Annotated in this window: 67 protein-coding genes and 1 pseudogene; 62 read left to right on the top strand and 6 right to left on the bottom strand. The window is 49.3% G+C overall.

Annotation, left to right across the window (positions count from 1 at the left end; translation table 11 throughout):
* Positions 1-64: 64 nt before the first annotated feature.
* Genes FZ041_RS06875 through FZ041_RS06865 form a run of 3 tightly spaced genes read right to left on the bottom strand, consistent with a single transcriptional unit; the run spans position 65 to position 3,598 of the window.
* Positions 65-1,825: an NADH-dependent [FeFe] hydrogenase, group A6 gene (locus FZ041_RS06875; RefSeq protein WP_149189043.1), complete on the bottom strand. Its 1,761-nt coding sequence runs from the start codon at positions 1,823-1,825 to the stop codon at positions 65-67.
* Positions 1,825-3,075, bottom strand: a complete 1,251-nt coding sequence (locus tag FZ041_RS06870; protein WP_149189038.1) for a complex I 51 kDa subunit family protein — start codon at positions 3,073-3,075, stop codon at positions 1,825-1,827. The genes FZ041_RS06875 and FZ041_RS06870 overlap by 1 nt, the downstream gene beginning before the upstream one ends.
* 16 nt (positions 3,076-3,091) lie before the next feature.
* Entirely contained in the window at positions 3,092-3,598 is a 507-nt protein-coding gene (locus tag FZ041_RS06865) for an NADH-quinone oxidoreductase subunit NuoE family protein (protein ID WP_149189037.1), read from the bottom strand.
* Positions 3,599-3,837: 239 nt separating this feature from the next.
* Here FZ041_RS06865 and FZ041_RS06860 point away from each other — a divergent pair, with 239 nt between their 5' ends.
* The 4 genes from FZ041_RS06860 to FZ041_RS06845 all read left to right on the top strand — a co-directional run bounded on the left by FZ041_RS06860 (position 3,838) and on the right by FZ041_RS06845 (position 7,975).
* Positions 3,838-4,077, top strand: coding sequence for a hypothetical protein (locus FZ041_RS06860; protein ID WP_033171335.1), 240 nt, complete (start codon positions 3,838-3,840; stop codon positions 4,075-4,077).
* A gap of 140 nt (positions 4,078-4,217) precedes the next feature.
* Positions 4,218-5,153 (top strand): metallophosphoesterase, encoded by a 936-nt coding sequence (locus tag FZ041_RS06855; protein WP_149189036.1) that lies wholly within the window; start codon positions 4,218-4,220, stop codon positions 5,151-5,153.
* A 523-nt stretch (positions 5,154-5,676) separates the two neighbouring features.
* Positions 5,677-7,131 (top strand): O-linked N-acetylglucosamine transferase, SPINDLY family protein, encoded by a 1,455-nt coding sequence (locus FZ041_RS06850; RefSeq protein WP_149189035.1) that lies wholly within the window; start codon positions 5,677-5,679, stop codon positions 7,129-7,131.
* Complete coding sequence (locus tag FZ041_RS06845; RefSeq protein WP_149189034.1) at positions 7,121-7,975, top strand: class I SAM-dependent methyltransferase; 855 nt, start codon at positions 7,121-7,123, stop codon at positions 7,973-7,975. Before FZ041_RS06850 ends, FZ041_RS06845 begins: the two co-directional genes overlap by 11 nt.
* On the opposite strand, the gene FZ041_RS06840 is transcribed toward FZ041_RS06845, so the two are convergent.
* A complete protein-coding gene (locus tag FZ041_RS06840; protein ID WP_149189033.1) occupies positions 7,919-8,710 on the bottom strand; it encodes a sulfite exporter TauE/SafE family protein in 792 nt (263 codons plus the stop codon). The genes FZ041_RS06845 and FZ041_RS06840 overlap by 57 nt on opposite strands.
* A 180-nt stretch (positions 8,711-8,890) precedes the next feature.
* Between FZ041_RS06840 and uxaC the strand changes: the two genes are divergently transcribed.
* The 51 genes and pseudogenes from uxaC to FZ041_RS06585 all read left to right on the top strand — a co-directional run bounded on the left by uxaC (position 8,891) and on the right by FZ041_RS06585 (position 83,325).
* A complete protein-coding gene (gene uxaC, locus FZ041_RS06835; RefSeq protein ID WP_149189032.1) occupies positions 8,891-10,297 on the top strand; it encodes a glucuronate isomerase in 1,407 nt (468 codons plus the stop codon).
* Between the two features lie 60 nt (positions 10,298-10,357).
* Positions 10,358-10,816, top strand: coding sequence for a type III secretion system chaperone family protein (locus FZ041_RS06830; RefSeq protein WP_149189031.1), 459 nt, complete (start codon positions 10,358-10,360; stop codon positions 10,814-10,816).
* Between the two features lie 196 nt (positions 10,817-11,012).
* Positions 11,013-12,794 (top strand): flagellinolysin, encoded by a 1,782-nt coding sequence (locus FZ041_RS06825; protein ID WP_149189030.1) that lies wholly within the window; start codon positions 11,013-11,015, stop codon positions 12,792-12,794.
* A 41-nt stretch (positions 12,795-12,835) separates the two neighbouring features.
* Positions 12,836-14,416: a flagellin family protein gene (locus tag FZ041_RS06820; protein ID WP_369407316.1), complete on the top strand. Its 1,581-nt coding sequence runs from the start codon at positions 12,836-12,838 to the stop codon at positions 14,414-14,416.
* Between the two features lie 281 nt (positions 14,417-14,697).
* Positions 14,698-16,026, top strand: coding sequence for a flagellin N-terminal helical domain-containing protein (locus FZ041_RS06815; protein WP_149189029.1), 1,329 nt, complete (start codon positions 14,698-14,700; stop codon positions 16,024-16,026).
* Positions 16,027-16,162: 136 nt separating this feature from the next.
* On the top strand, positions 16,163-24,802 hold the full coding sequence (locus FZ041_RS06810; RefSeq protein WP_149189028.1) for a YDG domain-containing protein: 8,640 nt from the start codon (positions 16,163-16,165) through the stop codon (positions 24,800-24,802).
* Positions 24,803-24,822: 20 nt separating this feature from the next.
* Positions 24,823-26,508: a ShlB/FhaC/HecB family hemolysin secretion/activation protein gene (locus FZ041_RS06805; RefSeq protein WP_255449282.1), complete on the top strand. Its 1,686-nt coding sequence runs from the start codon at positions 24,823-24,825 to the stop codon at positions 26,506-26,508.
* 107 nt (positions 26,509-26,615) lie between these two features.
* Positions 26,616-27,029 (top strand): flagellar protein, encoded by a 414-nt coding sequence (locus FZ041_RS06800; protein WP_149189027.1) that lies wholly within the window; start codon positions 26,616-26,618, stop codon positions 27,027-27,029.
* A gap of 183 nt (positions 27,030-27,212) precedes the next feature.
* Complete coding sequence (gene flgM, locus FZ041_RS06795; protein WP_149189026.1) at positions 27,213-27,491, top strand: flagellar biosynthesis anti-sigma factor FlgM; 279 nt, start codon at positions 27,213-27,215, stop codon at positions 27,489-27,491.
* A gap of 33 nt (positions 27,492-27,524) precedes the next feature.
* The gene (locus FZ041_RS06790; RefSeq protein ID WP_075442289.1) at positions 27,525-28,010 is read left to right on the top strand and encodes a flagellar protein FlgN; all 486 of its coding nucleotides are present in this window, start codon (positions 27,525-27,527) and stop codon (positions 28,008-28,010) included.
* Positions 28,011-28,062: 52 nt separating this feature from the next.
* The gene (gene flgN, locus FZ041_RS06785) at positions 28,063-28,533 is read left to right on the top strand and encodes a flagellar export chaperone FlgN (RefSeq protein WP_149189025.1); all 471 of its coding nucleotides are present in this window, start codon (positions 28,063-28,065) and stop codon (positions 28,531-28,533) included.
* A 50-nt stretch (positions 28,534-28,583) separates the two neighbouring features.
* Complete coding sequence (flgK, locus tag FZ041_RS06780) at positions 28,584-30,371, top strand: flagellar hook-associated protein FlgK (protein ID WP_149189024.1); 1,788 nt, start codon at positions 28,584-28,586, stop codon at positions 30,369-30,371.
* Positions 30,372-30,397: 26 nt separating this feature from the next.
* A complete protein-coding gene (gene flgL, locus FZ041_RS06775; RefSeq protein ID WP_149189023.1) occupies positions 30,398-31,762 on the top strand; it encodes a flagellar hook-associated protein FlgL in 1,365 nt (454 codons plus the stop codon).
* An 83-nt stretch (positions 31,763-31,845) separates the two neighbouring features.
* A complete protein-coding gene (locus FZ041_RS06770) occupies positions 31,846-32,424 on the top strand; it encodes a DUF6470 family protein (RefSeq protein ID WP_255449281.1) in 579 nt (192 codons plus the stop codon).
* Between the two features lie 36 nt (positions 32,425-32,460).
* Positions 32,461-32,910, top strand: coding sequence for a flagellar assembly protein FliW (fliW, locus tag FZ041_RS06765; RefSeq protein WP_075428941.1), 450 nt, complete (start codon positions 32,461-32,463; stop codon positions 32,908-32,910).
* Positions 32,910-33,146, top strand: a complete 237-nt coding sequence (csrA, locus tag FZ041_RS06760; RefSeq protein WP_075442299.1) for a carbon storage regulator CsrA — start codon at positions 32,910-32,912, stop codon at positions 33,144-33,146. The genes fliW and csrA overlap by 1 nt, the downstream gene beginning before the upstream one ends.
* A 39-nt stretch (positions 33,147-33,185) precedes the next feature.
* Positions 33,186-33,632: a flagellar protein FlaG gene (locus FZ041_RS06755; protein ID WP_075442301.1), complete on the top strand. Its 447-nt coding sequence runs from the start codon at positions 33,186-33,188 to the stop codon at positions 33,630-33,632.
* Between the two features lie 16 nt (positions 33,633-33,648).
* On the top strand, positions 33,649-35,772 hold the full coding sequence (gene fliD / locus FZ041_RS06750; protein ID WP_149189022.1) for a flagellar filament capping protein FliD: 2,124 nt from the start codon (positions 33,649-33,651) through the stop codon (positions 35,770-35,772).
* A gap of 18 nt (positions 35,773-35,790) precedes the next feature.
* Complete coding sequence (gene fliS / locus FZ041_RS06745) at positions 35,791-36,204, top strand: flagellar export chaperone FliS (RefSeq protein WP_033171354.1); 414 nt, start codon at positions 35,791-35,793, stop codon at positions 36,202-36,204.
* On the top strand, positions 36,194-36,544 hold the full coding sequence (locus FZ041_RS06740) for a hypothetical protein (protein ID WP_051635371.1): 351 nt from the start codon (positions 36,194-36,196) through the stop codon (positions 36,542-36,544). The genes fliS and FZ041_RS06740 overlap by 11 nt, the downstream gene beginning before the upstream one ends.
* A gap of 215 nt (positions 36,545-36,759) precedes the next feature.
* Positions 36,760-38,067: a flagellin N-terminal helical domain-containing protein gene (locus FZ041_RS06735; protein WP_149189021.1), complete on the top strand. Its 1,308-nt coding sequence runs from the start codon at positions 36,760-36,762 to the stop codon at positions 38,065-38,067.
* A 353-nt stretch (positions 38,068-38,420) separates the two neighbouring features.
* A complete protein-coding gene (locus FZ041_RS06730) occupies positions 38,421-39,728 on the top strand; it encodes a flagellin N-terminal helical domain-containing protein (protein WP_149189020.1) in 1,308 nt (435 codons plus the stop codon).
* Between the two features lie 135 nt (positions 39,729-39,863).
* A complete protein-coding gene (locus tag FZ041_RS06725) occupies positions 39,864-42,704 on the top strand; it encodes a glycosyltransferase family 2 protein (RefSeq protein ID WP_187626336.1) in 2,841 nt (946 codons plus the stop codon).
* Positions 42,701-44,170 (top strand): tetratricopeptide repeat-containing glycosyltransferase family 2 protein, encoded by a 1,470-nt coding sequence (locus FZ041_RS06720; protein WP_187626335.1) that lies wholly within the window; start codon positions 42,701-42,703, stop codon positions 44,168-44,170. Before FZ041_RS06725 ends, FZ041_RS06720 begins: the two co-directional genes overlap by 4 nt.
* Positions 44,167-47,544 carry an O-linked N-acetylglucosamine transferase, SPINDLY family protein gene (locus tag FZ041_RS06715; RefSeq protein ID WP_149189017.1) on the top strand — a complete coding sequence of 1,126 codons (3,378 nt, stop codon included), beginning with the start codon at positions 44,167-44,169 and terminating at the stop codon, positions 47,542-47,544. Before FZ041_RS06720 ends, FZ041_RS06715 begins: the two co-directional genes overlap by 4 nt.
* Positions 47,535-49,040, top strand: a complete 1,506-nt coding sequence (locus FZ041_RS06710) for an O-linked N-acetylglucosamine transferase, SPINDLY family protein (protein WP_149189016.1) — start codon at positions 47,535-47,537, stop codon at positions 49,038-49,040. Before FZ041_RS06715 ends, FZ041_RS06710 begins: the two co-directional genes overlap by 10 nt.
* A 53-nt stretch (positions 49,041-49,093) precedes the next feature.
* Positions 49,094-50,008: a tetratricopeptide repeat protein gene (locus FZ041_RS06705; RefSeq protein WP_149189015.1), complete on the top strand. Its 915-nt coding sequence runs from the start codon at positions 49,094-49,096 to the stop codon at positions 50,006-50,008.
* Between the two features lie 22 nt (positions 50,009-50,030).
* The gene (locus tag FZ041_RS06700; protein WP_187626334.1) at positions 50,031-52,082 is read left to right on the top strand and encodes a glycosyltransferase; all 2,052 of its coding nucleotides are present in this window, start codon (positions 50,031-50,033) and stop codon (positions 52,080-52,082) included.
* 30 nt (positions 52,083-52,112) lie between these two features.
* The gene (locus tag FZ041_RS06695) at positions 52,113-53,114 is read left to right on the top strand and encodes a glycosyltransferase (protein ID WP_149189013.1); all 1,002 of its coding nucleotides are present in this window, start codon (positions 52,113-52,115) and stop codon (positions 53,112-53,114) included.
* Positions 53,115-53,194: 80 nt separating this feature from the next.
* Complete coding sequence (locus FZ041_RS06690; RefSeq protein ID WP_187626332.1) at positions 53,195-56,113, top strand: DUF5672 family protein; 2,919 nt, start codon at positions 53,195-53,197, stop codon at positions 56,111-56,113.
* Positions 56,114-56,128: 15 nt separating this feature from the next.
* Positions 56,129-57,052 (top strand): glycosyltransferase family 2 protein, encoded by a 924-nt coding sequence (locus FZ041_RS06685; protein WP_149189011.1) that lies wholly within the window; start codon positions 56,129-56,131, stop codon positions 57,050-57,052.
* The gene (locus tag FZ041_RS06680) at positions 57,052-58,299 is read left to right on the top strand and encodes an autotransporter strand-loop-strand O-heptosyltransferase (protein ID WP_149189010.1); all 1,248 of its coding nucleotides are present in this window, start codon (positions 57,052-57,054) and stop codon (positions 58,297-58,299) included. Before FZ041_RS06685 ends, FZ041_RS06680 begins: the two co-directional genes overlap by 1 nt.
* The gene (locus FZ041_RS06675) at positions 58,296-59,576 is read left to right on the top strand and encodes a glycosyltransferase family 9 protein (RefSeq protein WP_149189009.1); all 1,281 of its coding nucleotides are present in this window, start codon (positions 58,296-58,298) and stop codon (positions 59,574-59,576) included. The genes FZ041_RS06680 and FZ041_RS06675 overlap by 4 nt, the downstream gene beginning before the upstream one ends.
* Positions 59,577-59,585: 9 nt before the next feature.
* The gene (locus FZ041_RS06670) at positions 59,586-60,575 is read left to right on the top strand and encodes a glycosyltransferase family 2 protein (RefSeq protein ID WP_051635378.1); all 990 of its coding nucleotides are present in this window, start codon (positions 59,586-59,588) and stop codon (positions 60,573-60,575) included.
* Positions 60,572-61,771 (top strand): autotransporter strand-loop-strand O-heptosyltransferase, encoded by a 1,200-nt coding sequence (locus tag FZ041_RS06665; RefSeq protein WP_149189008.1) that lies wholly within the window; start codon positions 60,572-60,574, stop codon positions 61,769-61,771. Before FZ041_RS06670 ends, FZ041_RS06665 begins: the two co-directional genes overlap by 4 nt.
* A 4-nt stretch (positions 61,772-61,775) precedes the next feature.
* Complete coding sequence (locus FZ041_RS06660) at positions 61,776-62,924, top strand: glycosyltransferase family 2 protein (protein WP_149189007.1); 1,149 nt, start codon at positions 61,776-61,778, stop codon at positions 62,922-62,924.
* Between the two features lie 20 nt (positions 62,925-62,944).
* Positions 62,945-64,279 carry a glycosyltransferase family 9 protein gene (locus tag FZ041_RS06655; protein WP_187626331.1) on the top strand — a complete coding sequence of 445 codons (1,335 nt, stop codon included), beginning with the start codon at positions 62,945-62,947 and terminating at the stop codon, positions 64,277-64,279.
* Positions 64,276-65,445, top strand: a complete 1,170-nt coding sequence (locus tag FZ041_RS06650) for a DUF5672 family protein (protein WP_149189005.1) — start codon at positions 64,276-64,278, stop codon at positions 65,443-65,445. Before FZ041_RS06655 ends, FZ041_RS06650 begins: the two co-directional genes overlap by 4 nt.
* 17 nt (positions 65,446-65,462) lie before the next feature.
* Entirely contained in the window at positions 65,463-66,602 is a 1,140-nt protein-coding gene (locus FZ041_RS06645; RefSeq protein WP_187626330.1) for an FkbM family methyltransferase, read from the top strand.
* A 14-nt stretch (positions 66,603-66,616) separates the two neighbouring features.
* A complete protein-coding gene (locus FZ041_RS06640) occupies positions 66,617-67,843 on the top strand; it encodes a glycosyltransferase family 8 protein (protein ID WP_149189003.1) in 1,227 nt (408 codons plus the stop codon).
* Positions 67,844-67,871: 28 nt separating this feature from the next.
* On the top strand, positions 67,872-69,455 hold the full coding sequence (locus tag FZ041_RS06635) for a glycosyltransferase family 2 protein (RefSeq protein ID WP_149189002.1): 1,584 nt from the start codon (positions 67,872-67,874) through the stop codon (positions 69,453-69,455).
* A gap of 15 nt (positions 69,456-69,470) precedes the next feature.
* Complete coding sequence (locus tag FZ041_RS06630) at positions 69,471-70,688, top strand: autotransporter strand-loop-strand O-heptosyltransferase (protein WP_149189001.1); 1,218 nt, start codon at positions 69,471-69,473, stop codon at positions 70,686-70,688.
* A gap of 3 nt (positions 70,689-70,691) precedes the next feature.
* Entirely contained in the window at positions 70,692-71,810 is a 1,119-nt protein-coding gene (locus FZ041_RS06625; protein WP_149189000.1) for a glycosyltransferase family 4 protein, read from the top strand.
* Positions 71,810-72,784 (top strand): hypothetical protein, encoded by a 975-nt coding sequence (locus FZ041_RS06620; RefSeq protein ID WP_149188999.1) that lies wholly within the window; start codon positions 71,810-71,812, stop codon positions 72,782-72,784. The genes FZ041_RS06625 and FZ041_RS06620 overlap by 1 nt, the downstream gene beginning before the upstream one ends.
* 28 nt (positions 72,785-72,812) lie before the next feature.
* Entirely contained in the window at positions 72,813-73,949 is a 1,137-nt protein-coding gene (locus FZ041_RS06615) for an FkbM family methyltransferase (protein WP_149188998.1), read from the top strand.
* 105 nt (positions 73,950-74,054) lie between these two features.
* The gene (locus FZ041_RS06610; RefSeq protein WP_149188997.1) at positions 74,055-76,583 is read left to right on the top strand and encodes an NHL repeat-containing protein; all 2,529 of its coding nucleotides are present in this window, start codon (positions 74,055-74,057) and stop codon (positions 76,581-76,583) included.
* A gap of 26 nt (positions 76,584-76,609) precedes the next feature.
* Complete coding sequence (locus tag FZ041_RS06605) at positions 76,610-77,980, top strand: Gfo/Idh/MocA family oxidoreductase (RefSeq protein ID WP_149188996.1); 1,371 nt, start codon at positions 76,610-76,612, stop codon at positions 77,978-77,980.
* A complete protein-coding gene (locus tag FZ041_RS06600) occupies positions 77,977-78,723 on the top strand; it encodes a glycerophosphodiester phosphodiesterase family protein (RefSeq protein WP_149188995.1) in 747 nt (248 codons plus the stop codon). Before FZ041_RS06605 ends, FZ041_RS06600 begins: the two co-directional genes overlap by 4 nt.
* Before the next feature lie 1,032 nt (positions 78,724-79,755).
* Positions 79,756-80,472 carry a hypothetical protein gene (locus FZ041_RS06595; RefSeq protein WP_149188994.1) on the top strand — a complete coding sequence of 239 codons (717 nt, stop codon included), beginning with the start codon at positions 79,756-79,758 and terminating at the stop codon, positions 80,470-80,472.
* The gene (locus tag FZ041_RS06590) at positions 80,472-82,070 is read left to right on the top strand and encodes an ORC-CDC6 family AAA ATPase (protein ID WP_149188993.1); all 1,599 of its coding nucleotides are present in this window, start codon (positions 80,472-80,474) and stop codon (positions 82,068-82,070) included. Before FZ041_RS06595 ends, FZ041_RS06590 begins: the two co-directional genes overlap by 1 nt.
* 310 nt (positions 82,071-82,380) lie before the next feature.
* A pseudogene (locus FZ041_RS06585) lies at positions 82,381-83,325 on the top strand (IS30 family transposase).
* Positions 83,326-83,340: 15 nt separating this feature from the next.
* Here FZ041_RS06585 and FZ041_RS06580 read toward each other — a convergent pair.
* Positions 83,341-84,186 (bottom strand): Rpn family recombination-promoting nuclease/putative transposase, encoded by an 846-nt coding sequence (locus FZ041_RS06580; RefSeq protein ID WP_255449277.1) that lies wholly within the window; start codon positions 84,184-84,186, stop codon positions 83,341-83,343.
* Positions 84,187-84,419: 233 nt separating this feature from the next.
* Between FZ041_RS06580 and FZ041_RS06575 the strand changes: the two genes are divergently transcribed.
* Genes FZ041_RS06575 through FZ041_RS06555 form a run of 5 tightly spaced genes read left to right on the top strand, consistent with a single transcriptional unit; the run spans position 84,420 to position 89,945 of the window.
* Entirely contained in the window at positions 84,420-85,634 is a 1,215-nt protein-coding gene (locus FZ041_RS06575; RefSeq protein WP_187626329.1) for a CDP-glycerol glycerophosphotransferase family protein, read from the top strand.
* The gene (locus tag FZ041_RS06570) at positions 85,631-87,166 is read left to right on the top strand and encodes an FGGY-family carbohydrate kinase (protein WP_149188991.1); all 1,536 of its coding nucleotides are present in this window, start codon (positions 85,631-85,633) and stop codon (positions 87,164-87,166) included. The genes FZ041_RS06575 and FZ041_RS06570 overlap by 4 nt, the downstream gene beginning before the upstream one ends.
* Before the next feature lie 22 nt (positions 87,167-87,188).
* Positions 87,189-87,935, top strand: coding sequence for a phosphocholine cytidylyltransferase family protein (locus FZ041_RS06565; RefSeq protein WP_149188990.1), 747 nt, complete (start codon positions 87,189-87,191; stop codon positions 87,933-87,935).
* Positions 87,928-88,764: a class II fructose-bisphosphate aldolase gene (locus FZ041_RS06560; RefSeq protein WP_149188989.1), complete on the top strand. Its 837-nt coding sequence runs from the start codon at positions 87,928-87,930 to the stop codon at positions 88,762-88,764. The genes FZ041_RS06565 and FZ041_RS06560 overlap by 8 nt, the downstream gene beginning before the upstream one ends.
* A gap of 2 nt (positions 88,765-88,766) precedes the next feature.
* Positions 88,767-89,945 (top strand): iron-containing alcohol dehydrogenase, encoded by a 1,179-nt coding sequence (locus FZ041_RS06555; protein WP_149188988.1) that lies wholly within the window; start codon positions 88,767-88,769, stop codon positions 89,943-89,945.
* Positions 89,946-89,996: 51 nt separating this feature from the next.
* On the opposite strand, the gene FZ041_RS06550 is transcribed toward FZ041_RS06555, so the two are convergent.
* Positions 89,997-91,031, bottom strand: a complete 1,035-nt coding sequence (locus tag FZ041_RS06550; RefSeq protein ID WP_149188987.1) for a ParA family protein — start codon at positions 91,029-91,031, stop codon at positions 89,997-89,999.
* Between the two features lie 522 nt (positions 91,032-91,553).
* Between FZ041_RS06550 and FZ041_RS06545 the strand changes: the two genes are divergently transcribed.
* Together FZ041_RS06545 and FZ041_RS06540 are read left to right on the top strand one after the other, a co-directional pair.
* Complete coding sequence (locus FZ041_RS06545) at positions 91,554-92,981, top strand: hypothetical protein (protein ID WP_149188986.1); 1,428 nt, start codon at positions 91,554-91,556, stop codon at positions 92,979-92,981.
* 52 nt (positions 92,982-93,033) lie between these two features.
* A complete protein-coding gene (locus FZ041_RS06540) occupies positions 93,034-94,170 on the top strand; it encodes a radical SAM protein (protein WP_149188985.1) in 1,137 nt (378 codons plus the stop codon).
* Positions 94,171-94,177: the final 7 nt, after the last annotated feature.

The raw sequence follows: 94,177 nt of genomic DNA, 5'->3' as shown, positions 1-94,177 counted from the left end.
TTGTACCGAGTTTGTTTTAACCACGTACGGACAGATAAACTGCAATTTGTTATGTTATTTTGTGTCAGAATTCGTATGGCTTACTGACCTTGTGATAGGTGGTATGCAGGAGTTCGTGGGCTTTTTCGCCTAGTGGCTCGCCGAGGAATTCTTTGTAAAGGGTCTGGATTTCGGGGTTGTCGTGCGATTTGCGCAGCGGCAGGCTGCGGTCGATCTCGTAGAGGGCGGCCATGCGCTTTTTGCGGATGGCGTTGGTCGTACCGATGGGCTGGCCGCCGCCACCGATGCAGCCGCCTGGGCAGGCCATGATTTCGATGAAGTCATAGGGGCTGGTGCCCTGCTGGACTTGTTCCATGATGCGGCGGGCATTGCGCAGCGTATGGGCGACGCAGATGCGGATGGTGCGACCATTGATGTCGATGGCGCATTCCTTGATGCCCTCGAAGCCACGGACTTCGGTGAATTCGAGCTTTTCGAGCGTCTGGCCCGTGAGTTTTTCGTAGACCGTGCGCAGAGCTGCTTCCATGACGCCACCGGTAGCACCGAAGATGGCACCGGCGCCAGTCGCGAGCCCGAGCGGGCTGTCAAAGCCGCTTTCGGGCAGCTGGCGCAGCCGCAGGCCGACGTATTTGATGAGTTTGATGAGCTCGCGGGTTGTCAGCACGATGTCGACATCCTGCTGCCCGTTGCGGCCCATTTCGGGGCGGGCAGCTTCGAATTTCTTGGCCGTGCAGGGCATGACCGATACCGTGACGATGTCTTTGACATCGATGTCGGCTTTTTCAGCATAGTAGGTCTTGGCAATGGCACCGAACATGCTCATTGGCGATTTTGCCGAGGAAAGGTGACCGATGCAGTCGGGGAAATGCTTTTCCATATAGTTGACCCAGCCAGGGCTGCAGGAGGTCATCATCGGCAGGAGGCCGCCATTTTGCAGACGGTCAAGGAATTCGGCGCCCTCTTCCATGATGGTAAGGTCGGCACCGAAATTCGTATCGAATACGCGGTCAAAGCCGAGCAGCTTGAGTGCCGTGACCATCTGGCCGGTGACGATGGCACCAGGCTCGAGGCCAAAGGCATCGCCGAGAGCGACGCGTACCGAGGGGGCAACCTGCACGATGACGTGTTTCTGTGGGTCCTGCAGGGCGTCAAGTACCTTTGTGGTATCGTCTTTTTCGACGATAGCACCGGTTGGGCAGACGAGGCTGCATTGGCCGCAGAGGATGCAGTCGGTGGCTTCCATCGGCTTGTTGAAAGCCGTCGTGACGACGATGTCGCTGGAGCGGCCGGCATAGGTCAGCGCCGCAATGCCCTGTACGTCCTTGCAGGCGCGGATGCAGCGGCCGCAGCGGATGCATTTTGCTGGATCGCGTACGATGGAAGGATTTGTTTCGATGCGCGGCTCCTCCTTGACGACGCTGGGCAGCGGGGATTCAAGGATGTTGAAGCGGCTGCAGAGGCGCTGGAGGTCGCAGTTCTGGTTGCGCGGGCAGCTCAGGCAGTCTCTATGATGGTTGGCGAGCATAAGCTGCAGGATCGATACCTGGGTATCGCGGACAATCTGTGTGTCGGTATGGACTTCCATGCCTTCCCAGACCTCCGTCGAGCAGGCAGCGAGCAGACGCCGCTTGCCGACGACTTCGACCGAGCAGAGACGGCAGTGAGCCTTGATGCGCTGGTCTTCGTGGTAGCAGAGATGCGGGATGTCGATGCCGAGCTTTGCCGCAGCCTGCATGATTTTCGTGCCCTGCGGCACTTCGATGGGGATATTGTTGATGGTCAGATGCACCATCGGGATTTCTTTGCTTTCGTTTTCAGCCGTCATCATGCGTTACCTCCGACGTCAAATACTTCTGGGAAAGTCAGCATGGCTGACTGCAGGGTGTTCTGCGCGGTTTCGCCAAGGCCGCAGAGTGAGGACATGCTCATGACGCGGGCAATCGTGGCCATGATACGGATGTCTTCAGCGGTAGCCGTGTGATTGGCAATCTTGTCGAGGATGATCTTGATGTGCAGATTGCCTTCACGGCAGGGCGTGCACTGACCGCAGCTCTCCTCGGAGAAGAATTCCTGGTTCATGCGCAAAAAATCGATGACGCTTGTGCGTTTGTCGATGACCAGCAGGCCGCCAGAGCCGACCATGACGCCAGCGGCACGCAGGTCGTCGTAGGTATAGGGCGTATCGAGAATGGAGGCGTCGGCAATCTTGCCCGAGGCCCCACCGAATTGGATCAGCTGGATCTCGCGGTCGTGCTGTATGCCGCCAGCAAGATTGTAGATGATTTCGCGGATGGTCGTGCCGAAGGGAATCTCGAAGACCCCGGGATTGTTGACATTGCCGGCAACCGAAATCATCTTGGTGCCAATCGATTCGCCCGAGCCACAGGAGGCATAGACGCCGTCCTTGTCCATCAAGAGATGCGGGACAATCGAGAGGCTTTCGACGTTATTGAGGCAGGTCGGGCGAGCGAAAAGGCCGCTGACCTTGATGAATGGCGGTTTCATGCGCGGGCGGCCAGCCTTGCCCTCGATGGAGCGGATCAGCGCCGTGCCTTCGCCGCAGACATAGGCACCACCGCCAGAGTAGAGGTGCAGGTTGAAATTGAAGTCCTTGCCGAGAATATTATCGCCGAGAAAACCGTAGTTCTTGGCCTGACGGATGGCGTTCAAGAGCAGCGGGCGCAGGCAGGCGTACTCTGCGCGCATATAGATATAGCCATCGGTCGCGCCGCAGACGAAGCCTGCGATAATCAGCGCTTCGATGAGGTTAAACGGGTCGTTCTGGATTAGGGCGCGGTCCTTGAAGGTCGTTGTCTCGCCTTCGTCAGCATTGCAGACGACGACTTTGTTCTCGCCGCGTACCGCACGGGCCTGATGCCATTTGCGGCCGAGCGGGTACTCGGCACCGCCACGGCCGCGTATCTTGGCGTCCGAAAGCATCTCACAGATTTCCTCAGGGTCCATATTCACGGCCTGGCGCAGGGCCTCAAAGCCGCCAATCTTCATATAAGAGCCAATGGATGAGGTATCGTACTGGCCAAAGTTCCTGGTCAGGAACCGGATTGTCTTGCTCATATCATTTTCCTCCAGCTTAGGTAAGCGAACGCAGCAGGGCCTCGATCTTTTCCTGCGAGTCGAGATGGTCATAAATCTGGCCGTTGATGCGTACGGATGGCGCGCGGTCGCAGGCGCCATAGCAGGTCGTTGTCTCGAGCGTGAAGCGTCCATCGTAGGTTGTCTCGCCAATCTTGATGTCGAGCAGGCGCTCAAGCGTCTCTAAAAGCCGTTTGGTGTCGATGACGTTGACACGGCAGGCCGGCGAACTGCAGACCTGGATTGGGTATTTGGCACGCGGCTTGGAGGAAAGCTCGCTGTAGAAGTTCAAGCAGTCAAATACATTCGTGACAGGCAGGCCGAGCCGGTCTGCCAGATAGTAGGCGGTGGGCTCGGGGACGTAATGGCGTTCGTTGAGCTCCTGCACTTCAAGCAGGATGCCGACAATCTGGGTAGGGTCGTTGTCATGTGACTCGAGTACCAGATCGATCTTGGCCTGCAGCTCGGCAGAGAGTGGATACTCTTGACTTTGTGCGGTCAGCATAGATAAACCTCCTAAAAAAATACTATACATGTAACAGTTATATTATATAATAAAAGCGAATAGAATCACAGTGCTTAGGGAAAAAACACTGCGCAGGACGGTTTCGAGCCGCATATAGTAGGCGAAAATCGGTTTTCCCCAAGATGTGGTATACAACTTTACATTTGTGTGTTATAATATAGGTGCCATTAGGGGAGCATGTAAATAGACTTCATACCAAAACTATGGGGGGATTATTTATGGCTATCAAGAACATTGAAATGGACCGTCGTGACAGCGCGAGTTATCGCAAAATCTTGAAACGAGGAGGTTTCCTTTCTGCAAGTTACTTGTCTGTCAATGGCTTTGACGTCAACCGGCTGCGCAAACTGGCGCTGGCAGGAGAACTTGACGCAGTACGCTGTGCTATTGGCAATTCAATCCGCTGGTATTACCGGGAACGGCAGGCGGAGAATGCGCACCTACGTGGCTTGGCATAATTTTATGTCGTGATTATATTGTAATGTTTTGTTGATGGTTATGGAATCGGCCTTGCCGGTTCTATTTTTTTCTGCTTGTTTACAGGGGAATCGCGCATAATCGTAGTATATATAATAGTAGCAGAAAAAGGGGATAAGTTATGATAAAGATGTTTTGGGTCGTGTTCATCGGTGCGCTGGTGCTGGTATTGCTCGTGATACCGGGGGCCATCATCTGGCGGCGGGCGATGAAAATTCCGCTGGATACCGACCGGCGCCGTTTCCTCAAAAAAGCGGCGGCTTATCCGGTAGGGCTCGTGGCGGCAGGCACGTATGGCAGCCAGTATGAGCGATGCCATACGGTGGACAACCGCTATACGATAAAGGCGGAAGCTGGCGGCTTTCCTGCCGGATTTCGCCTGGCGCAAATCAGTGATGTGCATCTGGGGCGATTCTTCGATAATGAAGATTTGCGGCAGCTGCTTGCGCGCATCGCGGCTGATGGCCCTGACATGCTGGTGATAACGGGGGATCTCTTTGACGATGAGAGGCTGAATCCTGGTGCGGCTAGGGTGCTGGAGGATTTTGTGGATGCGTTTCCCGATGGCATCTGGTTTTGCCTGGGCAATCACGAACATTTCCGTGGCGTGGAGAAAATCCAGGCGGATTTGGCGAAGACGCGTGTCCATGCGCTCTACAACAAGGCGGTCAAGGTGCCGGGGCGTGATTTCTGGCTGGCAGGTGTGGACTATCCCATGCTGCGTGAGGAGAAGAAATTCCAGCAGCTCAAGGCAAAGTTTACGGAAAATGCGCTGGCGGATATCCCGGCAGAGGAGCGGCCGCGCACTATCCTGCTTGCGCATCATCCCGAGTTCATCGATGATGCGGCTGCAGCTGGTGTGCTGCTGACGCTCACAGGACATACGCATGGCTGTCAGTTCGGTGTGCTGGGACTGCCGCTTTTCCCAGTATTCAAGTACAATCGCGGGCTGGTGAAGAAAGGGACGAGCTACGGGTACGTGCATAGCGGCAACGGCAGCTGGTTCCCCTGCCGCATAGGCTGCCCACCAGAAATCGCATATTTTACAATACAATAAAATAAATTGCAGTTTGTCGGTGAGTGCGTGCTTAAAATAAACTTGGAAGAGCTCAGCTTGGGCGGGGGCGGGTGCACTTTTTCTCTGCTCCCGCTAAATGACCCGCGCGGATGCTTTCGTACGTATCTAGCAACATGTGCCGGGCAGGCCGGCGGCACGCCAATACATCGTGTCGTTCTAGATAGCATTTATTGCGGGCCATCCCTCACGGCGTTCGGGCAGTCGCTTCCGCTACGAAGAAAGTGTACCCGCCCCCGCCCTCTGCTAGGTTTGGATAAATTTGCTCTGTTTCGGCTATAGGTTACGAATTACATCGATGTGCTTGTAACGGGAGCGACGGTTCGTACAAACTTGCGGAAACAGAAAAAGCACTACCCCGTGAACCCCGCGCTTCGTAGTATCGGGATTCCATACGGACGCATACACCTCATCCGAGCGCTTCGCGCCCACCTTCCCCTCGGTAAGGGGAAGGCTGGAACTAACCCGTCAAACTGCAATTTTACTCTTTGAAAGGTGAACTTATATGATGGATTTTTGGATGACGCGGCTGGAGGAGATCCAGCAGATGTTGGCGCGGGGGCGGACGAGTCAGGCGCGGCAGGCACTGGATTCCTTGCGGGAGGAGGGGCTGGTGCCGGAGGATGAGATGTGGCGCGTCCATGAGCTCTATGGTGCGGTGTTCCATGACCTGGCGGATGCTGAGGGAGCGGCGGCGGCTTATAACAATGCTGCGCAGGCCGATAAGTACCTGCGCAGCCAGCGCGAGCATTTCTCGAATTATCTGTTTGCCCTGCACTATCTGCCGGGAATCCCTGCCGATGACTTGTTTGCCCAGCATCAGGTCTATCAAGGGCTGTATCGCGATACGGAGCTTTTGCCGCCGCGGGAGAATATGGATCATGCGCGGCTGCGCATTGGTTTCCTGGCGCCGGATTTCCGGGATTCCTCGTCGGCCAGGTTCTACGAATGCCTGCTGACGGGACTGGATGCGCGCTGCTTTGCGGTCTACGCCTATGCTTTGCAGGACAGTGAGGATGACTTTACGCGCCGTTTGCAGGCGACGGGGCTCACCTATCGCTGCTTGGCGGGACAGAGCTTGCGCCAGCAGGCTGAGATGATCCGCTGGGATGAGATTGATGTGCTCATAGATCTGGGCGGACACTCGGCAGGGGGCATGGGGCTTATGATCTTGGCCCAGCGCCCCGCGCCTTGGCAGCTTTGCGGCATTGGCTGGTTCGATACCACGGGGCTGCCAGCCGTCGATGCGTTCCTTACCGATGGCGAGATGGATCCTGCTGGTACGGAGTATCGCTTCACCGAGCAGCTCTTGCGGCTGCCGAGCGGCTTCTGCTTCACGCCTTCGCCTGCCATGCAGGGCATCCGGCGCGCACCGCGGCAGCGGGCGGGGATTGTCTTTGGCTGCTATCAGAATTTCATGAAGATCAATCGCTCGGTCATGGATGCCTGGCGCCATATCCTGGAGAATCTTCCCGATAGCCGTCTGGTCGTGCAGGACACGACGCGGCTGCTGGAGCGGCGGGCTGTGCTGGAAAGGCGGCTGGAGAACGCCGATCTGCCGATGGAGCGCGTCGAGGTGCGCATCGGCAGCGACCGTTATCTTGAGGATTACCAGCAAGTCGACATCATGCTCGATACGTTCCCGTACCCGGGCGGAGCGGCGACGGCGACGGCGCTCTATATGGGTGTGCCGGTCATCGCCCTGCGCGGCGACCATCATAGTGCGCGCCTCAGTGCCAGTATTCTGGCTGCCGCTGGCCATGCGGAGTGGATAGCGGCAGATGCGGATGAGTATATCAAGCTGGCCCTGCAGCTGGCAGTCGACCGTGCGGGCTTGGAGCGCCAGCAGCTATGCCTGCGGAGCGAGCTGGAGCAGTCGCCGCTGCTGGCTTCCCAGACGTACTGTGCTGCCTTTGCCGAGGCAATCTTGAGCGGAGGAGGAAGATTCCTTGAAACATGATATTACCGATTTCCTGGTCGGCAGCCCGGAGCACTGCCGCTGGCTGGTCATCGAAAGCTTGGAGCATCTGGGGAGGCTGCGGGAGCTTTATCCGCAGGCGTCCCTCACGGTAGTCACGCGTCATGAGGAAGCGGCAGAGCTGCCTGCACTGGCGGGACTGGGCATCGACTGGCACATCCTTGACTATCGCCAGCAGCGGCTGCCCTTTGCCGAGGAGAGCTTTGACTTTGTCCTGGCCGAGCCGGTGCTTACCGAGGCTTGGGAGCTCTACGATACCTTGATGGACATCAGCCGCAAGCTCACCGATGTCGGCACGCTCTATACGGCTTATCTGAATATCCGCTATCAGGGAGTGCTGGCACAGCTGCGCCAGGGGCTGTTCCCGGTGCGCGACAAGCATCTCTATGCCAAGACGGAGATTGTCCGCATCCTTGACGATGCTGTGTTCAAGGAAATCAACTTCCTGCCCGGCATGCAGGATGATGACCTGGCGGCAGGCGAGGCTTGGGCGGCGCAGGGCTTTGAGGATTTCAGCCATGACCTCAGCACGGGCAAGTGGCTGGTGGAGGCATGCCGCAGCACCGCCAGTGTCGCCAATCTCAAGGGGCTTTATGAAAGGGGGACGCGCAAGGAGCTTGCGCGTCTGCTGCATCGCATCGAGTATGGCGTCGATACGCAAAAAAACCTCGCGGAGCTAAAGAAGCTCTGCGAGGTGCAGATGATATTTCCGGAATACCTCGAGGACTTCGTGCACGAGGCATGTGCACATCCTGCGCGGGTGCTGGCCTTAGTGGGTACTGCCCAGGAGGATCAAGCGGATACCGAGGGCGAACATCGCCAGTGACAGCAGTCCAAGGATTACCTTGGACTTTGTTTTTTGTGAGATCTTCGCACCGATCTGTGCGCCGATGGCGGCACCCGTGGCGATGCAGATGGCTGGCAGCCAGATGATGTGGTCGAGCAGGAAATGCGAGACGACACCGAAGGCCGAAGAGCAGGCCAGCACGAAATGCGAGGTGGCTGTTGCCACATGCACGGGAAAGCCCAGCAGATAGATCATCAGTGGTACGTGGATGACGCCGCCGCCGATGCCAAAGATGCTGGAGATGAAGCCGACGCCGAAGCTGGAGACTACGCCAATCCACTGGCTGAACTGGAAGCCTTCCGGGATCTCGTGGATGTCAGCGGGCGGCTTATGGGTCGTGTTCCAGAACATGATGCAGGCCATGCAGAGCATGAACAGGCCGTAGTAGAGGTCGAGCTGCGGGGCGCTGAAAGAATTGACGATATACGAGCCCATAAAGGCACCGGGCAGTGTCGCCGCCGCAAAGGGGACCGCCGCCCGGAAGAAGACGCGTTTCTGCCGGATATAAGCCAGCGTGCCCGAGACGGCGTTGGCAAGTACGACGAAGAGCGAGGTGCCCGTGATCTGGGCCGCCGTATGGAAGTACGGATAGATGCCGCCGTCGGACATGAAGAAGATGAAGACCGGTACGCAGATAAGGCCGCCGCCGATGCCGACGAGCGTGCCGAAGATGCCGACGAACAGGCCGAGCAGTAAGAATAAGATGATAGCCATAGAATAATCCTTTCGTGAATATTTTCTCAAGCTCATTATAGCACAGCTTATGGCGGCGCAGGGAAGAAAAATAGTTCACATCTGTCTGAAAAGTCTCGACAATTGCGACGAATCATGGTAAAATGAATACGGAATAATAGTCATAGTTTTCAGTTATTTTACCAACAGAGGAGGATCGAAATGAAAAAGTTTATGGACAAAGATTTCCTGCTACAGACCGAAACAGCCAGCCGGCTCTATCATGAGCATGCGGAGAACCAGCCCATCATCGACTATCGCTGCCGCCTGAGCGCTGCCGATATCGCAAGCGACAGCAGCTACCGCAATATCACGCGCCTGCTGCTCGGCAATGCCGATGCTACCTGGCGTCTGCTGCGTGCGGCTGGAGTCGAGGAAAGATACATCACTGGCGATGCCAGCGACTATGAGAAGTTCCAGAAATTTGCCGAGACGATGCCCAAGGCTATCGGCAATCCGATCTTCCTGCGCTCGCAGCTGGAGCTCAAGCGGTTCTTTGACTGCGATACATTGCTGAACGGCGATACGGCGGCTGAGATCTGGACGCTTTGCAACGAGAAGCTGCAGCAGCCGGAGTACACGATCCGCGGCCTGCTGCGCAAGGCTGACGTCGAAAGCATCGATACGATTGTCGATCCGGCGGATGACCTCAAATGGTTCCGCAAGATGTTGGAGGATGATAGCTGCAAGACTTTGGTGCATCCGATCTTCTGCCCGGACAAGGTGCTGGACATCGAGTCCCCTGAGTGGGAAAACTATATGAAATATGAGCTTGGCGCTGCGGCCGATATCGATATCGTCACGATGCAGGACATCCGCGATGCCCTGCATAAACAGATGGATCATTTCGAGTCGCTGGGCTGCCGGACGGCCGACCATACGCTGGATGTGATGGATTTCTGCATCGCTGAGGAGTTTGAGCTCGACGATATTGTGGGCCGTACCATCAATGGCAAGGGCAAACGGCAGACGAAGACGGTCCGCGCCCAGTTCCAGACGGCCATCATGGTATTCCTTGCGACGGAGTATGCGCGCCGTGGCTGGGTCATGCAGCTGGAGTATGCCGTGCTGCGTGACAACAACAGCCGGTTGCTGGCTGAAGCTGGCCCGGGCAGGGGCGGCGACTGCCTGACGGATGGCTGCTGCGGGGCCAAGCTCGCGCAGTTCTTGAACGCACTCGACAAGGATGGGCTGCTGCCCAAGACCATCGTGAGCTCGCGCAATCCAGCCGATGGGGCGATGATAGCCTCGGTCATCGGCGCGTTCCAGGGGAGCGAGGCCGCTGGCAAGCTCCAGCTCGGTGCATCGTGGAACTTCCAGGGCGATAAGAATGGCATCAAGGCGCAGCTGGCACACATGGCCAATCAGTCATTGCTCGGCTGTGCGGTCAACATGGCCAGCAATGCCCGCAGTGTGCTGTCATGCGCGCGCCATGAATATTACCGCCGTATCCTTTGCAATTTTATCGGCCGTCTCGTCGAAAATGGCGAGTATCCGGATGACGCGGCATTGCTTGGGCAGCTGGTCGAAGACATCTGCTACGGCAATGCGAAAAAATATTTTGGCTGATTGCGCGGAGGGCTATGCTATAATAGGAGAAGATAATGCACAGAAACGAGGGACAAGCAAATGCCAAAGAAAAACAGCAAAGGCGTCGAGAGCAATGAGAAGGCCTTGAAGTTCCAGGAATTCCTGATTGAAAACAACATCGATGTATTCAGCACCGAGTCGGTCGAAGACGACTACTCCACCGTCATCTTCCGCTCGCGCATCGAGGCCAAGGGACAGATCCTGCCGATGGCCATCCTGATCGACACGAGCATCTTCACGGTCATCCGCACCCAGATCATCACGGGCATCACGGAGGATAAGCGCAGCGAGCTCAAGAGCTACCTCAATGAGCTCAACACGCAGTATAAGATCTTCAAATACTACCTGCGCGAGGACGGCACGGTCTATCTCGACATCTGCCTGCCCTTTGTCGATGAGACCTTCGACAGCAAGATGATCCAGCTCATGCTAAGCGTGCTTGTCCAGCACCTTGAGGCTGTCTACGAAGACATCATGGCGCATATCTGGCACAAGTAAAAGCAGCTGCATATATAGCCTTCCCTTTTGGGGAAGGCTTTTTGTTAGCATTTTTTCGTGAATGCGCTTAAGTTTTTATCGCTTTTATTCGATTATATATACGTATAGAAAAAGACCCATTAAAACGGAAATGCAAGGATGGCAGAGGGTAATCGGCAGGGTACTCTCGTTGATGTAGTTACATGGAGGAATAATCATGGGAATGGTAATCAAGAACAACATGGCGGCGCAGAATACGCTGGGCACGCTGAATAAGAACAGCATGGCATTGTCCAAGAGCCTGCAGAAGGTGTCTTCGGGTATGAGAATCAACGGCGCGGCAGATGATGCGTCAGGCTATGCGATTTCGGAGCGCATGCGCGTGCAGGTGCGCGGTCTCAATCAGGACATCGATAATACGCAGAGTGCTATCAGCATGATGAAAACCGCGGAAGGTGCGATTTCCTCGACGGTCGATATCTTAAAGACCATGAAGGAAAAGGCCATCAACGCAGCCAATGACACGAATACCGATGCGGACCGCGCAATCATTCAGAAAGAACTGAATCAGGCTATCGATCAGGTGGATGATAATGCCAGCGTCACCTTCAACAACAAGATTCTTTTTGATGGCTCAGCTGACGCCGGTACCACCGCCGAACAGCGCATCATCAAGGCGTTGAACAGCGAGTGGCTCGATAGTGCGCTCTCAATGGCGAAAGAGGCCTACGGCCTGTCGTTCCAGGAGGATGAGACGAGCGTTAGGGAGATGACCGTCAAATTTGAAAGGGGCAGCTCTGGTGGCTCTGGTGGTACGACTACGCTGGCCTATGTTACTTCATATTTTGGCAGTGATGGTAAGACGAATAAATTGGAACTTACCATCAATATGGATGTCTATGATGCCTTGGCCGAACATGATGTAAACGGCAAGGCTGGTTCGTATCCCTATCTTGACCGCACGATTGCCCATGAGATGACGCATGCAGTGATGTCGGCGAATATTACGGGCTTTAACAATTTGCCGAAGTATATTAAAGAAGGTGCGGCGGACTATATCCATGGTATTGATGACCAAGGGGATAGAAAAAACGTGTTGTTGGCACTTACGCCGGACACGGTTAATTCGCAATTTGCCAATGGCGATGGCGTCGTTCCTTACGCTATGGGCTATGCGCTTTTCCACTACCTCAATGCCAAGAGCGGCCATGATGGTCATATGATGACGCGGTTTATGAATGTGCTAGACGAAAAAGGCGGTAGTGCACTTGATGAAGCCGTAGCGGCGGCCTCGAAGGGCGGCTTTTCCTCGGCAGCGGCGGCAATCGCTGGCTTCAAGCAGGACTTGACCGACTATACAGCAGCTGGTCATACGACCAAGGAGTTCCTCAAGGAATACTGCGATATTGATTTCGATAATAATTTTGATACGGGCTCAGCATTGGGATCGAAAGCCTGGATGGGTGAGAGTGCCAATGCCGAGCAGGTGGTTATCGAAGGTAAATCGCCGAATTTCTGGTACTATCCGGGCAGCGATACCTCGGTAATCCAAGGACTTACGGTGAAATGGCCAAACTACACACGTCCCGATGGCGGTTTCCGCTTCCAGGTCGGTACGAAGGCCAACCAAAATATCCAGGCGCAATTCTCTGATATCCATGCGACGGCGCTGGGCCTTCGCAGTGATGATGGCAAGAACCTCAGTGTTGAGACGCGCGCCGAGGCCAAGCGGACGATGACGGTTCTTGACCGCGCGTTAGAGAAGGCCCTCGATCAGCAGACGACGATTGGCGCTTTGCAGAGCCGTATGGAATATACGGCCAGTAACCTCACGACGGCCAGCGAGAACGTACAGGCTAGCGAGTCGACGATTCGCGATGCCAATATGGCAAGGGAAATGACCGATTATACGAAGAATAATGTGTTGATGCAGGCAGCCCAGTCGATGCTGGCGCAGGCTAATCAGAGCAGCAGCGCTGTTTTGAGTTTATTGCAATGATGCAATAGCGGGTGGTTACCGAAGGAAGAAGGGATTTTCCAATGGCGATGACAATCCGGAACAACAGAGGAGCAATGAAGGCCTTAGGCCAGCTCAAAAAAAACGATAGTGCCTTAGGTAAGCAATTGCAGAAGGTTTCTACAGGGATGAAAACCAATAACGCTGGTGACGATGCCTCCGGGTATTCGATTTCCGAGCGAATGCGTGCCAAGATCCGGGCGCTCAGCCAGTGTAATGACAATGCCAGCAAGGGCAAGAATATGCTGGATTTGGCGTCGGCTACGGTCGATAAACAGGTAGAATTGATGCGCACGCTGTTTACCATAACGATGAAAGCTTCCGATGACACCTATACCGATAGCGACCGGGCAATCCTGCAAAAGGAAGCTTCTCAGACCATGGATCAGATTGAGCTGTTGGCGCAGGATACGACCTATAATGGCATCCAGCTGCTCAATCAACGTACGACAACGATTCGTATGGAAGATGGGCTGGTATTTGAGCCGACCAGCGGGTATGTGAAAAATCCGGATGGATTCGTTGCGCTTAGCCAGATTCCTTCTAGTGGTGCTGATTACAGTGTTCCCAAGGAATCAAACGGCTCGAATGATATAGTTATTGACTTTGATAGCATTTTTAACAATGCATCGTTGAATATTCCAGCAGATCTGCATGGTAAGGGATTTTCTTTGCAATGCCAGGCTTGCAGCCAGTTCGTGACGTTTTATTTCGATGCGAATTCCTACTCGTCAACGCGTTTTGGCCCTGAGGTTAGTGACTCAAGCAGCCGGCAGCCGATTTGCTATAAAATCGGTGTGGCTGGGGTTCAAACCGCTAAGGACTTAGAGGCGGCCGTGTTTAATGCGGTCTATGATACGACTGGCGTGGGCACTGGGCGCCTGCCCAGCAATTCCGATGTCAGCACCCAGATTGCGCTTATTCACTCGGTGCAGTTTAAATATGATGCATCGGCTGGGCAGTTGCACTTGTATAAACAGAGCAGTGGTTTGACCTTGAAAAACGGTCTGATGGGCGATTTTATTCCGGGGAAAATTCCCGTTCCCTATAACGACCCGAAACAGTATCTGCATATTCAGAGTTGGGACCGTGGCAGTCAGAATACGATGATTGAATTGCCGAATACGACGCTGTCGATGATTTTCCCTGATGCGAAAGAGCATTGGAATATCCAGCCGGAATTGAAGGATTATCCGAAAGAATGGCCGGCGGGCTATGAAAATCTCACGATAGCCGAGAAACAGCGCAAATGGCTCGAAGATACCTGGCAGTATCCAGCCGATATCGTAACGATGGATTTGAATAACTGCGTGACAACGCGTGAGCGGGCGAATAAATTCCTCGAACACGTCAACCAGGGAATCAAATATCTGCTCGCTGCCAATACGACCCTTGGTGCACAGTCGGCGCGCATGGAATTCATGTCAGCCAATCTTACCACGGCGACGGAACAGACGCAGGCCAGTGAATCGACAATCCGCGATGCCAATATGGCCAAGGAGATGACCGAATATACCAAGTCCAATGTCTTGATGCAGGCAGCGCAGTCGATGCTTGCCCAGGCTAATCAGAGCGGCAGTAACGTATTGAGTCTGCTACAATAAATCTACAGCCTTCCCCGCTGGGGAAGGTGCCCCGCTAGGGGCGGATGAGGTTATTACCCCCATCCGGGCGTTTTACGCTCACCTTTTCCAGCAGGGGAGGTTTTTGCTTGACAGGTTGACAGTTGGGGCGAAAAAGATTAAATTTAAAATAAGGCAGAAAATCGCTTAAGAAAAACGTTTTTTTCTACGATACATGAAATAGCAAGAGATTGATATCCATGTCGGGGATGATATGGATGTCTTTGTAGTGATAGATAGCGGAAACAAGGAGGTTGGCCATTATGGCTATGGTAGTAAAGAACAATATGCCAGCGAAGAACACGCTGAATCAGCTGGATAAGAATGATAAAGCGCTGGCAAAGAGTCTCAAGAAGGTTGCCTCAGGGATGAGGATCAACGGTGCTGCCGATGATGCTTCGGGCTTTGCCATTTCGGAAAAGATGCGCGTGCAGATCAATGGTCTCGAGCAGGACGTCGACAATGCCCAGACTGGCAACAGCATGCTTAAAGTCGCTGAGGGCGGCCTGCAGAGCACGGTGGACATCTTGAATACACTCAAGGAAAAAGTTATCAATGCGGCCAACGATACGAATACGGATGCTGACCGCGCGGTTATCCAAAAAGAACTCGATCAAGCCATCGACCAGCTCGACGAAAATGCCAATGTTTCCTATAACGGCAAGGTAATGCTCGATGGGTCTCATAATAATGAAGTGTTGGAGCCGGGAACGAGAACGGTTTTGTCGAATGAGAGTTTGTCTGCAGATGCTACGGAAAATACAAAATTGCTAGACCTTAAGGATAGTACCGGTCGCAATCTTGGTATTCGTGGAGATAGTAAAATCGAGTTCTCCTATGTTTATAAGGGAAAAACTTATGTTACGACGTTGGACCCTGTAAATAATACTAAGCTTGGCAAAATGTTTGGTTTAAGTAAGGATGCAGAAGGGAAAAAACCGGATTCAAACATTTTGGCAATGACGTTATCCGATATAGTTGGGCAAGACCGGATGGGAGAGGACGTAACGACTGTCCATGGAAATACAGCGCTTTTGTTTACAGCGGGAGCTGCAGGTATCGAGAGTCAGATTTCGGGACTTACGATTAATGTTATTAATCATGACGGCACGCTGAATAAAACAGCCAATGCTGTACTCAATGACTTTACAGAAGCGATTCGTGCCGAAGATCCATCGCCGGATAATGCGCTGGTATTCCAGATCGGTACGAAGTCCAATCAGACGGTCAAGATTGGATTCTCCGATATGCGGGCTACGGCTTTGGGACTCAGAGCGGTCGATGGTTCTACGCTCAATATCGGCACGCAGAAGAATGCCAATGCGGCTATCAGCGTACTGGATTTGGCCATGCAGAAGGCGCTGAATCAGCAGACGACGGTGGGCTCGATGCAGAGCCGGTTGGAGTATACGGTTTCCAACCTTACAACAGCGAGTGAGAATACGCAGAGCTCAGAGTCGGTAATCCGCGATGCCAATATGGCCAAGGAAATGACGGAGTATACCAAGAATAACGTAATCACGCAGGCTGCCCAGTCGATGCTGGCGCAGGCTAATCAGAATAGCAGCCAGGTATTGAGTTTGCTTCAGTAAGAGATGGTAGATGAAAACTCCCTTCAGGTTGAAGGGAGTTTTCGTTTCATAATTGTAGTTTCGGGTAAGATAGCGTAAAATAGTAGTAGCTATGTGATGTAAGGAAAGATGATTCCGAGGGAATGGAGTGTCTGAGATGGGGCAGAAGAAACGAACGGAACAACTCGTACTTAATATAGGAATTGCGCTTACTGCCGGTATGTTTAGCATCGTACCGGTAGCTTATGGTGCACCAGTCAGCGATGGGGTAAAAACGGCTGGTGTTGCGATTGATCAGGTAGCAGCTGCTACAGCTGGTGCTGTCGATACAAATATCACCAGTACGGCGCCAAATAATGTCATCGGTTGGCATGATTTCTCGGTAGCCAAGGGCGAAAGGGTCAATTTTAACGATGATCATAACTATCTAAATATCGTTTCGGGCCAGAATACCTCTCAGATTGATGGTGCCATCAATTCGCAGGGCGGCAATATCTATCTGGTCAATCCCAATGGTGTTATCATTGGTAAGGGTGCCAGCATCAATGTGGGTACGGCTGGTTCGTTTAATGTTTCCACACGCTATCTCGATTCTGCTACGGCGAAGGAAAGTGTAGCCGCGGGCAAGGCGATTTCTACAGTTATCCAGGATGCTTCGTCGACGGTAGCTTCGGACATTGTCAATATGGGCTCGATTGCGGCCAAATCGGTCGTATTGGAGGGCAACAATATCCGTTTTATGGATTCGGGGGCAACGGATAATAAAGTCAATGTCACAAATGATGATATCTCATTTAAATCCAGTGCTACCGGCTATGTTCATATTGGTAATTCTACGGGAACTGGTGTAAGCGGCTATAAGGTAAATGGTACCAATAATGACAGCTTAACGCCTGAACAAAAAAAGAACACGTACTATCAGTTGATTGATTCCATGTCAGGAATCACCAATGCTGGCGGCAATTATATGCTGTCGAAGGATATAACATCTGCTAGTGGCTATTCCGGTACTTTTACCGGAAAATTTGATGGTATGGGCTTTACTATCAATGGATTTACAGCAAACAATGGTGGTGGGTTATTCCAGGCAACCCAGGGAGCTTTGATTGAGAATCTTGGTGTTACGAATATTAACATTTCTGATCCCCAAGATAATGGTGCTGGTGGAATTATTGGAACAGCCAGTTCGGGAACGGTTCTTCGCAATGTATATAGTACTGGACTTATACAGAATGGCTCTACTGTTGGTGGTTTAGTTGGTAATGCCAACGGTGTTACGATTGATCATTCGTATAGTTCGGTTACCATAACGAGTGGTGAAGGCGCTGGGATAATTGGTTACGTGGCTTCAGGTACCAATAAAATTTCCAATAGTTATTTTAATGGCAGTGCGGCATATGGCTTTATTGGCGATAGTGCAACGTACTCCAATAGCAATAAATTATCGGCAGAAGTAACCAACAGCTATGCTATTTCTCAAAGTGGTCCTTATTTTCAGCCTAAAACAGGTCTTACAATTGTGAACTCCCTGGTAAAGGATACGAGTCATAATAAACTGCAGAAATATACAACGGCTGGAGCAACTTCGACAGAGGAAACATATAGCGATTCCATTATGAATCGTCAAAAATATTACAGCGATTTGGGCTGGGATATCAGCAATACTGGCGGTGTGAAGGTCGATGGCAATGGCGCGGTAACCCATCCAACTTGGCGTATTTATGAGGGGCAGGCAGCCCCCATCCTTACCTCGATGACCAAGGGAATCAAGACGGTTTCGTATAACTATGGCTATTTCAAGGCCGATGGTTCGCTCGATACGAAGGCCTCCGTCCGCAATGCAGTATCGGGGCAGTCTGGCATTGGCTCGAACGGTAGGGCTGATATGCCAGCCTACAATGAGACAAGCCAGCCGACGGGGCTTGTCTATAATGGTGAGACACTGAAAATCGTCGACAAAAATAATAATGCTTTGACGGCAACGACCGCGAATGATGCCTCGGTATTTATCAAGACAGAAGGAAAATCGACGGTTGCTGCCAGCGATATCAAGTATAACACCTCAGGTCAAAAAAATTCGACTTATGAGGCTATTTCGAGTACGCAGGGTACGCAAAATACGCTGGCTATGGTTTGGTCCAACCAACAGGGCTATGACCTCGTAGGTGGCAATGTCAGCATTGCTCCGCGCACGATCAAGGCCATCACGGATTATAGTAGTACGCCAATCACGAAGCAATATGATGGGAAAGCCGATGCCAGCGAGGCATTCAAAAATCTATTCAGTGGCAACAGCACGACGACGACAGGTATTCTTGCCGTGGATAAAGATGCGGTTACCGTAGCGTTTTCTGGTTCTGCTTCCTTTGTTGATAGCAATGGCAATGCCGATGCTTCGGTTGGCAAGGGCAAAGATATCAAGTTCGGTTCGAATAGCTCTATCGGCTTGGCGTTCGCGGACAATTCGGCTGGTAATGCAGCAAAGAATAACTACATCCTCAATACAGCGGGAATGAATTTTAACAGTGGTATGGTACTTACAGGGGTAGGTACCATCACCCAGAGGGATTTGGTTATTGGCTTTAACAGCAGCTTTTACTCGGGTGGCACTGCAATCAATAGGGATTATGATGGTACTACTACGGCTGCGGCAGCCACGGATAATACCTTTACGCTTACGGGAATCGTTACTCCGGAAGGTTCAAACAAAAAGGATAAGGTCAGTGTCGATATCTCTTCGGCGACGGCGAATTATATCGATGGCACGGGAACGGCAACGAAAAAAGCTGGTGCCCATGCGGTACGCTATAGCGGGTTAAAGCTTACGGACGATGATGCGAAAAATTACCGTTTGGTCGATGCCAATGGCGATGTGCTCTACAGTGAGGCCTATAATGGCGTCGGCGCTGATGTCAACAAAGAGACTGGCGGTTATCTGGATGGCGCGGGAACCATTGCCAAGAAGAATATATCGCTGGGTGGTTTTTCGGTTAATGGCGCAGGCCAGGGCGCAGAGAAAACGTATGATAATACGGAGTACTATGATGGTGCGCTGGGACAGAAGGTCTATTCTGATGAAGTGGTCCATAATGCGGACAAAACGGTATGGGATGATTTGACCTTCACCGTAACGAATGATACCAATGGTCATTCGGGCTATTTCACCGAGCAGGAAGGCAGCACTACGCATGTCACCGATGCAGACACCGGTTATGGCGTAGGCTATCATGTCACCATTGGCGGCAGTGATGCCGATAATTATACGATTAACGGTGCGGCTATTACGAATGGTTCGACAGCGGAGGTAACTGGTTCCGGCGGTACCATCAAGAAGCGTGTGATTACGCTGGCGCTGGGCAATACGACATCCGATATCGATAAGACCTATGATGGGGATAAGCTGGTCAAGGTAACCCATAACAACCAGCTGACGAGTGATATCGCTCTGTCGGATGGGCTGGTTAAGTATGCCGATGGCAGCAATCAGCTTATCGCTACCGATGGAACGAAGCTTTCGATAAAAGGCGAATATGATTCGGAAAATGTTGCCAAGTCGAATACCTATGGCATTGGTGCTGACCAAGGCATCAAGTATACCGTAAGTGTAGTAGATGGCACGATTTCGGGCAAAGCCTCGAACTATGTGTTTAAGACGCAGGGGGGCGAGGCCACGCAGACCATTACGGGAGCAACGGGCGCCATCAATCCGGTTCATATCAAGAACATCCAGTTTAATAATGTCTCGAAGACGTATGATGGCTCGGAGATGGTAAAGGGCGAACAGACGTCGGATGTTATTTCGGTAACGGGGATTACCGACGGCACGAAGTCGGTGCTGGTCGGTGATGAACAGCTGTCGTCTATCATCGATACGAACCGTATTATTGGTACCTATGGTTCGGGCAATACCGATGCAACTTTTGCGAAGAATGCCCATGTTCAGCGCGATAACCATAATGCGGTTATCGCCGGTACGGTAAAATATACGGGCAAAGATACGGCTGGTGCGGCGGCGAGCCTCAAAAACAGCATCATTTCGGATAACTATGCGCTTGATATCGACAGCGAGTATGGCAAAGGCACCATCAATCCGCTGACTATCAGCGACATGGATAAGTTGCAGCTGGCTCATGGCAATATCACTAAAGCCTATGACGGGAATGATTCGGTTGCCTATAAGGATGCGCAGGGAGTAAATCACACGGCCAATGAGTTTGTAAATACACTCTCTACGACGGTTGGCAATACGCAGCTTACTTTTGATTATACGGTCGGCGATGCTTATTATGCCGATGCGAATGTTGCCCGTGATGGCAGTGGCAATGCGATAAAGAAAGATGTAACGTATAAGCTCAAGGTTACGGAAAATGGCGACTATGCCATCGCAGCAGGACTCAAAGACAGTAATGGTTATGTCACCAAGGTGTTCCAGACAGCCAACAATGATGGCGGCATCATCACACCGCGCAAATTGAAGGCGCAGGCGGCTGCTAGTGGCTTTACCAAGACTTATGATGCGACCAATGTCGTTTATGATGGGACGACGCCGCTTTCGGGAAATGGCGTTGTCACTTTTGTTGGCTATGATAATGCGGCCGACGGTTTGCTTACCCAGGATCAAAGTGCCAATAATAGTTCGGCAGTCTATGATAATGTTGATGCTGGCAAGGGTAAGGCGATTAACTATACGGCCAAAATCGGCACGGGTAGTGATGCCATTGCCAATAACTACGATATTTACGTATCCAATGATAATACGAACTGGACAAAAGGCACTTCGTTTACGGCGAATAATGGTGTCATCAATAAGGCTGGCCTGCAGGTGACATTCGATGATGTCAACAAGAAATATGATGGCAATGCCTATCTTAAGGATACCTATAACAATGATGCCTCGCTGATATCGCCCAATTACCATGGTGGCATCAAGAGCCGGGGCGATAAAGCTGATGAGGTCTATGTGTCGTTTGCGTCACAGGATGATTCGGTATTTGACAGTGCAGATGTTGCCCGCGCGAATGGTCAGGTGACCTCGCAAAATGTTACGTATAAATTCACGCTGGAAGGTGCACAGGCAGGGAACTATTTCATTGCCGATGCCCATGGCAATGAAGTCACGACGAAAGAAGGAGAAAAAACGATCCTCAATGGTCGTGGTACGATTAGCCCCAAAAACCTTACCGATGCGGATGTTACGTTGAATTTTGATGCGGTCAATAAAGTGTACGATACTAATTCGAACATTTCGTACAATCATTCGGCCGCTGACTATGGCGATCAGGCAGGTTCACAGGATGCAGCAGACTATATCAACCAATTCATTATTGGTGGCGTCGTTCTGAAAAACGGGCAGACGGATACCAAGGGGGAGAATTACAGTGCTGCCGGTATCTATCTGAATTCGGCGGGAACAGAGACCAGCGGTGTTGATGCCAATAAGGCGAAATTTACGATTACGCTGACGGATAAGGCAGTTTCGAATTTTGATTTGAGTTCCGTTTCGTTCTATAATTCGACGGCTAAGACGCTGACGAAGACTACGGATGCGGGTACCGCTTCTATCACGCCGAAGAATGTCACGGTGTCGTTCCACGAACCTGAGGTTACGAAGGTGTATAACGGCAAGACGGATGTGGCTATTGGCACGAATATCCTTAATGTTTCGGGAATTATCAGTGGCGATAAAGCCGAGCTCGACCGTGATAACGTCAACGCGCGTTATGCGGATAAGAATGTCGCCTATGACAGTGCTGGAAAAGTAACATCCAAGGATGTTTATTACGATGCGGTGCTGAAGGGCGATAATGCTGCGAACTACAAACTGGTTTATGGTACGAAAGGGTCAACGCTGGTAAGTGGCAAACCGTCTCTTACGATTACAGGCAAAGGTACGATTACGCCCAAAGAGATTTCGGCTGACTTTAACTACGATGGCAATGTCGCTGCGGCTGCCTACAATACGAAGGCTGGCGATACGATTGCCAATAAGGCCTATGATGCCACAGATAAAGTAAATAATTTGGACAGCAAGATCATCAATGGTGTCAATGGCGAGGTTATCAAGCTAAAGGACAGCGATATTAAAGGTACCTATGGTAAATGGACTGCTGATGCAAGCGGTGCCGAGACGGGCATCGGTGCTGACGGCCAGACCGAAAAGGGCAGTTTTACGGCGAATGGCGATGTAAACTGGCTGGGTACGGGGAGTACCGAGGATGAAAAGACTGGCTACAAGGCGGTCAAGTACACAGGCCTCCAGCAGGCACTCGAAAATGCCACGGATGCGAATAACGCGTCGGGCTTCTCGGGTAAGAACTACACGATTGCCAATACGGTTTATTTCACCGAAGCAGCCAAGAAAGGCAAGATTCGCCAGCTGGCACTTACGGCTGATGATATCAAGACCAAATGGACGACGATTACCAAGGAATATGATGGAACCGATGTGGTTCAGAATGCCGAGAAACATCTCGGCCTCTATACCGATGTAACGGGTTCCAATATTAATATCAAATACAAGTTGCAGTACGCCGTCTACGATAAAGGACAGGTCAATGTAGTTTCGGGGCATGGGGTAACCTATACCCTTAACGATTTGGAGTCGCAGGAGTTCACGAACTTTAAGATGGATTCCGCGATGCTGACTTCGTTTAAGAATAAGACCTACACGACAACCGGCAGCATCACGCCGCGGGTACTTAAAATCAAGACGGATAATCTCAGTGGGTATACCAAGACCTATGATGGTGACACGACGGTCAAGGATGCCAATGGCAATATAATCAACAGCTTTGACTATACCTTTGAAGATGGTCATGGTATCTTGGATAAGGATAACACGGTTAACCTCACGGTAACAGGAGCCTACCAGGATAAAGATGCTAACGTTGACCCGGACAGCACGGCAAAAGCTGGCAAACAGATTAACTATACGCTGGAACTTACGGGCAATACGGCTGGCAACTATACGCTGGACAGCAGTAAAACCACCAAAGGTGACGCTGTCGAGACGGATGCGGATACCTATAAGGGCGATGGTGCTATCAAGAAGCGTGTGGTTTATGCCGATTTTGCCGATGGTTATGGCACAGGAATTGACAAGCCTTACGATGGAACGGCTTCGGCTGATGCCGATAAGAAACAGCGCAATCATATCAACCTGCTCGATGGTACCGATGAAAATACGGGCATCATAGCCAAGGAAAAGAACAGTATTACGTTGCTCGCGGATTCCATCAATGCTGCTTATGCCGCTAAGGATGTAGCCCGTGATGCCAAGGGCAATGTCACGACCCAGGATGTTTACTTCAGCAATTTCCAGCTTGATGGTGCGACGAAGGACAACTATGTGGTCAAGGCTAAAGGCGGCTCGGATAAGCTGACAGGAAGTGGTACTATAACGCCGCTTACCGTCAATGTCTCGGTCAAAGAAGGTCCGGTCAAGGAATATGACCGCGATGCTTCGATTACGGGCAAATATATTGATGCGGCCAACATCAATGTCGATACCACGAATGTCATCGGCAACGATACGGTTGGTGTGTTCATTAAGTCCGGTTCCTGTTCCTATACGGATTGGAATGCTGGGGATAATAAAGACTACACCTATCAGCTAGGCTGGACCAATGGCAACTATGAATTGGCAGACACTGCGGCAGGTGAAAGCCTGACCACCAAAGGTATGACGGCAGCCCTCACGGGGCATAACGGCAAGATTGAAAAACGTTTGCTGACGGTCAAAGATGTTAAGAGAGCCAATAAGGTATACGATGGCACCGAGGGTGTGGAAAACGCTGCGGACAATATCGTTCTCGATGACCGCATCATTGCGGGAGACAATATTGGCCTAGAGGTTTCGGGTACCTATGACAATGAGGATGCCGCCGCCAGCGAAGATACCGATGCTTTGCTCGACCATAATGTTTCCTATACGCTGAGTGTGGGTAATGCCAACTATCAGCTGGATAAGACGTCGGCTGACGGCAAGGGAACGATTCGCCGCAAAGGTCTGGATATCGTTGCTAAACCGCAGAAAATTAATGTGGGCGAAGCGATTCCAACGTTTACGGGCAGCGTAACGGGCCTAGTAGCCAAGGACAGCAGTCTGGCCAGTGGCTTCACCTTTGCGCCGAAAGACGAGACGGAGATTTCCAACTCGATTCCGGGCAAATATGGCGTCTATGGCTGGTATAAAGGCAAGTTGGCTGGCAATCTGGACAAGAACTACACCTTTAGCCAGAATCCGGGCAACGAAGAAGCCTTTGTGGTCAATATGGTAGACCCAGGCCGCGAGTATCACGATACGGTCAATCCGAAGGGGCAGTTCCGTCCGGATATGACAGCATATCAGCAGGCCTCGGAGGATACCATTGGCGGTTTCAATGCAGGGAGCAGAACTGCTTTAGAGTACCGTGATGTGAATGGGGCTGTTATTGGTACGTTGGCGATAGATAATGGTGATATCAATCAGGTAACTGCGGGGAGTGAGTTCCTGGAGCAGGAAAACAAAAACCGGAGAGCGAATATTGGTATTGCAGGGGCAGATATTGTCAATATGAATGGTGTTGATGCTGCTTCGTCGGCTTCGGTCGATGTTGATGGCGATGGCAGTGTGGTAAATCTTGAGATTGAAAGCATTGTTCCGGTAAATATGCTTGAAGCAGATACGATTGTCAGGGATGATGACAAAGATGGCGAGATTGCCATTGAACAAATTGGAAACAAGGATGAGGAAAAGAAGAATTCCAAATCCATAGGGGTGGAGACGACCGGTGCGGGCGTCAATATGGCCTCTTAAGAAAAGAGGGAAAGCGATCGATGAATGCGTGTTGGAAAGCAAAAATAACGGTAGGTATGACTGCAGTTGCTTTGACGGCCTGCTATGGCGGGACGGCTTTGGCAGCGTCGTCACTGTCCAAACCAGGAGAATCTGTAGATGAGCATCAGTTAAGGCCGGAGGCTGCGGTTGATGACCAAAGTTCTGTGGGACAGGTATCCGCGCCTGAAGTGGAATTTACGATTACGAATTTCCGCTTAGAGGCACCGGATCTATATCTGGACAAAAAGGAACTTGTTAAAATCCTGCAGGATGGTATGGGCGAAAAAAAGACGATGACGCAGCTCAACGTTACGCTGAACAGTCTGACGCGCTATTGCCGGTCGCATGGCTATCCAGCGGCAGCGGCTTATGTGCCGGCCCAGGAGAGCTCGGATGGTATGATTACTATCCGGGTTATTCCTGGCCGCTATGGTGAAATCAAGCTGGATAATCAAACAAAAATGAAGGAAAACGTCGCCCGTGGGTTCATCAATGGGCTCAAGTCAGGGGATATCATCCGGACGAACAATCTGGAATCGGCGCTTTATTCATTGTCTGACATCAGTGGTACACGGGCAGTCGGTGTATTGAGTCCTGGAAAGGAGTTCGGTACGAGCGATCTGACGGTACGATTGGATAAGACAAAGGGAACCAATACGATTTTCTATGTCGAGAACTATGGCAGCCAGAATTCTGGCCGCTATCGTGCTGGCTTGCAGCATAATATCTATGATGTGGGCGGCAATGGTGGCAAGGCAAGTGTAGGTGCATTGGTATCGAATGCAGACATGCACAACTATTATGTCAACTATGAGGCCTTGGTAGGGCATGGCGGTACGACGCTTGGTTTTGGTTTTAGCCGTATGGATTACAAGATCGGTGGCGTACTCAAGAACCTCGATGCCAATGGTGTTGCTTATACGTTCAGTCTCTTTGGTAAGCGTCCGCTTTATCATTATTCGCGCAGTGGCTTGAACCTTGTGTATGGCTACGATTATCGCAAACTTGAGGATAATATAGATCTCTTTGACCGCAACAATCAAAAGCATACACATAGTGTACATGTGGGGGTTAATGGCTTTGAGCACCGTACGGGCACATCCGTCAACTATGGTGCGACGGTGACGACTGGTACATTGGGCTTTGACACCAAGGATGCTGTTCAGCAATATGCTGACAGCCATACGGAAGGTCGCTATACCAAGGCTGAGGCGAATGTCGCAGTGGTACAGCGCTTGGGCAATCGTGCGGATGTATTGGTGAAGGCTTCGGGGCAGATCGCCAGCAAAAATCTGGATGGTTCAGAAGAGATGTATCTGGGCGGTGCCAATGGTGTCAGAGCTTATCCGCAGGGTGAAGGCTCGGGCGATGTTGGCCTTATGGGGACGGTTGAGACACGTTTCTATACGAATGTACCGGGATTGATATTCAGTACCTATTTTGATATGGGGCATGTGCAGTATAATAAAGATGGGCGTTTGGAACGCCTGGGAAGCAGCACTTCGCCGGGGCAATATTCGTCGGGCGAAACACTCAAAGGCTGGGGTGTGGGGCTGACCTATACGAAGCCTAACGATTGGTTTGCACGTCTTGATTATGCGCGCCGCATCGGTGGCGATCCGAATCTTTCGGAGGCTGCCAAGGCTAAGGGGCGTGTCTGGTTTATGCTCGGCAAGATCTGGTAAAGATGAAATAATGAAGCGGCAGGCAGGAAAAAACATCTTGCCTGCCGAATTATTTAATAGGTGCAACGAAATTGCCAATAGGGATACAGTGATAGGAGTGACAGAAAATGGCAGGGAAAATCAAGAATTGCCCGATGTGCGGCAAGCTGTTTGCAGATAATGGTACGCGTGTATGTATGGACTGCTATGATAAGATCAAGGCAAAAGAGGCGGAGGTCGTCAATTACGTTCGTGATAATCCGGGCTCGAAGATTCCGGAGATCGTTGAGGCGACAGGTGCGCCTGAGGGTATGATCAAGAAGATGATCCGTGAAGGCCGCTTCGAGCAGGTCGGCGTCAAGATGAGCTATCCGTGTGAAAAGTGTGGAGCGCCTATCATCACGGGCAAGATTTGCCAGAGCTGCCAGGAGGAAGTGCACAAGGAGCTGCAGAAAAAGGCATCGGCCATCACGGCAGCTAAGCAGGCCGCAAAACAGCAGGCGCAGGGCCATGGCATGTATTCGAAAAATAAGCTGAGCTGAAACGGATACGCAATAGATAGAAAAACGGAGTATTTAAAAGATATTCCATTGTAATCACGAATAATGGCCAAAAAGCAGGAGTTAAGTCTCCTGTTTTTTTTTACGATACTTTTACCAGAAGACAGAATAAGAATCCCTTGTGGATCTTGATAAAGTCCAAAATGATGACAGGTGGTGAACCAGATGATAATCAATGGCAACATTCAAGCGGTGACTGGTGCGTACAATGTCAGCACGGCGTCCGGTACGAAACGGGCATCGGCCATGCGTGAAGCGCACGCAAGTGATGCGGTGGTATTCTCGAGTGAGGCACAGAGCTTCAGCAGCATGCTGCAGAAACTCAAGAGCATGGATGACAGCCGCGAGCAGAAGGTGGCGGCACTGCGCCAGCAGGTAGCTGATGGCAGCTATCAGGTAGATGCACAGAAGCTGGCAGGCAGCCTGCTTGATACGCGTTACTGAGAAGGATTCGATTCCTGATGATGGAGGCAGTCTATGTGGCAGGATTTGGCAGCAACACTAAACGAACTCAACAAAATCTATCTGCAGCTCATCGAACTGGGCAAAAAAAAGCGGGGCGCATTGGTGTCCATCGATATGAAGACTTTGGAGAGTCTGCTCAAGGATGAGGATGCGTTGACGAAGAAAATCAGGGATCTGGAACAGCAGCGCCAGAAGGCACTGATACATTTGGCAGTGCAGAACCGTGCCATCAAGAAGGATTCCAAACTTGAAGATTTGTTACAGTTTGCGCCGAATGCGCAGTTCAAACAGATTTTAGGGCAGCTCCACAAGTCACTGTCGGAGAACACGGCAGCGGCCAAGGAGCTCAGCGAGGGCAACAGCCTGCTGATCCGTGGGGCGATGCAGGCCGTTGCGTATCATTTGAATCGAATCGGTGGTGCGACGGTCGAGCCGACATATGGTCATGGTGGCGGCGAGGTCGTAAGCCATCGGAAAAATTACGAATTTGACGCCTGACACTTGTTGCAAGACAGTAGGGCGTCAAAATTTTGACAAAGGTGGGGAGAAAATGAATGAGGCTGTGAAGCTGCTGCGGGCACAGATGCTGCTGAGTACCGAGTGTCTGGAGAAACTGCGGGCCGTCAAGGAGGCCCTGCGGGATACCAGCAATGGCTTGGGGGTGAATGCAGCGGTACAGGCCCTGGAGACTCCCCTCGCAAAGCTTGGCCAGATTGCCAAGCTGCAAGACAAGTTCCTGCAAGAAGCGGGAAACAAGAGGATGACAGCCTATGCGGCCAGCATGCCGGACTCTGTGGAGAGGGATGCGGTCATGCGGCTTATAGCACGAGTCCAGGGATTGGAGAATGAAATGCAGAAGGAACTGGCATCGACACAAGCGCTCTTGCAGCGCAGCAAGGATTTTGTGGATTTTCACATCAATGTGATGACACAAACCGCGGCAAATGATACCTATGCACCGCCGGGGGCGGCTGAGGTAGAGAATCACCGCGGCATCAAGATGTTCGATGCGAATGTCTAATACCTGATGCGACTGGATATGTAAGGAAATGAAAGATAGGGTGAGATAATATGCGTTCAACATTTGCCGGCCTCAATACGATGGTTCGCGGTGTATTCTCCAATCAGCTCTCGCTGGATACGGTTGGTCATAATATCACGAATGCCTCGACCGAGGGGTACAGCCGCCAGAAGGTAAATCTGGCAGCGACAAGAGGTCAGGAGATTGGGTCGCTTTATGGCAATGTGCTGGTAGGAACGGGCGTCGATACGATGTCTATCGAGCGTGCCCGCAATGTCTATGCGGACAAGCAGTATTGGCAGGAGACCTCGACCCAGCAGTACTATAAGACCACACAGGTCAACTACGATAAGATCGAGGCGGTCTTTGACGACTCGGATAAGACCGGCATCCGTCATGCGATGGATGAGTTCTATAATGCCTGGCATGATTTGCAGACCAATGCATCTACGGCCAGTGCACGTGTGGCTGTCATCGAAAAGGGCAATATCCTGTCGGATAAGCTCAAGACAGCTGGTGAGCAGCTGCAGACGCAGATCAATGCACAGTATGACGACATGAAGACGACGGTCGATAAGGTGAACCAGACGACGGAAAAACTTGTCCTGCTCAACAAGAACATCATGCAGCAGGAAGCGACTGGCGGTTCGGCTAATGACCTCCGTGACCAGCGCGATCTGCTGGTCGATGAGCTTTCGAAATACATGAACCTCAATGTCTATGAGGATGACAAAGGGATGTACTCGATCGTTTCCAATGGCATCACGATGGTCGGCGGTGTCAACCGGCTGACGCTGGAGATGTCAGATCCTGTCAACAATGCAGACTATGGCATCAATGATTATGTCATTAACATCAAGGAATCAGGCGTAGCGTTCGTTCCACAGAATGGTGCTCTGCGGGCTCAGCAGGATACGATTGCTGAGGACAAGGCTTATCTGGATAAGGTGGCAAATATGGCGGGCTTCCTGCTCACGACCTTCAACAATATGCATCAGCAGGGGGCGGGCATCAACGGCACGGATACCAATATTGGCACGTTCCTGACTGATGCCAATGGCAACCTGATGGATGCAACGGGTACGACGGCGTATACAGGGCCTGCCTACGGCTTGAATTTCTATGGTGATACCAATACAGTCTATGAGTGGGATACGACGAATAACTGTGTCAGAGCTACGAATTACCAGGCTGGTACGGTCGTGCGCTCGATATCCCCAGTGACTTCGGCCACGAGTACAGTAAATATCGATATTACGGGTACTGTGGTGTCGACTGATAATCTCAAGGGCATCAATATCATCAAAGCACTGACGGTCAATAGCCAGATTTCGGCGACAAGCGGTCAGAATCTGATCGCGGCACGTACGCTGAGTGTTGAGGAGGATACTACCTCCACGGGGGCTTTAGCGGGGACTTACAGCGTAAAGCCTAACGGCACCAAGGACGGCACGAATGCTGTCAATATTGCGGCACTCATCAATATGAGTAAAGATGAAGCTGTGAAATATAACACGGCAATAATCAAAAATAATGGTTCACCGGTATCGACGAAGGACCGGTCGACAAATAAAGACTCGCTCAATGCTTATTACATTGCGGCGATGTCTCAGCTTGGCAGCGATGCGGAATCTATTAAGGATAAGGAAAGTGCACAAGAAGACCTGATTACGCAGATTGTCAACTGGCGTTCATCGACAGCTGGTGTTGACTGGAATGAGGAACTCACGAACATGATTACGTTCCAGAAGGGCTATAGTGCCTGCTCGCGCTGCCTGACGACCATGGATGAGATGCTCGATAAACTTATCAATAGCACAGGTACGGTCGGCAGATAATCTTTGAACTAACGAGGTGAAATAAAATGTCTATTCGCGTAAGCAGCAATCAGATGGTTTACGGCTATCAGAAACAGCTCAATGATGCCAACTACCGGCAGACGAAACTCCTGGAGCAGGGCGACGGCAGCAAGCTGCACCGTCCCTCGGATGATTCGGTAGACTACTCGAAATATCTCCGCTATACAGTATCGGAAAATGAGAATACGCAGTATCAGGAAAATGTCAATACGGCGATTTCCTGGATGAAGACGTCGGATGCGGCACTTGTCAATATGACGGCCATCCAGACTACCTTCAAAGAGAAAACCGTAGCTGCTGCCAACAGCACGAACAACAGCGATGATATGAAGGCTATCGGTAAAGAGATGATGGCTGAGATTCAGGAGCTGGTATCGCTCGGCAACACGATGCAGGGTGACAGTTATGTATTCGGCGGTCAGAAGGATCTTACGAAGCCTTTCAGCATGTCGACTGAAGAGGTCAATCGCGGCTTAGCCAAAACGCTTGATGAGAACCAGTCGGCATATTTCAGCGGCAATAGCGGTGCTGATGATGCGGGCAGCCTCACGCAGATGCTGTCGCTGACAGGCAGTGATGGCAACACCTATTATCTCAATACCCGCGATGGCTATATCTATACCAAGGATTTTGTCGAGAACGGGTACAAGAATGTCGTAGCGCAGGATTCTTCAGCAATCGTCGATCCGACAAGGGATGCTGTGGGTCAGCTGGCAGGCTGGGGCAGCACTTCGCCGACGGAGAAGGTTTCCAAGTATTTCAAGAATACCGGCGAAATTATCGACAAGACTGTGGAACTCAGCGGTGCAACGGCGACGACGGGCTCCTCGGTGCCGAATATTGGCAGTCTGACGTTCAAATTTGATACAGTCAAACAGCAGATCGTTACCTATCAGGGCGATGATAAAGGCGTATCAATGGTCAAGAAGAATGGTACAACGGAGCCAGTGGCGGATACGGTCAATGTTACGGGGCCGGAAATCTTTGGCTCGGATATCTTCGATGATGCCAATTCGGGGAATAAGGTATCGGGAGCAGCGATGCTTAATCAGATGTTGACAGTCCGTGCACAGGTTGAGGGGCTGGATAACGAGTGGCTTAGCAAGGATGGACAGACAGTGGCTGATGGTGTGCATGCGACGACGGTCAATACGCAGACTAAGCTTGGCGCGCGCCAGCAGCTCTATGAATCGGTCAATACGATGCTCAGCAACCAGAATGAGCTTATCACTTCGGATATCACGAATGTCAGCTCGACGGATGTAGCGAAGCTGGCGGTACAGCTTATGCAGGAGCAGACCATCTATAATCTGAGCTTGTCGCTCGGTGGCAGGATACTGCCGCAGTCGCTGGCAGATTATCTGAGATGATAGCCTAATGGCGCAAAACATAGTATAATAAAGGTAAGTTAACGGATTAGCAGGATTTTCCTAGGGAAAGGGTGAAATAATCTATGCTGCGGTTAAATATGCGGACAACGCAACCGATGATTGGTATGCACACGCAGCTAGGAAAGCTGGAAGCCCATTCAACACCGGCAAAACTGCATAGTGAGAATCGGCAGGCCCGCTCCAATGCGCATTGGACGCAGCCATCCGTCGAGATAAACCAGTATCCGAGCCGGCATTCCTATGGCTTCACGAACCATACGGATTTTGCCAGGGAGCACGGTCAGCAGGGCATGAGTGACCTGAAGAAGACCACTTCCCGCTGGACGGAAGAGGCTTGGGACAATATCGAGAATGGTGGCAAGAAAGGCCGGCAGCCGGTCAAGCAACGGTATGACAGCAAGCTGCAGCAGGAAATCAGCAAGCAGCGCCATATCGTGGCCAATCTGATCCCTGACCCGGAAATCCACTTCACGCCGGTACAGGCCGAAGGGAAAGTAGATCCTGGGGATGTGACGGTCAAGATTGACACGGAGGCCTTTGCGCAGACGCATTTCACGCCGGGCAAGGTCGAGACGTACCTGCAGCAGAAACCGGATGTCAGACGCTGGGTGACCGAGGGCAAATACGATATCTACGCATGACAGATGACGAAACATGCGGATTTGGAGGCGTAACGAATGAAAAAGGTCAACACATTACGGTTTGGCGAAATCGAAGTCGAAGAAGAAAAAGTAGTACATTTCGAAGATGGAATCCCAGCCTTTGAAGATGAGCATGAGTTTCTCATCATCCCTTACGATGACGAGAGCCCTTACGTGTTCCTGCAGTCGATCACGACGCCGGATCTGGCGTTCCTCATGACGATGCCATTCGTATTCTTCCCAGAGTATGAGTTCGAGCTTGATGATGACAGTCAGAATAAGCTTGGCATCAAAACCCAGGAGGACATGCTGATCTACACGCTCTTGACAATTCCTGGTGGCAAGGTAGCAGATATGACGGCCAATCTCATGGCACCCGTTGTCCTGAATCAGAATACGATGCAGGCACGTCAGATCGTGCTGGACAAGAGCCGCTACACGACCAAGCATAGATTGTTTCCGGAACATAAGGAGGAAAACAAATAATGCTCGTACTTACCCGTAAACCACGCCAACAGATTATGATTGGTGACAATATCGTCATCAATGTCGTTGAGGTTCAGGGCGATAATGTCCGGATTGCGATAGATGCACCGCGTGCGGTGAAAATCTATCGTGGCGAGATTTATCGTGCTATTCAGGAAGAAAACCAAAAGGCTGCAGCTCCGGCTCCACAGGATTTGGATCTCAGTGCTGCTTTGCCCCATAAAGAACAAGAATAAGGTTAGGGAAAACTCGATTCATTCTACGGAGGGATAACAATGATAGGTAAAGTTCAGGATATGGTAGCTTCTGCTATAGTCGTAGGTGCAGCTGAGAAGGCCAGTGCCAACAAGACGGCGGACAGCACGCAAAAGATCAATGCCGAAGTGGCGACGGCTAAGGCTTCGGATATGGAGTCGGTCAAGGAGCAGGTAAAGAAGAGCGATGACGCTCAGGAATCCAACAACCAGAAACAGCAAAAAGAAGACGAGCAGAAGATGGATGAGAACTCCGTCAGCTATATGACGAAGGAGCTCAACGATCTGATGCGCCGGATTGATGCCGATCTCGAATTCCAATATCATAAGGAAGTCAACACGATGTCGGTCAAGATGCTGGACAAGAAGACTGGTGAGGTGCTCAAGGAAGTGCCGCCAGAGGAAATGATCAAGCACATGATAAAAGCCAAGGATTGGCTCGGTGCATTCCTGGACAAGAATGCCTGATGAGGAGGTGTAAGGAATGAGTGTACAGGGAATTTATGGCCTGTCGGGATCAGGTATTGACGTTGACTCGATGGTCAAGGTTGGTATGCTGAATAAGCAGAGCCAATATGATAAGATGTATAAAAAAGAGGTCAAGAATGAGTGGATCAAGGAAGCTTATACGAGCCTTTATTCGGATCTGAATACATTCAAAACCTCGACGATGTCTACGTACAAGATGTCGTATACTACGAATCCGATGACGGCAGCCAGTACGAATTCGTCCGTGGTTTCGGCCACGGCGAATGCCGATGCTGCCAATATGAGCCATACGGTCAAAGTCAACTCGGTGTCGAGCAATGCCTATGTTCAGTCAGAGAGCGCCATTACGCGTAATGACGAGAGCGCGGGCAACAGCATGTATATCAAAGATATTATTGCTGGGCAGACTGAGAAGTCTGAGTCGGAGTATAAGGCAGCTGTGGATGCAGCAGCTACTGAGGAGGAGAAGGCCAAGATTCGCAACGAGGTGGCGTTGTCCTTTGAAATCAGCAATGGCGATCCCAAGGATAAGAACACGACAACGACTACGATTTCGTTCACGTATGCGGAATTGTTTGACAGCAAGCAGACGCTCAACGATCTCGCTGCAAAAATCAAGAATGCCGATGTCAATATGACGGCCACCTATGACTCGACGAATGATGCGTTCAGTATCTATCAGAAAGACGGTGGTGTCGACAATCAGATTGTCCTGGCGGTCAAGAATCGTACAACTGCCGAGACGAAGGATGGCGTGACGACGAATGCCAAAGCTGATGATGCAGCGCGCGCGCTTATCAACAATCTCAATCTGGCTAAGGTTGATGGCGACTCGATGACGTCGTTGCCAGAGCTTTCTGAGGCCTCGAATGGCGTAAGCTCGAAGTCTTCGACTGGCAGCATGACCAGTGTCAATACGACGGCGTATGAGAAAAATACAAGTCTCAATTCTATTGTTGCGGATGTTGATAAAAAGAAAATAGGGGAATATGGTCTGTCCTTCACTATCAATGATGGTACAGCCAGCAAGACAATCGTCTATACGGCTGAACAGGCTGCATCAAAGTCTATCAATGACTTGATGAAGGATATCAACGGTACTGGACTCAATGTCACGGCTTCGCTGGCTGATGGTAAGCTGACGCTGACGAATGCGGACAGCACCAAGGACATCACGCTGTCAATCGATGCGATGGATACGACGAAGCGGGCTGAGGCTTCGCGTGAGTTCCTCAACACGATGTTCAATGCTGGCCTTGCGGCTGGAACCACGACCAATACGCTAACGGTAACTGGTACGAATGGTTCGGTCACTATCGATGGCAGGGACTATGCGACGACGAGCAGCAAGATCAATGTTGCCAACGTTACCTATAATGTCGGAGCAGTAGGTTCGGCGACAGTTTCGATATCGCAGGATACGGATAAGCTTATCGAAAATGTCAAGAAATTCGTCGAAGACTACAACAAGATGATTGACTCGCTTAACTCGAAGTATAATGAGACGCGCTACAGTGACTACGATGTCTTGACGAAGTCGCAAGAAAATGCGATGACGCAGGATCAGATTACGAAGTGGAACGAGAAGGCAAAATCGGGCCTGCTGTATCATGATCAGACGCTTGGCAAGATTATCAGCGCAATGCGTGAGGCTATCTATACGCCGGTTGATTCAGTAGACAGCAATTACAATACGATGATGTCCATCGGTATCGAATCATCGACGGACCGCGGTCATCTGCGCCTCGATGAGGATAAGCTCAAGAAGGCACTGGCAGCTGATCCGGATTGTGTCTATCAGCTCTTTTCTGCTTCGGGCGATGCGGTCAACGCCAAGGGTGAGTCCTATACGGACTATAATAAAGAAGGCGTAATCAACCGCATTACCGATAAGGTCAATGAGAATCTGAAGACGATGAAGTCGTACGCAGGTACGTCGTCATCAGCATCGGATGGCAGTACGCTTGGTGATTTGATTCTTGAGATGCAGACCAAGATGTCGAATTTCAAAACGATGATGGATGCCTTTGAAAAGTCATTGTATAAGAAATACGATGCCATGGAACAGGCGATTCAGAAATTGTCGATGCAGATGGGTTATATCAGCAATGGCAATTGATTTCTTTAGGAGGCATATATGGTAAACAATGCAGCTGAAGCTTATAAACGTCAGCAAATCATGACGGCAACCCCGGAAGCATTGACACTGATGCTCTACAATGGTTGCTTGAAATTCATGAATGAAGGCAAAGATGCCATTGAGGCCAAGCAGTGGGAACAAGCGAATATCTCGTTGCAAAAAGCACAGAATATCATTTCGGAGTTCCGCATCACGCTGAACATGGATTATGATATCAGCAAACAGCTCATGCCGCTCTATAATTATACTTATGACCGTCTGGTCGAAGGCAATATGAAGAGCGATACGAAGCTGGTGCAGGAAGCAATCGATATTATCAAAGAACTTCGTGATGCTTGGGCGCAGGCAATGAAAAAAGCGCGTCAGGATCAGGGCACGAAGAATGCACAGGGTGACAGTTATGTCGGCTAATGATGCAATGGAACAGGCAAAAGCGAACTGGGAGATGTATTACACACTCTCCCAGGAGCTTTTGAAGTTCATCGATAAACAGGATATTGATGCGTTCACGGAACTCACGCGCCAGCGCGATGTCATCGTGGAGCGCATGAAAGCCTTACCCGAGACGGAAGTCTATCGGAAGACCGAGGAATGCCGGGCTCTGGTAGAGAAGATCAAGCCGCTCGATATGCAGATTATCTATAAGGCCAAGGCGTGGCTCAATAAGTCCAAGCGGCAGAATGCCACGGTGCACGCCTACGATCTGCAGTCCGTCAATCCGGTGGGAAATATCCTGAACCGAAAATATTAAATTTTTTTACAAAAGGTATTAAGGAAATCGGAAAACCTCCGATATATAGTGTGTAAGAAATCACTTACGGTAATACGTAAGCTGCTAAGGATAGCGATGGTGGTCAGCTAGCAGCCCCCAAAACTTACGGATCAGCTTACTATTATATAGTTAACGACGGGCATGGATGTCCGTTACAAAATAATTTTTCTGTATTATCAGGGAGGAATATTATCATGGGTATGGTAGTTAAAAACAACATGTCGGCAATCTCGACGCTGAACACTCTGAACAAGAACTCGAATGCACTGACGAAGAGCCTGGCAAAGGTTTCTTCGGGCATGAAGATCAACGGTGCTGCTGATGACGCTTCGGGCTATGCGATTTCCGAGCGCATGCGCGTTCAGATCCGCGGCCTCGATCAGGCTAACAGCAACACTCAGAATGGCAGTAGCATGATGAAAGTTGCTGAGGGTGCAGTAAGCTCCACGGTTGACATCCTGAAGACTCTGAAAGAGAAAGTCATCAACGCAGCCAACGATACGAACACGGACAGCGACCGCGCTACGATCCAGAAAGAGCTCGACCAGAGCATCGACCAGATCAACGACAACGCTAACGTAACGTACAACGGCAAGCTGCTCGTAGACGGCTCGCACAACAGCGAAGTCAAAGCTACGTCCACGGCTATGACGAACCAGAGCCTTTCCACGGCTACGACGGGCACCACGAAGTTCTGCGAGATGAAAGATCGTAACGGCAACAGCCTGAACATCAACTCGATGGACAAAGTTACGATTTCCTTCGTAAAACAGGGCAAGACCTACACGACTTCTGTCAGCGCTACGAATAGCCTGTCTGACCTCATCACGAAGGCAAACAGCCAGAGCTCGGCAGCATTTAGCACGGAGATCCGTACGAACTCCTACATTGGTAAAGATGTTGCTGGCGATACGGTTGGTACGGCTGATGCTACGAATGCGCTGACGATTTCGGCTGGTGGTTCCTCGGTGACGCACCAGATTTCTGGTGTTACGATTTCCGTAACGAACACGAAGGGTGCTGTCCAGAAATCTGCTAACGCAGTTCTCGACAACTTCTCCGAGTCCATCCGTGCACAGAACAAGTCCACGGACAACGCTATGGTTCTCCAGGTTGGCACGAAAGCAAACCAGAGCATCAAAGTCGGCTTGACGGATATGCGTGCAGAGGCTCTTGGTCTCCAGAGCTCCTCGGGTGCAAACATCCAGATTGGTACGCAGCAGCAGGCAAACGCAGCTATCAGCGTTCTCGACAATGCTGTAGCTAAGGCTCTTGATCAGCAGACGACGATCGGTTCGATCGAGTCCCGCCTCGAGTACACGAGCGCTAACTTGACGACGGCTTCCGAGAACGTCCAGAGCTCGGAGTCCACGATCCGCGATGCCAACATGGCAAAAGAGATGACGGAATACACGAAGAACAACGTTCTCATGCAGGCCGCTCAGTCCATGCTGGCACAGGCAAACCAGAGCAGCAGCTCGGTTCTCAGCCTGCTCCAGTAATTGGTATTCCGGTAACGGATTTAACTACTCAGTTACGCAAACCCCTCTCCTTCGGGAGAGGGGTTTTGTGTGCTTAAGCCTTCCCCTCTGGGGAAGGGGGGCGCAAAGCGCTCGGAAGAGGTTTAATGATATTTTAATAAAAATAATAGAAAAAACTATTAAGCTTCCGCAAAAACGAACGATATAATAGGTGTAAGAAAGCAACATGGTAATATGTAAGCTGGAAAGCATGTTCAGCTGGTCAGCTAGCAGCCACTGAGCCGGCCGATTGGCTTACTTATTATAAATGCTAACGACGGGCATGGATGTCCGTTACAAAATAATTAACTGTATTATCAGGGAGGAATATTATCATGGGTATGGTAGTAAAAAACAACATGTCGGCAATCTCGACGCTGAACACTCTGAACAAGAACAGCAATGCACTGACGAAGAGCCTGGCAAAGGTTTCTTCGGGCATGAAGATCAACGGTGCTGCTGATGACGCTTCGGGCTATGCGATTTCCGAGCGCATGCGCGTTCAGATCCGTGGCCTCGATCAGGCTAACAGCAACACGCAGAACGGCAGCAGCATGATGAAAGTTGCCGAGGGTGCAGTAAGCTCCACGGTTGACATCCTGAAGACTCTCAAAGAGAAAGTCATCAACGCAGCCAACGATACGAATACGGACAGCGACCGTGCTACGATCCAGAAAGAGCTCGACCAGAGCATCGACCAGATCAACGACAACGCTAACGTAACGTACAACGGCAAACTGCTCGTAGATGGCTCGCACAACAGCGAAGTCAAAGCTACGACGACGGCTATGACGAACCAGAGTCTTGCTACGGATACGACAGGTACGACGGCATTCAGTGCGATGCAAGATCGTAATGGTAACAGCCTGAACATCAACTCGATGGACAAAGTTACGATTTCTTTTGTAAAACAGGGCAAGACCTACACGACTTCTGTCAGTGCTACGGCAAGCCTGTCCACGCTGCTTGATAAGGCAAACAGCCAGAGCTCGGCAGCATTCAGCACGGAGATCCGTACAAACTCCTACATTGGTAAAGATGTTGCTGGCGATACGGTTGGTACGGCTGATGCTACGAATGCGCTGACGATTTCGGCTGGTGGTTCCTCAGTAACGCACCAGATTTCTGGTGTTACGATTTCCGTAACGAACACGAAGGGTGCTGTCCAGAAATCTGCTAACGCAGTTCTCGACAACTTCTCCGAGTCCATCCGTGCACAGAACAAGTCCACGGACAACGCTATGGTTCTCCAGGTTGGCACGAAAGCAAACCAGAGCATCAAAGTCGGCTTGACGGATATGCGTGCAGAGGCTCTTGGTCTCCAGAGCTCCTCGGGTGCAAACATCCAGATTGGTACGCAGCAGCAGGCAAACGCAGCTATCAGCGTTCTCGACAATGCTGTAGCTAAGGCTCTTGATCAGCAGACGACGATCGGTTCGATCGAGTCCCGCCTCGAGTACACGAGCGCTAACTTGACGACGGCTTCCGAGAACGTCCAGAGCTCGGAGTCCACGATCCGCGATGCCAACATGGCAAAAGAGATGACGGAATACACGAAGAACAACGTTCTCATGCAGGCCGCTCAGTCCATGCTGGCACAGGCAAACCAGAGCAGCAGCTCGGTTCTCAGCCTGCTTCAGTAAGCGAGATTCCGGTAACGGATTTTACTACTCAGGTAGACGAAACCCTCTCCTTCGGGAGAGGGTTTTTTGTATGCATTGACGAATATATATTTATGTATGTCTTTTTTCAGATGTATTGGCGGGGAGGAGCCGGCCGTGAAAATTTCTGTTTGTTATATCACGAAAAATGAAGAGAAGAATTTGGCACGTTCATTGGCGTCGGCAGCGCCGACAGCCGATGAAATCATCCTTGTGGATACGGGCTCTACGGATAAAACCTGTGAGATTGCCAGGAGCTATGGGGCTAAAGTCTATCCATATACCTGGCAGGATGACTTTTCAGGGCCGCGCAATTTTGCCATCGAACAGGCAACCGGTGACTATATCCTGTTCTTGGATGCTGATGAATATGTAGCAAAAGAATCCTGTACCAGGCTGCGGCAGCTTATAGAGCAGAATTGCGGACATGATGCCTTGCTTATGAAGCGCTATGATATCGATACGGATGAAACGGATATCCTTGGCGAAATATTTGTCTTGCGGGCGTTCCGGCGCCGGCTTGGTCTCCGCTATACAGGGCGTATTCATGAGGAGCTTTGTGAGGATGGTCAGCCGCTTAAAGACATTGGTGTACTGAATCCGGAGCTAGTGAAGCTCTATCATACGGGCTATGAGGCTTCGGTCAATAAGGCGAAAGCAGAGCGAAATCTGCGTATTTTGCAGGAGGAACTAAAGACTGCGACCCAGCCCGGCAGGCTTTACATGTATTTGGCCGAAGCTTGCCGCGGGATTGGTGATATGGCAGGTATGGAGAACTATGCACGGCTCGATATTGTGCAAGGACGGCGGCCTGTGGCGTTTGCCAGCCGATCCTACCGTATGCTGCTCGCTTATCTGGCGGAGCAGGGACGCGAATCCGATCGGTATAAACTAGCGACAGCGGCGGTCAAAGATTTTCCTGAGCTGCCGGAGTTTTGGGCAGAGCTGGCAATCTGCCAGGCGGCCAGCTATGAATATGCACAAGCATTGGCGTCTATGAAAAAGGCACTGCAGAAAGATAGAGAATTTCCCCCGCTTAGTCTTGAACCCAAGGAATTTTCGCCAGTTATGGTCCAAGTGGCGCGGGAGAAGCAAAAAGAGTGGCAGACACTTGATGCGCAGGCGCGGAGGTTAAAGATTGTTTCCTGTTTGATTGCCAGGAATGAAGCTGGGGAAATTGAGAGTTGGCTTGCCAAAGCATCTGTCTATAGCGACGAAATCCTTGTGGTAGATACAGGTTCTGAGGATGGAACTGCTATGATGGCGCAGCAGTTTGGAGCAAGGGTATTTTCGTTTGACTGGCAGGATGATTTTGCGGCTGCGCGCAATTTTGCTTTGGAACAGGTGCCGGAGGATGCAGACTGGATTGTATTCCTTGATGCCGATGAGACGTTTTATGAACCACAACGTCTGCGGGGCTTTCTGGCCCATATGATGTGGCAGCAGCCGGATATTGAAGGCGTGCAGGTGCCTATCGTCAATGTGGATATGGATGCCTGGGGGCGGGAAATCCAGCGCTTCCGGGCTCTGCGCATCTGGCGCAACCGCAGAGCATATCGCTATCGGGGAGTCATTCATGAGGCACTTTACAGTTCTGGCGGCGAAATCCGGCAAAGCTATGCAGCCGAGCTTGCGGTGCGGCATACGGGCTATTCGGCTGGCCGTATTCAGCAGAAACTTACGCGCAATCTGCAGCTTATCATGAAGGCGATGCAGGAGCAGGGGGAGCATCCCCTGCATTTCCGGTATCTGGCTGACTGCCTATATGGACTGCATGAGTATGAACTCGCGGCGGCTTATGCGCAGAAGGCCTTGCAGTCGGGCATTACGACGGTGGCTGGCGAGGGAGAACTTTATCGTCTCTGGCTGCACTGTGCCCGTAAATTGCAAAAGCCTGCGGCCAAGCAGCTGGAAATCTTGACGGAGGCCAGACAGAATGGCTGTGACGATTGGGAGCTTCTTGGCTGGCAGGGAATTATCGAAGCCGAATCGGGTAAGTATGAACAGGCACAGGGACTACTCACGCAGTTCTTGCAACAGGCATCTGCCCAGGATTTGGCCGCAGGCAGCAATGCGGTGCAGGGCATGATGGCTGAGGTCTATGCGGCCAGGGCTGTTTGCCGGGCAAAGCTGGGAGATGCAGCCGGGGCACGGTTGGACTGGCAGCAGGCGTTAGCTGCCAATCCGTATCATGAAGAAATCCTGCAGGCATATTATCAGTTTGGCGGGGAACAGCCAGCAGATTTCCTCGCACAGGTGGCAGCTTTCTTTGCGGATAAGGAACAAGGCTACAAGTATCTTGCGGCGTGGGCCGTGCGTTTCGGTCATGGCAGGATTATCTCGCTGTTGACTGCGTATCTGCCACAAAACCAGCGGCAGTTATGGGAATTATTCGCGAAAGGCCAGCATGCTGAGGCTGGCGAGCAAGCCAGCTTACAGGCCAGTATTTATGTGCAGGAGCTGTTTGCGGCACTGGTGATGCTGCCTGTTGATAAACGGCGGCTGCAGCCGCTCGACTGCCATGAGTGGGCGGCGTTGCTGCCGGCAGCCTGGGAGCGGATCATTGGCCGTATTTATGGCTGGTTCGATCATTTGCAACCTGCGGACTGGCCTGAATACCAGGCAGGACTCAATGCGCTGCAGGGCTTTGCCGATGCGGCGGCTTATCAGGAATACGCAAGCATTGCCCTGGACTTTTCCTGGGAACAGGTGCGGCAGACGGCACAAATCTTAGCTGACCAGCAGCAATGGCAGGTTGCTTACGGGCTGCTTGCGGAAATTCCTGCTGATGAAATAGGAGACGCGGCAACATTCTGGTACCAGACGGGGGTCTGTCTCTATCATTTGCAGGAATGGGCAGCGGCACAGGAGTGCCTGACACGGGCCGCTGAGGCTGGTGCCAGCCAGCCGGATTTACCAGCATATCAAGCATGGTCAACGCGGAGGGAGAGACTATGAAGATGCGGATTTCGGCCTGCGTGATTGTCAAGAATGAGGCGGAAAACATCGGCCGCTGGCTAGAATCAATGCAGGCCATAGCCGATGAAATGATTGTCGTCGATACGGGCAGCACGGATGAAACTGTTGCTATGGCAAGGGCAGCGGGGGCTAAGGTCTATTCCTTTGCCTGGTGCAACGATTTTGCCGCAGCCAAGAATTATGCCTTGGAGCAGGTGACAGGGAACTGGATACTATTTCTCGATGCCGATGAATATTTCACACCGGCTTCACAGGCCAAGGTGCGGCCACTATTGATGCGCTTGGAGCCTCACTTGAAGATCGAGGGCGTGCTCTGCCGCTTGATAAATATTGATACAGATGATAATAACCGCATCATGACGACGCTCGTGCAGCTGCGGATGTTCCGCAACCGCCGGAATCTCCGTTACAGTGGGAAAATTCATGAGGTGCTGACCTTGACAAAAGGGCGGCCTTTGGAACTTGCCAATGAGATAGAAATTTATCATACGGGGTATTCGACACATATAGTGCAGGCAAAGCTTCGCCGCAATCTGAAAATCATGGAGGAGCGTATTGCGGCGAATCATGGCCGGACGGAGCTCTTGGATGATCGCTACTTTATGGATATTTGGTATGGATTGGGTGATCATGCGAAGGCCATTGCCTATGCGAAACGTCTTCTTGCCCATGAAGAACTGGCGCTAGACCTGCGGGGGCGAGCCTATGAGACATGGGCCAGCTGCTGTATCGATGACAAGCATCCGGCGGAAGAAACGGAGGCTTGTCTTGCAGCTGCCATCCGTGACTGTCCGCAGCTGGCGGAATTCCCGCTGATGCGCGGTCTGTGGCATTTCGATCGGCGCGAGTATCTGCAGGCTGAGCAGGATCTGCAGGCAGGTTTAGCGTTGACAAAGGATTATCCCAAAGATACGGTGGCCGGCGTTATGAACAATGCGGCACGGCTGTTGCCGTCAGTCTATTGGCGGCTCGGACTGCTGGCTCAATGGCAGGGTGATGCAGTTAGGGCACAAGAGTGCTATTGGCAGGGCTTGCAGCAGAATCGCTATCATGGTGGCTTGTTGGCGGCCTTTTGGCATTTCTTGCAACAGCAGGGCATTGAGGCGGCAGATTGCATCGCCGTGCTTAATGTCATTTACGATAAGCAGGCTGATGCGGCTTTTTTGGCACAGCAATTGGCACGGCAAAATGGCGGACTGGTATATATCTATTACGCTAAGCAGGCTGGCAGCAGTGAACGGCCGGTACTTGACTGCCTGGCAGCTGGCCGTCCCGATGGTGCCGCTCAGCTTGCCAGCAAACAGCTGGCTTTCCTTTATCGGTTGGGGCTGGCGGCAGGTGATAGTAAACCGTCACTTATGACGGCATTGCTGCCGGCTGGTTGTGAGGATATCGAGCGGGCGGCACAGCAGATGCTAAAAGATATGAGGGATAAAGATTTATGATGACATACCGGGAGAAAAAACAGCTGTATCAGCTGCTGACCCAGCTGATGGAGAAACGGCAGTGGGATAAGGCCATTGAGACTGCCGATGCCTTGCGGCAGTCAGATGTAACCGACCGCACGATGTTCCAGGCGATACTGGCGGCCTATATTGATGGCAATGATGCTGCAAGGGCTGAGGCTGCGGGAGTGGAATATCAGCAGCGATTCCCGCTTGATGGCATCAGCCGCTTCTATCTGGGGCGTGTGGCTTTCATGAATGGAGACTGGGAGACGGCAGAGAAGCAATTCACGACAGCGCTTGCAGATCAGACGCTGGTGGGCTGGTACCGCGGTGCTGTGCACAGCATCTTGGCAACCTTGTACCGGCAGACGGCGCGAGGGGAGAAGGCTGCCCAGCATTATCTGGAATCGGCGCAGTATAAGGATTTGGCGCACGGGCAGGCTACGGAATACAGCAATTATCTGTTCAACCTGCATTATCTCGACAAGCCACAGTCATTCATGCGTCAGGCCGCCGAAAAATATGGGCAGATGCTGGCACAGATTCCGCAATATCGTCATGAGAAGCGGCGCAGCAATAGCCCGAAAATACGGATTGGTTATATTTCGCCGGATTTACATTTCCATGTCGTGGCATTTTTCAGCTACGCGTTTCTGCATGATTATGACAAACGCCGCTTCGAGGTGTTCTGCTATACGGACTGTGAGGAGGATAATGCCAGCCGGGAATTTGCGGCCATGGTTGATCATTGGCAGAATGTAAGAGGTCTGCCCGATGAAAAAGTTGCCGAACTTGTCTATAAAGACAAACTCGATATTTTGGTCGATCTTACAGGGCATACAGCATGGGGATTTTTGCAGACGATGGCTTATAAGCCTGTGCCGGTACAGGTGTCAGGTATTGGCTATTTCGATACGATCGGTTTGCCCGCTATCGATTATTTCCTGGCGGATCATTATACCGATCCGCCGGAAAATGATGCGTATTTTGTGGAAAAGCTTATTCGCCTGCCCCACAGCCACTTCTGCTTTATGTGGCATGACAATCCGCAGCAGCCGGCACCGGCTCCGTTCCAGAAGAACGGCTATGTGACCTTTGGCAGTTTCAATAATTTTTCGAAGGTGACAGATGAAATGCTGAAGCTGTGGGGGGAAATCCTAGCTGCTGTACCGGGTAGCAGGCTTTTCCTCAAGGCAGCAATCTTCAACAATGATTATGGCAGGAAGCTCGCGCTGGCGCGCATTGAGAGGGCGGGAATCCCCGCTGACCGGCTGATTTTAGGCGAGCAGGAAGCGAAGTACTTGCAGGCTTATGATGAAATGGATATTGCGCTCGATACGTATCCATATCCGGGGGGCGGTACGACCTGTGATGCGCTTTATATGGGCGTGCCAGTCATCACGCTGGTTGGTGAGCGCCATAATGCACGATTTGGTTACAGTTTGCTTATGAATGCAGGGCTTTCTGAGCTTTGTGCGTTCTCGCCGGAGGAATATGTCGAAAAGGCCGTGGCACTAGCCAACGACAAAGAGCGGCTGCGCGGCTATCATCAGTCGCTACGGCAGCAGCTTTTGGCGTCGCCAGTCATGCAGGCGGCAGATTATATGGGTGAAATCGAGCAAGCCTTTACGCGCATCCATTTGGATTGGCTCGAACGTGATTTTTCCCAGGAAGAACGCTGGGGATGCCAGTGTAAAGAAGAAAAAGAACTGGTTTTGGTGCAGGCGCGGCAGGATTTAGCCAAGGTAGTGGAAATCGCTGGCCGGATGACGGCCCGCTTCCCGGAAGACGCTGCCAAAGCTTGGACGGCTGGGGCCATGGCTTATGAAGCCCTGCATGATGATGCCAGGGCTTGCTGGTGGCTGCGGCAGGCAGCGCAGTATGATGCAGCGCATAACGTCGAGCTTTGGCGTACGCTTGCGGCTGTGGAAATGCGGCAGAAGCATTATTTGGCAGGTTATGATGCTGCCAAAAGGGCGGCTGAGGAACTGGCGCAGCAGCCGGGACAGGTTTCGCCGGAGTTTATGACAAGTCTTTTAGCCATTTGGGCCAATTGTGCGCTTCAGATTGGCAAGGCACAGGAGGCGGTGGCACTTTATCGGCAAGCAGCCGAGCTGGCGGTGGATTTCAAAGATCGCTGCCATATGTACAGTTCCTGGTTGCTGGCACAGCATAACCTGACACTAGGCGAAGAAGAATACGGTAAAGCACATCGTGATTATGATAAATTATTTGCAGCGGTGCATGTTGAGCCGCTTGCCAGGCGGCCACAGGGGCGGAAAATCCGTGTTGGCTATCTGTCACCCGACTTCCGGCAGCATGTGATGTTCTATTTTTATTATCAGTTGCTTGGTGCCCATGACGCAGACCAGTTTGAGCTTTATGCTTACAGTCTCAGTCCGGTACAGGATAATTACACGGAATTGGTCAGGAAGGTTGTGGAGCATTTCGTTGATATTTCGTCACTTTCTTATGTGGAGGCGGCTGCGCGTATCCGGCAGGATAAAATCGATATCCTGGTCGATTTGGGCGGCCATTGTGCTAATTCGGGGCTGCCAATCCTTGCCTGGCGGCCAGCACCAGTACAGATATCGGGGCTTGGCTATACGCACCAGACAGGGCTTTCCGCTGTGGATTATTTCCTGACGGATGGTTGGACGGATTCCGAAAACTCTCAGAAGGAGTGGCAAGATTATCACGAACAGCCGGTGAAGCTTACGAGCCAGTTCTGCTATACGGGACGCAGTGATTTGCCAGCTTCGCAGGGGGCACCCTGCCAGACGAATGGTTATATCACGTTTGGTGTTTTTAACCGCTATCTGAAGATTACCGATGAGATGCTGCTTTTATGGCGGGAAATCATGGCGCAGATTCCGGACAGCCGGCTGCTTTTGAAGAGTGAACTTTTTGGCGAGCCGGCGGCGCAGCTTATGGTGCAAAAACGGTTGCGCGAACTGGGACTGGAGGTCGACAGGATTACGCTGGAACCGGCAACGATGGATTATATGCAGCGGTATCTGGGGGTCGACATTGCGCTTGATACGTATCCATATCCGGGTGGTGGCACCACCTGTGATGCGCTCTATATGGGCGTTCCTGTGATATCGCTCTATGGTAAGCGGCGGGACACGCGCTTTGGCCTTACGCTGCTGCAAAATGCAGGGCTTGGTGAGCTGGCGGTCAAGACACCGGAGGAATACATTGTGCGGGCGGTATCACTGGCGCAGGATAAGGAGTTTTTGCAGGTGCTGCATCAAAACCTGCGGAATATGCTCCTGCAGTCGCCGCTGATGGATACGAGCCGCTATATGGCTGAGCTCGAAGCAATGTACCGGCAGATGCTGGAAAAGGTGGGAAGGACATGGACTTAGGAGAATTGGACAGTCGTTATGGTGCAGTGCTGGAATTATTGGAACAGGAGGCTCCCCAGCAGGCGCTTGACCGGCTGAACCGCCTGGTACAGGAAGAGGGCTATGCCTCCGACGAGGAATGGCGTGTCCTGCAATATTATAGCCGATGCTATTACAAGCTCTTCGACAAGCAGAAATGCCGCGAGTATTCGTGGGCAGCACTGCAGCATAGCGAGGGACAGCCGTTTCGTATCCAGCAGTTGGAATTCAGCGATTATCTTTTCATGCTGCATTATTATCCCGAAGTAACAGATCGGGAGATGCGTGATCTGCATTTTGCTTATGATCAGTTTACGCAGGCGGTGAAGCAGTATGCGCATAGTCTGGAACGCCATTGTCATGATAAATTGCGTATCGGTTATATAGCTGGTGAGTTTACCGATAATGTAGTCAGTTACTTTACGATACAGTTACTGCTGGCTTATGATCGCGAAGCGTTTGCTGTTTATTGTTACCAGCTGCACGCGGGGCGGGATTTGCTCAGTGATGATATCGAGCAGCATATTGCCGTTATGCGGCGCTATCCGCGCAACATGGAATACAGTCAGGTAGCACAGGATATCTATGAAGATGAAATCGATATCCTGTTTGATTTTGATGTGCATGCGTCGGGCGGACGAACGATGGCGGTTATGAGCTATCGTCCGGCACCTGTACAGGTGGCAGGCATTGGCTATATGAGCACCTCGGGTTCGTCGGCTGTGGACTATTTCCTCGGCGATCCGCATTGCGATCCAGAGGGATTGCATGATGCGGATTTCCGTGAGGAAATCTGGCGGCTGCCACATTCGCATTTCTGCTATACGCCGTCGGCGCGGGTGTTGGTCGTGAAGAAAGAATATGAAGTACATGCGCCGGTAGTTTTTGGCAGTTTCAATAATTTCCTGAAAATCAATGAGGCGATACTGGAGGATTGGTTAAAGATCATCCGGCAGGTGCCAGGCAGCCGTATCCTTATCAAGAATTCGAGCCATAAAACGAATGCGTTAAAAATAATCGGCCGTCAGCTTAACCGGATAGGGTTTAAACCGGAGGAATATATCCTCGAGGATGCGACCGGCGATTATCTTGCGCGCTATCTCGATGTGGATATCCTGCTTGATACGTATCCTTATACAGGGGGGGGCACAACCTGTGAGGCACTTTATATGGGTGTGCCGGTTATTGCGCGTTATGGCCGCCGTCATGGTGAGCGGTTTAGTTATAGCATCTTGCAGAATATCGGGCTGGGGGATCTGGCCTGTGCGACGCGTGAGGAGTATATCGCCAAGGCTGTGGCGCTGGCCAAGGACAAAGAGCTCTTGCATATCCTGCATCAGCAAATCCCTGTAATGATGCAGCATTCGCCTTTGATGGATGGTCCTGCTTATGTGCAGGCTGTGGAGGATATGTATCGTACCATTTGGGCCAGGTGGCAGCAAAAGCAGGAAGCAGCTGGCGTTACGCCGAATAAGTAAATAAGCCTTCCAGAGGGGAAGGCAAGAGTTAAAAGAAGAAGGAGAATTATACTATGGGTAAAGCAAACCGTAAGATGAATAAAAACAAGAAAAAAAAGGGACAGGAGATGCAGTCGGCTATGGTACAGAAACTGCGTGAGGAACTGGGCATGTTGTTTGCCGAAGAGAAATATAGTGATGTCATCAACAAGCTGGCTGAGCTCGTGCAGGCTGGCGACTATGATCCGGAGATGCTCTATGCAGGTGCATACAGCTACTTCATGATTGGTGATTATGAGCGTTCGGCAAGCATGGTGGAAAATGTATTGAACTTTGCACCAGGTCATTTGGCAGCACGTATTCTGCTTGCACGTATCTGCATCTTGGAGGATCGCACCGATGATAGTCTGGCGATTTTTGATTTCGTCCTTGAGCATGGTGAGGGCCAGCTCACGCAGGAACAGCGCGAGGATATGGAGGATATCCTTGATTACTATGGCCGCAATGAGGCAGATCATTTGAAGGCCGGGTTCCCGCATGTGGCGGCTTTCTTAGGCTTGACGCCAGCCGTAGTTCCGCAGGCGGCAGCTATCCCTGCAGAGCCAGCAGCGCCGGTCGTACCGCAGAATGTATCGCAGGAGACTCCAGTGGTGGCAGGTGCGCCAATGGACGAGCCAGTGAAGGCAGAGGAAAAAGCAGCTGAAGATGTGGAAGCAGAGATTCAGGCCGTGCTGAACAAGGATGCTTCACTTTGTGACAAGGTGCGTCTGTTGCAGGCCTTTGCTGGTGGTCATTTTACGGCAGGCGAATATGCAGCAGCAGCTAAGCTTTTAGAAGCTGCTCTTACTATCGATGGAAAGAATGCAAATGTCATCCGCAATCTGGCCGTACTGGCAAAACGCATGGGCAAGACGGACAAGGCCTTGGCGCTTGCCGCCAAATTGCCACAGACGGACTTTTTGTTGCTTGATTTCCTGCTGCAGAAATGAGCAGGGAGGCTGCGGTAGAAGTATGAATCTGACGGAAAACAGTAAAGTCTATATCATGTGTCCTGCACATGCCTATTCGGGCGGGCCGACGCTGCTGCATCAGCTTGCAGCGTGTCTGTTGGCTGATGGTGTGGATGCTGCTATGTATTATTGGCCGCTTACGGCAGAGAAGAAGGTTCATCCTGGTTATAAAAAATATAATTTGCCGTATACCGATGCTATCGATGACTGTCCGGATAATGTTCTGATTATCCCTGAGACCTTGTGCGGCTTTGTGCCGCAATCGCTGAAAATCCAGCGGGTTTTGTGGTGGCTCAGCGTCGATAATTGGTGGAAGCTGACCAATGAGTTCCTGCAGTATTATGAAGAACAGGCGAAAGCGTTTGATATAGAACCTTTGCCAAATGTCTGGGCGTTGAATGATGTCGGCCTTACCCATTGGGTGCAGTCTGAGTACGCGCAGCGGTTCTTGCGGCTAAATGGTGTACCAGCGGAAAAGATACTGCCTGTTGGGGATTATCTCGACGAGGCCTTTTTGCTGCGCAATGAAACTGTAACGAAAGAAAACCGGCAGGATGCTGTTGCCTTCAATCCCCGGAAGGGCCTGGATTTTACACGCAAACTCATGGAATATGCGCCAGATATTTCCTGGCGTCCCGTGCAGGATATGACGCCGGAGCAGGTGGAAGAATTCCTGCATACGGCGAAAGTCTATGTGGATTTTGGCAATCATCCGGGCAAGGACAGGATACCGCGCGAGGCCGTCCTGTCGGGGTGCTGCCTGATTACCGGCAGACGCGGTGCAGCAGCCAATGCGGTGGATATTCCTATTGCTGAAGATTTGAAATTTGCGGATACGGAGGAAAACATTCCGAATATCATAGCCAAAATCCGTGAACTGTTGGCAAATTACGAGCAGGAAGTCGGTCGCTATGCTGCCTATCGGCAGAAAATCAAGCAGGAACCAGAACTTTTTTGCCAGCAGGTGCGGGAAGCTTTGGGAATTAAACCAGCTCGGGAAGCGACGGAACTCATTATCTCGCATGAGCTGGGCGGTGGAACGGAGGTGTTTTTGCAGGAATACCTGAGGCAGGTATCCGTGGCAAAAAAAATGGTTTTGCGTCCAAGCCAGGCACCGCGAAGCCTTGCCGAATGGCAGGACTTGGTGCAACAAAACCATATCACGCAGATAACGGTCAATCATTTGCTCGGTTTTAGATTGTTTGAGATTATGGCGATTATAAGGAAGCTCGGCGTTCCCTATACGTTCTATGTGCATGACTATTTGTGTGTTTGTCCCAATTGGTCGCTGGATTGTCAGGCCGCCTATTGTCCTAATTATCGCAACCAGCCGTATTGTCAGGGGATTTTCCAAGAACTATCGGTACCAAATCTTGATTTGGAGCTTTTCCGGCAGAATTTCCGGGAGTTCCTGGCAGGGGCAGCTGAAGTGATTGCGCCGTCTGCCTATGCAGCCCAAGTGGTGAATCAATTCTATCCCGAAGTGAAGATTACGAGTCGTCCGCATAAATTGCAGCGCAATATCGAGCAGACATTTCAGCCGCAATTTGCGTATGCACCGGAGCTTACGTTGACTTTTTTGGGAAATTTATGTGCACAAAAAGGTGCGCGTTATATCCTGCAGTTAAATAGCTGGATTAAGCGGCGCAATCTGCCCGTAAGGCTGGTTGTCGTCGGTGAAGATATTCAGGATGTCGCTGGTGACCGTGAGGGCATAATCATTACTGGCAAATATAAATGCGAAAAAGTTTCGGATCTATTGGCCCAGCAGCAGACGGCGGCCGTGCTTATCCCCAGTGCTTTTCCGGAGACCTATTGCTATACGGCTAGTGAGGCAATTCTATCCGGCTATCCGGTAGTTACGATGAATTGGGGGGCGCAGGCACTTCGGGTACAGCGGGCTGATTGTGGCTGGGTAGTAAGCCGTGATACGCCAGACCGTGGTCAGCTTGCTTTGCAGCGCCTTGTCCGCCATTTGCTTACCCCGGCAGGCAGGCAGGATATTTTGCAAAAAGCGGCCAACACGAGGAATTTCTGCAATGGCATGGAATAAATGTGAGTCAAGGAAAAAGAGTGGAGTCATATGCAACAGAAACCGCTACTATCGATAATTGTGCCGATGTATAATCGGCGACAATATATCATGGAATGTGTAAACAGCATCCGGCAGCAGAATTTTGCCGATTGGGAACTCATATTGGTAGACGATGCTTCAACAGATGGAACACCGGCTTTGTGTAAGGCGGCGTTTTGCGGGGATAGACGCATCAAGGTCGTGATGCAGGCACAGAATCAAGGTGTCAGCGCTGCTCGCAATCGTGGCTTAGAGCTGGCACAGGGCGAGTATGTCACATTTGTTGACAGTGATGATTTTCTGCTGGCCGATGGCCTGCAGCATATGATGGGGATTGCGCTGGCGCATCAGCCGGATGTCATTTGGTCAATGGGACGCTACTATAAAAAGGCAGCACAGGAAGAATTGCTGCCGGCACCGGATGAGGCAGGCGACATGCAGGATTTAGCGGAACTCTCGCCGGATATCGGCGAACGTGTGCAGTTGGTTTATGCCAGTTCAGCTTGGATAGGGGCCGTATGGAACCGCATATATAGCCGGCAGTTCCTGAAGGAGAACCAGCTAAGATTTGAACTGCTGTCGGCTAATGAGGATACCTTGTTCAATTTCCTGTGCTTATTCCATGCCCGGAAATACATGGTCACGACAAAGCTCTATTATGTATATCGTCTATCGGATGATTCGATTTTGCGGCAAGATAAGTATCTAGACCATTTGACGCGTCATGTTCAGGATACATTCAAGCTATCGGCAATTTTATGGCGCAGCCTGCAGGCGATACCGTATTTCCAGCAGTATCCAAAGGCAGCAGATAAGGTGATGGAAAAGCTCTCAGGTTATATGCTGGAGATGCCGCAGCATTGGGGCTTTTATCCGACGCCGCCCGAGCATCGCCAAACGGTAGCCGACTGTGTAAGAGACGCGTTGACCGCTGATTTTGGTGATAAAGCATGGCTGGTGCAGTACCTTTATCGGCAATTTATGGAGAGTCAGGGAAGAGGCAGAACATGAGCGTAGTGATTACAATCCCCATTTATCGGGAGACTTTAAGCATAACTGAAAAAGTATCGTTGCAGCAGCTAAAGCGAATCTTGGGACATTACCCGTGCGTTTTTGTGGCGCCAGAATCACTGGAATTTGATTATGAAGGTTTAGAAGACGGCATTGTCGTGGAACGCTTTCCCGATCATTATTTCACGAGCATTACCAGCTATAGTCAATTGTTGCTCACGGAAAAGTACTATGCGCGGTTTGCAGCTTACGATTATCTGCTGATTTATCAGCTCGATGCGTTTGTCTTTTCGGACCGGCTGCAGGAGTTCTGTGATTTGGGCTATGACTATATTGGTGCGCCGATTGCGCCGTCGAATCCCATTTGGCATGCCATTGGTGCACGCGTGGGCAATGGCGGCCTGTCGTTGCGGAAAATTACGGCGGCAAGGCAGGCGCTCAAACGCTGGGAGCAGCTTCCTGTAGGGCGGCAGCAGATTTTCCAGGATGTTTTTTTGCAGGTCGAGGACTTGTTTTGGGGCTGGTGCGGGGTTCAGTCAGATTTTGATTTTCGGTGTGCGCCGATTGCGACTGCCTTGCAGTTTGCTGTGCAGGAAGAGGTACAGCGATGTTATCGGCGAATCGAGGCGGGAACTTTGCAGCCTTTTGGCTGTCATGGCTGGAATGAAAGCCATGTGGCGTTCTGGCAGCGGAAGATTGAAGCTTGCGGCTATGAACTTACGGGACATGCCTGTATAGACGGTAAGAGCCGTCGGCGGACAGATTTAGAGGCTTATTGGCAGAAACGCCAGTATATGGATATGGCAAGGCTTTGGGGGGCTTTGCGCCACGGAAAACATACGGAAATGATGCTATTGCTTATGACCTGGCTGGATCGCTATCCAGCTGGGGATAAGGCATGGATCGGCTATGGCGAAGAACTGCAATATTTCTGGCGCAGCTGCCGGCAACAGCGGCTCACGGAGCCAATGATGGTATTGGCTTGGGAGCGGTTGGAGCAGGTGCTCGATGAAGCAATACTTCGCAGTTTGCAGGCTGGTGAAGGGGAGAGAAATCTTCTCTGGCTGCTTGAAAGCCTGCGGCCGCTTATCGCTCAGTCCAAGACAGTGGCTGCTGAGCAGCTTTGTCAGCAGATTGAGGAAATCCGCTGGCAGGAGTGGGAGACTAAGGCAGAGTATGCAAATCCGGCGCCAGCTGCCAGCAAAAAACATCATATCGTAGCTATTGGCATGGTCAAGAATGAGATGGACATTATCGAGAGTTTTGTACGGCACACGCTTAGTTTTGCCGATGAACTATTGCTTATTGACCATCAGAGCTCAGATAAGACGTCTGAAATCCTGCGTTCCCTGCAACAGGAAGGTTTGCCGCTTACCGTACATACCTCGCAGCGGGTAGAATATGCCCAAGCAGAGATGACGACGGAACTCCTTTATGAAGCGATAAATGAGCATGGCGCAGATATTGTCATTCCCTTGGATGCGGATGAATTCCTTGTTGGTACTAAAGCTGGAAGAAGTGTGCGGGAATATCTGGAGGAGTTGGATACAGATTGCATCTACGAGTTGCCCTGGCGGCGGTATATTCCCTATCAGCCGGATGTAAAGCGTGAGGAGTTCATGTTGAAGCGCCCGGTATTAGGGAGTGTTTTCAGAGATGGGGGGAATAAATGCATCATTGGTGTTAGAGCAGTCATCGAGAATAAGCTTCAATTGGTGCAGGGGAATCATTATCTGTATTATGTTCGCGATGGGCAGCGGTTGGGAATGGAGATGCTGGATTGCCAAACGCTGGAAATAGCTCATTTTTATTGGCGGAGCTCGGAGCAATTCCAAACGAAGATTGCTGTTGCCTGGCCGATGCTGGTGTCGAAGTATTCGTTGGCAGCCATAGGTGGTGGCGGTTATCGTCTTTTCCATCAGCGGATTTTGCAAGGGGAAGAAATCAATCCATTGGAATTCCTTCAGCAGGCCAGCTTGATGGATTTGCGGCCATTGGTGCAGCCCCAGACGCTTCGCTACAGTCAGCAAACTACACAGGATCCGATGGTCAACCTGATGCAGGCAAGTGTCTTGCTGGCTGAGCGAATGAAGGAACAGCAGATATTGGCAAAAAAAATATTAGTCACGACGGTCGTACCGTATCAAGGGAATTGGGCAGAATTCGCTATGTGTCTGCAACTAGTAGCAAAACAGGAGTATCCGTGGCAGCAAATCCTTATTCCTTGCATAAAAGCAGCGGACAACGAGGTACTGAGGAAACTCAGGGAGCTTTGCGAAACTAACCTGCCGCGGCAGGCCGCGTGGCAAATCATCACGGAGTCGCAAAACGGGGATGTATTTGCACAGCTTTCCGCAACTGCCAAGGGCGATTTTATCCATTGGCAGTTGCCAGGGATAGAAATGACGGATAATTTCATCACACGTATGGTGGCAGGTATTGCGGAGCAGAATATCCCCATCAGCTTGCTGGTATCAGATGGGCCAGAGGATTATTGCAATGAGCTTCCGTATATCACGATTCATCCGCAAGACAATACGCAGGTTATGTACGCTGAGGATCTCTGGCAGTGGCTGCTCGAAATCGGCAAATATCCAGCTGGTGGCTTGACTGGTACCTTGATGGGCCGGCAGTTGCTGGATGCGTGTGGTTGGCTGCGGCAAGCTTTTTTACAGCCGGAGGGATATTTCATGCCCTTCATGGCTTGGAAAATCTTATTGGCAGCTGGTGCTGGGCAATTGGTTGGCATGATAACTGAGTGTTATGTGTGGCCACAAGGAAAAGACTTGCCGTTAGAAAAGCTCGTTTTGCATCAGCTGGAGTGGTATGAACTGCTGCAGCAGGCAAAAAATGATTGGCCGGTGGAGTCTTGGAAGGAGGCTGTCAGTCACTATTGCCAGAATGGTGAGCGTTTGCTGTCACGGGCTATTGCCGAGGGGATAGATACTGCAGCACCGCTTTGGCAGCATTATCAGCAAACGTTGCTGCAGATCTTATGATGAAGGGAAGCTAATATGGTTAACATATCTGTAATTGTGCCGATTTATAACAAGGTCCAATATCTGCAGCGGGCTATTGACAGTATACTGGCGCAGACTATGCAGAATTTGGAAATCTTGCTCATTGACGATTGCTCTACCGATGGCAGCTATGAATTGTGCCAGTCTTTGTATGGGCAGCATAAGCGGGTGCATTTGTGGCAAAATGCGGAAAACATGGGCGCTAGTGTTACGCGCAATGCAGGTATTGAAGCAGCGTGTGGCCGGTTTATCGCTTTTGTTGATGCCGATGATGTGCTGTACCCTGATTATTTGAAGCGGATGTATCATATGGCACTGCGGGAAAATGCCGATATCGTAGCGGAGGGCAGCGTAGAAACCACGGAGCCTTTAGGACTGGAGATTCCATTGGCCCAGCGTGCCGAATATGTCTGGCAAGGCAAGTATAGGACAGCCTGTTACCAGAAGTTGTTTTCACGTGAGTTGATTTTACGTAGCAATATCCGGTTTCATCCCATCGTATTCCTTGAGGATGTTTTGTTTTCTATCGAAGCGCTATTGGCAGCGAAACGGTTTGCTTTACTGCCGGATACGTTGTATGAAATTATTGAGACCCCGGAATCCATCACGCGTGGGGATTTGTTGGCGAAAGCTCCACAATATATGGATTCCGTGGTAAAAGCTATCCGTTTTCTGTCTGATTATATGGAGTCCATTCCTGATTTAGCGGCAGATAAGGGAAGTAAACAGATATTATTCGTATTTATCATGCAGTTATCGTTATTGTCGCATTTTTATGATTTGACCAAACAGCATTCCTTGGAAGCAATCAATGAGCAGATACGGCCGGTTATGGAAAAAGAATTTGGTGTGAACTATCAATATGTGACGTTGCTGCTGGACTGGTGTATGAATAAGAACAGGAAGGAGCAAGAATAATGGAGATGTTTCCGTATCCCATCCAGTATTTCCCTTGCCGCAAATATTCGGAAAAGCAGCAGGAGTTGATGGAAGAAAACAATCGTATATTTTTTAATGAAATGCATGTTCATATGGGAGCTGTAGCTGGCGATACGGGCATTGACGGGCTGAAGCTGGATTTCCGCAATGGGCTTCGCTTGCAGGTCCCCGCAGGGGATTATCATGTGCGGATAGCAGATGCCGAAACTGGCACGGTGTATTTTGATGAAGATGCAGCCGAAGTCATCCTGGTATCGGAGGAAAAATATTATATCCCGTGGTTTATCGAGGTCTTTAACGCGGGGCAGAAGGTGTTTGAGCATTGCTTTGATCCGACAGGGCAGCGTATCCATATTGGCGTTGTCAGTACGGCTATGGGCGACACGATTGCCTTCTTGCCTGCGGCTGTTATGTTTGCCAAGCAGCATCAAGCGAAAATCTCGATTGATGTCCGTGAAAAGTGGCGGGAGTTTATCCAGTGTGCCTATCCGGAGATTGAGCAATGCGAGAAAATTCCCGAGGATACTTATGCGGTTTTCTGGCTGGTAATCGGTTTTGATGATCCGCATTTTATCCCGACGGATGGACGGCGGATTCCGATGCGGGCATCGGCGCAGTATATTCTCGGACAGGATTGTATCGCACCGCGTATTCCCTGGAAACCGCGTAAACTGCGGATAATCGCAGAACCTTATGTGTGCATTGGCGTACAGGCTTCGGGCGTAGCTAAGACCTGGCAGTGGCCAAATGGCTGGGACGAAATCGTGGCGTATCTGAAACAACTCGGCTATCGGGTGCTGTGCATTGATCGCGACAGGGTCGTAAGTGACCAAGGCATTACTGTAAAGATGCCAGCGGGCGCCGAGGACTTTACGGGCAATATTCCACTGGCTGAGCGGGCTGATATGCTGGCGTATGCCGATTTTTTCATCGGTCTTGGCAGTGGCCTTTCGTGGCTGGCCTGGATGGCGGGGTGTCCTGTTATCATGCTGGCGGGATTTTCGGCAGTTTGGTATGAATTCCCGGAGGTTTATCGGGTCATGAATCCCCGCGTATGCAATGGCTGTTTCAATGATGTCCGTGTTCATTTCTTGCGGAAAATTTGCCCGTATCATGAGCAGAAGAGTCCGCATTATCTGGAGTGCCAGCGTCAGATCGCACCGGCGATGGTGAAAAAAGTTATCGATCGTTGCCGGCAGGAGCATAAGAAGGAGTTGCTGCAATGAGAGAACATGCTTTGTCTTTAGCTGGGGAACAGCTAGTGCAACTGGCCATGGATGTGCATCAGCTTCCTGTCGCGAAGCTCAAAGCGCTGATGGAGCCGGCTTTTGAGCAGGCAGGTCTGCGCAAACAGCAGGCTGGGGCAGTGAAGTCAATATTGGTGTTGTTATTCGATGCGGTAGGCGATACGGTGCTAACGACAGGCTTTATGCGGGAGCTGCGGCGCGCTTATCCCCAGGCGTATATTGCTGTGCTGGTGCGGCCTGGTGTGGCGGAGCTTTGGGAATTCTGTCCGTATATCAATGAACGTATTTTGTATGATGAGCGCCGCTTTCAAGAGAATCAGCGGAAAGCTTGGCAGGAGCTAGTGGCACTTGCAGAGGAACATCTTTGGCCAAAGCAGTTCGATTTATGTATCTCAAAGCTTTGGGGCTGGGCGCAGCTGCGCAATGAAATCCGTCTGGTGGAATACTTAAGTGGCGCCAAAGAACGCGTGGATTTCAGCAATACAGTGTTCAATGTCTATGGAAACTTCGAAGCTAGGCCCGACTTTGCCGAGGAGTTGCTGACAAAATCACTCGTTAGTCCGCCAGAATACCTGCATGAGGCCGAGCGCATTTTTTATGTGCTGGAAGCCCTTGGGACTAAGCCTGGCGATACCAGCATGGAGCTTTGGTATGGTGCGGCGGATAGCCTGCGGGCCAAGGCATTGTTGGGCTGGGAGCAGACGGCGGACGCTATCTATATTGCCGTAGGCCTCGGTGCGGGAACGCCAAACCGCAAATATCCGCCAGAGCTTTTGGCACGTGCGTTAAATGAGCTTGAGGGACGCTATCCTGCTTTGTGTTTCGTGTTGATTGGCGGGTCGGCGGAACAGCAGGCGGCTGAGCAGTTGAAAAAGGCCTTGCCGCAGAGGCATGTGGTAAATCTTGCGGGCCGGACAAGCCTTCGGGAAACGGGCGCGGTACTCGACCTGTGTGCCATGTATATCGGCAATGACACGGGGACCATGCATATGGCGGCAGCTTTGCAGAAACCGGTACTGGCCTTTTTCCGCGATCCGTTGGACAAGGATGATTTTCTGCCAGGGGTATTTAGCGGCTTTTATCGCTTTGCGCCGTGGCAGGTCCCTTATATCGCCCTGCGCCCGGATAAGGCAATTGGGGGTTGCAAAGAGGAAATCATCTATGGTGGTTGCTGTGGCAAGGCCGCGCATTGCATTGCGACTATCCCGCCCGAAGAAGTCGTGAAGGCATTTACTATGTTGATAAATAATTGTTGAGGTATGAAAATGAAGTGTCCTAGTATTTCGGTCATTGTGCCTGTATATAATTGCGAACGGTACATACAGGCATGCCTGCAAAGCCTGCTGGCACAGACGTTGCAGAATTTTGAACTCATCGTTGTCGATGATGCGTCGACAGACCGCAGCGGGGAAATCTGCGCGGCTATGGCGACGACTGACAGCCGTATAAGGCTTGTGCAGCTGCAAGAGAACTCCGGGGCCGGTATGGCACGCAATCGGGGAATGGAGACCGCCACAGGGCGCTTCTTGACGTTTGTGGATGGCGATGACGTTGTTGAACCAGAATATTTGAAGACACTATACGCGCAAGCAATACTGCATAATGCAGATGTGGTTTCAGGTGGTAGTCAGGAGTATCGCTTGCAGAAGGATGGCTCATACCTCTTGTATGATTTAGTACGGTTGACAGATTCGGTATGGATTATGCCAGAAAATGTTTTGTTGCGTATTGAGGCAATGCTGGAAAATCGAACTAATGTTGCGTCATGGGGCAAGCTTTATCGGCGGGAGCTTATCGAAAAATATCAACTGCACTTTGATGATATGCCAAACTTTGAAGACTGTCTGTTTAATTTTCTATGCCTTTATTATGCCAAACGCTATGTGTTTATTTCCGCCACGGACTATCACTATCATGTGCGGGAGCAGTCGTTGTCACGCGGACAGGATTTGTCTAAGATAAAGCAGTACTGGCTGTCGGGGATAAAGACATTATTGGCCTGCGAGCAATGGATGGCAGGGATGGAGCTTTTCCAGCAGAATCCGGAGCTCAAGCAGCGGATAAAAGCTTATTTTTTCGGCATATTCCTAAAGCGGCATATGCTGCCTGTCTCTAAGTGCTATTCCTTGGAACAAATCAATCAGGAAATCGGTCCATACTGTCAGGAATACTTTAAGGAACAGCAGGACTTTGTGATGTTGTTGCTGGATTATTGTGTGATGCAACAATATCAGCTTAAGGATGAAGAAGAATGAAACCAATCGTGTTTTTTAGTGCTGCGCAAAATGAAATGAATGAATACCATCAGGCGCTGTTAGTCCGGCTGATGGAAAAGGCCGGCGAAGTCAAAGGGGAGACTGGCATCCTCGGGCTTAAACTTGACTTTAATTTTGGACTGCGTCTTGAAGTACCGGCTGGGGATTTTGCCGTCCGCGTGAGCGACAGCGAAAGCGGCCAGGTGTATTTTGAGGGAGAGGTCAGCAATCAGTTGCTTGCTTCTATGGAAAAATACTATATTCCCTGGCAGGTGGAGGTCTATCAAAAGGGCAGCATGGTATTTGCGCATCGAATGGATGTAACGGAGCAAACCGTGTATCTTTATCTTGGCAATGCTTTGGGCGATATGTTAGCGGTTATGCCTTATGTCTTGGCTTTGCAGGAGAAGTATCACTGCCGGATTGTCTGTGAGCGGCAGGAAAATTTCGCGCCGCTGTTTGACGCTTGCTGGCCGCAATTTCCTATGGTGGAGGAGCTGCCAGAGGATGCCTATGCGGCCTTTGTGCTTGGAATTTTCCAAGATGCGCCAATCTTATCGCCAACCGATGCGCGCTCGGTGCCGCTCACGCAGCTTGGCGGTGTTCTATTGCATCTGTCGGTTGTGCCAAGGAAGTTGCAGCTTACGGCTGCGGGGCGGAATCCCTTAATAGAAGAGCCTTATGTATGTATTGCTACCCAGGCTTCGGGGGTCAATAAGTGCTGGCATTATCCGCAGGGCTGGGAAATCATCATCAAGCGGCTGAAACAGGCAGGCTATCGCGTGCTTTGCATCGATGGCGATCGGGAACTGCGACAGGGGAGTTATCATGTGGGGATTCCTAAAGGGGCCGAAGATTATACGGGACGGCGGCCGCTGGATGAACGCCTGGCATTGCTCAATGGGGCGGCCTGCTTCATTGGGGTGTCGAGCGGGCTTTCCTGGCTAGCCTATGCGGCAGGGACGCCGGTGGTGATGATCAGCGGCTTTACCCTGCCGTCAAATGAATTCTTTACGCCGTATCGGGTCATCAACTATCAGGTCTGTCATGGCTGCCATAATGACTTGCGCGTTGACGATAAGAATTATTTTTGCCCGTATCATCAGGGCACGGAACGGGAAATGGAATGTTCCATGGAGATAACCGCAGAACAAGTTTGGCAGCAGGTACAGAGGTGCCTGCTGGTTGGAGAATAATGTTATGAGAAAAACGAGCATTATAATACTTAGCTATAATACGCTTTCGTATACGCAGTTTTGTATCGAAAGTATTCGCGCTTATACGAGAAAAAATAGCTATGAGATTATCGTGGTAGATAATGCTTCTACGGATGGTTCGTTGGAATGGCTCAAGGAGCAGCATGAAATAAAGCTCATCGCTAATCCGGAAAATGTTGGCTTTCCAGCCGGCTGCAATCAAGGCATGAAGGCCGCCGCGCCAGGAAATGATTTATTGCTGCTCAACAGCGATACGATTGTGACGCCACACTGGCTGGATAATCTGCAGCAGGCACTTTACAGCGGGAAAGATATCGGCGCGGTCAGCTGCGTGACCAATAACTGCAGCAATGGCCAGTCGATTGCGGTGGATTACCAGACCGTAGAGGAACTGCAGCAGTTTGCAACAGGATACAACCACAGCGATGCGCAGAAGTGGTACAGCTGGCCAACATTGGTTGGTTTTTGCTTCCTGTTGAAACGCGTAGTATACGATAAGATTGGCGGTATGGACGAGCGTTACTCGCCGGGAAATTACGAGGATGATGACTATTCGTATACAATCCGTCAGGCAGGTTACCGGCTGCTTTTGTGCGCCGATACGTTTATCCATCATTTCGGCAGTGCCTCATTCAAGCAGGCACTAGATTCTGAGCAAGCCAAGGCCAGAAAGGAACGCTTTGCCAGAATCCTAGAGGAAAACGAAGCAAAATTCATGCAGAAATGGCAGGTATCGCCAGACCATAAAGTATTCCATGGGATTACGGATGTGCTGCAGCCAGAGGATGCAGGCAAGCATGTTCTGCTGGTACGCTGCAGTGTGGGTCTCGATTTGTGCAATTTGAAGCGCAAATATCCGCAGCTGCACCTTTCTGGAGTGGTACTAAATGTTGCGGATAAGGCGAACGCCGTGCAGGATTTTCCTATCCGCTATGTGTCCCAATGGGGAAACATCAGTGCTGCGATTCCCGCAAGGCAGGATATTATCCTGGTACTGGGCAATGTGCGGACGATTCCGGACAGCAAGCGGGTACTTTTAAAACTCGCCCGACGCTTAAAACCGTTGGGGAAACTCTATTATTATGATGAGCAGCATTCGTATTGTGAGCAGCGCAATGTAGAGACCGTTTGAATACAGGGATGGTGATAGATATGCGGGCGATTGAGGATATACAGCAGGGCATCGCGGTTTATGAAGAACAGATAAAGCAAACGAAGGAATTTAATACGCATGATTTTATCCAGTATATGGAGCCGTATTTTGTGCGGCATGGGTATCGTACGGCAATGCCAGAATCGCCGCGGAACATCCTGATCATCCATGATGCGGGCGTGGGGGATTTCATCAATTTGTCGCCATGTCTGCGGGCTATCCGCCAGCATTATCCATTGGCACATATCGTGCTGGTGCTTTTTCCGCGGGCTTTAGCTTTGGCTGAGGCCTGTCCGTATGTGGATGAGGTCATACCGAATCTGCGTCAATGCGATTGGAATGATTTCCTATCGCTTTATGAATGGAATCAGGGATTTTGTGCAAAGCTTCTGCCCTATCATTTTGATTTGGCCTTTGTATTCCCACATTATGGCAGTGCGGTGCAGCTCGCGTATCTGAGTGGAGCTAAGGAGCGTGTAGCATATGATATCAGCCGTGTGCAGAAGTCAACATTTTGGCATGGTGTTATACCGTATGATGTGGTGGAGCCGTTCATCAATCGGCCCGTATCCTATCAGGAAAAAAATAGCCATTCCTGTGAACGGTATTTAGGCGTATTGGATGGAGCGTGGGGGGAAAGGGTAAACGATAGAAGTCTGGAAATATGGTGCCAGCCAGCGGACTTGGCGAAGGCAAAAGCTGTATTGGCTGACTGGATACAGGCGGCAACACCTCTTTATGCTGTAATCATGGGCGGACAGGGAGCATTTAATCACTGGCCGCCAGAAAAATATGCCGAACTTGTGGTGTGGCTGCTGCATGATTATCCGGCAATGCGTTTTGTATTGTTGGGCGGTGGTGCAGCGGATGAGCAGGAAGTGTCACGTTTCCTGACAGCGTATCGCGCTTTAGAAGGCGACGAGACAAAACTTAGAAATTTTGTGAGTTGCCTTACCTATTGTGAGAGCGCTGCGGTGATGGATTACTGTGAGGCTTATATTGGTAACGATACGGGGAATATGCATATGGCTGCGGCGTTGGATAAGCCCGTGCTGATGCCGTGTTGCTATCCAGCGGAATTTCCGATTGGTCCTGATGATGTGTCAGCAGTTTTTTATCCTTGGCAGGTACCGGCCGTATTCGTCCAGCCAGCAAATGCTTTGCCAGAATGCAGGCCAAAGCGTTCAGAGCATGGCTGCTGCTCTTTGTATGAGGCGCATTGTATTTGTCAGGTCGAAGTAAGAGCTATGCGCCAAGGTTTTGAAATCTTGCGTGAGCGGTGCCAGCGGGGAGAGAATAGTTTGTTGTGTATCAATCAGGAGCAGGTGCTATGAGTCATAAGAAGTTAGTAGCAGTAGTGATTCCGGTTTATAAAGCGGAACTTACGCTTACAGACGTTGTAGCTATGCGGCAGCTGCGCAAAGTGCTGGGGCATTATCCACTGTACTTTATCCATCCGGAATCCCTGCAGCTAGCTTATGGAGAATTAGAAACAGGAATCGGTAAAGAAGCCTTTGCGGATATTTATTTCCAGAGCGTTACCGGCTATAGCGCCCTAATGCTCTCAGCAGAGTTTTATGACCGCTTTGCTGCTTATGAATATGTGCTGATCTACCAGCTCGATGCCTTCGTATTTTCTGACCGTTTGGCAGAGTTCTGTCAAATGGGCTATGACTATATCGGTGCACCGGTGCGGCGGCTGACACCGCTATGGCATGCAATCGGTGCGCGCGTAGGCAATGGTGGGTTTTCCTTGCGGCGCGTAGCGGCTTGCCGGGCAATGGTTCCCGTATGGCAAAGGTTGCAGGCCGAAGATCACCCTTGGAGCGGGGAACTTCTCGATTGTGAAGATGCGTTTTGGGGTTATTGCGGGAAAAATCCGCAGTTGGATTTTACGGTGCCGGATGTGAAAACGGCCTTGGAATTTGCGGTGCAGGAAAATGTCCAGCATGCCTATCCGCGCATGCTGGCTGGTTGGCGGCCATTCGGCGCGCATGGCTGGAATAAGATGGATGCAGCCTTTTGGGAGCGTATCCTTGCGCGTGAGGGCTATCCTTTGAAGGGGCTTATCAGTAATGATTTTGGCCGCAGGGGGGTCCTGCAGAAATGGCAGGTGCATCAGCAGGTCAATCTGCCTAGGGTCTATGGCTGCTGGCAGCGGGAGGACTTCCGCGGAGCGCTGGACTTAATGCTTGACTATCTGCAGCAGTATGACGAAGGGCATAAGACCTGGCAGCAACAGACGTATGATTTATTCCAGCTGTGGCATATGGCAGAAGGAAGCCGCGGTCGGGCGGGGATTATCAGTGACTTATTCCAGCAGACTATTGAGGAGGCCATAAGGCGCACCATTGCGGCTGGGAACTTCACGCCACTTCAGCTCTGGTGGAGCGACCGGCTGGTAAAGCGGTTGGCTGCACAGCAAAAGCATCGCGACGGTACCGCCTTGCGGGAAATGCTGTTGTTAGGCCATGAGGCCGAGCGCCGGGCAGGATTGTAATTAAGGAGTTGATGACAGTGAAGGCACGCATAATCTTATGGGATATGGACGGCAACGGGGAAAAGTGGTTTGAAGAAAATATTCAGGCAGAACGCGTAGAACTGGTGCAACGAATACCTTCTGGTGAGAATAATATTCAACTTAGTGATGATATCGATTTGTTGTTGATTGCTAGCAGAGTCATAGACAGCAATATCGTAAAGCTGTTGGATAATGTTGGTTTCCACAGTGATAGAGTGGTATTCATTTATGAGATGATTAGTTGGTATGAGAAGTTTGATTTAGCGGTATTCTTGCTCAAGGATAATCCTGGTGGCATGAGGCGGTTGCTTTTTTGGTATCATGAATGCAGTGCTAAGGATTATTGCAGTTGTAAGGCCGAAGAGCTTACTTTTATAGCTTCGGTGGATGATAAGGTAATCATGCCGACAATGATGCGTGATGGGCAGGTTTGGTCGGCGGATGAAATGCATTTGTTTTATAAACTGGCCCATGAATATTATGCACTTCGCGATGATACGCCAGGCTATTTCCTCGATTTAGGAGCCAATATTGGCACGACGAGTATATATTTCCGCAAAAAGATTGATACGAACGTTGAGATAATCGCATTTGAGCCGGACGAGCGCAACAATAAGCTGCTGCAGATTAATATGCTGCTGAATGGTTTGGTAGGTGAGGCCTATGTTGAGGCCTATGGTTTATCCGATCGACGGGAAAACAAGGAACTCTACTATGATGAAAACAACCCAGGTGGAACGAGCTTGGTTCGAAATAGCGGTGGCACGGCCACAGAGGTGCCGTTGATTTCGTTGGATGAATACTTTGAGGAAAGCGGCCTCGATGATGCTAAAATCAAGTATATATGGATTGATACGGAAGGTTTTGAGCCCTTTGTCGTGGGCGGTGCAATGAACATCCTGAAGAAGCGGGCTATTCCGTTGTACATGGAATTCAATCCCTATTGGTGGAATAAACAGGGGCTTTTGCAGACTATGGTGGACCATCTGCGTGAGGCAGGATATACAAAGTACATCCTGATTCAAGAGTATATGGAGGGAAGAGAGGCGATTTGGCCTGTTGATTCACTCGTAGCTTTTAAGGATGTTGGCCCCAATCGCCTGTGGGATATTTTCTTGATAAAGGGCGAGATATAAGGAGTATAGGAACAATGATTGATGTTTGCTATGCGATAGCGGATGAAAAGGGGACCTACAGCAAGTTCCTCGGAACGTCGCTATGGTCGCTTTGCCAGCAGCATGCAGCGAAGGATCTGCATATCCATATATTGCATGATGGGACGCTGCGGGAAAAAGAAGAGCAGCGGTTTCGTCAGGCGGCGATGCACTTTGGCCAGCAGCTTTCATTTTATAACGTAGAAGTGCTCGCGGCGGCAGAGCTGGATTATTTGCGGCAGGAATTGCCACAGGCTGGATCGTCACGCTATACCTATGCGGCATTTTACCGCCTGCTGGCGGCACGGTTATTGCCGCCAGCAGTGTCGCGGTTTATTTATTTTGATGCCGATACCGTAATTCATATGGATATCGCTGGTTTGTGGCAGGAGAGCCTGGAGGAATATCCGCTGGCTGCGGTAGCAGAGTATGATGAGGCAGGAGATCCGGCGGATAATCCGATGGTGGCAGCAGGCTGGCTGGATGGCCGTGATTATTTTAACTCCGGGGTATTGCTTGTAGACCGTGAGAAGTTTTTGGCGCAGGGCGATATCCTGCGGGCAGGCATCAAGCGGTTAAAACAGCTCGAAGGATTTGTGTTTTACGATCAGGATATCCTCAATGCATATTTTGCTAACGGCTATAAACATTTGAATATTGCCTATAATGCGTTTGTGCCAGCTTTGCAGTTTCGTAAAATCCAGCAGTTGGTACCCGCAGTTTATCATTATGATGCGGGAAGTCTCGGTTTGCGGGAAGACGACGTCTATGATCGGCTATTCTATACGATGTTTTCCCAGACGCCATGGTGCGACGAAGACTTCCTCTATCGCTGTTTTGCGCAGATGGAGCGGCAACATGATATCAATCTGGAGCTGGCGCGGCAGGTATTCAGCGTTGCCAGTCAAAGGCAGCGGATATTTTGCGCCAATGAAGCCTCACAGAAAGCGATTCAGGAACTTTTCAATTTGGGAGGGAAGGATCGTTACCTTACGATGCGCAGTGATATGGATTGGGCGGGACGCCTGTGCCAATATGAGCGCGTAAGTCCTGCGGGACGCAGGCTCTACATCTTGTTTTCGGGACAGTATGAGAAAATAAAGCAGGAACTTTTAGCGGCAGGTTGGCAGGAGGGGCAGGACTTTATGGATGGCTGGCTGCTTCTGCCGGAGAAATACAGCGGTCACCTTTTCCGCTCACCGGCATTGATTCGCAATCTATAATGAGGAATAGACAGAGGAAAGGAAGGTCATGATGCAGATAGCGGTAATCTCGATGGTACGCAACGAAGCGGACATCATCGAAAGCTTTGTGCGCCATGCCGCAAGTTTGGCAGATAAAATCTATATCGTCGAACATGCGAGTACGGATGAGACGGCAGTCATCCTAAAAAAGCTGGCGGCGGAGGGGCTGTCGTTAGAGGTACGGCAGTATGCCGGTGCAGCCCAGACCCAGGCGGAAATCATGACGGATCTTATGCAGACGGCATTTGCGGCAGGGGCTGATTTTGTCCTGCCGCTTGATGCCGATGAATTCCTGCTGCCGGATGGGGAGCAGGATATGGGCTGGTGCCGTGAAGCCCTGCTATCGGTCTGCACGCCCGCTGCTGTTTATCAACTGCCATGGGTGACCTACCAGACACGAGAAGAATATCACGGGCAGCAGTTTATCCTGGCCCAGGAAAGCCAGCGGGAAAGCCAGCCCGAAGAACTGGGGAAACTTCTCCTGGGCCGTGAGGCATGGGAAAAGACAGGCTTTCGTTTGAGCCAGGGAAATCATCATGCCCTGCTGCCGGCAGAAAATGGCGTGCAGCGGTTGGCGCCTTTGCCGCTAACTGGCGTGCATCTGGCCCATTTCCCCTGGCGCAGCAGCAATCAGGCCGCGTCAAAAGCCGCGGTGGGGTGGCTGGCCAATGTGGCCAAATACTCACGGCAGACGAACCTGGCCAATCATTGGCGGCAGGGGTTCTATCGGCTGCTGGCAGGCGAGAAAACGATTCGCCCGCTGTTAAAACATGGTCAGCCGGCGCGGATTGCCCCCTCTTGCAAGGCACGGCAGATCGTGTATACGAAAGCACAGCGCGGTGAAGTGGTATTACTGCGCAATGTCTTGCTGGCGGCTGAACAGCTGGCCAATGCTTATAGCGAGCAGCAGGCTGCCAGCGAACAGCATAAGGTATCGATTTTGCTGCCCTATCTTGGGGAGCCGCAGGCCTTCCAACAGTCCTTTGCCAGTGTGGTGGAGGAGGATTATCCGCAGGTGAACCTTATCGTATTCCCGTTGGGCGAGGCAGTCAGCCATGACGAGTGGCTACTGGAATTTTTGCAAGAGCAGTCCGAAAAGACGGCAAAAGATATTGTCTATCTGCAGGAGCAGGGCGATATCCTCTGGCAGGATTTAGCGGAGTCCGCGGATGGCGAATTCATTCAATGGGTATTTCCTGGCGATGTCCTGACAAAGCATAAATTACAGCCGATGGTTACAACGCTTACGCGTCATGGCAATATCGATTTCGTGCTGACGAACAGCATGGATTATCCCGCTTTGCAACCGGCAAAAGAGCGGGGAACGCTGGTGGATTTGCAGCTGCCGGACGGTTTTGCCATTGGCGATGGCAATGTCTATCGGCAATATCTGCAAGAGCACCAGGCACTGTTGACGGGCGGTTTGTCCGCGCCTTTGTTCCGGCGGCAGACGATGCAGCGGTGCGATTTTGGCCGGAAATTCCTGCAGGACGGAGAGCCGCAATGGCAGGCGTTTTGGCAGAGTGTGCTGCAGGATGCCATCATTGGCGCGATGGATACTTCGTTGGTGGAGATGCATAGTCAGCTGTAGAGAGGAGTTTGCAGGATGCACTTATGGCCGGTATTGTATTTCTATTCGGGCGTGAAGGATTTCACGGCCGAAGACAGCGGTATTTTCGTTCGTTATGATGAGCTTGCGGGGATGGTTAAGGGCGACACGGGCATTGAAGGACTAAAACTCGATTTCAATGCCGGTGTGAGGGTGGCAGTTCCTGCTGGCGATTGGCAGGTCAGGATTACCGATGCGGACAGCGGGCAGGTGTTTTTCGATGGCCAAGTATCGGAAACGGTACTTATTTCGATGGAGCAGTATTTCATTCGCTGGCAGATTGAGGTGAAAAAGGCAGGGAAGCTGGTCTTTGCGCATACCTATGATGCGGCAGGGCAGACGGTTTGCTTTGTTTTAGAAGGCGATGTGCTCGGCGACATCATTATGCTGCTGCCCTATATCCGGGCCTTTGTGAAGAAATGGAAGTGCCGCGGTGTAATCCTTGATAAACCGGTATTCCGTGAAATCCTGGCCAATTACTTTCCTGAGTTTACCGTGGTGGAAGAATTCCCCGAAGATGCCTATGCGACCTATCATATCGGTGCCTTTCAGACACCGCCGTTTTTGATGCCGGACGACAGCCGGGCTTTGCCGGCTGCGTATATCGGCCAGCAGCTGCTGGGACTTCAGAAAGCGGCCGAAGAAGTTCTCTATCAGCCGACCAAGCCGCGGGGAGTACAGGAACCCTATGTCTGCATTGCCGTGCAGGCCTCGGGGGCACGCAAATGCTGGCTGCATCCGCAGGGATGGGCCGAGGTCGTTGCTTATCTGAAACAGCTGGGATATCGTGTCATCTGCATCGATCGTGAGCGGGTTACCCATACGGATGGCATGACCATCGAGATGCCGGCAGGGGCCGAGGATATGTCTGGGGCTTACACGTTGATGGATCGCGTCAATATGCTGGCCTATGCAGACTTTTTTATTGGCCTATCAAGTGGCCTGTCGTGGCTGGCCCATGCAGCTGGGTGCCCAGTGGTGTTGATTGGCGGCATATCGCTGCCCTATTCGGAATTCGATACGCCCTATCGGGTGCAGAATCGGCAGGTTTGCCATGGCTGTTATAACGATTTGCGCGTGGACTGGCGGGAGGATAAATGTCCCTACCATAAGGGAACCGCGCGGGAATACGAATGCTCGAAGAAAATCACGCCCCAGATGGTTATCGGGACAATCGAGCGATTCTGTAAGGATATGCGGGGAAAGCAGGAGTGAGTTATGGCTGGGAAAAGACGAGGGATTTACAGTATTGCCCCCAATAATGGCTGGAACGATCAGCAGCTGACGAAGAACTGCGGGATTGTGCCATATCTATTTCACAAGAGATATGGCTATCGGGCGGTGATGGTTGGTACACGTATGCAGGCGGAGTATCCGTCTTTGGAACGCTATATACAGGGGGTGGAGATGGATTTTCTGCCAGATGCAGAATGGGAGACGGAATGCCGGTATCTCCTTGAAAATTATCAAGATATGGATGTACTGGTCCTGCATGGCTTGTTTCCCTTTTATTTTCCCATCCTGCACCGTTATCGTGAGCTACGTCCTGATGGCAAGGTTTATTTGGAGCTCGATCCCAATTCCTATTATGAAGACACACTGGAATGGACACATCCCGCCTTTTTGCGGTTCCTGCAGGAATGTGATGTGATAGGGGCCAGCTGTCATCGTATGCAGAAATGCCTGGGACAAAAATGGCCCTGTGTGGTGGAATATCTGCCCAATGGCTTTTACAACTTTGACCAGCTGGATATGGCGGTAGACTTTGAGCAAAAAGAAAAGGTTATTCTGACCGTGGGCCGGATCGGCTCTGCCCAGAAGCGTAACGAAGAACTGCTGGAAGCTTTTGCCAAGGTTTATGACAAGCTGCCGGATTGGACGGTGCGCTTGGTAGGCAATGTGGAACCGAATTTTATCCAGTGGTTTGAGGATTTTTGTCAGCGCTATCCGCAAATCGGCCGGCAAGTGGTGATGACGGGGCCAATCTTTGAGAAAAAACAGCTGCTGGCGGAATATAAACGGGCGAAAATATTTGCCCTGACGTCGGTCTTTGAAGGTGGTACGCCCAATGTGGTGGCGGAAGCTCTATACAGTGGCTGCTATATGGTTACCTCGGACATCGATGCAGCCGATGATGTCATCGACGAAGGCCGCTGCGGGAAAAAGTACGAGCGGGAAAACATTGCTGCGCTGGCAGATATCTTATATCAGGTATGCCGGGATGAAAATCTTATGCGGCAGGGAGGCGAGCGGGCTTTGGCCTATGCCAAAGAAGAATATGATTTCGAGAAAATCATTCAGCACCTATATTGGCTGCTTTTCAAAGAGGTGGGATAATGGCTGATCAGGCACGGGAATATTTCCGTTATTATGGGGAAACAATAGAGGGCGGCAAAAAGCTATTGCTCGATACCTTTGACCTATATAGCAATCATAGCGCTCTGCCCATGCATACCGTGGGGGAGGATGGCGCTGCGGTTGACTTCGTACTGGACCGGGAAATAAAAAAACTGCTGCATTCACTGGAAACAGCTGTCAGCGACAGCTCCCTGCGCCAAGGGTACCAAATGATAAATTTGATGTTGGCAGCTTTTTGCTTGCGGAAATACAAGCCGCTGAAACTATTGCATCTAGGCGGCAGGACTAGCACAGGATTCCTGGGTTTTTGCCAGCTGCTGCCAAAATTCCACCCGGATAACCGTATGTATTGGCTGACGCCAACATGCAGGGAAGAGCGGGCAGATTGCATCTGCATGACGATGCCCTTTGAAGAACTGCTTCTGCCACAGAAAACTTTTGACCTTATCGTACTCGATGATACCGATGAATACCTATTGCCCTCCCTGAAGGAGCAGCTATGGCTGTCCCTGCGGCCTGAGGGGCAGCTAATCCTCCTGTCTAGGCGCAGGGAAATGCAGCAGGTATTTAGCGGCAAAGGAGCAGAAACGTATTTAGCCGGTGAAGGCTGGACGGTAAGTCAAAGCACCATAAGTGCAGCCGAACATGAGGCTATGGCGGCTGATACCTGGGATAGTGCTGTGAAGACTATCCAGCAGGAAGCCATAGAGCGCATACAGCTTGTGCAAAGGGAAGTGACCGTAGAAGGAGCAGATATCGATGCCCTCTTGCAGCTGGCAGATGAGGCAGAGCAGTTTGTCCTGCTGATTTATGCCTCTCTGCCGAGTCTGGAGGTCAAATACCTGGCCAATGAATGGAAACGGGCTTTGCTCGACTATCGGTTAGGCTGGGGGCAGGTGGATAAAATCCAGCAAAGCGGCAATGCGTTGCTGCTAGAATTGCAAATCGCATAAGGTTGATATGGATTGAAGGGGGATAACGATGAAGGATTTTCTAACAATGGTCAAGAAGTTGTATTATCGCAACTATGAGGATTCGATGGAGGCAATCAAGGAACAGCAGATTCCCTGTGCCTATTTTTATCCTATGGAACCATTCGAAGCTGGAAACATCGACGCAGTGTGGGAATGGGGCATGAACGTAACGACAATCTGCACTTGGGACAAAAACGTTGGCGAAATTAATTATCCTGCTTGCCGTGTTGTGGGACTCAAAGAGTTCCTGGCTGATCCGCGCGAAGTGAAAGTCATGCTGCTGCATACGCAGATGTGGCTGCCGGTGCTTGATAAGGTATTGGCTCCCTTGGGCGTGGATTCTATCAGCCTGGGACATTTGCAGGACGCTATCAATAGACGGGATTTTATGTTTGATAATCTGCCGCGCCTTTATGATACCTATGCCTGCTTTGGGCAGGAGGAATCGAAAAAAGCGTATCTGGCGGCCGTGATTGGTAATGTTTCCTGGCAGATCCGGGACTATCACTTTGCACCAGAACCACAGTACATGCTTGAAGGTTTTCTCCCGCAGGAAAATGATATCGCAATTGATGGCGGTGCCTATGATGGCGGTACGGCAAAGTTGTTTTCCTCGCTCGGGGCAAAAGTCTATGCCTTTGAGATGGATAAGAAAAATTATGAGGTTTGTAAGTCCAAAGCCGAGCAATACGGTTTCGTGGCCGAAAACATGGGGCTTTCTAATGTGGAAGCCGATGCGCATTATAACAGCGGCGGCACCGCCAGCTGCAAGCTGGATCATGGTGCCGAGACGGCACACTTTATTTCCGTCGATGCGTATGTCGAGCGGGCTGCTTTGCCAAGGGTGGACTATATCAAACTCGACGTCGAAGGAGCCGAGCAGGAAGTATTAGAAGGTGCAGCGGCCTCCATTTTGAAATGGAAGCCCAAGATGGCCATCAGTGCCTATCATCGGCCCTATGACCTATGGGCACTGCGCGAATACGTCTCCGCACTTTGCCCAAGCTATCGCTTTGAATTCCGTCACTATCCCATCGACGTTACGGACTACTGGCTCTCGGAGCAGGATAAAGCCCTGCTGAATGAATATGGGCTGGGGTATAAGATTCCCACGTCCTGTGAGACGGTGCTGTATTGCTATTGAGGAGTCTGTGTTTATGGAGATTTCGGCCCAAGAGCAGGATTCTTTTTGCGTGTACCGAATTATAATATAGATATAGTAGAGGCAAGTATAGGGAGTGAATACCAGATGATGGATCGAGGAATACAACGGGAACTAATCAAGGCGTTGTTACAATTGAATGAAATGCTGAGGGGCATTGACTTTAGTGATGGTGTACAGCGGCAGACCGTAGTGGAAATCCTCGAAGCTGTGAATAAACGGTGTAAAATGGATTTTACCGCACCGAAAGCAGCAGCGTATGCGGAATCGCTCAGTGGACTAGCGCAGATTATCGGGCAGACTGATTGGCTGAATCTGCAGGCTGAGGAAAAACATGAGTGTCGCAACCTTTGCCAGGAGATCATTCAGATTGTCATCGGTAAATTACGTCAGGAATCAGAAATCAAAAAAGATATCGTATTCCTGCCCTATAAGGCCTCGATGTGGGACAGTCTTGAAAGTGTCTGGCGGGCAGCTAGTGAGGATAGAGAACATTGCAATACGTATGTTATTCCTATCCCATATGCTGACCGCAATGAAGATGGCACGGTAGCTGCTTGGCATTGTGAGGCAGATATGTTTCCCGATGATGTGCCTGTACTTGATTGGCATGAATATACACTGGAGAAATTGAAAGCTTGGCAGCCGGATGCTATATTTATCCATAATCCATATGACGATCATAACGCGGTAACTTCAGTAGATGGGCAATATTATTCGAGCAAACTGAAAACGGCAACTGCACATCTGTACTACATTCCGTATTACAGTACGTCAGGCGGTATGTCGGAAAATCAGAAATCATGTCCGGCCTATGAAAATGTAGAGGCTATTTTCGTGCAGGCGGAGTGCCTTAGAGGTTTTTTCGATGAGTCGGTAAGGGATAAAGTGCAGCCGCTTGGTTCGCCTAAATTTGATAAGGTTATCCATCTTTGTCAGAATCCGCCAGAGCCACCGGCAGGCTGGCGGGAAAAGATGAAGGGCCGCAAAGTCTATTTCTACAATACCAGTTTGCAGGGGATGCTAGCTGATGTTGATGCATTCGTGCAAAAAATGATGTATGTATTCAAGACGTTTGAAGGGCGTCAGGATGCATGTATTTTGTGGCGTCCACATCCACTGATGATGGCTACGTTGAAATCCATTCGCAGTGAGGCGGTGGCTAAATATGAGGCTGCACGGGACTACTTCATTACACATGATATCGGTATTTACGATGATACGCCGATGATAGAGACGGCTATCGCCTGGTCAGATGTCTATATTGGTGACAGTGGGACAAGTGTCACTTCCCTGTTTGGTGTGGCAGGAAAGCCAATCTTTGTATTGGATAATCAGATTCATGAACTGCCAGGGCCGGATGACTGGCTTGGAAAAGCTTTTAATGGTGTTCAGTCGATGGATGAAGACTGGATTATCACTTGGAATAATTGTCTGTTCCATTCGCCAAACCATGATCATCACTATGAATTTTATTGCCGGTTGGCAGAGGATCAGGATGGTGCATATTATCAGTATGTACATCCAGTGGATGATAAGCTCTACATTTGTCCGGCAGGTATACCGGAAGTACTGGTGATACGAAATAAGAAAATCATCAAGCGCATCAAACTGCGCGAAGATGAGAGCCGGCATGGGCTTTTTGCGCGGTCAGTGATGCTGCAAAACAAGATATTCATGATTCCGCTGCGTTACTCGGCTATTGTATGCCTGGATGTAAGCGATGATTCAGTGACCTATATTGAGGGAACCAAAGATATAGTGTCTATATTGCTGGGCGATTTTTGGTTTGTGGGCGGCAGCTGCGTATGGCAGGATAAGCTTGTTGTATCAGCGGCCAGTAGTGCAAAACAATTTATAATCACTCCGGAGACATTAGCAGTAGAAACAATTGACTTGGCGCCTGACAGGATTAGTGGGTTTAGTGGTTTGATTCCTGAGGATGATAAGATTTGGCTCCTGCCAATACAAGGACAGGAAATATGGTGCTGGGATCCACGTAAAGGTAATGTGAAAAAATATGTGGGATTCCCCGATGGATTTACCTGTGAACATCCAGGGATGCACTTTGAATGTGATTTAATGCCATTAGGTTCGGTGGCATTTGCAAACGATACGGTTTATATTACGCCGAATTGGGGAAATAAGTTCCTGAAGCTTGACAGGGCAAGCGGAAAAATATCTGAGTGGAAAAATGACTTCAAACCAAGCCCGCAAGCGGCGAATGGCTATCTGTATACGTGGGCAATAGGCTGGTTCTTTTGGCAGGGATGGGATCAAATAACCACGAGATTGCCGAAGTTTATGTATGCCCCGACTAGAACACTGTATCAAGTGGATTGGCAGCGTGAACAATGGGAAAAGGTGCCAGTTAGTTTTGATGATGACAGTAAAGAGCGCATGGCCATTGGATTTGATCGGATGTCAAAATGGTTTTTATATGGCTGCATTGAAAATGCCTTCAATTCACTGAAGGATTTATTGGATGGTAATATCCATGGTAAGGCTTTTGATAAGGAAAGGCAGCTTAAGGCATATGAAAGTATTGCAGTAAATAATGATGGTACTGCAGGAGAAAAGATTTATGCTTACACAAGAAAGCAACTGGGAATTTAACGGATAAAAAGAAACGAGATGATAACATGGTCAAGGTAATCACATATGGGACATTTGATTTATTCCACGAGGGACACTATCGCTTGTTGCAACGTGCTAAAGCATTAGGTGATTATCTGATTGTTGGTGTTACCACGGAAAGTTTCGACGAGGCAAGGGGAAAGCTCAATGTAGTCGATTCCTTGATGACGCGCATTGAAAATGTCAAGAAAAGCGGCTTTGCCGATGAGGTCATCGTGGAGGACCATATCGGCCAAAAGGTCGAAGATATCCAAAAATATGGGGCAGATATCTTTGTGCTGGGGTCAGATTGGACGGGAAAATTCGACTATCTCAAGGATTTCTGCGAGGTTCGTTACCTCGAGCGTACCAAGGGCATTTCGAGCACGATGAAACGCACGCATAATCATAAAATCATCCGCATGGGTCTAATCGGCAGTGGGCGTATCGCGCGGCGCTTTGTGCCCGAGGCAAAATACGTCAGTGGCATGGAACTCACGGGGGTATTCAACCCGCATATCGAGAGTGCCAAACGCTTCGCGGAGGAAATGGAGTGTGAGTTCTACACAGCTGATGAAGAGGAATTCTATGAGCATGTCGATGCGGTAGACATCTGCGTACCGCATGAGTTCCACTATCTCTATGCGAAAAATGCGTTGGAGCATGGCAAGCATGTGCTTTGCGAAAAGCCGATGACGCTGAAAAAGGCCGAGGCTGAGGAGCTGTTTGCGCTGGCAGAAGAGCACGGGCTGGTGCTTATGGAGGCCATCAAGACGGCCTATACGCCAGGCTTTATCCGTCTGCTGTCAATGGTACAGAGTGGTGTAATTGGCGAGATTCGCGACGTAGAATCCTGCTTTACGCGCATCTTTCCCAAAGACTCCATGCGTGAGCTCACCAATGCCGAACATGGCGGCAGCTTCACGGAATATGGCAGCTACAATCTGCTGCCCATCATCAAGCTGCTCGGTAAGGACTATCAGGATATCCGCTTTGAGTGCTTTAAGGCAGCAAATGGCGTTGATCTCTATACCAAGGCTTATTTCCGCTATCCGCATAGCATGGCGACGGCCAAGACTGGCCTCAAGGTAAAATCTGACGGTCATCTGTTGATCTCGGGAACGCGTGGCTACATCTTTGTGCCCGCGCCGTGGTGGAAGACGACGGAATTTGAAATCTGCTATGAGGATTTTACGCAGAATGAAAAAGTCTATACCAAATATCTGGGGGATGGCCTGCGCTATGAACTCAGTGATTTCGTCTCAGCTATCAATGGCAATCCGCGTGGCGGGTTCAAGCTCACGCGCAACGAATCAATCGCCTTTGCCGATATCATGGAGAAATTCCTGGCCTGGCGTAAGGCAACACCTATTGAGGAAGGAACGGTTATCATATGAAATTTTGGGCACATCGCGGCTGCAGCCAGTGCTATCCGGAAAATACACTGACTGCCTTTGCCAAGGCCGCTGAACTGCATAAACATGGACTTACCGGTATCGAACTGGATGTACAGCTGACAAAAGACCAGCAAATGGTGGTATGCCATGATGAACGTGTTGATCGCACGACCGATGGCATCGGCAATATCCGTGACTTTACCCTGCAGGAGTTATCCTGCCTTCATATCGCCACGGGAACACCAAAGGCAGAACATATCCCGACGATCGAGGAAGTGTTTGATTTGCTCCTGCCGTATATCCAAGCGGGCCTGCAGGTAAATATCGAGATAAAGAACAATGTTTACCACTATCCAGGCATTGAGCAGAAAATCGTTGAATTCATCCAAAAGCGCGGGATAGAAGACAACATCGTCTACTCGAGCTTCTATACGAAGACTTTGGAAATCGTACAAAAGCTCTCGCCTGCCGCTAAACTGGGCGTACTCGATGTCAATGCTTCAGACTGCTTGTTCAAGCAGAAAAACTTCCCTGGTGCCGCCATACATCCCTTCTGGCGGGCAATGGATCGGACTCGTGAAGAACTGACCGGTCAAACCGTCCGCGCATGGTTCACCGGCCACTTGTATCCCGAAAAGCCGACAGGAACGAAAATTGACTTGTCAAAACTAGAAGCCCAGGGCATAACAGATATATTCATCAACGAGCCGGAGGCGTATGTAAGGAATGATGTTGTAGCTTGACAGAGTAGTGTTATTATGCAATAATGAAAATACGGAAAGAAAACACAGATACAAGAAGCCCCTTGGCAACCTCTTACCTTCGCCAAGGGGCTTTTGGCGTGTCTACAAAGAAAACACAGATTCACCTCCTTTTCAAGAGGCTGTATCTATTGTCTATATAATATCATAAAAAGTCAACTGATTTTTATATTTGTTAATAAAGGCATGAAGAAATGCTTTTTATTGAACAATAGAATGAAAAAATATATAATTATAATATAAAATAGCGAAGGAGGCGTTTATATGAATAGTATTTCCATAGATGAGGTGTTTCGTCCCCAGATCTCATCGGCAGGATTGTATTCATAGACCTCCATCTTTGGTCGCAGGCGGAACTGCGGCAAATCGCTGCTAAAGGATTTGAGCTCTTAGGCATCAAATTGAGTGAGGAAATGCTATCCTATATTGCGAAAGAAAGTGCGACATCGCCGCAGCTCATGCAGGAGAATTGCTCTAATCTCGCTTATCTAGTGGAGTATAATAAATAGGCAGCAATCTCATATGATGATATCCGGGACGCCTTTGCGGAAACTGCGTATCATTATCCGAATTATGCCGATGTAGTAAATAATGTACTAAAGGGGCCTAGTAAAGGAAAGAGCCGCAGAAAAGAATATACCTTTGCCGATGGCCGGACTGGGGATATTTATCGGTTGTTGCTGTTAGCTATCTGTGAAGACCCGCCAACATTGAAATTAACGGTAGATGAAATCAAGGAAAGGTTGGCAAAATTCATTGGTCAAAGCCAGCTGCCCCCGACACCTAACTTGAGTAAGAATATCGGTCATACCGAAGCGATTATTAGGGAATCTATACTTGAACCAGATATGATAGATTAGAAAGAGGGAACTTTATATATCCTTGATCAGTTTTTGTTGTTCTATTTACGTTGGGGAATATAATAAGGGATATGGTGGCGAAAAGGAAAAATATTTTAGTATATAGGAAAACTGAAATGAAATAATGGGTAACAGTAGGATGTGAATCAATACAATGACGAATTATGATATGTTATTGCAAATCAATAAGGTGGCTAACACCAATATAAAATGCTCGCGAGATAATGATGAATTTTACGAGATAGATAAATGCTTATCATTTTCGAGTGATTTGCAGAATTGGATATCATACTGTGGTGATTTAGGTGACATGATTTTGGTGCAGGAAGCACAAAATGAGTGTATTAAGTCTATTTATTTTTGCACAGAAGGTTTTTATAAAGAAGCAATTATAGCATTGAGACAATATTTTGAACATTTGCTTTTTGCTATATACTTGTCAACTAGCGATTTTAATTACAGATTGTGGAAAAAAGGTAAGTATGATATGTCATGGAAGCATATTACAGATAAAGATAGTGGTATTTTTAGTGTGAAATTTATAGAATTATATGCAGATGATATCAGTTCTGATATAAGTATGGAGCTGTTGAATGACTGTAGTGGCATTTATAGAGAATGCTCCGAGTTTGTTCATGGGAATTATGAAAAATTAGATATGTTATGTGAGAAACTTGTATATAATCAAGAAAGTTTTCAACTTTATATTAAATGTTTTTCAAGGGTAAAATATATTATTTGCATGGCATTGTTTATTCGATTTAGATCTATCTTAGATGACGCTAATGCAGTTGAAGAATTAGAAATGGTTATAAGGGATAATATAGGGACTCGAAAAGAAGTACAAAAGTATTTAAAGGGGAGAGAGTAATGAGTGAATTGATTTTTAGAACTGAGGAATTAGAGGATAAACAAATTACTGATTTTTATGTATCGTCTGAGTATGAACAGAATATTGTCGATAAATTGAAAGCGCCATCGCCAGTGTTACTAGTCGGAAGTAGAGGTGTGGGCAAATCTTTTTTGTTCAAGGTAAGTGAAATACAGTTGAAAAGGACATTTGCAGAATCAAAAATATTACCTGTATATGTGACATTAAGGTCTTCGCCCTTGATAAAAGATACTACAGAAGAGCAATTTAGATATTGGATTATGGCTAGAATTTGTGCGGCTGTTTTTAGAGCAGTGAGAAAATCAGGTAAAATATCTTTGCTTTCTAATGCATCTTTTTTGAGTGATTGCAATGTCTCGTTGAACACAAGTGAAATTGATAGAGTGATTAATGAGTATGAGGAGTCATGGAAGGGGGGAGAAAGAAAAATTTCTGTAGAAGAAATACCCAATTTAGATGATTTTCTTGACTTTATTCAAGATTTATGTGAGAGTTTTGAAATAAAGAGAATTGTAGTATTTGTTGATGAAGCTGCACATGTATTTATACCTCAGCAGCAAAGAGCTTTTTTTACGTTGTTTAGAGATTTGCGGTCGCCATATATCAAATGTAATGCAACAGTATATCCGGGGGTCACTGTTTATGGAGATACATTTGAACCAACGCATGATGCAGTAGTGATTAACTTGATTCGTAATATTAGAGAGAATAATTATGTATCAATTATGAAAGAGATTGTATCACGTCAAGTTACAGATAGTAAGTTGTTAGATAATTTGTCAAAAAATGGAGAGAATTTTTCCTTATTGGCATATGCAGCTTCGGGGAATCCACGATATTTATTAAAATGTGTATCGATGGCGGAGAAGATGGATTCTTCAGCTATAAATAAAGTATTTAGAGATTATTTTCGAGGTAAAATTTGGGCAGAACATACAAAATTAGCAGATAGATTTTCGGGCTATAAAGAGTTCATTGAGTGGGGGAGGGATTTTTTAGAAACAGAAGTTATACCAAAGCTGAGAGAAACGAATGATAAATATTTAAAAGATGAAGTTGGTAAGGGGACAACGCTTTATTTTTGGGTTCATAAAGATGCGCCTATTGAAGTAAAAGAGTCTATTAGAATTCTTGAATATTCTGGACTTTTATATGAGGATGCAGAAGGAATTCGTGCAACAAGAAGTGAAGTTGGAACACGATATATGGTCAATATTGGTTGTTTATTAGCAGCCGAGGCAGTTCCGTCTACGACAGGGATGGATATAATAAAAAAATCTGATATCCGTCGGATGAATGAATATGGGATGACACATGCTAGTTATAAGAGATTAGAGGGGTGTATGATAAAAAATGGCAGCAGTGTGTTGATGCAACACCTTGCTAAGAATATTGATAAGTTGGATTTAACTGAATGGCAAAAAAAGAAGATGCATGAAATATCCATTGATACAATAGGTGACGTTATACAAGCAAAAGAATCTGATTTGAAAAAAGCGAAATTTATTGCGGATGTTAGGGCGAAAAAGATTAGAAATGCAGCTGTAGCAGCTGTATATGAATATTTATTAGGTTGATTTTACTGCAAATGGTTACAGGAATACATTGGATTATTTGCAGTATATGACTATATGTAGCTTGCCTTATGTAACTGGTGAATAGTGCAAGTCATATATAAAGGATATTAATAATGGGGGAGTGACGTAATCTTGAAAAGATAAAAAATGAGCATAATCGCTGGTAAGCGATTATGCTCATTTTTTTGCACACTAGATGATTTTGCTGACGGATTTACAATCTAAGTGCAACAGCACATAGCGTAAAATAAAATAACGCATAGACCTCTGATATAATGGTGTTTGCTACAACCCATTTCCAGGAGGAACTATGCGTCATTACAAACATCTTACACTATATGAGAGAGAAAATCTATTATTTCTTAGAGCCAAGGGGTATTCCATAACCGCTATAGCCAAGAGTATGGGGCGTAACAAGGGAACTATCTCCCGAGAGCTTCGCCGTAACTCTGTTGACAATCAGTATATGCCAATAGTGGCACAACGCCAGTATCAGGCACGCCGTGAGTATTGCAAGCTCCATAACAGGCTGGTTGAATACCAGTGGTCTTAAGAGGAAATTGCTGGACGGTTGCGAGCTGAATATGGCCAGTGCGTCATAAGCACCATGACCATCTATCGTGCGATATACAGCGGATGGTTGAACGCCCCCAAAGCCTCCACGGCAAGTGTCATAAAGAAACTGAGGCACCGTGGCAAACGTAGAAGGAAGCATTCAGCTGAAGAGAAGCGTGGTAAAATCCAAATCAGCCATGATATGACAGAACGCCCGGCAGAAGCCGAGAATCGTTCAGAAATAGGACACTGGGAAGCTGACACCGTTGTTGGCCAGCAAGGAAAAGCTTGCCTTGTAACACTTGTCGATAGAAAGAGCCGTTATCTCATGTGCGGCAAGGCTGACAAGAAAAACGCTCAGGCCGTCAGCAGGACAATGATAGACTTGCTTCTTGGTGCCAAGGCTCTGTCAGTAACGCCTGACAGGGGCAAAGAATTCGCCCGTCATGCGTATGTGACAGAATACTTGAATGGCCTGCCATTCTATTTCCCGCAGCCGCACCAGCCGTGGCAGAGAGGCTCCAACGAAAATACGAATGGCTTGCTTAGAGAATATTTCCCTAAGGGTAAGGACATAACAGAAATCTCTGATGACTACATACAGAGAAGGGTAGCCATGATGAACTTACGCCCAAGGAAATGTCTTAACTACAAAACACCATATGAGGTTCACTTTTCAAAAGTGTTGCACTTGGCTTGACAATCCGTCCTTATTTTAAGTGTGAGTTGAATAGAGTTTTGAGAGGAGAACCTCGCGTATTTCAGCAGGAATGTTAAGGATATCCATGGCTTCTTGGGCACTTAGATGCTGAGCTGCCATCAAATTGCGGACTGCCGTCAGTAATCCGTCTATGCGTCCCTCGGCAAGTCCTTCGGCGCGGCCTTCATTTAGTACTTCATTCATGATTTCGCACATCTTAGTCACCCCTTTATCATTGGTTTTGTAAAACCGGACTCGTTCGGCTAGTTCAGGATAGTACATATCGTCGGCATTGGTACAGTGAAAGTCATGCATCAACCGGCCTAGTGGATCATCGCTGGATTGGCACGCGGCATTTACGTAGATGATATCTGCACCGTCATTGAATATAGAATGCTCCATCTCGTGAATGGTTCGATGAATATGGTAGATTGGTTTAGCACCTTTTAAAACATCATGTTCGGTAATGAATATTACGCAGGTTTGTGGCAAATTCTTCCAATGAGTGCTTTTCTGTACCTCCATAGCGTCGAGCAGACTGCTATTATAGCGGGCTCGAAGTGGGACAGCTCCAGTATCGCTTCGTTGCACTTCAAAATCGTAGGCGACTCCCTCGTTGTCTTTGGCAAATACATCAAAACGAACTTCACGCCCGTAAAGATTGGGAACGATATTTTGGGTCACCATATCTACAATCTTTAAATCATTACGTCCCTTGATGATACGCAGAAGCAATTCCATTCCTTTTGGATACCCGTCGAAACAACTGTTGAAAAAGGTATCATCCAACAATTTGAAGCGCTGGATGCGTGCCAGGTTTCGTTGTCGGCGCAACGCGTCTTGTGATAACGTTTTAGACACCTTCTTTCTTAATTATAGAAAAATGCAGGAAGTGTTGCAAGAGTAATGTTTTTTATAAAACTTATGTTCTTACATATATTATATCATAAGGCAAACATAAATTCTATAAAACAGAAAGTATACATAAGCGTTTCCTGCTGAGATGAGATAGGAGGCGATGAATACAAAAGAAGGAGAAAAAGGCTGGAAGTCGAATATATTTATTATATTGTAGGAAGAGAGGACGAAGGATTTTGAAGCTATCAAAAGAGGACAGATATATACGTCGTCGCTTGCGACAGGGGAGAAAACAGGCTAGGGAATTCTACTATTGCCGCAAGTATCCAATCAACCCCAAGAAGATAGTTTTTACCACCATTGAAGGAACGACAGGCTTTTCCTGCAATCCGAAGTATATTGCCTTGGAACTTTTACGACGCAGACAGGATTTAGATTTGGTCTGGCTTGTAGATGATATGAGCAAGGAATTCCCAGCTGGCATTCGCAAGGTAAAGAATACACTCAAGAATCGTGCGTACGAACTATCTACGGCGGCAGTCTGGGTCGACAACAGCCGCAAGCAGCTCGAATGCCGGAAACGGCCAGGGCAGTTTTATCTGCAGACTTGGCATGCGAGCCTCCATATCAAGCCGACAGGGTTGGCAAGAGGCGCATCGTTTTCTAAGATTGCTGATTTGGTCAGCCGCCATGATTCGGATATGGTGGATATACTTCTTACAAACTCTCCTTGGATGGAGCGGCAGGCTCCTAAAACGATTGTTTATGATGGTGATACTTATCGGACAGGATCGCCAAGAGTCGATGGTTTGTTGAATGAGCGAGAAAAATGCCGCGTTAGATTCCGAAAGAAACATGGGTTGCCAGAGGATGCGAAGCTGTTGCTTTATGCACCAACTTTTCGCAGTGGCAGTCAGGGAACAGCGCGAACTGTGGAAAAAATGGATACTATGCCGGACTTTTCCCGCCTGCTAGAGGCGTTGGAGAAACGCTTTGCTGGTAATTGGACGATTGTTTTGCGCTTGCATCCGCAGCTTACAGCGCGGCATATTGGCGTCGGCTTGACGGAAAAAAGCAAGTATCTTGTGGATGCCAGCAAAGATGATGATATGAGTGAAGTTTTGGGAGCATGTGATATTTTGCTTTCGGACTACTCAGCTATGAGTTTTGATGCGGCATATACGCATATGCCAGTTGTTCTCTATCTGAATGACTTGCAGGAGTATGTAAATGAACGTGGTTCTTTGATGTGGGATCTTGATTCATTGCCTTTCATCAAGGCCGAGACAGATGAGGTGCTGGCAAAGGCGATTGAACAATTTGATGCGCAGGAATACGAAAAAGGAATCGTCGCGTTCCTGTCTGATTTTGAAATCATGGAGGATGGCAAGGCATCGCAACGCGTTGCAGATATCATAGAGAAGCACCTTGGAGGAGCTATAACAGGATGAAAACAGTATTGGTTCTGAATATGGGGATGAAAAGCATCCGAAGTATAATCTTTCGGGCGGATGGGCAGAAGCTTTCGCAAGCAGCCCTGCCATTAACTTCAGCCATCAATGATATGCGGGTGGAACAAGATGCCTCGGAATGGTGGGAGAAGGCCTTGGTCGTTATGGGCAAATCCATTCGCGAGGCGGGAATCAAGCAGCTGGATGCCATAACGGTTACAGCATCGGCTTCCTGTTTGGTATGTTTGGATGAAGAAGGGCAGCCTTTAGCTCCGGTTATGATGGTGTCTGACAAACGTGCCCAGGCAGAAGCTGAGGCGATTTCACGTATGCCGGAATTTGCAGAGGCCAGGGAGAAAACGCATCTTTCCATGTCATCCAGCTTGCTGCTGCCTAAGATATTATGGGTAAAGCGGCAGGCTGAAGCTATCTTTGGGAAGACCACGTATTTTTTGACACCGAATGCATTCTTGCTGTACCGGTTGTGTGGGAAACCAGTAACGGATTGCCTGGATGCCGGGAAGTTCCATTATGACCAAACAACGAAGAAATATCCGCAGAAACTGTTGCAGTCACTGGGAATCCGCCTGGATTCACTGCCTGAGGTAGTGGCAATCGGGGATGTGGCAGGTGACTTATTGGAAGACATAAAAAACAGACTGGGCATTGGTGGGAAGATAAATGTCGTTGCTTCATCCTACGATGCTATCTGTTCATTCTTTGGCAGTGGAGCGGTAGAGGAAGGCGAGGCTAGTGATGTTTCGGGAACGGTGACCGTTTTTCGGACGATAAGCTACAAGTCGGGGAATCTCGGTATAGAATCAAAAGTCTATGAAAGCCTTTATGAGGCAGAGAATGCTCGTATTGTGGGCGGTTCCAATAATCTCGGAGGCGGACTTATTGAGTGGGCAAAGCAATGCTACTATCAAAATGAGCCCTATCCATATGAGGTAATGGAGAAGGAAGCAGCTGAAGTTGATGTTGGTGCGAAGGGCTTGATTTTCTTGCCATATCTTTTGGGCGAACGAGCACCGATTTGGAACGATGATGCCAGAGGTGTTTTCTTCGGTTTGGAGCGCATGCATACCCGTAAGGATATGACGCGGGCAGTTTTCGAAAGTGCTGGCTTCATCGATATGGATATGAAAAACGCTATTGAGGAAGCTGGGATAAAAATCAAGCAGGTCAGACTATCAGGTGGGCTTGCTCGGCTGAATCTTGTTTCACAAATCAAGGCGGATATCCTTGGTGTAGATGTGCTGGTACTGAGTGAATTTGAGACAACCTCGACGGGAGCAGCTATGCTGGCTCTTATCGGCATTGACTATTTCCATAGTATTCAGGAGGCAGCGGAAAATTTCGTGCGAGTACGTATGATTATCAAGCCAGATATGGAAAATCATCGCAAATATCAGCATGTCTATAATTTATATAAATCGACATATGAGGTTTTGCAACCGCTGTACAAGAAAAGGATCCAGATGCTGGAAGCGCTTCGTACGGATAGAGAAGTGTATATCGAAAATCTTTGAATTATTAATGGGGGAATGAATAGTGCAGGCAATTATCATGGCAGCAGGACGCGGCAGCAGACTAGGAAATCTTACGGATACCATACCCAAAGCATTCCTTACGGCAAAGGAGCATAGACTCATTGACTATAATCTTTCGCTCCTGCATGAGAACGGCATTGACGATATCAAGATAGTCACCGGTTACAAGGCTGGATTATACGAAGACTTGGCTAAGGAACATGCTGGGATAACCTGCATATACAATCCCTTCTATGCGCATTGTAATGTGCTAGGCTCCTTCTACATGGCACAGAATGAGCTGAGGGATGAAGATACTGTGTACCTGCATGCGGACACACTCTGTGATCCGGCGATTTTCGAGGAAATGGTGCAAGGCACTGGTGATATCGTTATGCCTGTAGACTTTAAGACTTGTGATAAAGAAGCTATGAAGGTCATCACGGAAGCTGGGCAGGTAGTGAAAGTCAGCAAAGAAATTCCCGAGATGGAAGCTGAGGGCGAATTTATCGGTATGGCAAAACTCAGTGCAAAGGCCATGCCGGCAATCAAGGCAGCCACCCGTAAACTCATGCGCGAGGGCTGCTTGAATTCATATTTCGAGGGTGCAATCCAGGCGGTCATCGATGAAGGGGGCTATCGTGTGCCAACTCTGTCTACAGAAAAACGCTTCTGGGGTGAAGTGGACTTTGAAGAAGATTACCGCTATGTGAAGGATAATCTGCCGGACGCGCTTTGGCAGATAGCAGAAAGGCATAAAAATGACTGAGAGAATGTACGCGAGGGAAGCTGTTTACTTTGCTTTCAATATATGGGACTTTGCCTCGGTACAGGCGGTAATGGATGCGGCGAAGAATATGGATCAGAATGTTATCTTGCAAACATCGACCAATATTTATCAGGCTTTGCCGCAGGAGGAGATGCGGAGCTTTGTGACCAGCTATTCACAGAGGCTTGGCATCCAGGCTTGGCTGAGTTTGGATCATTGCCGGGATGAGAGCATGGTTCGTGATGCTGTCGATAAAGGTTGGGACTCTGTTATGCTGGATATGTCGCAGAAAAGCCTAGCTGAAAATATCGATGCCATCAATCGTCTGCATGAGTATGTGCAACAGCAGAAAAACAGGTCATACATCGAGGCGGAAGTCGGTGTTCTGCAAGGGGCAGAAGATGATATCAAGGCAATCGAAAGCCAGATTGCCTCGAGGGAAGATATCGATATATTTATAGAAAATGCAAATTTCGATGCATTAGCTGTAGCTTTTGGCAATGCGCATGGGACGTATCGGACGAAACCACAGCTGCACTACGATTTGGTCGAATATGCAGTGAAACAATCGGACAAACCTTTTGTCGTACATGGTGCCAGTGGCTTGTCGGAAGAGGCACTGAAAAAACTGGCGGCTATTCATGGGGTACGTAAGATAAATATCTCGACCGATCTGAAGCTGGCAGCACGTCAAGGCTACAAGACTGCGGAGGCGAATGGTTGGCTGGCAGAGGCAGGATTCCAACCCATTCGTGTCCAACAGTGTATATATGAAGCTGTTCGTGACAGAGCAGAGGAAAAAATGGCAATGCTGAAAGGGGATAGATAACGATGAACTTTACATGGGAAGTCCCTACACGCATTCACTTCGGAACGAATATCTGTGCAGAGGCTCTGGCAAAGGAAAAAGATAGCATTCAGGGACGAAATGTATTACTTGTATATACAGGTCATACACTGAAAGACAATGGGACGCTGGATAAGGTAAAAAAAATGCTGATGGAAAATGGTGCCACCAGCGTTTTGATATATTGTGGACATGGTGCCAATCCGGAAGTAAGCGAGGCTGAAGAAGCAGGCAAGCTTATCCGAGAGAACGATATCAATTTGCTAGTAGGCCTTGGCGGTGGCAGTGCCATTGACTTGACGAAGGGCGCGGCCGTAGCTGCAGTTAGCGACATCAGCCTTAGTGAATATCTAGTAAAGGGGATTCCCGCGCCGGAGAAGGTATTGCCAATCATTGCGCTGCCAACGACTGCGGGAACAGGTAGTGAACTTAGCAAGGGGGCCATACTCTCCGATAAATCTTTGAAAATAAAAGGTGGCATCCGCGGGAAGAGCTTGGCACCGAAAGTTGCTATCGTAGATGCAGCATTCACTTGGAGCATGCCAAAGCATCTTACAATGGAAACTGGTTTTGATGCACTGGCTCATGCGATAGAAAGCTATCTTAGCAAAAGGGCAAACTTATATAGTGAAAATCTTTCCCTGCAAGCAATACGCCTGATAGGCGAGAATCTTCCTAAGCTAAATCAGAATCTAGACGATCACGAGGCAAGAGAAAAAGTAAGCTATGCCAGCATGCTTATGGGCATGAACCTGTACAACGTAGGTAACTGCCTTCCACACAGGATGCAGTACCCGATAGGGGCTTTGACAGGTACAAGCCATGCAGCAGGGCTGGCGACACTGTATCCTGTTTGGATGGGGGAAGAATACAAAGTATGTTCGGAAAAGGTGACAATAATATTCCAAAAGTGGCTAAAGAAGACAATAAGCTCAGCAACCGCGGCAGAAAAGACAACGAGAAAATTTTTGACAGAGATAGGAATTTATCAATCTTTAGCTGAATTAGGAGTACAGACAAAGAATATCCCTATGATGATTGGAAAAATCAGTGGTAATCTCAGCGTCGATCCAATGGGAGAAACTGAAGGGATTTGTGAAAAAATCTATAGAGCGGCAAATAAAAACTCCCACGAGCGTGGGAGTAAGGATTACATAGAATGAGCAACATGTATATTTTATTCAAATTAGTTATATAAAGTAATTTGGGGATAGTTACCATATACTATTATTAATGAATAACAACTGATTTTTTATCTTTTCAACAGAAGAATTGACTTCGACACGGACTCGTTGAATAGTTGCACTTTCACCAGCGGTTAAGAGATTAATAGGTTTAGATTGAGCGGTAGAAATCCTTCCGCTACCAAGAAAATCATCTAATAGGACAATATGATTTTCAGGGATAGATGTGGTAAAATGCGTTATATATCGTGCAACTAAATCCCGAACCTGTTCTAAATAGACACGGGTTTGTTGGTTCGGCTGATGTCTTGCCCCAGCTCGTGTTGACCAACCACAATGAGTTAGAACAACCAATTGAATTTTGGGGATGTGATTGTTAGAAGGCATGATTCTGAGAAATGGGCTAGCAGGGTTTGATAAGGATTGGAGCAACAGAGATAATGAATTTATAGATTGTTGATCTGTACGTACTGGTACGATGAGAGCATCGGTGGCATGCCATGCGAGGTGGGTAGCTCCAGCAAAGAATGGAGAGGTATCAATAAGACATTTTTGTGTAGAAGTTTCTGCTAATTCACGTCTGATTTCTGATCTTAAAGAAAATAGCATAGTATCAATGAGTTGTTGTTGTTGTGCTCCAGTAAGGGCGCTTGCTTGACTGAATGCGAATGACATAGTGGAAGCAAAATTATACAGCATATCTGTGGAGGGGATATAAAATGCATTGTGCCCGTTGAAGAAATGATTGGTAGCTTCTATTCTCTGTGCTACATGACTAGCTTTTCCGAAGCCAGGCATAAAGTATGGGAGAAGCATATCATAAGTAGATGTCCTACTATTAAAATAATTAGGATTGTAGAAATAAGATAGATTTCCTTGTGGGCAAGTGTCAACCGCTAAAACATTGTCAGCTAAATAGGATAAATTAAATGAAAGTGATGTTTTCCCAATTCCCCCCCGCAAGTTACAAATGCAATAGGTATTAAACTTAGGGATAGGTAATGGTTCTGCGCATTGCTCAGCGATTGCATGTTGTCTGGAGAGCAGATGGTCAATGTTGCACATATTAAACCTCCTGTGATAGTTTATTTTTGACTAGATATGCACATATTAACATATACTGCGTATCTAGTCAATAGCAATGACAGTAAGTTAACGATTGTATAGGTTGATTGAGTACATTATTAAATTAGCAAAAGCAGGAGAATAAAGCGTTCCACCAAAGAAAAGCGCTGGATGATAAAAATCATACCTAACATAACAGACTGTCTCGCAAGGACAGAAAAATGTCCTCGAATTAGGCCGTGGGTAAATTGATAAAGTGGCTGGCAAACAACAAGGTAAGGCCTGCCTGATTATATTTGTGGATAGAAAAAGCCGCTATCTCTTATGAGGTAAGGAGGCGGGGAAAAACAGTTTTATGGAAATATGGGATATCCATAAAATTTATTACATAAAGCATAGATGATGTTATTATTTTAGATTTAGAAAAGCTTATTTCATAATTATAAATGGTAGTTTCGTAACAGCGAATTTTGAGTTGTGAAGTTTGAAATAGTCATTTTAGTACATGAGGTGGAGATATCCTTGAAATACACTTATTTATTTCCTTACGAAAAAATACATCAAGGGTCACGTATTGTCATATATGGCGCTGGTGATGTGGGGCAGGAGTATATGCAGCAGATGGAGCTCACTAGATATTGTGAAGTAGTGGCATTTGTTGACAGAGCTTTTGATAAGTATATGCCTATGATTGTGCCTATTTATCCGGTGGAAAAAATTCGCGAACTGGATTTTGATTATGTAGTGCTGGCTTTTAAGATGGGAGCGCATGTTCGAGCGGTGACCAAGGTTTTACTATCCATGGATGTTAAGGCAGAGAAAATCATCTATATGGAGCCGCGCAGAGAAGTGGTGGTTTTGTTATCGACAGGGGAATGTGCAAGAGAGCGGAAACTTGATTTTGCCTATTTGCATGATGGTATTTCTATTGCGTTAAAATATGGGCCGGGGTTGGGGGATGCTATTGTAAAGAAAAAATTCTTTACTGAGTTAGTAGGTATGGCACCTAGTTGCCAAATTGATATATATTCTCCTGGAGCAACTGGGATAATCAGTTCAATGTATAGTGACCAAGAAAATCTTAATTCGGTCATTGATGATGGCGGTGCTCTTTATGCCAGCCAAAAGTCTCAGTATGATGTGGCTTTTACGGTTGCTTTCATGTTGGATGTGGATGGGCTGAAGTTTGATAGGCTGAATGATGTGGCACCTGATTTTGCAAGGAAGATGAAAAAGCTGCAAGAATCAGTTAGAGCCTATAATCTGCCTGCTATGGGAGTTACAACGCGATATGTGCATTTTAACCGAATGAAGTTTTTGGGGCTGAATTATTATAGTTACCTAAATCATACCGGGGTATTTGATATAAGGGATCATGATGTACATATCCCATTGAATCCGGACTTTGGTGCTGAGTATGAGAAACTGGCACTTCCCAAAAGGTATATTACAGTTAATTATGGAGGGGGCGTTGATGCTTCGGGCAACAACAACAGTATTGCCAAGGATTGGCCACTTTCGCATATGGAAAGGTTCGTGGGGCTTTTCAAGCATAAATATCCTGAAATCGAGGTAGTTCAGGTTGGTTCGGCAGGAACCGCAAAGATAAGCGGTGCTGATAGATATTTCCTTGGAGAAAGCTTGGAATTAGTGAAGTATATTCTGAAAGGCAGCCTTCTGCATATCGATAAAGAGGGCGGCTTGGTACATTTAGCAACTCAGTTGGGAACAAAGTGCATAGTGTGTTTTGGGCCAACGCAAGAAGAATTTTTTGGTTATCCAGAGAATATCAATTTGAAAGTAGGGAATTGTCATGGATGTCATTGCCTTTATGATGGCTTTGATGTGTGTGCCAGAGGAATGGAAAAACCTGAATGTATGTGGAGTATTACTCCGGAGATAGTTATGGAAAAGGTTGCGGAATTAGAGGTTTTCAGTGATCATGACTAAAAGTATATGAATTATTTGCCAATAATTATAGAACTAAAAGAGGTGGAAGGTTGTGAGCAAATGCTCTTCGAATATAAATGTTGAGAATATAATTATTTTCGGTTATGCGGCAGTAGGGAAAAGACTGTATGAACGGGTAAGACAAGAGAAAACTGAAGCTAATATAGTATTTTGTGATAATTCCAGTACCAAACAGGGGATGCACGATGATATACAGGTTCTTTCTTTGCAAGAAGTTATTGAAAAGTATGGTACATCAAAGTTTATAGTGGCTTCGCTGAGACATGCCAAACAAATGGAACAGCAATTATTGGAAGCTGGAATACCACAGGGGCAGATAATTACTGAGCTTCCAGGTGATATTGTTGGGGAGGAATTGGCTAAAGAACAGAAACAGCGGCTTGTGCCGTTGGATTCTATTCATGTAGAGGTGAACATCAACAAGGACTGCAATCTGAATTGCAAAGGGTGTGATCATTTCGCCCCTGTGGCAGAGGCGGACACATTAGAGTTGGATGTTTTTGAGCGGGATATGAAGCGGCTTTCAGAGATAATGACGGAGCATATACATCGAATTATTCTTTTGGGGGGAGAGCCACTGTTGAATGAACAGTTGCTCGACTATGTGAGAATTGCTCGTCGCTGCATGCCAGAGACGGAAGTATTTATTGCTACGAATGGAACACTTTTAGGTAGAATGAAAGATGAATTCTGGACTGTTTTGAAAGAAAATAGGACGGGGCTGATGGTTACAAAGTATCCTGTGTCCCTTGATTATGAAGAGCTAAGGAAAAAAGCAGTAGAAAAGGGCGTTGTCTGGGAATACCTTGGCTCTTCAGAGAGCGGACGGACGCTATGGCATTTCCCTCTTGATCTTTCAGGGAACCAGGATGCTATGGAGAGTTTTCTTCACTGTGCTAATGCTAATAGTTGTCATACGCTTGAGCGAGGCAGGCTTTATACATGTAGCATTGCACCGAATGTAAAGGTATTCAATAAATACTTTAATCAGCATATTCCTCTGAAGGAAGAAGATGGTATAGATATATATAAGGCAAAATCTGCTGAGGAGATATTAACGGCATTAGCCAAACCAATGCCATTTTGTAGTTATTGTGATGTAAAACATAGGACTTACGATCATGGATGGGAAACTAGCAGGAAAGATCTGAAAGAGTGGATATTATGAATTATTT

The organism is Pseudoselenomonas caprae (assembly GCF_008271345.1).
Classification (GTDB): domain Bacteria; phylum Bacillota; class Negativicutes; order Selenomonadales; family Selenomonadaceae; genus Selenomonas_A; species Selenomonas_A caprae.
The sequence above is the reverse complement of the archived record's forward strand: the minus strand, read 5'-3'. Positions and strand labels throughout refer to the sequence as shown.

Bases quoted from the DNA above. Each gene is read 5' to 3' on its own strand.
- FZ041_RS06555 (WP_149188988.1), top strand. From the start codon at position 88,767: ATGAACTTTACATGGGAAGTCCCTACACGCATTCACTTCGGAACGAAT.
- FZ041_RS06590 (WP_149188993.1), top strand. From the start codon at position 80,472: ATGAGTGAATTGATTTTTAGAACTGAGGAATTAGAGGATAAACAAATT.
- FZ041_RS06665 (WP_149189008.1), top strand. From the start codon at position 60,572: ATGAAACCAATCGTGTTTTTTAGTGCTGCGCAAAATGAAATGAATGAA.
- FZ041_RS06595 (WP_149188994.1), top strand. From the start codon at position 79,756: ATGACGAATTATGATATGTTATTGCAAATCAATAAGGTGGCTAACACC.
- FZ041_RS06865 (WP_149189037.1), bottom strand. From the start codon at position 3,598: ATGCTGACCGCACAAAGTCAAGAGTATCCACTCTCTGCCGAGCTGCAG.
- FZ041_RS06625 (WP_149189000.1), top strand. From the start codon at position 70,692: ATGGCTGGGAAAAGACGAGGGATTTACAGTATTGCCCCCAATAATGGC.
- FZ041_RS06815 (WP_149189029.1), top strand. From the start codon at position 14,698: ATGGCTATGGTAGTAAAGAACAATATGCCAGCGAAGAACACGCTGAAT.
- FZ041_RS06830 (WP_149189031.1), top strand. From the start codon at position 10,358: ATGCCAAAGAAAAACAGCAAAGGCGTCGAGAGCAATGAGAAGGCCTTG.
- FZ041_RS06740 (WP_051635371.1), top strand. From the start codon at position 36,194: ATGTCGGCTAATGATGCAATGGAACAGGCAAAAGCGAACTGGGAGATG.
- FZ041_RS06805 (WP_255449282.1), top strand. From the start codon at position 24,823: ATGAATGCGTGTTGGAAAGCAAAAATAACGGTAGGTATGACTGCAGTT.
- FZ041_RS06620 (WP_149188999.1), top strand. From the start codon at position 71,810: ATGGCTGATCAGGCACGGGAATATTTCCGTTATTATGGGGAAACAATA.
- FZ041_RS06810 (WP_149189028.1), top strand. From the start codon at position 16,163: ATGGGGCAGAAGAAACGAACGGAACAACTCGTACTTAATATAGGAATT.
- FZ041_RS06875 (WP_149189043.1), bottom strand. From the start codon at position 1,825: ATGACGGCTGAAAACGAAAGCAAAGAAATCCCGATGGTGCATCTGACC.
- fliS (WP_033171354.1), top strand. From the start codon at position 35,791: ATGGTAAACAATGCAGCTGAAGCTTATAAACGTCAGCAAATCATGACG.
- FZ041_RS06685 (WP_149189011.1), top strand. From the start codon at position 56,129: ATGGTTAACATATCTGTAATTGTGCCGATTTATAACAAGGTCCAATAT.
- FZ041_RS06715 (WP_149189017.1), top strand. From the start codon at position 44,167: ATGATGACATACCGGGAGAAAAAACAGCTGTATCAGCTGCTGACCCAG.
- FZ041_RS06730 (WP_149189020.1), top strand. From the start codon at position 38,421: ATGGGTATGGTAGTAAAAAACAACATGTCGGCAATCTCGACGCTGAAC.
- FZ041_RS06550 (WP_149188987.1), bottom strand. From the start codon at position 91,031: ATGTGCAACATTGACCATCTGCTCTCCAGACAACATGCAATCGCTGAG.
- FZ041_RS06710 (WP_149189016.1), top strand. From the start codon at position 47,535: ATGGACTTAGGAGAATTGGACAGTCGTTATGGTGCAGTGCTGGAATTA.
- FZ041_RS06605 (WP_149188996.1), top strand. From the start codon at position 76,610: ATGGTCAAGGTAATCACATATGGGACATTTGATTTATTCCACGAGGGA.
- FZ041_RS06630 (WP_149189001.1), top strand. From the start codon at position 69,471: ATGCACTTATGGCCGGTATTGTATTTCTATTCGGGCGTGAAGGATTTC.
- FZ041_RS06770 (WP_255449281.1), top strand. From the start codon at position 31,846: ATGCTGCGGTTAAATATGCGGACAACGCAACCGATGATTGGTATGCAC.
- fliD (WP_149189022.1), top strand. From the start codon at position 33,649: ATGAGTGTACAGGGAATTTATGGCCTGTCGGGATCAGGTATTGACGTT.
- FZ041_RS06705 (WP_149189015.1), top strand. From the start codon at position 49,094: ATGGGTAAAGCAAACCGTAAGATGAATAAAAACAAGAAAAAAAAGGGA.
- FZ041_RS06870 (WP_149189038.1), bottom strand. From the start codon at position 3,075: ATGAGCAAGACAATCCGGTTCCTGACCAGGAACTTTGGCCAGTACGAT.
- flgL (WP_149189023.1), top strand. From the start codon at position 30,398: ATGTCTATTCGCGTAAGCAGCAATCAGATGGTTTACGGCTATCAGAAA.
- FZ041_RS06670 (WP_051635378.1), top strand. From the start codon at position 59,586: ATGAAGTGTCCTAGTATTTCGGTCATTGTGCCTGTATATAATTGCGAA.
- uxaC (WP_149189032.1), top strand. From the start codon at position 8,891: ATGAAAAAGTTTATGGACAAAGATTTCCTGCTACAGACCGAAACAGCC.
- flgK (WP_149189024.1), top strand. From the start codon at position 28,584: ATGCGTTCAACATTTGCCGGCCTCAATACGATGGTTCGCGGTGTATTC.
- FZ041_RS06680 (WP_149189010.1), top strand. From the start codon at position 57,052: ATGGAGATGTTTCCGTATCCCATCCAGTATTTCCCTTGCCGCAAATAT.
- flgM (WP_149189026.1), top strand. From the start codon at position 27,213: ATGATAATCAATGGCAACATTCAAGCGGTGACTGGTGCGTACAATGTC.
- FZ041_RS06800 (WP_149189027.1), top strand. From the start codon at position 26,616: ATGGCAGGGAAAATCAAGAATTGCCCGATGTGCGGCAAGCTGTTTGCA.
- FZ041_RS06600 (WP_149188995.1), top strand. From the start codon at position 77,977: ATGAAATTTTGGGCACATCGCGGCTGCAGCCAGTGCTATCCGGAAAAT.
- FZ041_RS06650 (WP_149189005.1), top strand. From the start codon at position 64,276: ATGAGTCATAAGAAGTTAGTAGCAGTAGTGATTCCGGTTTATAAAGCG.
- FZ041_RS06790 (WP_075442289.1), top strand. From the start codon at position 27,525: ATGTGGCAGGATTTGGCAGCAACACTAAACGAACTCAACAAAATCTAT.
- FZ041_RS06825 (WP_149189030.1), top strand. From the start codon at position 11,013: ATGGGAATGGTAATCAAGAACAACATGGCGGCGCAGAATACGCTGGGC.
- FZ041_RS06675 (WP_149189009.1), top strand. From the start codon at position 58,296: ATGAGAGAACATGCTTTGTCTTTAGCTGGGGAACAGCTAGTGCAACTG.
- FZ041_RS06655 (WP_187626331.1), top strand. From the start codon at position 62,945: ATGCGGGCGATTGAGGATATACAGCAGGGCATCGCGGTTTATGAAGAA.
- FZ041_RS06640 (WP_149189003.1), top strand. From the start codon at position 66,617: ATGATTGATGTTTGCTATGCGATAGCGGATGAAAAGGGGACCTACAGC.
- FZ041_RS06755 (WP_075442301.1), top strand. From the start codon at position 33,186: ATGATAGGTAAAGTTCAGGATATGGTAGCTTCTGCTATAGTCGTAGGT.
- fliW (WP_075428941.1), top strand. From the start codon at position 32,461: ATGAAAAAGGTCAACACATTACGGTTTGGCGAAATCGAAGTCGAAGAA.
- FZ041_RS06860 (WP_033171335.1), top strand. From the start codon at position 3,838: ATGGCTATCAAGAACATTGAAATGGACCGTCGTGACAGCGCGAGTTAT.
- FZ041_RS06735 (WP_149189021.1), top strand. From the start codon at position 36,760: ATGGGTATGGTAGTTAAAAACAACATGTCGGCAATCTCGACGCTGAAC.
- FZ041_RS06635 (WP_149189002.1), top strand. From the start codon at position 67,872: ATGATGCAGATAGCGGTAATCTCGATGGTACGCAACGAAGCGGACATC.
- csrA (WP_075442299.1), top strand. From the start codon at position 32,910: ATGCTCGTACTTACCCGTAAACCACGCCAACAGATTATGATTGGTGAC.
- FZ041_RS06840 (WP_149189033.1), bottom strand. From the start codon at position 8,710: ATGGCTATCATCTTATTCTTACTGCTCGGCCTGTTCGTCGGCATCTTC.
- FZ041_RS06720 (WP_187626335.1), top strand. From the start codon at position 42,701: ATGAAGATGCGGATTTCGGCCTGCGTGATTGTCAAGAATGAGGCGGAA.
- FZ041_RS06570 (WP_149188991.1), top strand. From the start codon at position 85,631: ATGAAAACAGTATTGGTTCTGAATATGGGGATGAAAAGCATCCGAAGT.
- FZ041_RS06855 (WP_149189036.1), top strand. From the start codon at position 4,218: ATGATAAAGATGTTTTGGGTCGTGTTCATCGGTGCGCTGGTGCTGGTA.
- FZ041_RS06695 (WP_149189013.1), top strand. From the start codon at position 52,113: ATGCAACAGAAACCGCTACTATCGATAATTGTGCCGATGTATAATCGG.
- FZ041_RS06560 (WP_149188989.1), top strand. From the start codon at position 87,928: ATGACTGAGAGAATGTACGCGAGGGAAGCTGTTTACTTTGCTTTCAAT.
- FZ041_RS06660 (WP_149189007.1), top strand. From the start codon at position 61,776: ATGAGAAAAACGAGCATTATAATACTTAGCTATAATACGCTTTCGTAT.
- FZ041_RS06615 (WP_149188998.1), top strand. From the start codon at position 72,813: ATGAAGGATTTTCTAACAATGGTCAAGAAGTTGTATTATCGCAACTAT.
- FZ041_RS06610 (WP_149188997.1), top strand. From the start codon at position 74,055: ATGATGGATCGAGGAATACAACGGGAACTAATCAAGGCGTTGTTACAA.
- FZ041_RS06820 (WP_369407316.1), top strand. From the start codon at position 12,836: ATGGCGATGACAATCCGGAACAACAGAGGAGCAATGAAGGCCTTAGGC.
- FZ041_RS06850 (WP_149189035.1), top strand. From the start codon at position 5,677: ATGATGGATTTTTGGATGACGCGGCTGGAGGAGATCCAGCAGATGTTG.
- flgN (WP_149189025.1), top strand. From the start codon at position 28,063: ATGAATGAGGCTGTGAAGCTGCTGCGGGCACAGATGCTGCTGAGTACC.
- FZ041_RS06700 (WP_187626334.1), top strand. From the start codon at position 50,031: ATGAATCTGACGGAAAACAGTAAAGTCTATATCATGTGTCCTGCACAT.